The organism is Roseateles sp. YR242, assembly GCF_900109745.1.
In the GTDB taxonomy this organism is placed as follows: domain Bacteria; phylum Pseudomonadota; class Gammaproteobacteria; order Burkholderiales; family Burkholderiaceae_C; genus Roseateles.
This window is the reverse complement of sequence record NZ_FOAV01000008.1, coordinates 173,015-257,776: the sequence shown is the minus strand read 5'-3', so window position 1 is coordinate 257,776 and position 84,762 is coordinate 173,015. Positions and strand designations below refer to the sequence as shown.

At 64.8% G+C, this 84,762-nt stretch carries 68 protein-coding genes and 2 pseudogenes (1 of these 70 running past the window's edge); 27 read left to right on the top strand and 43 right to left on the bottom strand.

The genetic code is table 11. From position 1 onward, the window contains the following. Both BMY53_RS16590 and BMY53_RS16585 read right to left on the bottom strand, forming a co-directional pair. A partial coding sequence (locus tag BMY53_RS16590) for a transposase (protein WP_143074109.1) occupies positions 1-289 on the bottom strand: 289 nt, incomplete at its 3' end. A 103-nt stretch (positions 290-392) separates the two neighbouring features. Beyond that, positions 393-872 carry an OmpA family protein gene (locus tag BMY53_RS16585; protein WP_177200922.1) on the bottom strand — a complete coding sequence of 160 codons (480 nt, stop codon included), beginning with the start codon at positions 870-872 and terminating at the stop codon, positions 393-395. Between the two features lie 718 nt (positions 873-1,590). Between BMY53_RS16585 and BMY53_RS16580 the strand changes: the two genes are divergently transcribed. From BMY53_RS16580 to BMY53_RS16570, 4 genes are all read left to right on the top strand, one after another. Next, positions 1,591-2,874, top strand: a complete 1,284-nt coding sequence (locus tag BMY53_RS16580; protein WP_092947597.1) for an HlyD family secretion protein — start codon at positions 1,591-1,593, stop codon at positions 2,872-2,874. A 70-nt stretch (positions 2,875-2,944) separates the two neighbouring features. Beyond that, positions 2,945-3,442 (top strand): hypothetical protein, encoded by a 498-nt coding sequence (locus BMY53_RS16575; RefSeq protein ID WP_092947596.1) that lies wholly within the window; start codon positions 2,945-2,947, stop codon positions 3,440-3,442. A gap of 79 nt (positions 3,443-3,521) precedes the next feature. Further along, positions 3,522-4,358: a hypothetical protein gene (locus BMY53_RS25980; protein WP_177200921.1), complete on the top strand. Its 837-nt coding sequence runs from the start codon at positions 3,522-3,524 to the stop codon at positions 4,356-4,358. Next, a complete protein-coding gene (locus BMY53_RS16570) occupies positions 4,355-6,481 on the top strand; it encodes a peptidase domain-containing ABC transporter (RefSeq protein ID WP_177200920.1) in 2,127 nt (708 codons plus the stop codon). The genes BMY53_RS25980 and BMY53_RS16570 overlap by 4 nt, the downstream gene beginning before the upstream one ends. Before the next feature lie 84 nt (positions 6,482-6,565). Here BMY53_RS16570 and BMY53_RS16565 read toward each other — a convergent pair. Then, positions 6,566-6,784: pseudogene (locus tag BMY53_RS16565) on the bottom strand (ATP-binding protein); the annotation flags it as partial. Between the two features lie 39 nt (positions 6,785-6,823). Here BMY53_RS16565 and BMY53_RS16560 point away from each other — a divergent pair. Both BMY53_RS16560 and BMY53_RS16555 read left to right on the top strand, forming a co-directional pair. Beyond that, positions 6,824-7,744, top strand: coding sequence for a LysR family transcriptional regulator (locus BMY53_RS16560; RefSeq protein ID WP_092947594.1), 921 nt, complete (start codon positions 6,824-6,826; stop codon positions 7,742-7,744). Between the two features lie 86 nt (positions 7,745-7,830). Continuing rightward, positions 7,831-9,047, top strand: a pseudogene (locus tag BMY53_RS16555) (MFS transporter). A gap of 102 nt (positions 9,048-9,149) precedes the next feature. Here the strand turns inward: BMY53_RS16555 and BMY53_RS16550 are convergent. Then, positions 9,150-10,205: a hypothetical protein gene (locus BMY53_RS16550; RefSeq protein WP_092947593.1), complete on the bottom strand. Its 1,056-nt coding sequence runs from the start codon at positions 10,203-10,205 to the stop codon at positions 9,150-9,152. Between the two features lie 154 nt (positions 10,206-10,359). Beyond that, a complete protein-coding gene (locus BMY53_RS16545) occupies positions 10,360-11,805 on the bottom strand; it encodes an NAD-dependent succinate-semialdehyde dehydrogenase (RefSeq protein WP_092947592.1) in 1,446 nt (481 codons plus the stop codon). A gap of 170 nt (positions 11,806-11,975) precedes the next feature. Between BMY53_RS16545 and BMY53_RS16540 the strand changes: the two genes are divergently transcribed. Next, positions 11,976-12,242 (top strand): hypothetical protein, encoded by a 267-nt coding sequence (locus tag BMY53_RS16540; protein ID WP_092947591.1) that lies wholly within the window; start codon positions 11,976-11,978, stop codon positions 12,240-12,242. A 136-nt stretch (positions 12,243-12,378) separates the two neighbouring features. Here BMY53_RS16540 and BMY53_RS16535 read toward each other — a convergent pair whose 3' ends face one another. Next, positions 12,379-13,041 (bottom strand): PEP-CTERM sorting domain-containing protein, encoded by a 663-nt coding sequence (locus BMY53_RS16535; RefSeq protein WP_177200919.1) that lies wholly within the window; start codon positions 13,039-13,041, stop codon positions 12,379-12,381. Between the two features lie 325 nt (positions 13,042-13,366). On the opposite strand from BMY53_RS16535, the gene BMY53_RS16530 reads away from it, so the two are divergent. The 5 genes from BMY53_RS16530 to BMY53_RS16510 all read left to right on the top strand — a co-directional run bounded on the left by BMY53_RS16530 (position 13,367) and on the right by BMY53_RS16510 (position 21,490). Further along, a complete protein-coding gene (locus BMY53_RS16530) occupies positions 13,367-14,224 on the top strand; it encodes an alpha/beta hydrolase family protein (protein WP_092947589.1) in 858 nt (285 codons plus the stop codon). A gap of 14 nt (positions 14,225-14,238) precedes the next feature. Beyond that, positions 14,239-14,955, top strand: coding sequence for a lipase secretion chaperone (locus BMY53_RS16525; RefSeq protein ID WP_092947588.1), 717 nt, complete (start codon positions 14,239-14,241; stop codon positions 14,953-14,955). Positions 14,956-15,001: 46 nt separating this feature from the next. Further along, positions 15,002-15,814, top strand: a complete 813-nt coding sequence (locus BMY53_RS16520; protein ID WP_218151248.1) for a helix-turn-helix domain-containing protein — start codon at positions 15,002-15,004, stop codon at positions 15,812-15,814. 425 nt (positions 15,815-16,239) lie between these two features. Beyond that, positions 16,240-18,708, top strand: a complete 2,469-nt coding sequence (locus tag BMY53_RS16515; RefSeq protein WP_092947586.1) for a TonB-dependent receptor — start codon at positions 16,240-16,242, stop codon at positions 18,706-18,708. Between the two features lie 4 nt (positions 18,709-18,712). After that, the gene (locus BMY53_RS16510) at positions 18,713-21,490 is read left to right on the top strand and encodes an exo-rhamnogalacturonan lyase family protein (protein WP_177200917.1); all 2,778 of its coding nucleotides are present in this window, start codon (positions 18,713-18,715) and stop codon (positions 21,488-21,490) included. 19 nt (positions 21,491-21,509) lie between these two features. Here the strand turns inward: BMY53_RS16510 and BMY53_RS16505 are convergent, their stop codons facing one another. Then, positions 21,510-23,390, bottom strand: a complete 1,881-nt coding sequence (locus BMY53_RS16505; RefSeq protein ID WP_092947585.1) for a polysaccharide lyase family protein — start codon at positions 23,388-23,390, stop codon at positions 21,510-21,512. A 154-nt stretch (positions 23,391-23,544) separates the two neighbouring features. Here BMY53_RS16505 and BMY53_RS16500 point away from each other — a divergent pair, with 154 nt between their 5' ends. Next, the gene (locus tag BMY53_RS16500) at positions 23,545-24,861 is read left to right on the top strand and encodes an MgtC/SapB family protein (RefSeq protein ID WP_092947584.1); all 1,317 of its coding nucleotides are present in this window, start codon (positions 23,545-23,547) and stop codon (positions 24,859-24,861) included. A gap of 182 nt (positions 24,862-25,043) precedes the next feature. Continuing rightward, positions 25,044-25,466: a GNAT family N-acetyltransferase gene (locus BMY53_RS16495; RefSeq protein ID WP_092947583.1), complete on the top strand. Its 423-nt coding sequence runs from the start codon at positions 25,044-25,046 to the stop codon at positions 25,464-25,466. A gap of 253 nt (positions 25,467-25,719) precedes the next feature. On the opposite strand, the gene BMY53_RS16490 is transcribed toward BMY53_RS16495, so the two are convergent. From BMY53_RS16490 to BMY53_RS16460, 6 genes are all read right to left on the bottom strand, one after another. Then, positions 25,720-26,241 (bottom strand): hypothetical protein, encoded by a 522-nt coding sequence (locus BMY53_RS16490; RefSeq protein ID WP_143074106.1) that lies wholly within the window; start codon positions 26,239-26,241, stop codon positions 25,720-25,722. 226 nt (positions 26,242-26,467) lie between these two features. Next, the gene (locus BMY53_RS16485; RefSeq protein ID WP_143074105.1) at positions 26,468-26,971 is read right to left on the bottom strand and encodes a hypothetical protein; all 504 of its coding nucleotides are present in this window, start codon (positions 26,969-26,971) and stop codon (positions 26,468-26,470) included. A 579-nt stretch (positions 26,972-27,550) separates the two neighbouring features. Further along, positions 27,551-27,991, bottom strand: coding sequence for a hypothetical protein (locus tag BMY53_RS16475; RefSeq protein WP_404947884.1), 441 nt, complete (start codon positions 27,989-27,991; stop codon positions 27,551-27,553). Positions 27,992-28,042: 51 nt separating this feature from the next. Beyond that, positions 28,043-28,540, bottom strand: coding sequence for a cell division protein ZapD (locus BMY53_RS16470; RefSeq protein WP_143074104.1), 498 nt, complete (start codon positions 28,538-28,540; stop codon positions 28,043-28,045). Beyond that, a complete protein-coding gene (locus BMY53_RS16465) occupies positions 28,527-30,761 on the bottom strand; it encodes an RHS repeat-associated core domain-containing protein (RefSeq protein WP_255370246.1) in 2,235 nt (744 codons plus the stop codon). The genes BMY53_RS16470 and BMY53_RS16465 overlap by 14 nt, the downstream gene beginning before the upstream one ends. 5 nt (positions 30,762-30,766) lie before the next feature. Then, positions 30,767-32,641: an RHS repeat protein gene (locus BMY53_RS16460; protein ID WP_177200916.1), complete on the bottom strand. Its 1,875-nt coding sequence runs from the start codon at positions 32,639-32,641 to the stop codon at positions 30,767-30,769. 984 nt (positions 32,642-33,625) lie between these two features. Between BMY53_RS16460 and BMY53_RS16455 the strand changes: the two genes are divergently transcribed. After that, the gene (locus BMY53_RS16455; RefSeq protein ID WP_177200915.1) at positions 33,626-34,180 is read left to right on the top strand and encodes a FlxA-like family protein; all 555 of its coding nucleotides are present in this window, start codon (positions 33,626-33,628) and stop codon (positions 34,178-34,180) included. Positions 34,181-34,210: 30 nt separating this feature from the next. On the opposite strand, the gene BMY53_RS26725 is transcribed toward BMY53_RS16455, so the two are convergent. Next, positions 34,211-35,749, bottom strand: coding sequence for a methyl-accepting chemotaxis protein (locus BMY53_RS26725; protein ID WP_143074103.1), 1,539 nt, complete (start codon positions 35,747-35,749; stop codon positions 34,211-34,213). Between the two features lie 348 nt (positions 35,750-36,097). On the opposite strand from BMY53_RS26725, the gene BMY53_RS16445 reads away from it, so the two are divergent. From BMY53_RS16445 to BMY53_RS26815, 4 genes are read left to right on the top strand one after another with little or no spacing between them, the layout of a single operon-like run. Further along, entirely contained in the window at positions 36,098-36,844 is a 747-nt protein-coding gene (locus BMY53_RS16445; RefSeq protein ID WP_092947615.1) for a gluconate 2-dehydrogenase subunit 3 family protein, read from the top strand. Positions 36,845-36,846: 2 nt separating this feature from the next. Continuing rightward, complete coding sequence (locus BMY53_RS16440) at positions 36,847-38,622, top strand: GMC family oxidoreductase (RefSeq protein WP_092947574.1); 1,776 nt, start codon at positions 36,847-36,849, stop codon at positions 38,620-38,622. Between the two features lie 14 nt (positions 38,623-38,636). Continuing rightward, the gene (locus BMY53_RS16435) at positions 38,637-40,037 is read left to right on the top strand and encodes a cytochrome c (RefSeq protein WP_255370242.1); all 1,401 of its coding nucleotides are present in this window, start codon (positions 38,637-38,639) and stop codon (positions 40,035-40,037) included. Beyond that, entirely contained in the window at positions 40,000-40,428 is a 429-nt protein-coding gene (locus BMY53_RS26815) for an alpha/beta fold hydrolase (RefSeq protein WP_404947882.1), read from the top strand. Before BMY53_RS16435 ends, BMY53_RS26815 begins: the two co-directional genes overlap by 38 nt. 179 nt (positions 40,429-40,607) lie before the next feature. Here the strand turns inward: BMY53_RS26815 and BMY53_RS16425 are convergent, their stop codons facing one another. The 6 genes from BMY53_RS16425 to BMY53_RS16400 form a co-directional block, all read right to left on the bottom strand. Then, positions 40,608-41,429 carry an ABC transporter permease subunit gene (locus BMY53_RS16425; RefSeq protein ID WP_092947572.1) on the bottom strand — a complete coding sequence of 274 codons (822 nt, stop codon included), beginning with the start codon at positions 41,427-41,429 and terminating at the stop codon, positions 40,608-40,610. Further along, a complete protein-coding gene (locus BMY53_RS16420) occupies positions 41,416-42,243 on the bottom strand; it encodes a taurine ABC transporter ATP-binding protein (protein ID WP_092947571.1) in 828 nt (275 codons plus the stop codon). Before BMY53_RS16420 ends, BMY53_RS16425 begins: the two co-directional genes overlap by 14 nt. A 3-nt stretch (positions 42,244-42,246) precedes the next feature. Further along, the gene (gene tauA, locus BMY53_RS16415; protein WP_177200914.1) at positions 42,247-43,296 is read right to left on the bottom strand and encodes a taurine ABC transporter substrate-binding protein; all 1,050 of its coding nucleotides are present in this window, start codon (positions 43,294-43,296) and stop codon (positions 42,247-42,249) included. A gap of 136 nt (positions 43,297-43,432) precedes the next feature. Then, positions 43,433-44,134 carry an amino acid ABC transporter permease gene (locus BMY53_RS16410; protein ID WP_092947570.1) on the bottom strand — a complete coding sequence of 234 codons (702 nt, stop codon included), beginning with the start codon at positions 44,132-44,134 and terminating at the stop codon, positions 43,433-43,435. 19 nt (positions 44,135-44,153) lie between these two features. Continuing rightward, positions 44,154-44,855, bottom strand: coding sequence for an amino acid ABC transporter permease (locus BMY53_RS16405; RefSeq protein ID WP_092947569.1), 702 nt, complete (start codon positions 44,853-44,855; stop codon positions 44,154-44,156). A gap of 81 nt (positions 44,856-44,936) precedes the next feature. After that, positions 44,937-45,767: an ABC transporter substrate-binding protein gene (locus BMY53_RS16400; RefSeq protein ID WP_092947612.1), complete on the bottom strand. Its 831-nt coding sequence runs from the start codon at positions 45,765-45,767 to the stop codon at positions 44,937-44,939. A 277-nt stretch (positions 45,768-46,044) separates the two neighbouring features. On the opposite strand from BMY53_RS16400, the gene BMY53_RS16395 reads away from it, so the two are divergent. Beyond that, the gene (locus tag BMY53_RS16395; RefSeq protein ID WP_092947611.1) at positions 46,045-47,073 is read left to right on the top strand and encodes an aliphatic sulfonate ABC transporter substrate-binding protein; all 1,029 of its coding nucleotides are present in this window, start codon (positions 46,045-46,047) and stop codon (positions 47,071-47,073) included. Positions 47,074-47,287: 214 nt separating this feature from the next. Here the strand turns inward: BMY53_RS16395 and BMY53_RS16390 are convergent, their stop codons facing one another. The 5 genes from BMY53_RS16390 to BMY53_RS16370 are packed head-to-tail and all read right to left on the bottom strand — an operon-like array spanning position 47,288 to position 52,733. Beyond that, on the bottom strand, positions 47,288-48,670 hold the full coding sequence (locus tag BMY53_RS16390; protein WP_177200913.1) for a c-type cytochrome: 1,383 nt from the start codon (positions 48,668-48,670) through the stop codon (positions 47,288-47,290). Continuing rightward, positions 48,657-49,481, bottom strand: coding sequence for an ABC transporter ATP-binding protein (locus tag BMY53_RS16385; protein ID WP_092947567.1), 825 nt, complete (start codon positions 49,479-49,481; stop codon positions 48,657-48,659). Before BMY53_RS16385 ends, BMY53_RS16390 begins: the two co-directional genes overlap by 14 nt. Continuing rightward, positions 49,475-50,596, bottom strand: coding sequence for an ABC transporter permease (locus BMY53_RS16380; RefSeq protein WP_092947566.1), 1,122 nt, complete (start codon positions 50,594-50,596; stop codon positions 49,475-49,477). The genes BMY53_RS16385 and BMY53_RS16380 overlap by 7 nt, the downstream gene beginning before the upstream one ends. 3 nt (positions 50,597-50,599) lie before the next feature. After that, positions 50,600-51,634: an ABC transporter substrate-binding protein gene (locus BMY53_RS16375; protein ID WP_092947565.1), complete on the bottom strand. Its 1,035-nt coding sequence runs from the start codon at positions 51,632-51,634 to the stop codon at positions 50,600-50,602. Positions 51,635-51,647: 13 nt separating this feature from the next. Continuing rightward, a complete protein-coding gene (locus tag BMY53_RS16370) occupies positions 51,648-52,733 on the bottom strand; it encodes an LLM class flavin-dependent oxidoreductase (RefSeq protein WP_092947564.1) in 1,086 nt (361 codons plus the stop codon). Between the two features lie 145 nt (positions 52,734-52,878). Between BMY53_RS16370 and BMY53_RS16365 the strand changes: the two genes are divergently transcribed. From BMY53_RS16365 to BMY53_RS16355, 3 genes are read left to right on the top strand one after another with little or no spacing between them, the layout of a single operon-like run. Beyond that, the gene (locus BMY53_RS16365; RefSeq protein ID WP_092947563.1) at positions 52,879-54,225 is read left to right on the top strand and encodes an acyl-CoA dehydrogenase family protein; all 1,347 of its coding nucleotides are present in this window, start codon (positions 52,879-52,881) and stop codon (positions 54,223-54,225) included. Further along, entirely contained in the window at positions 54,218-54,859 is a 642-nt protein-coding gene (locus tag BMY53_RS16360) for a cysteine dioxygenase family protein (protein WP_092947562.1), read from the top strand. The genes BMY53_RS16365 and BMY53_RS16360 overlap by 8 nt, the downstream gene beginning before the upstream one ends. Positions 54,860-54,902: 43 nt before the next feature. Beyond that, on the top strand, positions 54,903-56,282 hold the full coding sequence (locus BMY53_RS16355; protein WP_092947561.1) for a rhodanese-like domain-containing protein: 1,380 nt from the start codon (positions 54,903-54,905) through the stop codon (positions 56,280-56,282). Here the strand turns inward: BMY53_RS16355 and BMY53_RS16350 are convergent. The 9 genes from BMY53_RS16350 to BMY53_RS16310 all read right to left on the bottom strand — a co-directional run bounded on the left by BMY53_RS16350 (position 56,277) and on the right by BMY53_RS16310 (position 69,177). Then, complete coding sequence (locus BMY53_RS16350) at positions 56,277-57,716, bottom strand: dipeptidase (RefSeq protein ID WP_177200912.1); 1,440 nt, start codon at positions 57,714-57,716, stop codon at positions 56,277-56,279. The genes BMY53_RS16355 and BMY53_RS16350 overlap by 6 nt on opposite strands. Before the next feature lie 97 nt (positions 57,717-57,813). Next, a complete protein-coding gene (locus tag BMY53_RS16345) occupies positions 57,814-60,966 on the bottom strand; it encodes a CusA/CzcA family heavy metal efflux RND transporter (RefSeq protein WP_092947560.1) in 3,153 nt (1,050 codons plus the stop codon). Positions 60,967-60,979: 13 nt separating this feature from the next. Continuing rightward, entirely contained in the window at positions 60,980-62,338 is a 1,359-nt protein-coding gene (locus tag BMY53_RS16340; RefSeq protein WP_092947559.1) for an efflux RND transporter periplasmic adaptor subunit, read from the bottom strand. A gap of 35 nt (positions 62,339-62,373) precedes the next feature. Next, positions 62,374-63,702: a TolC family protein gene (locus BMY53_RS16335; RefSeq protein WP_092947558.1), complete on the bottom strand. Its 1,329-nt coding sequence runs from the start codon at positions 63,700-63,702 to the stop codon at positions 62,374-62,376. 117 nt (positions 63,703-63,819) lie between these two features. Beyond that, positions 63,820-64,239 carry a hypothetical protein gene (locus tag BMY53_RS16330; protein ID WP_092947557.1) on the bottom strand — a complete coding sequence of 140 codons (420 nt, stop codon included), beginning with the start codon at positions 64,237-64,239 and terminating at the stop codon, positions 63,820-63,822. Between the two features lie 258 nt (positions 64,240-64,497). Beyond that, on the bottom strand, positions 64,498-64,851 hold the full coding sequence (locus BMY53_RS16325; RefSeq protein WP_092947556.1) for a DUF190 domain-containing protein: 354 nt from the start codon (positions 64,849-64,851) through the stop codon (positions 64,498-64,500). A 7-nt stretch (positions 64,852-64,858) separates the two neighbouring features. Further along, complete coding sequence (locus tag BMY53_RS16320) at positions 64,859-65,980, bottom strand: HlyD family secretion protein (RefSeq protein ID WP_092947555.1); 1,122 nt, start codon at positions 65,978-65,980, stop codon at positions 64,859-64,861. A 45-nt stretch (positions 65,981-66,025) separates the two neighbouring features. After that, positions 66,026-67,648 carry an MFS transporter gene (locus BMY53_RS16315; protein ID WP_092947554.1) on the bottom strand — a complete coding sequence of 541 codons (1,623 nt, stop codon included), beginning with the start codon at positions 67,646-67,648 and terminating at the stop codon, positions 66,026-66,028. A gap of 59 nt (positions 67,649-67,707) precedes the next feature. Further along, on the bottom strand, positions 67,708-69,177 hold the full coding sequence (locus BMY53_RS16310) for an efflux transporter outer membrane subunit (protein WP_092947609.1): 1,470 nt from the start codon (positions 69,175-69,177) through the stop codon (positions 67,708-67,710). Positions 69,178-69,417: 240 nt separating this feature from the next. On the opposite strand from BMY53_RS16310, the gene BMY53_RS16305 reads away from it, so the two are divergent. Next, complete coding sequence (locus BMY53_RS16305; RefSeq protein WP_092947553.1) at positions 69,418-70,029, top strand: TetR/AcrR family transcriptional regulator; 612 nt, start codon at positions 69,418-69,420, stop codon at positions 70,027-70,029. A 257-nt stretch (positions 70,030-70,286) separates the two neighbouring features. Here the strand turns inward: BMY53_RS16305 and BMY53_RS16300 are convergent, their stop codons facing one another. Further along, on the bottom strand, positions 70,287-70,667 hold the full coding sequence (locus tag BMY53_RS16300) for a response regulator (protein ID WP_092947552.1): 381 nt from the start codon (positions 70,665-70,667) through the stop codon (positions 70,287-70,289). A gap of 200 nt (positions 70,668-70,867) precedes the next feature. Then, entirely contained in the window at positions 70,868-72,043 is a 1,176-nt protein-coding gene (locus BMY53_RS16295; protein ID WP_143074102.1) for an extracellular catalytic domain type 2 short-chain-length polyhydroxyalkanoate depolymerase, read from the bottom strand. Positions 72,044-72,306: 263 nt separating this feature from the next. Between BMY53_RS16295 and BMY53_RS16290 the strand changes: the two genes are divergently transcribed. Then, a complete protein-coding gene (locus tag BMY53_RS16290) occupies positions 72,307-73,635 on the top strand; it encodes a lactonase family protein (protein ID WP_092947550.1) in 1,329 nt (442 codons plus the stop codon). 110 nt (positions 73,636-73,745) lie between these two features. Here BMY53_RS16290 and BMY53_RS16285 read toward each other — a convergent pair whose 3' ends face one another. Together BMY53_RS16285 and BMY53_RS16280 are read right to left on the bottom strand one after the other, a co-directional pair. Continuing rightward, positions 73,746-74,681, bottom strand: coding sequence for a Bug family tripartite tricarboxylate transporter substrate binding protein (locus tag BMY53_RS16285; protein ID WP_255370241.1), 936 nt, complete (start codon positions 74,679-74,681; stop codon positions 73,746-73,748). 397 nt (positions 74,682-75,078) lie between these two features. Then, positions 75,079-76,176, bottom strand: a complete 1,098-nt coding sequence (locus BMY53_RS16280; RefSeq protein ID WP_092947549.1) for a YeiH family protein — start codon at positions 76,174-76,176, stop codon at positions 75,079-75,081. A 138-nt stretch (positions 76,177-76,314) separates the two neighbouring features. On the opposite strand from BMY53_RS16280, the gene BMY53_RS16275 reads away from it, so the two are divergent. Then, a complete protein-coding gene (locus tag BMY53_RS16275; RefSeq protein ID WP_092947548.1) occupies positions 76,315-77,283 on the top strand; it encodes a LysR family transcriptional regulator in 969 nt (322 codons plus the stop codon). 151 nt (positions 77,284-77,434) lie between these two features. Beyond that, on the top strand, positions 77,435-77,836 hold the full coding sequence (locus BMY53_RS16270) for a hypothetical protein (RefSeq protein WP_092947547.1): 402 nt from the start codon (positions 77,435-77,437) through the stop codon (positions 77,834-77,836). A gap of 118 nt (positions 77,837-77,954) precedes the next feature. On the opposite strand, the gene kdgR is transcribed toward BMY53_RS16270, so the two are convergent. The 5 genes from kdgR to BMY53_RS16245 all read right to left on the bottom strand — a co-directional run. Next, entirely contained in the window at positions 77,955-78,764 is an 810-nt protein-coding gene (gene kdgR / locus BMY53_RS16265; protein ID WP_092947546.1) for a DNA-binding transcriptional regulator KdgR, read from the bottom strand. 29 nt (positions 78,765-78,793) lie between these two features. Next, a complete protein-coding gene (locus BMY53_RS16260) occupies positions 78,794-81,202 on the bottom strand; it encodes a pectinesterase family protein (RefSeq protein WP_177200911.1) in 2,409 nt (802 codons plus the stop codon). Between the two features lie 62 nt (positions 81,203-81,264). Beyond that, positions 81,265-82,416 (bottom strand): oligogalacturonate lyase family protein, encoded by a 1,152-nt coding sequence (locus tag BMY53_RS16255; RefSeq protein WP_092947544.1) that lies wholly within the window; start codon positions 82,414-82,416, stop codon positions 81,265-81,267. A gap of 13 nt (positions 82,417-82,429) precedes the next feature. After that, positions 82,430-83,764, bottom strand: coding sequence for an ABC transporter substrate-binding protein (locus BMY53_RS16250; protein WP_092947543.1), 1,335 nt, complete (start codon positions 83,762-83,764; stop codon positions 82,430-82,432). Continuing rightward, positions 83,761-84,762, bottom strand: the 3' portion of a protein-coding gene (locus BMY53_RS16245; RefSeq protein WP_092947542.1) for an ABC transporter ATP-binding protein. It continues 138 nt past the right edge of the window; the window shows 1,002 of its 1,140 coding nt (coding positions 139-1,140); its start codon lies beyond the right edge, outside the window; it ends in the stop codon at positions 83,761-83,763. Before BMY53_RS16245 ends, BMY53_RS16250 begins: the two co-directional genes overlap by 4 nt.

Sequence of the window (84,762 nt, the reverse complement as noted above, 5' to 3'; positions counted from 1 at the left end):
GCAAGCGGGTGATCATGCCGTCGAGCTTGGCGAACTCACGGTACAGCGGTATGTCGTGCAGCGCCTCCTCCATCGCCGGGTCGCTCAGACCGAACCACTGCTGCAGGTAGTGAATGCGCAGCATGGTCTCGATCGGGAATGGTGGTCGGCCTGTCTTGCCCTTCGGGTAGTGCGGCGCCACGATCTGCACCAGCACGTCCCACGGCACGACCTTGTTCATCTGCTCCAGGAACTCCCGCTTACGCGTCTTCTTGGTCAACAGGTTCAGTCCGAGGCTTTGCTGCTTCATGCCTACATCCTCGCAAGCCTTGGGCCATCAGGCAAGATGGCCGGCAGAGTTTTGCAGACCTTCCCTAGAGCCCTTGCGTTGCGATCAAGTTGGGTGATCAGGCTTAGAACGGCGGCGCGAGTGGTACCACGATGAGCTCGACGCTGCGGTTCGCAGGCTTCGAGACACCGTCGCCGGTAACGACCGGCAATGCTGTCTCGGGCAACTCAGAGACAAATATCCGGCTCGGGGCAACACCGCCTTGATCTTGCAACGCCTGCCGCACAGCCTTAGCCCTCCTGGCTGAGAGTGCTTGGTTCAGCGTGATGCTTGCCAGCGTGTCGGTTTGTGCGCGAAGCAATACGGCAGACGCTGGCTTCAGGCGCAGCGTTGCCACCACGTCGTTGATCACATCGAAAGCGGCCGTGTCCAGGTTGTGAGCGCCATTTGCGAAGGTCACCTTGGTGGAGGTCGACAGTGGGGGTGCTGCTGGACAGGAGGCGCACGGAGACACGACTTGAATTACTGTCGGCTTTGCCAATTCGGCACGCAGGCCCGCACGCTCTCCCGCTTCATATTGACGGGCCGCACGGCGGGCAGCCAAGAATTGTTCCCCCGAATGACCGCTGGACTTGGTCTCCGGCAACCGAGTCTATGCCGGTTCTTCCCCCGAGAAGTCTGTCCTAGCTTGACGCGACTAGACCTCCCCTTGCCCCGCGAGTTGTGGCGGTCGATCTTTTGTTCCACGCGCTCTGCCTTCCTGCTCTTTCACTGATGTCAGCAGTCCGTTTGCGCCCGCGACGATGACTGCCACAGCAGCGGTTACTAGCCTGCCAGCCTTTCCAGAGGTGCGTTTAGGTTGGACCAAAAGCTGCGCTCGACTCATTACAACCCGTCAGCTGCGGAGGCGCACATCAATACTGTTTCACGAAGGGTGGTTTCGTGCTAAGGCCATCTAGCACATTGCTCGCTCAGGGTAATTAGGGCTATCCGGGCATCGCTCCACGGCACCACAACCCTTTTGGGGGATCGGCCAATGACTACAGAAGGGTTCCCCCCGGCGGCATCCCACAGAACTGGGAACTTTGTTCGCACATCGCGCGATCGATAACCAATCAAGAATCAAAAATAACAAGGAAGAATAGTAGACAACAAATGTATCGCCTTTATTAAGTTCTAAAGACTTTCCCTAGCCGAATGCACAGAAACGGCGACTTCAATTTCATTAAGATTCTTGCAAGCAGCGACCCGGCGGACACATTTTCGACACACTGCCTAAAATGCGAGGTTGATTCAATGGCTACGAAGATCAGAACGCGCAAATGACCAGCCTTTTTAGAAGAGAGGTTATAGAAAAACTCCAAGACCATTTGCCGGGCGAAGTCCGAATATCGAACTCCCCCAATCGCCTGGCCATGACAGTATTCGTGCTCTTTGCAATGATTGCGCTTCTGACCTTTATGGCAGCGGCCTCCTATGATCAAAAGGTTGCTTTGTCAGGAGTGCTCGTCCCAGCGGGCGGTGTCTTGAGCGTTTATTCCCCTGAAGCCGCAACAGTGGCGAAGATTCTCGTTAAGGAGGGTCAATATGTTGAAGCATCGACGCCATTAATTAAATTCCAAAGCGACAGGGCAACTGTTTCCGGAAGACTTGCCGCGATGCAAGAGGACGCCTTCGAAAAGCGAAAAAGAGCCATAGTAATGGAAGGTCTTGCAGCAGAAACGCAGTGGAAGCAGCGTGACGAAAGCTTGAACCGGCAACTCCGCAACCTCCTCGCTGAAGTAGATGGCTTCGAAGCCGATCTCGCCAACAGCAGATCGAGAATTGCACTTTCCAAAGTGACGGTACAGCGGTACCGAGAGCTGGCTGCCCAGGGATTTGTTCCTCAATTAAGTCTTCAACAGCGGGAGGAGGAACTCCTCGACCTGCAGTTGCGCGAGCGATCTATCGTCCATCAGATGGACAACAGTCGTCGATTGATTGATGCTGCTCGGGCAGACCTAGCAAGCAACAGAGCAACTTATGAGAGCACGACAGCACGCAGCAATGGAGAACGAGCAGCTCTAGATCAGGAATGGAAAGAAACCTCGGCCCGAAATGAATGGCTTGTCGAAGCACCTGAGGGCGGGCAAATTGTCAATATAAATGTGCTGAAGGGTCAATTCACGACCGCCGGGGTTGCCGTGATAACGATCCTTCCCGCGACCTCAGATGGTAAGAAATTAGTTGCAAACCTTTATGCAGCTAGCCATGTGGTCGGATTGGTAGAGGCAGGACAGAGCGCCGCAATACAGTATGCAGCGTTTCCTTATCAAAAATTCGGGCTGCATGAAGGCCGGATCGATGTTGTCGGCACAACCCCCATTAATCCCCAAGATATTCCACCAGGACAAGCAGAGGCAATATTTGCCACCCTGGCGACTCGAGAGCCGCTGTATCGCATCCAAGTAGCCATTCCTTCGCAATATTTTAAGAAAGACGGGCAAATTATTCATCTAAAACCGGGGATGACACTTACTGCCCAAGTCAAACTCGAGCGAAGACAGCTCTGGGAATGGATGTTCGAACCACTATTTAGCCTAACGAAGGGCAGGCAAAGCAATTGAAGTACCACGCCGGATGGTTTCCGGAATAATGCGCCTATAGATCAAAAATCCAAGGCAAATGGAGAGGAAAATGAGAGAACTCACCGTAGAAGAACAAAACGAAGTTGGCGGCGGTTGGATCGCCGTGCTGCTTGAAGTGGCTGCACTCATTGGGGGAGTCGCTGCCCTGATCGAAATTTGGGACCACTTTTATGGCGATGACAAAAACGGAACCGTGGAAGTTGGTCCGTTGAAGACGCTCGAAGACCTGGGCGGACAGTGCATCGAAAAGGGCGGAAATCTCGAGATCAGCTACGACGGGAAAACATACGAATACTCGTGCACTTTTGACTCCGAGGGAAATGCGACCATCGAATCTGATGGAGAAAGCGTTGACGTTGACGCCGATGGCAACATCATTGAAGACGAGGAGATCGATACGGACGATGGCGACGATTCCGGCGATGATGACAGCGATGACGGCGCCTCCGGTGATGATGCTGACGGCGACGCCGGCGATTCTGACGACGGCGATGACGACGCCGATGACGAAGGAAGCGATGGCGACGACGATCGTCAAGACGCGTAAGCCAAACAACTAAACTGACCGACCTGGCCACATCAGTGGCCAGGTTCTTTTCTCATCCAAAGCGTTATGCAGAGCGCCGATGTTCCTGAATATCCTTCTGATGGGGAGCAGCTTACTTATGTTCACGGTCAACGCCGGAACTCCACCCGGCAATCACAACCGCATACAAGTCGGGCTTTGTGGAGAGTCTCCTCCATCCGACCTTGAACTGACCCGTCGCATTGCCGAGTTTCAGAAGGAAGCCGGGGGCGCAAAGTCCACACGGGGATTCTTCCTCGCCTCGCGCGGAGTTGCGACAGTGGGGTACGTCGCAGCAAAAAACTCCATCCGAATTGAGGGCCGACTAGATGCTTCGACACCGGGCGTTCTGTCGGCGCTAATTGCGACCCACAAACACATCACATCACTAGAGATAAATAGCTTCGGTGGCGACGCTAGAGCCGCGTACGAAATTGCCAACATCATCAGAACACTCCAACTCGATCTGGAAATTGGAGAATTCTGCATGTCTGCATGTGCCAACTATTTAATTCCGAACGCCAGAACAATCTCTACAAATGATTCAGTCATCGGATTCCACGGAAGCCCGATGGCATGTTACAAAAAAATAAGCTTGATTAATGGCTTAAGAGCTTGGGGAATTCAAGGATATCTGAACTTGCGAAGAGTCGCAGCTGAGGATCGTCAAGTACTGGCCATCCATCCGAGATACAAGACTTTAATTGAACTCTCGCAGCGCGACGATCGAGGGGCCATGGACAATGTCGCTCGAGAGTGGCTAATCGCCCCTCCAGAGACACTCTCTTCCCTCGGCATAAACATCAAATCTGTCACACCCGGCCCGCATTTCAAGATTATCTCAAGCCAACCCAACGGATTGCTTGGCAAAGTATTCGTCAAGGAGGTGCGAGGTTGAAAGAGTATGTTCAGTCGGAGGCTGCGGAATGTGGGCTGGCATGCATCGCAGCCATATCCGCGAGCTTTGGTGCGACCTACGATCTAAGGGAGCTCCGAACCAAGTTCCCCCTCAGCCTAAAGGGCATGTCCGTGCTGGACATGTCCAGATTTTCATCCGAAATCGGTATGGCGGCTCGCCCGCTAAAGGTTCATATTACCGAAGTCAAAAAACTAACACTTCCTTGTGTTTTACATTGGAATTTGAACCACTTTGTAGTATTGGAGAAAATTCATCGCAATTCCTTTACGGTAATGGACCCGGCACACGGCCGCATTAAAGTAAGCACCTCGGTCTTTCATGAAAACTTTACCGGAATTGCTATCGAGTTCTCCAAGACAGCCACATTTCGAGAAAAGAGAGCTCGCCGAACAATTCCACTCCGTCAATTAACCGGCAAGGTTGTTGGACTTAAGCGCGCCCTCGCCCAAGTCATCATTTTCGCCATTTTTCTGGAGCTAATAAACCTAACCGCTCCCCTGATGAGCCGGTTCATTGTGGACGACGTCCTCGTATCCGCCGACCGCGACTTGCTGACAATAATAATAATTGGCTACGCCATCCTACTCATACTTCAAACTGGAACATCTTATTTTCGGTCTTGGACTCTAATATCCATCAGTCAGCGCTATGGATTTCAGTGGCTCAGCAATGTTTTCACTCACCTACTAAGGTTGCCTGTAGGCTATTTCGAGAAACGTCATACTGGCGATATCCTCTCAAGATTCGGAACCATCGGCACAATCCAGAAGCTTCTCACCTCTTCAGCCGTTGAAGGGGCGATGGACGGCGTTATGGCGCTCGCCTCGCTGGCCATGATGTTCATGGTTTCGCCTAAACTTTCCGCCATCGTCTGTTTCGCAGTTTTTTTATATTCGATTTCTCGTATTCTAACTTTGAGTTGGATGAGGTCAACGGAGGCCGGCAGACTTACGCTTGCTGCCAAGGAAAGTACTCACTTCGTAGAAACCATTCGTTCTATAGTTCCTTTACGACTCTTTGATCGAATAGATCAGCGGCGAGCACGTTGGCAAAATTTGATTATCGACGTCCAAAACTACGATGCGCGCTCGGCAATCATCACAATTTTTACCGGGTCGGTGAACAAAGTGATCTTTGGCGCAGAGAACTTAATAATCTTCTGGCTAGGTGCCAGGATGATCCTCGAGCGCACCCCTGACGCCTCCAGTCAATTCACGACTGGAATGCTCTTGTCATTCGTTGGATACAAAGTTCAGTTCACTTCTCGGATTTCCTCACTCATAGATTTTCTTGCCCAACTAAGGCTACTGAGCCTTTATATGGATCGACTGGGCGACATAGTATCCGAGCAGCCTGAAGTGGACCTTGCGCATCAGGCTGATATCTCTCACCTCGAACCAGAAATAGAGTTTAGAAACATTTCCTTCCGATACACTGCCAATTCTCCACTAGTCCTGAAAAATTTGAATTTCAAGATTTTCGCGGGCGAATCGGTAGCCATAAAGGGATCTAGCGGATCAGGAAAGACCACCCTTTTGAAGCTTTTGCTTGGGCTTTTTGAGCCCACTTCCGGCGACATACTTTACGGTGGAATTCCTATTAGACAACTCGGGCTTGCAAACTATCGCCGCATGATTGGAGCAGTCATGCAGGAGGATTCCTTGATGTCTGGCAGCCTAGCCGAGAATATCTCCTTCTTTGACGTCGGGCCTTCTCAATCATTGATCGAGGATTGCGCACAACTCGCAAATATCCACAAGGACATTATTGCCATGCCAATGGGATACCACTCAATTGTAGGCGACCTTGGCTCCGGCCTATCGGGCGGTCAAAAACAGCGAATTCTTCTAGCACGTGCACTATATAAGCGACCGCGACTTCTCGTTTTGGATGAGGCCACTAGCCATCTTGATGTCAAGAACGAGCGCGAGATATCAAGAAATATTGCAGCACAAAAAATGACGCGCATACTCGTGGCACACCGACCAGAAACCATCGCATCGGCCCAAAGAGTAATTATTCTAAGGAACGGGAAAATAGTTCCCCACCTTCCAGATACGCACGCTGCTCAAGATGAGGCGCTCTCGGCGCTGTCACCCTGACGAACGGAAGCTCAGTGGCGTGCACCACATCCCGCGGAAAGACAGTGCAAGGTGTTTGGAGAAAAGCTGAACGCGCCCTGCCCAGACCAGCTCGACCGTCGAGTGGAAGCGCACCCGCTTGCCATGGCGTTGGATGGCCTCCACCCCCAGCGCCGTGGCCAGGTGCGTCTTGCCGGTGCCCGGACCTCCGATGAAGACGACATTGTGCGCGGTCTCGGTAAAGGCGGTGCTGTGCAGCTTGCGCATCAGCGCTTCATCGACGGCGCTGCTGCCGAACTCGAAGCCGGCCAGGTCGCGGTGCGCCTAGATACCATCGCAGACCCCCTAAAAAAAACTCCCCCCATGCACCCGTCCGAGCGCCTCAAAGGCATCGATGTCTTCGTCACCGTCGTCGACGCCGGAAACTTCACGGCCGCTGCGGACCGTCTCAACCTCACCAACTCCGCGGTGGGCAAGTCCGTGGCGCGGCTGGAAGCCCGGCTGGGTGTCCGCCTGTTTGAACGCAGCACGCCCCGCCTTGCGCTGACCGATGCCGGTCAGGCCTTCTACCGAACCTGCCAGAGGGTGCTTGGGGAACTGGAAGAAGCCGAGCATGTGCTGAAGGCCGAGGACCTGGTGCCCGTTGGCAAGTTGCGTATCGACCTGCCGGCGACCTACGGCCGCATGCATGTCATGCCCTTGCTCTTCGAGTTCATGAAGCTTCATCCAGGCGTGCAGCCGCAGGTCTCCCTCACCGACCGCTTCGTGGACCTGGTGGAGGATGGCATTGACGTGGCCGTGCGCATCGGTGGCGCGGACGCTTGGCCCGCCCCCATCGGCCACCGGTTTCTGGGCCGCGAGCGGCGAGTCTTCTGTTGCTCACCGGGCTACCTGGAACGTGTTGGCCCCATCGCAGACGATGTCGCCTCGCTGGACCAACTGGATTCCGTGCTCTACCGCCGGACCAATGGCACACCCAGCCCGTGGCTCATCCAGCGTGGTGAGGCGCCCGTCGAGCACCACCATCCCGCCGCGCGGCTCGAAGTCGGAAGCGCGGAATCCTGGGTCGAGGCCGTGCTTCAAGGCTTTGGTGTGGCGCAACTCGCCACCTGGCTCATCGAAGACAAGTTGCACAGCGGGGAACTCGTGGAAGTGCTCCCGTCCTTCGCCATCGACGGCCTGCCGCTCTACCTGTTGTGGCAGCGAAGCCGCCAGTTGCTCCCGAAAGTGGATGCCCTTTTGAACCACCTCAGCACGCGGCTGCGGGTGACGAATCTGGAATAAAAGGATGAGATCACTGGAAATGTGATCCAACATGGGAAATCAGGGAATCAATAAGCTCCTGGGCTTACAACCGCCCGTTGCTCAACATGTCCCTCGCCCCCATCGTCAGCCCCGCCGCTCGGCCCCAGGCGCTCTCTCCCGCCGGCTCCGCGACGACCATCATTCTGGCGATAGCCGCCTTTGTCATCGTCACCACGGAATTCCTCATGGTCGGCCTGCTTCCAGCGCTGGCCAGAGACCTCTCGCTGTCCGTGGCTACCACGGGCCAACTGGTCACGCTGTTCGCCGTGGTCGTCATGCTGTTTGGCCCACCGCTCACGGCCTGGTTGGGGATGTCGAGCGCAAGCGCCTGTTCCTGACCGTGCTGGCGCTCTTTGCAGCGTCGAATGCAGTGGCAGCCATGGCCACCAACGTCTGGATCCTCGCCGTGGCCCGGATTGTTCCAGCCCTGGCTTTGCCGGTGTTCTGGGGCACTGCGAGCGAGACCGCCGCACAGCTGGCCGGACCGACGCGTGCGGGGCGCGCTGTCTCCACGGTGTATCTCGGCATTTCCGCCGCCATGCTGTTCGGCATTCCTCTGGGCACCATCGCTGGCGACACCCTCGGCTGGCGTGGCGCCTTCTGGGCACTGGCCATCCTGTCGGCACTGGTCGCCGCCCTGTTGCAGGTCTACATGCCAAAGATGGCGGCCGGGCAACGCGTGGGCTTGATGCAGCAGGCGCGCATCCTGCGTGATCCAGCCTTCGTCGCCAACGTCCTTCTGTCGGTGACCGTTTTCACGGCGATGTTCGCTGGCTACACCTACCTGGCTGAGTTGCTGGAGACAGTCGCCGGCGTACCCGCTGCTCAGGTGGGGTGGTGGCTGATGGGCTTTGGAGCGGTCGGTCTACTCGGCAATTGGCTCGGCGGCCAATGGGTCGACCGTCGGCCGTTGGCCACAACGGCCGTGTTCTGCGCCTTGCTGGCTGTTGGCATGCTGGCCACCGTGCTGCTGGCGACAACGCATGTCGGGCTGGCCGTCGCTCTGGGTGTGTGGGGCATTGCAAACACGGCCCTCTATCCGGTCTGCCAGATCCGGGTGATGAAGGCGGCGCCTCAGGCGCAGGCCTTGGCAGGCACGCTCAACGTGTCTGCTGCCAACGGAGGCATCGCCCTGGGGGCCGTTCTTGGTGGCGCCACCATCACCGGGTGGGGCACGCAAAGCGTCGCCGTCATGGGCGCTGCGGTCGCGGTATTGGCAGCCGTAGCGGCTGCAATCATCGGGCGGTGGTTGCACGGACGCCAGGCCCGTCATCCCGGATGAGAGGACCGTTCACCGCAAGGCAGGCGTCACCCGACGCCGCTTGGTCAGAGGCCAAGGGCTTTGGGTGACGCTGCGGGTGGCGTTGCAGGCGCCGTCAGGCGATCAGATCTTCATCGCCGCCACCAGGCTGCCATGGGCCGCCTTGTTCATACGGATGTCAAAAGGCAGGAAGGTGATGCGCTCCGCCACCGTGGTGCCGGCCGGGTTGGACACGTAGGAGCTACCGCCCAGCACCGTGCCGTCCTTGATCAACGCGCCGGTGTAGACATTGCCGTTGAGCTCGAAGTAGATGCGGTATTGCACCGTGGAACTCAGCGTGGCCGAGACCGGGCGCGGCGCGGTTGCCACCCAGACCGACACGCCGCCCACCGTGCTGACGCTGCCATCGGTCAGATGGTAGGTCACGCCATCGCTGGTCGATGAAATGCCAGTGGTGAGCACGGCCGCCAGCGTCGTGCTGGTGCGGCACGGTGTGACCGCTGCGCCCGTGGTGGCGGTGGTGCAGTCAAAGGCGTTGTAGCGGTCGCCGGCATTGGTCTGCGTGAACTTGACGTAGCTGGAGCCTGCGGCATACGTCGCGGCCGTATTGAGAATGGCCGTGTTGGAGAAGATCACGTTGTGGAAATGCGCGAAGTCGGCCGGCGTCGTGCTGATGGCCCCCGTCAATGCCACCGTTTCGTAGTTGCTGCGGATCTCCGAGAACACCACCGTGGTGTTGTCCGCGGCCAGCGAATCCACGCGGATGTCGTTGCCCACATAGCTGACCTTGCTGGACGAGGCCGTGGCCGGCGCGACCAGGATCGCGCCGTTCTTCAGCACACGCGCAGGTGTCGGTGCTACCAGCGCCAGCGTGCTGGTGATGTTGACCGGCGCGCTCTGGGTAGAGATCTGCGGGCCATTGGCGGGCGAAGACGACAGCACGGAGGAATCCGAATAGGCGTAGTTCACGCCGCTGGTCTGCGTCGCCGACGCGCTCAGGTTCCAGTGCAGGAAGTAGCTGCCCGTGTTGGGCGCCAGGATCAGGTTTTCAAACGCCTGCTGATTGGCGCTCAGCGGTGCTGCCGAACCGGCCTTGTCATCGCTACCGCCACCACAGGCCGTCACCAGGACCGACAACGCCGCCAGGATGGCCGCGTTCTTGTGCTTCATCGAGAACATGTGTCTCCTCCCGCATGGAAAAAATATGCTGCGGGGGCCTCTCAAAGAGGCCCCTCGCGTGTTTTGCGGGGCGGAGTATAAAAGTCAGCAGGTGCGTTCTTTACGAAAGCGACACAACATTTCGGAGGGCCGTCTCCCGACGGCCACACCCTGCTTACACACCCAGAATCGACACAGACTTGGTGTTGAGGTAGCCCTCCAGCGCCTCGGGCCCGCCTTCGGTACCGTAGCCAGAGTCCTTCACGCCGCCAAACGGCATTTCAGCCGAAGGTGTGGCGGGCTGGTTGATCCACAACATGCCCACCTCCACACGCTGCGACAGCAGGTGCGCGTTCTTGATCGAACGGGTGAAGGCATAACCGGCCAGGCCAAACGGCAGGCGGTTGGCTTCGGCGATGGCCTCTTCCAGCTTGTCGAAGCCACGGATGGCGGCCACCGGGCCGAACGGTTCGTCGTTGAACACCGAGGCGTCCAACGGCACGTCCGCCAGCACGGTCGGCGCAAAGAAGTTGCCGGCACTGCCCACACGTTCACCGCCCGCCGCAATCTTGGCGCCACGGTCACGCGCGTCGGCCACCAGCTTGATCATGGCGGCCACACGGCGGTCATTGGCCAGGGGGCCCAGCGTGGTGCCATCGGCCAGGCCATCACCCAGCTTCAGGCTTTGTGCATGAGCCACCAGCGCTTCGGTGAACTGCGCCTTGATGCTGTTGTGCACCAGGAAACGTGTCGGCGAGATGCACACCTGGCCGGCATTGCGGAACTTGGCGCCACCCGCAGCCTTCACGGCCACCGCCACGTCGGCATCGTCCGCCACGATCACGGGTGCGTGACCACCCAGTTCCATCGTCACGCGCTTCATGTGCGCGCCGGCCAGCGACGCCAGTTGCTTGCCCACCGGCGTGGAGCCAGTGAAGGTCACCTTGCGGATGATCGGGTGCGCAATCAGGTAGCTGGAAATCTCGGCCGGATCACCAAAGACCAGGCCCACCGTGCCTGCCGGCACGCCGGCGTCGACGAAAGCCTTGATCAGCGCAGCGGGTGATGCCGGCGTCTCTTCCGGCGCCTTCACCAGGAACGAGCAGCCGGTGGCCAGGGCGGCGCCCAGCTTGCGCACGATCTGGTTGACCGGGAAGTTCCAGGGCGTGAATGCAGCCACCGGCCCCACCGGCTCCTTGAGCACCAGTTGCTGGGCGGCCAGGTTGCGTGAAGGCACGATGCGGCCGTACACACGGCGGCCTTCGTCCGCGAACCATTCAATGATGTCGGCGCCAGCCAGCACTTCCCCCTTGGCCTCTGCCAGCGGCTTGCCCTGCTCCTGCGTCAGCAACCGGGCAATCTCCGGTGCGCGCTCACGCAACAGTGCAGCAGCGCGGCGCATGGTAGCGGCGCGCTCGTGCGCGGGAATGTCTCGCCAGGATTCGAAGCCCTTCTGGGCGGCGGCCAGCGCGCGATCCAGATCTTCCTTGCTGGCATGCGCCACCGTGCCAATCACTTGGCCGGTGGCCGGATTGCGCACATCGATCTTGCGGCCGCCGGTGGCCGACACCCACTCGTTGGCGATCAGGAGTTGGGTATCAGGATAGCTGGATGACGTCATGGCTTTTCGTTGGCGAATAGTGAACGGATCGGGTAACTCTACAGTGCCTGAAGAAGATGCTCATCCCCGAGGGCTTTCCTGCTCACCCTGCGCGCAACGATGGAACAAGGGTTGCCGGTATGGATACGTTGGCAAGCCCGCCAATGCCTCGATACAGGAGACTCATCATCATGGCTCAGCAGAATCAAGGTAACCAAGGGAAGAACTCGCCGCAGCAAGGCCAGAACCAAGGCCAGCAGCAGCAGAACCAGGGCCAGCAAGGTCAGCAAGGCTCAGGCTCCCAGGGCCAGCAGAAGCAGCCGCAGCAGCAGTCCCAGCCCACCCCGCAGCAAGGTGGCTCCGGCTCTCAAAGCAAGAACCGGGTGGATGACGGCCAGAACCAGAACAAGGCCTCGCAACGCGACGATGACAGCAGCAACCAGAGTGACGATCGCTGATTACCGACCGTTGATCGCTGATTGATGTCGTGCCCGCACCCATCCCGGGTGCGGGCACGCTGCATTCAAGCGTTCGATAGACGGGTGTCCTACACGTAAGGCATGCGAGCACTGTAAGCAGTGCGGCAACGGTAGCTCAGTCGCTCCTTCGCCGTGCGAACCATGCGACCAACAGCCCACCCACCGCGAACATCATCAGCGTAGCGGGCTCCGGCACCACCTGGGTAACGGCCCAGACGCCCGGGGAAGCCGCCAGGCCACCGCTGTAGCCGATGAACGCCTCATAACCGCCAGTCAGGCTGTCCAGGCTCCGTGTGCTGGAGAGCGTCAGCGTCTCGTGACGGCCGGTGGGGTAGATGGCTTCATAAGCGGTCCATAGATCCCAGACGCCGGGGAGCCCCAGCTCATTGACTTCCCCGATGCTGAGACCACCCGTGACCGTGAGCGACACACAGCCCGGGCATGCCACCGGGTACTGCGGCGGCGTCAGCGTCCACGGCCGGCCATACCAGGGCGAGATGGTCATGCTGAAGTCCGTCACGTCCGCCAGCGTCATGCCGGCGGTCAGCGGCGCAGCGGTATAGAACTCCGCCGAGATCGACTCCAGGACAAAGTCCCTGCCCTGCGTCGGATGGCCGAACGGCCAGTCCGTCAGCTGCGCGGTCATGGTGAACGCGTTGCCGGTGTAGGTGTAGTGGTAAAGATCCGCACGGGCCGGCAAGGCCCACATGGCGAGCACCAGCACCAACATCGTCTGTAGTGCGTGCAGTGCGCGCAACCGTCCAGTCAGCCTCTGCATGAAGATTCTCCCGGACTGCATCGAGGTGGCCCGGACCCGGCCCACCGGCTGAAAACTTAGGCAGCCGCCTACGCCAAATCCATCGTTGGGCGTCCCAGGAACATGGCGGCTTCGCGCATCGCCAAGCCTGGCCCGAGAGCGGCCACGTGCCGTAGCGTCGGCCCTGCGGCCGATGGCGCCCGCGCGGAGGTGGGTTTACCCGCATGCGAACTAGGGGGGATCCCGTCGCCCCAATACAAGGCATTCGTCGGCCGCCTTCCTAGACTGCGCTTCGCCGTTGAACACCCCGTGTCGCGGCTCAGTGTCATCACTACAGGGAGACAACATGAAATTCTCGACAACCGCCCGACGCGTGCTCCGCGCCGGCGTTTTTGCTGCCAGTGTGTCCATTGCGGCCAGTGCATCGGCCCAGATCGGACCGGACCCGACCTCCTCCAGCCTCAACGCCACTTCCGGGCCCTTTGCTGTGAGCACCAGCACCGTGGCGATCGCCTCCGGGTTTGGCGGCGGCACCATCTACTATCCGACCACCACCGGTCAATACGGTGTCATTGCCGTCAGCCCGGGCTTCACGGCCACGCAATCCAGCATCGCCTGGCTGGGCCGGCGGCTCGCCACGCATGGCTTCGTGGTCATCACCATCGACACCTTGACCACGCTGGATCAGCCCGCCAGCCGGGCCACCCAACTGGTGGCGGCGCTGAACTACGTGGTGAACAGCGCCACAAGCACCGTGCGCAGCCGCGTGGACAGCAGCAAGCGGGCCGTGGCCGGGCACTCCATGGGCGGTGGCGGCGCATTGATCGCGGCGCAGAACAACCCCGGGCTCAAGGCCTCTCTGCCGCTCACACCGTGGAATCTCTCCACCAATTTCAGCCAGAACCAGGTGCCCACGCTGATCTTCGGTTCGGATGGGGATACGGTCGCGCCGGTGGCGGTGCATTCACGGCCCTTCTATGCGAGCCTGCCCAGCTCCACGTACAAGGCGTATGCGGAACTGAACCTGGCCACGCACTTCACGCCCAACAGCACCAACACACCCATCGGGCGTTACGGTGTGGCCTGGATGAAGCGCTTCATTGATTCGGACACACGCTACTCCGCCTTCCTGTGCGGTGCCGAACATCAGGCCTACGCCACGGCGCTGGTGTTTGACCGCTACAACCAGAACTGCCCGTACTGACCCCGGAGCCCGCCATGTCCTACCCGCGTTCGCGTTTGGTAGGCTGGCGCATGGTCGGCCCAGCCCTCATCGTGGGGCTGGGCGCGGTCGGGCTTTATGCCTGGCTGGACCATGCCGCCGTGCCTGACGCCTCTTCGTATGCCGAGTCCTTCCCGTGGGCCAGAACACCTGGCGGCTCACCCACCGGGGAAACCATCCTGTCCAACACCGACCCCACGCTGGCAGCGCCCACCAGTGCCGGCGCCACGGGTGAACCCGCCGTCACCGCCGGCGCATCCCGCCCGTTCCGCGCGGATGCAAATGGCCGCCTGGTGGTGGACCAGCCCATGCGGCTGCAGATCGAATCCCTGCTGGCATTGAACAATGGCCCGGGGCTCGCGGCGGCATTGGAGAGCGATCTGGCCGGCCTCCCCCCAGCGGCGGCTGCACGTGCCCGCGAGCTGCTGGCGCAATACCAGGCCTATCAGGATGCGCAGCGTCAGTCCTTCCCGCCCGGCCAGGCGCCCTTGCTGCCGGAGGAAGGCCTGGCACAGCTGAACGCGCTGCAAGCCTTGCGCGCCACCTACCTGGGCTCGGACAACGCCAGGCAGATGTTTGCCGAGGACGATGCCGTGGCCCGCCGCCTGCTGGAGTTGATGCGCGAGGACACGTCGACCTCGATCTCCATGGCGGAGAAAGCCGTGCGAGCCCAGGCGCGTTATGACAGTGAACGCAACAGGGTCCAGCCTTGACGCCTGTGGCGGCCTGCACGAGCATGCCGCCACGATGCTTGAGACCATGGCCGCGCCCCGCCTGGGGCTTCTGGGGGACAGCTTCATCTACGCTTGTCCGGCAATGCAATCCGACGTGTGCCGCCATTCGGCCACCATCGCTTGTGCCATCGGCCCTGAGCCTTTGCGCGTGACGGCGGGGGGCGAGTGTTTCACCGGGCACATGGTGGCCGTGAGGCCCTTTCTGCGCCGCCGGGTGGATTCCGGCGGCCACCCCATTGCGCTGATCGACCTGGAGCCGGCCCACCCGCGCTACAACACCTTCAGCCGGCAAGCGCCAAGCGACACTGTCCAGGTTCTGGACACCCACCAGTTCGCCGGCCTGCTGACCTGCGCCAAGGCGTTTGCGCACCAGCGCCTGGTGGGATCCCAATTGCGTGCGGCCGTAGGCCTGCACATTGCGGATGTGGCGGACAGCATCGGACCGTTGCAACCGGTGGACGCCGCCGTGCTGCAGATGATGGCGACCTTGCGCATGGACCCGACCGCCGGCCTGGCTGCGCTGGGGCTGCGGGTCGGCCTCTCGGCCCGGCGCGCATCCCAGGCATTTGTGGCCGCGCTGGGGCTGACCGTGCGGCAATATGCGCTGGCGGAGAAGATCCGCCGCGCTGCCATGTTCCTGGGCAGCCAGCGGCCGCTGACGGACATCGCGCAGCTCTGCGGCTTTGCGGATTCTGCCCACCTCTCCAAGGTCTGGCAGCGGTGTTATGGCGTGTGCCCATCGCAATTCTTCGCGCAGCACCACTCGGCTGATGGCGCCCAGGTGGATCAGGCCTGGCGCCGGCAAGTAAGCCTGGCGGCAGCGCTCAGTGGGAAGTGAGTGGAAGTCGAACGCACAGTTTTCCATTCCATCCGCATAAGAAATCCGCATTTGTCACACCGGATTTCTCATTTATCAATCCTGCCCCCACTCCCTACAGTCCGCCTCCAAGACATGAATTTGGCGAAGTTGCGCGCAGCTTTTTTTTCGCGCAAAGGATTAAACGCTTAATAGCGAGGTAGCCCGCAATCACCCAGCGGCACTCCTGCGCTTTTGAAGGCATGGCCCGCCCACCGGGGGCTGTTGACACCACGCACGATTCAACCGGCCCGCCCATTCATCCAATGGCGGCGTTGCCGATTCATTGACACCCGCCACCACGCGGGCCGCCGTGAATCGCGACCGGGCTATCCATTCCATCCCTTTGTCTCCCATGCCATTCCCGAGGCAGGGCCCCCCTTTTTCGCAACATTTCCGGAGAATCGATGTTTCCTGCTGTTCCTCGCCAACCGCTGCTGCGCCTGTCCGCAGTGTCTGCCGCCCTTCTCGCTGCCGGCCTGCTGCTGGGCAGCCCGGCGCTTCACGCGGCCACTGGCGTGTCCACCTATCACATCGAGGCCGGGGACCTGGACCAGGCGCTGCAAGCCCTGCAAGCGCAAGGTCAGTTCAAGATCGAGTACGACCGCAAGCTCACCGCACAGCGTCGCGCTTCGGCGGTGAACGGCCAGCTCTCCGCCGCCGACGCCTTGCGCCAGGCCCTGGCGGGCAGCGGGCTTGAACTGCGGGAGTCCGACACCGGCTTCACCCTGCACCGTGCCAGCCGCACGGACAACGTCACCGAGCTGGATGCGGTGCAGATCGTCGGACGTTCCAAGAAGGATGAGCACCCGCAGCGCCCGGCGACTGCCGTCTCCCGCGTGCGCGGTGAATCACTGGCGGAGCTTCATGTCGAGGACATCCATGACCTGCAATACGTGGTCCCTGGCCTCTACATCCAGAGCACCGACTCCAACGACACACAGCTCTCCATCCGTGGCGTTGGCGACGGCGGCGGCCAGAGCAGCGGCGACCAGAACATCGGCATGCCCAGCAGCGTGGCGACCTATGTCGACAACGTCTACTACCCGCGCCCCGGCATCATCCGGTCCCTGACGGACATCGACTACGTCGACGTCTTCAAGGGCCCGAGCGGCACGCTGTTCGGCCAGAACGCCACGGGCGGCGCGGTCGACATCCACACCAAGGCCCCGTCCTTCGAGCGCGAAGGCAGCATCACCACCACCTACGCCGGCCGCAACACCTCCAAGGTCACGGGCGTGTTCTCCGGCCCGGTGAATGACGTCACCGCCTTCCGCGTGGTGGGTTTCTACGCCCATAGCGACGGCTCGGTGAAGAACCTCTTTGATGGCGAGCGAATCAATGGGTATGAGCGCAGCGGCCTGCGCGGCCAATGGCTGATCCGCCCGAGCAACAGCTTCGAACTCAAGTTCACCGCCGATTACGGCCGGGAATCCGCCAACCCGGCGCGGGTCTACAAGTCCGTGGGCAGCGCCTTCGCCGCTTCGGCGGCCAAGATTGGCGCCACCTACGCGGCCGGTGGCCGGGAGACGGTGGTGGATGACGTCACCACCACCGAAGCCGAATACGGCGGTATCTCGGCCGAGGCCAACTGGAAGCTGGCCAATGGCGACAAGTTCCGCTCGGTCACCGCGTGGCGCCGCTACCACTACCTGCCCCAGTACGCTGATGAACTGAGCGTACCCATCTACGCCAACAGCGGCACGGCGGTGGGGGATTCGGTGGTGAGCCAGGACTTCCGGCTGGAGTCGCCGCGCGGCGAGTTCTTCGACTATGTGGCGGGGGTCAACTACTACCGCGACATGCAGGACACCACGGCCCACACACGCTATTACGACACTGCGCTGGTCACCACCTACGCCGGCAGCGCCTTCCGCGGCCTGGACATCATCCGCTACGGCCACCTGAACGACGAGATGGCCGCGGTCTACAGCCGGGGCACCTTCCACCTCGCCGAGCGGCTGGACCTGCAGTTGGGCGCGCGTGCCACCTACAACTCCCGCGATGCGAGCTTTGTTCGCAAGAACCGCGCGAGCTTTGATTCTGGCGCACTGCGCATCTACAAGACCTTGCCCTCCGCCACCGCCAGCCTGAAGTACCAGGTCAACGATGACTGGAGCACCTACGCGGCAGCCGGCTTCGGCCAGAAAGCCGGGGGCATCAATGTCTCCGCAGGTGCGGCGAAGGCAGCGGGTTACGACACCCTGATCCTCAAGCCAGAGTCCACCACCAATGTCGAAATTGGCGTGCTGGGCACCCTGATCCCGGACAAGCTCACGCTGCAGGCCGACGTGTTCCGCACCACCGTGCGCGACTTCCAGACCCAGGCCTATGACGACGAGGCGCTCACCAGCTATCTCATGAATGCAGGCACCTACCGCAGCCAGGGCATTGAAGTGGCCCTGCGTGCCCAACCGCTGGAACGCCTGGACGTGGTGCTGAGCGGCATCATCAACGACGCCCGCTACACCAGCTACCACCGAGCCCTGTGCCCACCGGAAATCACCGCCACCTATTGCGACCTGACCGGCCAGCGGGTGTTCAACACGCCCAAGCAGGTCTTCTCGCTGCAGACCCGCTACAACTGGGAGCAAGGCAGCTTCCAACCCTATGTCTCGGCGCGCTACAGCTATCGGGGCTGGACCTATGGCTCCGTGGACAACGCCGCTTCCGCCCGCGTGCCCAGCTACGGCCTGGCTGCTTTCACCATCGGCGCCAAGCGCCCCGGTGACGGCGGTACCTGGGACGCCGCCCTGTGGGTGACCAATGCCTTCAACAAGCTCTACTACACCCGCCTGGTGGGCGGCAGCACGACCACGGGTTATGTGGGAGACCCGCGCACCGTGGGTGTGACCCTGGCCTACGCCTTCCGCTGACGCCATGCCAGTCTCCCGCCGTACCCTGCTGCAAGCGCCGGCCTGGCTGGCGCTTTCTTCCGCCACTGTGAAGGGCTGGGGCCAAGCGCCCCAGCCGGGGCGGTCAACGCCGACCGCTTCATCGGCCGCCCCCGTCGGTGCTACGCCCTTGGCCTGGCTGGAGGGCGCCCCGCCCGCCAGTTTCCGCGGCACCAGCTTTGGCCTGCCGTGGCCGCAAGGGCAGCTGCGAGACCGGCATCTGGCCCAGTTGGGGATCGCGGCAGAACGCGGCGCGGGGAATTCCGCCAGTCCGCCGGTGCTCCAGTCCTGGCCGCTGGCCCACTGGCCGGACGGCTCGCTGAAGTGGACCGCCCATGCGCTGGCGCCGGACGACAGTGGCCTGCCCGAAGGCCCGCTGGCCATCACGACCCAAGGTTCCCCACCCGGTCCGGCCACCAGCCTGGTTCGCGAGACCCGCGACGCGTTGATCATCAACACCGGAAAGCTCCGCTGCACCATCCCTCGCAGCGGTGGCGCGCTCTTCGACACCATCGAAGGGCCAGGCCTTGCCCGGGCGGTCAACGGCAGGCTGGTGGCCCTCTCTGACGTGCCGGTCGACGACAGCGAGACCACCAACACCACCCGGCATCATTACCACACGGTGGTGAGCCAGGCCCGTGTCGAGCAGGCGGGGCCCGCGCGGGTGTTGGTGCGCATCGATGGCAGCCATCGTCGTGAAGACGGGCGGGACGCCCTGCCCTTTGTGCTGCGCCTGTATTTCTATCGGCAGTCGGATGCCGTGCGCATCGTCCACAGCTTCATCTACGACCTGGACGAGCGCCAGGAGACCTTGCGAGGCCTGGGCGTGCGCTTCGATGTGCCGCTGGCGGGCCCGGCCCAGGAGCGCCACGTGCGCTTTGTGGGGGCCAACGGCGGCGTGTTTGCCGAATCGGTGCGGGGCCTGACCGGCCTGCGGCGCGATCCCGGCGAAGCCGTGACCAGCGCCCAGCGCGCCGGCCAGCCGCTGCCCGCCATCCCTGCCCGCACAGCGCAAGGGCTGGACTACATCCCCGCGTTTGGCGACTATTCGCTGCTGCAGTCCCATCCAGACGGCTTCAGCATCACCAAACGCACCGCCGCACCTGCGGGATGGCTGCGTGCGGCGACTGGCCATCGTGCCGCGGGCACCGCCTATCTGGGCACCGCTGCTGGAGGCATTGCCTTCGGCCTGCGCAATTTCTGGCAGAGCTACCCCGCGCAGTTGGACATCAGGGCAGCCACGACCGACCAGGCGCAGCTCACCCTCTGGTTGTGGGCACCGGACGCGCCGGGCATGGACATGCGCAGCTATCACGACGGCCTGGGCCAGGACAGCCACGACCAGCAGCTCAAAGGCCTGGACATCACCTACGAGGACTACGAGCCGGGGTTCGAGCGCCCCTACGGCGTGGCGCGCAGCAGCGAGCTGGAGTTGCAGTTCTGCGCGGCCACGCCTTCGGCAGAAGCGCTGGTGGGCATTGCGCGCCGCATCCAGGCGCCGCCGCAGCTCGTCACGACCCCGCAGCGGTATCAGGCGGGTGAGGCCTTCAGCACCTTGTGGTCGGCCGAGCCCGGTTCACCCGATCCAGCCACCGAAGCGCCCGTGGCGGCACTGGAGAAGCGGCTCGCCGACCTCTTCGATTTCTACCGCCAGGAGGTGGAAACGCGCCGCTGGTACGGCTTTTGGGACTATGGCGATGTGATGCACACCTACGACACGCAGCGTCATGTCTGGCGCTACGACGTGGGAGGTTTCGCCTGGGACAACTCCGAACTCAGCACCGAAATCTGGCTGTGGCACTACTTCCTGCACAGCGGCCGCGCGGACGCCTTCCGCATGGCCGAGGCAATGAGCCGGCACTGTGGCGAGGTGGATGTGCATCACGCCGGCCCGTTCAGCCCGCTGGGCTCGCGGCACAACGTGCGGCACTGGGGCGACAGCGCCAAGCAACTGCGCGTCTCCACGGCCATCAACCGGCGCTTCTTCTATTACCTCGCCACCGACGAGCGCACGGGTGACCTGCTCCATGAGCAGGCGGACGCGGTCAACCGGCTGCAGCAGGTGATTGCCGGCCGCAAGGTGGGACAGGCGGCGCCCACGGGCCCGAACGCCCACCACCTGGCGGCGGTGGCTTTCGGTACGGACTGGGGCGCCGTGGCCGCCGCCTGGCTGACCGAATGGGAACGCACGGGGAACACGGTGTACCGGGACCGTTTGCTGACCAGCATGGCGTCGATTGCTGCGCAGCCCCGAGGCTTCTTCACCGGCACCGGGCTGATGGATCTGCGCACCGGCGCCTTCCAGATCAGCCAGAGCGATGCAGTCGCCGTCTCGCACCTCAGTGCCGCCTTCGGGCTGGCGGAGGTGTGCAGCGAGCTGATCCGCAGCATTCCTTCCGAGCCGTTCCAGCGCGCCTGGCTGGATTACTGCGTGCTCTACAACGCCGATGCCGACACCCAGGCACGCGCCCTGGGACGCTCGCTGGGCGCGCTGAATCTGGGTCAGGGCCATGCCAAATTGCTGGGCTACGCGGGCCGGCTACGGGCTGACCCGGCCATGCGCCAGCGCGCCTGGCGTCAGTTCTTCGAAGGCCGGGCCGGGCTGCGGGACAAGGACTTTGCACGCCGCCGGGTGGAAACACCGGCGGTGCTGGAGCCCCTGGAGGAATGGCCGGCGATGTCGACCAATGCAGCGGCGCAATGGGGGCTGGCAGCGATCGGTTTGCTGGCGACGGCAGCGGGGGAACTGCCCGCGTCACCTTGACGAGCCCTCAGAGGTTCCTTCATTGCTCGACTTCCAGACGCAGCGCGTCATACATCACCTGCCCCGGGTTTCGTTTCAACACGGGGTGGGCGGCATCGCCCAGCGCCGGGAATCGCTCGGCGTCCAGGTGTTCCAGCGTCAGGTCGTTGAGCCCGTCCTTGATCCAGGCCGCGTCGAACGGGAAGCGAAGGACGTGGTACGGCGAATCCTGCGTGCCGCCGCGATAACCGGCGGTCCCCGTCTTGGGCAACTCGATGCGCCCCAGTGGATGCCCGTTGAGGGCCACCTGCACCTGTGTCAGCGGGCCATGCGCAGGTTGCGCTGAGGCCACGCCGATGGTGAGCGCCGCCCTGCCCGCCTGTGCCTTGGCGGCAAAACGCAGATGCCACTGCGGCTGGGCGACGTACCAGGACCAGTGGGCGTAGTTCCAGTCTTGCGCGGGATCGCCCTGCCCGATGGTGAGGTCGACGTCGTAGGGGAACTGCTGGGCGTAGCGCAGCACCATCTGATAGTCCCGGGCGTCGCGGCCGTTGCGGAACTCGGCGGCGGTCCGGTCGAACCGGCCCAGTTGCCAGAGCACCTGGCCCAGCGTCTCCGGCGTCCAATGCAAGGTGCCGACCTTGGTATCACGGCCCGCCCGTACCTCGACGCCTTCATGGCGCAGGTTGGACGGCTGGTCTGCGCCGTCCACATACAGCGTGTAGCGGCCGGGCGCGACCTTGTCGAGATGGAAACACCCGTCGGGGCCCACCTCGGCCCAGTAGCTGTAGGCGCGGTTCTGTGCGGTCCAGTCTACGGAAGCATCCGGGTCCGACAGGATGACTCGCGCGCCAACGGGCGGCTTGCCGTTCAGCGTCACTGTGCCGGAAACCTGACCACGGATGCTCGCGAATTCAGCCACCCGGACGAAGTCATAGGGCCACGCCTTGCGTTCCTCGTTGAGTTGGCGGTGGGCGTCCGCCCAAAGCGCCGCCACGTCCGGCCCCTCATTGGCATACACCAGGAAAGGGCCATACACCTTGGCCCAAGCCTCCCCGGAGGCCAAGGCCACCGGGGAGGCGCCGAAATGCACGTCCTGAAGCACCCGCAGCAACACGTCGTCATGCACTGTCTGGCCCTGCCGGATGGGGCCGCCGTTGTGATAGTCCCCCGAGGGCTCGATCATCCAGACGCCACGGGCGTACGACGGAAAGACGCCCAGCGTGCCGTAAACGGGCACCTGATCCCAGTAGACCGAGTTGAGGTATTTGGTTTTGACGCTGCCATCGGCAAGCAGAAAGGTGGCGTCGGTGAGCGTATTAACGACGTTGGCGCGGGGGATGGGCACCAGCAGGTCGGGCGACAGGGTCCACTGGTTGAAGACGCGGTCGTCCGCGGCGGTGCGCAGGACAAAGCGGGTCTGGTAGAGCCGTGCGGCCGGTTGGTCAGCGCCATGGCGCAGCACCACGTAGGCATAAACGCCGCTCAGGCCCCGGCGCATCACGTAGTGGTATTCCCCCGAGAACGGGAAGAACGGCGTCGGTTCAAAGCGGGCCGCCACCTCAGCCAGTTCGGGCGTGGCCCGCACCAGCCTTGCCCGCCCTTCCCGCTCTTCAGGGCGGAAGTAGCCGCTCTTGGGCGCGCCCTCTGCGGCGGGCACCGTCTCGCCGTTGGCATCCCAATACAGCGACTGGCCCTGGGCCACCAGTTCCTCGTCATGACCGCCGTCTCGCTTGCGCAAGGAGACGATCTGGCCCAGACGTGTGGAAACGACGGCCCGCAGCAGGCCGTTGTCCAGAATGATCTGGTCGGGCTGCTGGGCGGCCTGCACATCGGCGCTGGCCTTGGCGTGGGCGGCTGTGGACAAGAGCCCCAGGAGGACGATGGCCACAAAGCCCGACGCGCGAAAGGATTGCCACATGGCGGAGGTAGCCCAACATTCAGCCGGGGTCATCAAGGGGCGGCCAGTCTAAGAGTCCATAGCGCTTCCCCCTTGCGCGACGCACGCGTTAGCTCATGCGGAAAACGGGCTTGCCGCTTTGCCCCATGGCGCCAATGAGCTAACCTTTCCAGCAATGTGGACCAATGTCACCGAGCTGCCCACCGCGCAGTGGCCGTATTCCGAAATCCTGCTGCGCCTGGCGCTGGCCTTGTCCCTGGGGCTGCTGCTGGGCCTTGAGCGAGAGCGACGGGGCAAGGAAGCGGGCCTGCGCACATTTGGCTTCATTGCGTTGCTGGGCGCCTTGGGGGGCTGCCTGGGCGAGCACTTCGCCATGCTGAGCCTGGTGATGGCGGCCGGGCTGGCGGTGCCGCTGAACGTGCACACCATGCGCAACGGGCATGGCCCGGAGCTCACCACCTCCGCCGCGATGCTGGTGACCTGCCTCGCGGGAGTACTGTGCGGCCTGGGCCACACGGTCACTCCGGCGGCGGTGATGGTCAGCACCACGGCGCTGCTGGCCTGGAAGGAGCGGCTGTCCGGCATCTCCATGGGCCTGACCGAAGGCGAAGTGCGCTCCGCGCTGCTGCTGGCCATCCTGGCCATCGTCATCTATCCGGCCTTGCCGCCGGGGGCTGTGGGGCCTTGGGGGTTGATCGAGCCCCGTGCCGCCTGGGTCACGGTGATCCTCATCGCCAGCATCGGCTTCGTGAACTACATCCTCTGGAAGTTGTATGGGTCACGCGGGTCGGAGTTGTCGGCCTTCTTCGGCGGGTTGGTGAACAGCAATTTCACGGTCATCGAGATGGCCAACCGCGTGCGGAGCTCCGAGGGCCGCTTTGCGGAGACGGCCTACCGCGCGGTGCTGGTGGCCACGGCGGCCATGCTGATCCGCAACGGCACCTTGCTGCTGGTGCTCTCCCCGCTGGTGTTCGTGAATGCGGCCGGGGCGTTTGGGCTGATGGTGCTGGCCGCGCTCGGGTTTGTGGTGATCAGCTTGGTCCACCGGCGCAGCGTGCGCAGCGAGCCGACGGACATCAAGCTGGAGCTGCCCTTCTCCTTGCCGGTGGCGTTGCGCTACGGGTTGCTGTTCCTGGCACTGCATGTGGTGGGACGGCTGATGCAGCGGCAGTTTGGCGACGCGGGCTTCTATCTGGTGACCGTGGTGGGCGGTTTGCTCTCCAGCGCGAGTGCGGTGGCGGCTGCGGCCAGCATGGCCACGCAGGGTGCGATCAGCCCGGAGATTGCCGGCAACGGCGCGTGGCTGGCTTCGTTGACCAGCCTGGCTTTCAGCTTGAGCTTTGTAATGCGGACGCACCACCGGGCGCTCATTACGAAGCTGATGTTGGCCACAGCCTGCATTGCCGTGGCGGGCGGCGCGGGGATCGTGCTGCGGTGGCTGGTGGAGCCGTGGGTGTCGCACTGGGTGGCGGCGTTGGGAAGGCAGGGGTGAAGGACGTCGGAGCTGTAGGAATCGAGAACGGATTCAATACAGCTTGATTTCTAGAACGCTCCAGGCCTTCGCAAGCAAAGCAGCACCGGATCAGCACCGGACTGAAAGCCACGACAAAGAGATCGACCAGGGGCAGATCATTCCGCTGCTGGAAAGCCGCGCCCCGGATACATTCCCACCTCATGAGTCAGTCCACCCCCTACACCTGCGTTCTGGAAACGCCTTCCGTCGAAACCTACCAGGCGTTACGCGTCGGCTCAGGCCTGAGCAGCAAGACGGAGGAAGCGGCGGCGCGAGGGTTGCCGAACACCCTCTTTGCCGTTCAGATTCTTCATGAGTCGCGTGCCGTTGGCATGGGCCGGATCATCGGAGACGGAGGCTGCTTCTTCCAGGTCGTGGACATTGCCGTCCTTAAAGCCCATCAGGGCCAAGGCCTGGGCAAGCGCATCATGGGCGAGATCCGGAAATACATTGACGCCCATGTTCCTGTGAGCGGCTACGTCAGCCTCATTGCGGATGGTCAGGCGCAGGATTTGTATGCGCAGTTTGGATTTGTACCTACCGCGCCGAAGTCGGTGGGCATGGCTTACAAACGGCCTCAGTGATGCAGAGAATTCCTTAGCGGGATGGTGATCAGGTAAACACCCCCCGACATGGTGTACCCGCCAAGTCGATAGGATTTTACTGAGGCTGGGCGCCTTGGGGAATTCAAGCGAGACCCCTTCGAATGTTGCTCCACCGCCGCCAATCCAGTCGGTGCTGCACCCGTTCCGAACGGCTCCGAGATCCACCTCCAACTTAGGGTAGGTGAGGCTGGCGACGCGACCGGCCCCGTCGTAGGCCGCCACACGATTTCTTTCACAGACTAGAACCAGTCAACTTTTCTTCCACCTCGCGTAACAAAGCTGCCTTCGTTCGGAACCCTGCTCCTTCGACGTAATCACCAGTTCCGTCTTCCACGAAGGCCAAGACTTCCTTGGCACGGGATGGATTGTTGAGTCTCAGCATCAGGTCGGCAAGCCTCATTACCGACGATCCCAGGAAATAGTCTTTGCCAATTTTCAGTGCCAGTGCAATCTCTTGCTCGAAGCATCGAGCGGCGGAATCCAAATTTGACAGTCGCATTTTCAAGGATCCAAGCATGTAGTAATCACCAGGTTCCATCTGATGGCGACGCTCCACCTCCAACCAGCAATCCACAGCACGCTCCAGCAACTCGCATCGCGTACTCACCTGAGCCGCAAGACGCAAGTTATTTGAAGTCAATTCACGCCCGGCTAACTTATGAAGCACCTTCTGAGCGTCTTTGCATCTCTGCTTTCTGGCAAGGTCAAGTGCGAAGCCTAGCCATCCTTCTGTCGAGCTAAATCGTCTTGGCATAAATCAATGTTTTACCTAATTTCCACCACATGCATGTCCTCCGCCAAATACCGTGAGTTGCCCGCCCCGAAGACGCTTGCGCTAATTCTGTCGCAACGTCCTTGATGCCGCCACTTTTTGTAAGGCCACCATACAGGCTAATGCTGCCATCCGAATAGAAGTTGCGGCCGAGATTGGCCCCAGAAATCCAGACCCTTTCGGATTCTGTTCAGACGTTACCTCATCGTCAATTCTTAGGCACCTCGCCCCATAAGGAGATATTATTCATGGGGACCCAATCGCCACCCCAAGTTTTTATTAATACGCAAATAGCGCTGATGCGTTGGGAGAGTTCTTGGCGAATGCCTTGATGAACCACTTCCATACTGAGCCGGTTTGCACATCGTTCCATCAGTTCCATCGCATTCGTCCAGAACTCCTTCCAGACGGCTGGTGAGTTTTCCAGCTTGGCGTCCGTAAAATCCACAAATGCACCGAGATTTACCAAAAAGTCATCCTCCGACTCGCAATGATTCAATACAAACAATAGAAGAGATTCTGCGTAGTAAGAAAAAACCAGATCCGGAATTATCGCCAAATGCTGCACCTCGATGAGAAAGTTACTCTCAAGCCGAGGCAAAATCTGGACGAATGACTTCTCACCGAAACTTTCATACGCCCACAAAATATCCTGATCAGCCTCGATATCACCCCACATGGCTCGAGTGGGCGGAGCATCCTTCGTATTCATTTATTGCAACCTCGACAGTCCCAAGAGTTCTTAAGAATTTCTTGCAGCCCTTTTATAGACTTATTCAACTCTTCCAGCTTTTCCTTAGAGGCACATTCTGGCCATGCGCGCACCGCTTCTTAAACAGGTGATGATGTGAAATCCAACGCATTGGCGACAATACTCATCAGTATCAGACAAATGCATTTTACGTATTTATTTTCACATCGCGACCATTCTCTATTCCTTTAAGGCCACGAACGAATCAAGATGGACATTGAGCCGAGCTAAATAATTTTCTATCCAGAGCTGCCATCTCTTCATCAAAAGCGGCTGACCGGCGAAAGTATTGCCGAAGATCTTCTCTAAGAAATGGGTCGGGGTCGAGCGCTGCTAGGTGCATCAATTTTCCAAGTTCTATCGCCGACGGCTGGCGACGGAGCCACCAATGGAATGCCCCATTGCGATCATGCTCTGAGGCACTTTCGTGCCCTGGCTCGAACCCGGCTAGCTGCCACCGGAACAAGTCGTCCGGATACATATCGAACGAAACCCACTCCTGAGGGAAGCGCATCAATTTCAAGAACTCTGCCTTACTCATCATGGCAGCGCACCCGCATCTATTTGTTCCGAACACCACATCGGATCAGCACGGCACGCGGCAGCGATCGATATCGTGCCGCCGGCTTGTATTTGCAGGATAACTCGCCCGTTCTTGAAGATGGACCGCTGTGCTTTTCGAATTTTGTCTTTGGACGCGTCAGCAAGTCCTTCGCAAAACTTCTTCTGCTGGCGCGACATCTTTTTGGCATCGTCCGCTGAAAAGGGTTGGAAATCACTGGTCCGTACCCTAGGCCCGTCATTGGCCCCGAGATGCACGTGATCGGGGCCGTGCTCAGGCCGAAAGTCGGTTGCATCAAGTCCCGGATTCGCGTGAACAGAAGTCTCCCCTACAGATCCAGGGATTCCTGGGATTTTGATGAGCCCCCAAGGATCGACAAAACGAATCGGATTCCCATCCACATAGGCATACGTGTTGATACCGCCCGCCAGCCCAATCGGCTCAAATTGGGTGTAGCGTCCAATCTGTAGTCAAAGTGTTTGTTCCGAAGAAATTTCACGCACGAGAGCCTGCACGGCCTCCGAATCCGCCACCGCTGAATTCGACAAGTATGTCAATGCAGCTTGAGTGCCGTGCAATTCTTTGAGCACTCGTCCCTTACCACATGTCAAATCAACGAAGTCACTTTTGCACATCAATTCCGCTTCCTGAAACGTCCGAAGGGCCGCGTGTGCGTTATCTTCAACCGCGAATTGAAAGTGCGCTTTCTCTATCAATGCGCGACTGCTACAGGGCGCGAGTTCAAATGCCATGTTTAGCAAGTTCATCGCATCTTCCAATACGTAACCTTGCGCATCATCGGCGAGCTGAATGGCAGCAGCCTTCAGCAATAATAAATCAGTAGAAAGAGCAACCCCGTCATTCGCGCGGAAAAAACCGAGAACCGCGGACCAATCGCCTTTGAGGCGTATCTCTGCAACCTCGGAACGCATTTTTTTTATAGCTGAGACAAAATTAGTATTTTCCAAGCAAACGCTCCTGCTGCTGGACAAGCTTCTTCATCTTCTGAGCCTTCTTAGCGATATCACCCGAACCGCGCGCCAGTTTGCATACCTCAGCAAACGACTCTTCCTCAAGCTCCGAGGCGTAGGACGGGGAGCGCTTAGTTGCTCCACGAATCAAGTCGCGCACCGGCGTCAATGCTCGTTGAATCAATTGCGCTTGCTGAGGATTCGCGGCCTCCGCCAATGCCTGCAATTCAGCCACATCGCCCCGCGCGATTGCCTGAGCAATCGCCATGTCGTCTGACTTCTGCAACCCAAAGGGGTCGACGTAGGAAATAGGATTTCCTTCCACGTAGGCATATGTGTTGATGCCTCCACCGAGACCTATCGGGTCACTTTGAACGTAACGCCCACTTGTGGCGTCGTAGTCGCGGTAGTAATTGTAATTGAGCCCAGATTCTTCGTCGAAGTATTGCCCGGGAAACCGCAGCCTGTATTCCATCGCCGCCAGCCCAGTCGGCGCCGGATCCGCCGCAGTCGATCCGAACGGCTCCGAGATCCACCTCCAGCGCTCAACACCCGTGGTGTCCACCAGAATCCGTGGAGCACCGAGGTGATCGGCATAAACATAGAAGATTTCGGGTGCCGGCGCTGACCCGTTCATCACCACTACCGGCAGGTTCCCCATCCATACGAACTCCTGCACCGGCGCCCCATTGGCATCGTATTCGCCAAGAAGTTGACCATCCAAGTCGTAGACGAAGAGCCGTGTGGCGCCTGGCGCTCCACCCGTAACCTTCATGACGCGCTGTCCGCCCGCGTCGTAGGTGTAGGTCGTGGTCACCCCCGCCTTGGTGATTGCCGTCAGCCGGTTGTCGGTGGCATAGGTCGCCGCGCTGTAAAGCGTGGAATCCGCCGTGGTGTTCCCCGCCGCGTCATAGCTGAAGCTGCGTGCCGGGTTGCTGATCTGGTTGAGCCGGTTGCTGGTCGTGGCGGTGGTGTAGTCCCGGCTGGTGCCGTTCAACGTCACATTCGTCCGGTTCCCATTGGCGTCGTAGCCGATGGTCCAGGTTTGGGCAGATGTGCTGACCGTCGTCAGTCGGCTCAGCTCGTCATATCCGAAGGTTTGGCCCAGCGTCTGGGTGGCTGCTGTTGCCAGCCCCGTAGCAGCATCGAGGTGGGAATAGCTGGTGATGCGGTTGGCCGCGTCATACGTCAGGTCCCGCACCACATTGTTCAACGGGTACCGCACCAGCCGGCCGTACTGGTCAAACACCCGCTCGTAAGCCTGGGTCCCGTTGGCCATTTCCATTTGCCAACTACGTGCCGGGCCAAAGGCCTGCCATTGGATGTTGCTCAGCAGCGGCGCCGTGATGGGCGTGGAGGCCTGTGTGAGCCCGATGTACGTCAGTTGGCCACCCTCCCAGGTGAACACCAGTTTGCGGCCGGATGGGTAGGTGAGGCTGGTGACGTGCCCAGCCCCGTCGTAGGTGTAGAGCGTCGTCAGGGCCACCGTGCCGACGGTCTGGACGCTGGTGATCACCCGCCCATGAGCGTCATACCCGGACTGCGTGTTACCGGCAGGGAACGTCGCGGTAGTCAGGCGGCCGACGCCATACCCAAACTCGCCACCGGACTGGTCATAGGTCCAGCCGTAGCCCACCGTGGCCTGGCCCGCCTGGGTGTAGCTGACGGCCGTGGGACGATTCAGGACGTCATACGTGTAGGTGGCCAGGACACCTCGACTGTCCGTGCGAGTGAGCAGGTTGCCGGCAGCATCGTAGGTGCTGTTCGCAATGCCCGTATCCGGGCTGTTGAGCTGGGTGACATCACCGAGCCCCGTGCGCTGGTACTGAGTGACCAGGCTGCGCGGGTCCGTGACCTGATTGAGGTTGTCCTGCCCGTCGTACCCCAGCGAGGTCACGCCGTTCTTGGCGTTGGTGGAAGTCTTGAGACGGTCCAGGGGGTCATAGGCGTTCTGGGTGGTAAGACCAAACCCAGTCACGCCCTTGCCCTTGATCACCTTGGTGAGATTGCCCTTGGCGTCGTACTCGTAATCCGTCACAGGTGCTGGAGACACCGGCGGCGGGGGCAGTGTCACCGCGTGGACGGCGCCTGCCCCAAGCACCGTGGCGGCAACGGCCAGTGCCGCCAGGCCATTGGTGCCGCGCGCACGCGCCGCCGATGCGTGCACCACCAAGCCATGCATCCGCTGGCGCTCCCCGCGCCCCATTACCTTGTTCATCTCGTTCACTCCCCACCCATCGTCTTTTGTGTACGGCTCAACGCGTCAAACACTCGCCCCAGGCTTCGCTGGAGGGTGCCGTTCGGGTCTTGCACGGTTTCGTTGGTCCGATTGCCTCGCTGGTCCAGCGTGTACTGGATCCGGTTGCCCAGGTTGTCGGCCACAGCCACCAAGCGGTGGGCATCGTCGTAGTCGTAGCTGACAGTGCTGCCATCCGGCTGCGTCACCTGCTTGACCAGCCCTGTAGGCCAGTAGGTGTAGCTGGTGGTTTGATCCGCCTGCACCACAGACGTCAAGCGGGAGCGCACGTCATACGTATAGACCGTGCTGAGGCCATTGGCATCCACCACCTCCAGCACCTGACCCAATGCGCTATAGCGCAGATAGTTGGTCACATGGCCCGCCGCGTTCGTGCTGCTCTTGAGGTCACCAGTCCAATGATCAGCGGTGCTGTCGGCGTAATACGTGTTGGTCGTGGTCCTGTCCAGCGGATCAGTCTCGGTTAACACGTGGCCTTGCGCGTCATAAGTCCAGCTCCAGGTGCGGGCGGCAACGCCAGGCTGGGCCACGGCATTGAAGCCCAAGGCGCCGTTCGCATCCGTCGTCGCCTGCTCCACACGCTTGCACAGCACCACGATGGCGCTGCCGTCGGGCAGCAGCGCTGTCGAGGGCGCACAGCTCGCGACGGCGTTGCCGTTGGTGGGGTCGGGCTGACCGTTATAGACCAGCGTGGTGATGCGGTTGGGCTCGGCCGTGCGCACCTGCTTGCGCCACACCGGATGCCAGAGAGAGCTGACCTTGCGAGCCCCAGTGGGCAGCGTTGCATTCGAAGCCAACACCGTGCCGCAGGTCGTGCCACCGGCCAGGCCGTCCACGCGGGTCGATTCGGCATGACGGTTGGCCACAAAGGCATGGCAGGACTGGAGGCCATTGGCATCCAGCTGGCGCGTGATGTTGCCTTCCGAGTCTCGGTCGTACTGCACCGTGGCCGATGCGGAGCCCGCCCCAGCCGGCTGCACCCGGCTGGCCACCAGCGTCACGCCGTTTACCTGCGTACTGGACAGCGTCTCTTCATACCCGTCCGGGCCATGCAGTTGAGCAACGGAGGGTTGGGTGAACGACAAGGATCGAAATAGCTGGCCCGAGGTGAAGGTCTCCGTGACGTTCATCTGAGGTGCTTGTGTCCAGTCGATCGACCATTGAACGCCGCTGGTGCCCGTCCGGGTCGTAACCGCACGACCTTGACTGTCGTAGCTGTAGCGGCCATAGGCCGAGCCGGTTTCGTCTATCAACGCGGTCATCAGCCAAGGTTTGCCGTCCACCTCGTACTGGTATTGCCGGGTTGTCTGGTCCGGATACTGGAAGGTGGTGAGCTGCCCTTTGGCGCCGTAGCGGAATCCGTAGACGTTTCCAGCAGGATCGGTCGCGGAGACGATTCGCATCGACCCCGCCTCCAGCGGGTCGTTCTCATAGGTGAAACCCACCTGACGACCGGAATCGTCCGTGATGCTCTGAAGGACGGAGACAACGCCGCTGCCCATGGGGAGGCTCGCCCGAGTGTAGGTCAGCGTCCGGCCGTCGATGTAGGCCACAGCCGTCGCGTAACCCCGGGGAAAGGCGCCCCACGCATGGGTTTCGATGGCCTCGGCTCCCATGTCGTAGTACCAGAGGCTTGTCCCATTGGCATTGGATTTGGGCTGACCATCAATCTCGGTCGTGTCGAAGATGTAGCCCCGCGTGGTGTAGAAGGTCTTCCACGAGCCGTTGGCCCGTTGATGCAGGGTCAGCCCTTCGTTCGAGGGCGTGGAGGACCGAAGGCTGGATTTGTGGTGGTTGGTAAACCAGATCGGACCCAGCGCAGACTGGGTGGCGCGGTTCATCCGATCGCCCAGACTTTCCCGCAGATAGTTGTAGCTGGCGGTCAGGTTGTGGCCCCGACCCCACTGGAAAACTTGTTCTGATTGACGCTTGACGCCGTCAAGCGGTGTCACAGGGTTGCCGATGCCGGGCGACGTCAATTGACCGGGGCAAGCGCAAAGGGGCTTCTCCTGGTATCTGATGTAGGCGCATGTGCTAGTGGCAGGGATGTAGGTCATTCCCGATGCTGCGCCACACATCATCGTGAACCCGAAATACCCCGTCCAGGGCGTGAATTCCACTACTTCGTCGTGAGTACCATAGGTGTGCGAGGTGTAATAGTGCGTGATCGTGCAATAGATGACGGGTGGCGGGCCCGGCCATCTCGTTTCGCAGTTGTCCAGCGTCGCCCTGTTCTGCCCCCAATGGGTGCCTTCAGACTGGATGGAGTTCAGACCCGGGGAAATGAGGGCCCAGTAAGCCGCGATGAAGGCATCGGAGGACGGATAACAGTCTTTGAGGTGTGCATACAGCGTATTGGTCAGGCACCATTGCTCTTCATAAGTTTCGGCCGAGGCTTTCGAGCAAAGCCCGCCCAGAAGACCGATCACCATCACTACTTTCAACAACCAGCGCATCAGTTCACTCCCTGATCGCTGTCGGCACGGCCAACAGCTTCTGCGCGACCAACGGCCGCATCGTTCATCAAGGGGAGATGTGCCACCCGGCACCTGACATCACGCACGCAGGCCCTCCCGGGCCCGCACGGCTTCTCTCACCGCCACCCCATGTCATTGCGCATGGGTTCAGCGATCTCCCTCGTTGCACCATTGTGTTGATTTCCGATGGCGCTGGAACAACCCCAAAGGGGGAGTTCGTTGACACATTGCAACGAGAGGCAACCGACCTCCATCACTGGCCCACCCTACCCGGCCCATCGGGCGACAGCCGCCCTGCCTCAAGTTTGTTGCCAACCGGTCGATAACAGTTGCAGGGAGCCCATCACCATGAACGTCACCTCCAGCACTGCCAAATCCATCCAGGGCGCTTCGTCCTCGAGTGCGGACTCCAGCAGCGCATCCCAGATCGCGCGCCTGCAAAGCCAGCTCAAGAAGCTGCAGAAGGACCTGAAGGACGCGGCTAGCGACACCACCTCCAGTGCCAAGGCCAAGGAGCAGCGGCAGAAGCTGCTGCAGTCTCAGATCCAGATGGTGATGCAGCAGATCTCGTCGCTGCAGAACGCAGAGGCGAAGGCGGCGCAGGAGAAGGCCAACGGCCAATCAGGCGGCGGCGCCTCAGCCGGGGCGAAGGACGCCTCGGCCAACGGGGGGCCGAGCGCCGCCCAGGCCGTGCACCCAGCGGCCGGCAAGTCTCAGGCGCAAGCCACATCCCGGTCGACCGCTGCATCGGCTTCGGCCACCTCGGAGACCTCCGCCACCGCCCGTTCGTCGCAACTCAAGCTGGAGGCTGACGTAGAGACCGCCGAGGCCGCTGAGGCAACCCCAGGCAAGACGACCACGCGAGCCAGCACCCTGGGCGCCTACCTGGACGTCTACGCCTAAGAAACGGCGCCGCATGGCGGCGCCACCGCGTCAAGCCACGCGGAACACCGACACCACTTCTTCCAGCTTCTGCGCCTGCTCCCGCAGGGAGGTTGCGGCGGCACTGGATTCCTCCACCAACGCGGCATTCTGCTGCGTCATCTGGTCCAACTGCGCCACCGCCTGATTGACCTGGTTGATGCCGTCACGCTGCTCGGTGGCGGCTGCGGCGATCTCGCCCATCAGGTCCGTCACCCGGCCCACGCTGGAGACGATGTCCCCCATCGCCTGGCCGGCCTGCGCCACATCGCTGCTGCCCGCAGCCACGGTTTCCACCGAGCGGCCGATCAAGGTCCGGATCTCCTTGGCCGCTTCACTGCTGCGTTGCGCCAGCGTGCGCACCTCGCTGGCCACGACCGCAAAGCCACGCCCCTGCTCGCCCGCGCGCGCCGCTTCCACAGCTGCATTCAACGCCAGGATGTTGGTCTGGAACGCAATGCCGTCAATGGTGCCAATGATCTCGCTGATGCGCTGCGAAGACTCGCTGATCTGGCGCATCCGTTCCACTACCTGGCCCACCACCTGCCCGCCGCGCTTGGCCGCTTCGGCCGCGCTGCCCGCCATTTGGTTGGCCTGGCGGGCGGTATCGGCGGACTGCGCCACCGTACCCGTCAGCTCTTCCATGCTGGAAGCAGTCTCCTCCAGGTTGGACGCCGTCTGCTCGGTACGTGCCGACAGATCCTGGTTGCCCACGGCGATCTGGCCGGAGGCGCTGGACACGGACTCCACACCGTCCCGCACCTGCGACACCACCGACTTCAACTGCCCCACCATGCGCAGCAAGGCCTTCTGCAGTTGAGCCACCTCGTCTTCACCCTGCACATGCAAGGTCACCGTGAGGTCGCCGCCAGCCACTGATTCGGCCAGTTGCACCGATTGCGCCAGCGGGCGGGTCAGCCCGCGGGTAATGATGAAGCCCAGCACCGCGCCCACCAGCAAGGCGGCAGCGCACACAAGGCCCACGGTCCAGCGGCTGCTTGCATAGATGTTGTTGCCAAGCGTCTCGGCATCCTTGGCGCCCTGGGTGTTGAGCGCCACCAGCTCTTCGAGCGCCTTGTTCAGACCGTCGTAGCGCGGCAGGCCGTCAATGGCCAGGATGCGCTTGGCGGTGGCATCGTCGCCAGCCTTCGCGGCCGCAATCATGATGGCGCTCTGCTCCAGGTAGGCCGCCCAGGCGGAACGGATCTCCTTGAGCTTCTGGCCTTCGGCCGGTGAGCTGATCATCGGCTCATACGCATCCAGGTTCTTGGCCACCTGCTCGCGGGACTGATCGATCTTCTTCGAGTCTGCCAGACGCTCTTCGCCCGTGGACACCATCATGCGGTACTCGCGTGTCCGGTAGCGGCTCACATGCTGATAGATCAACTGTGCCTGGCGGGCGGACGGCAGCCAGTTCTCGGCCATTTCGGTGGACACACCCCTGACACGGCTGAGCTGCCCCACTGCGGTCACACCCAGGATGACGGTCAGAAGAAGAACAAGACTGAAAGCCAAGGCCAGCTTGGCGCCAACGGAAAGACGGGAAAACATGACGAACTCCTGCGAATGGTCGGGGTAATCCCGCACACCAGAATTGTCGCCACGTAGCGAACTTGATGCACCGATGAAGCGGCTCGGAGCCGGCAGAAATCAACGTACAGCAGACGCTTTGTAGCGGGCGGAGATCGCCCCTGTCCGAAAGATGGACACCGTATGGGTGCGAAGACGCATGCGCATGTCTTGAGGGCGATCCAGTCTGTATGCAAACTTCCCGCATTCATCGCAGCGCTGCAGGGCGCTCTGCCTGAATCGCGCGCTGACGCGGTTCTGCAGAAGCGCTCCGAAGTCCTGCCCCTGTCACGGGCCGCCGCCGCGGCGCCCTCTTCAGCCATCGCCAACATGACAGACAAGCCTTCTGACGCCCAGCCACGTCGCTCATTCTTCAAGCGCATCGCCATCGTGCCACTGGCCGCGTCCGCCACCGGGGGTGCGTTGCTCGGGCAAGGCGTGGCCATGAGTCCCGGCGGGAGCGGCACCGCCGTCGCAGCCGCGCAGACACCCGAGCCGCCCTACACCCCCACCTTCTTCAACGCAGAGGAATGGGCGTTTGTGATCGCCGCCTGCGACCGCCTCATTCCCAAGGATGAGCACGGCCCCGGTGCCGTGGAACTCGGCGTGCCCGAGTTCCTGGATCGCCATATGCAGACGCCCTACGCCGCCGGCAACATCTGGTACACGCAAGGCCCTTACACCGAGAGTTCCACCTACTTCGGTTATCAGGGCCGCCTGGTACTGCGGGACATCCTGCGTGTTGGCATCAAGGCGATGAATGCGCGCAGCGCGGCGGACTTCAGCGGCCGCCAATTCGCGCAACTGGAGACCCGGCAGCAGGAAGACCTGCTCAAGCAGGCTGAAGCCGGCAAGCTCAAGTGGGAGGACGTGCCGGACAAGATCTTCTTCAACAGCCTGCTCACCGAGGTGCGCAACGGCTATTTCGCGGACCCCAAGCACGGCGGCAACAAGGGCATGGGTGCCTGGAAGATGATCGGCTACCCCGGCATGCGCGCTGACTATGTGGATTGGGTGGAGGTGCGAGACAAGCCCTACCCCATTGGCCCCGTGGACTTGGCGGGACGGAGGGCATGAGCATGGCCACCGTCAAGAAAAGAGTGGATGCCGTCATCGTCGGCATGGGTTGGACCGGCGCCATCATGGCCAAGGAACTCACCGATGCCGGGCTGCACGTGGTGGTGCTGGAGCGCGGTGCGGACAGGGACACGCAGCCGGACTTCGCCTACCCGCGTGTGGTTGACGAATTGGAAGGGTCGGTCCATCGCCGCTACCTGCAGAGCCTGTCGAAGGAGACGGTCACCATCCGCCATGGTGTGAATGATTCGGCGGTGCCGTATCGGCAGATGGGCTCGTTCAAACCTGGCGATGGCGTGGGCGGGGCCGGCAGCCACTGGTCCGGCTGCCATTTCCGGGCCCTGCCGGAGGACTTGCGCCTGCGCAGCAACGTCGAGCAGCGCTACGGCAGAAACTTCATCCCCAAGGACATGACGATCCAGGACTTCCCCGTCAGCTACGAGGAACTGGAGCCGCACTTCGACCACTTCGAATATGTCTGTGGTACCTCGGGCAAGGCCGGCGTCATCAACGGGCAGCGCGTCGAGGGCGGCAACCCCTTCGAAGGCTCGCGCTCACGCGAGTTCGCACTGCCGCCCAATCCCAATTACCTGGGCGCCGAGATGTTCTACAAGGCCGCCAACGAAAGCGGCTATCACGCCTACCCCATCCCGGCCAGCAACGCCTCGCGGGACTACGTGAACCCGTACAACTGCCAGATGGGGCCCTGCAATTTCTGCGGCTTCTGCAGCGACTACGGCTGCCTCAACTACTCGAAGGCGAGCCCCAACGCCTGCATCCTGCCAGTGCTCCGCCCACGGCCCAACTTCGAGCTACGCACCCATGCGCAGGTGCTGAAGGTCAACCTGGACGACACCCGGCGCAAGGCCACGGGCGTCACCTACCTGGACGCGCAGGGCCGCGAAGTGGAGCAGCCGGCGGACCTGGTGGTGCTCTGCGCGTTCTCGCTCTACAACGTGCACCTGATGCTGCTCTCCGGCATTGGCACGCCCTACGACCCTGTCGAGGGCACCGGCACGGTGGGCCGCAACTACTCGTACCAGAACCTGAACCGGGTCAACCTGTTCTTCGATGATTCGGTGCAGGCCAATGCCTTCATGGGCATCGGCGGCGGTGGCGCCACCTTCGACGACCTCAACGGCAACCAGCTGGACAACGCCAAGGCGGGTTTTGTGGGCGGCGGCATCATCTGGGCGCGCCAACCGGGCTCGGGGCCGGTGCGCGGCATCGCCACACCGCCTGGCGTGCCCAACTGGGGGAGCGCCTGGAAGAAGAGCATCAAGCAGGTCTTCCGCCATTCGTTCTATTACGAGGTGCAAGGTGCCTGCATGTCCTACAAGGACAGCTACTTGAGCCTGGACCCCACCTACAAGGACGGCTTCGGCCGGCCGTTGCTGCGCATGACCTTCGATTGGCACGACAACGAGATTCGCGCCTCCAAGTTCCTCGTCGACAAGGCGATGGACATGTGCAAGGTGCTGAACCCCGTCGCCATGAAGGGCGACGCGAAGAAGCCGGGCGACCACTACAACATCACGCAGTACCAGAGCACCCACACCTGCGGCGGCGCCATCATGGGGCATGACCCCAAGACCTCGGCACTGAACCGCTACCTGCAGTCCTGGGACGTCTCCAACGTCTTCGTGCCCGGCGCCAACGCCTTCCCCCAGAACAATGGCTACAACCCGACCGGCATGGTGGGCGCGCTGACCTACTGGGCGGCCAAGGCCATCCGTGAGCAATACCTGAAGAACCCCGGCCCGCTGGTGCAGGCGTGAACAAGGGCAGCACCATGACCACCAGTCCTTCCTTCAACGGCCGCAAGCGCCGCGCCTTCCCTGCCGTGATCGCCCTGGTCGTGTTGTGCATGTTGGGCGGCGCCGGCCTGTTCGGCTACGCCCTGCTGCCAACGAATACCCGCAGCATCAACCCGGTGCTGCCGGCCGCCGGCTCGCCGGAACTGGCCGAGCTCGTGAAACAGGGCCGCTACGTGGCCGTGACCGGCGACTGCATGGCCTGCCACACCGCGCCGCAGGGCAAGCCCTATGCGGGCGGCCTGGCCATGGCGACCCCGGTCGGCACCCTCCACACCACCAACATCACGCCGGACAAGCAGACCGGCATCGGCAACTTCAGCTTCAACGATTTCGACCGCGCGGTGCGCCACGGCATCACCCCCTCGGGCGACACGCTCTACCCGGCCATGCCGTATCCGTCCTACGGCCGTCTGAGCGACGACGACATGCGCGCGCTTTATGCCTACTTCATGAACGGCGTGGCACCGGTCCAGGCGGCCAACCCGCCGAACGCCATTCCCTGGCCGCTGTCGATGCGCTGGCCGCTGGCGCTGTGGCGAAAGACCTTTGCCCCCGCGCCCACGCAGACACCGCCCGGCGTGGACCTGGCGCGCTACAAGGACCCGGTCATTGCCCGCGGGGCCTACCTGGTGCAAGGCGCAGGCCATTGCGGCAGCTGCCATACGCCACGGGCTTCGACCCTGCAGGAACTGGCGCTGGACGACGGCGGCCCGCAATACCTGGCCGGCGGCCAGGTGATCGATGGCTGGCTGGCCAGCAACTTGCGCGGCGACGCGGCCGACGGCCTGGGCCGCTGGACGGTGCAGGACATCGTCGCCACCCTGAAGACGGCCCGCAATACCCATGCCGCCGTGGTCGGCACGCCGATGCACGAAGTGGTGACGCAGAGCACCCAGCACATGACGGATGAGGATCTGCGGGCCATCGCGGCCTACCTGAAGACGTTGCCGGCGTCGTCCTCCGCCGTGGCGAAATTCGAGCCGAACGAAGAAACAGCACGGCAGTTGCGGTCGGGCGTCGAACCCAACCGGGGCGCGCAGGTGTATGTCGACAATTGCGCTGCCTGCCACCGCACCGATGGCAAGGGCTATGCGAAGGCCTTCCCACCGATCGCCGGCAATGCCACGGTGCTGGCCCCCGACCCGGCGTCGCTGATCCGACTGGTTCTGGCTGGTGGCGAGCTGCCGTCGACCGTCGAGCGGCCGTCCAATCTCGGCATGCCCGCCTTTGCGGATCGCCTCTCCGACGAGGAGGTGGCGCAACTGCTGACCTTCGTCCGGCAGGGCTGGGGCAACCAGGCGCCCACCGTGGAAGCCGCCCAGGTCAAGCAAGTACGCAGTGAGCTGGCGCAGGCGCACACGGGGCACAACAAGTAGAGTCCGCTGGATCCGTGGATCTCCTCGCCACGGGGTCACGGCAGCTGCACAGGCATCGTTGATCCATTCCGGGGCCGCCTCTTGTCGGCGCTGTCATGTACATAGGTGGGAACGGCATTTCACAAGTGCCCTTCCCGCTCCTATCGTCGCGCCACCCATCCCCACCGATGCCGAGGCGCCCGTGCTCAAGTACCTGTCCTATGCGCTGATCCTGCACGGGGATGTCGACCCTCTGATCCCGGGCGAGCATTCGCGCCGATTTGCCGCCGCGATTCCCAACGCCAGGCTCGTGGTCTATCCGGATGTGGGGCACCTGCCGCAGCAGGAGATTCCCGAGCGGTCGGCCAAGGATGTGGCGCGCTTCCTGGACCGGCTGGCGCCTGGGGCGTGAGGCGACAGCCCTATCGCTCGGCCCTGATGTTGAGACATGATGGCGGTAGAGTGCAGTGCGTAGTGCAGCCCTGGTACAGCCCGTAGTGCAGTGCGCCTGACGCCTCGGCCTCAGCCAATCCCGTGGTCAGCCTGGCCACCCGCCTGATCTGAAGCGGCCAGGAACGGCGCCGGGAGGGCTCAGCCCCTTCCCCGCCACGGCACCACACGGCGCTCCACCGCCCGCATCAGCAGGTCAAACGACCAGGCCACGCCGCCGATGACCAGGATCCCCATCACCACGATGTCGGTGCGCAGGAAGTTGGAGGCGTTCAGCACCATCTGGCCCAGGCCGGACGAGGCCGCCACCATCTCGGCGGCCACCAGGGTGGTCCAGCCAAAACCCAGCGCCACGCGCATGCCCACCAGGATCTCCGGCAGCGCCGCCGGCAGGGCCACATGCCACATCAGCTGCCAGCGGTTGGCGCCCATGGAAGCCGCCGCATGCAGCTGCTCGGGGGCGGCACTGCGCAGGCCGGAACGGGCGGCAAGGGCCAGCGGCGCAAAGCATGAGAGATAGATCAACAGCACCTTGGGCACCTCATCGATGCCAAACCAGATGATGATCAACGGCAGGTAGGCCAGCGGCGGTAGCGGCCGATAGAACTCCAGCGGCGGGTCCAGCAGCCCACGCGCCCAGCGCGACAGGCCCATGGCGATGCCCAACGGCACCGCCGTCACGCAGGCCAGGCCGAAGGCCAGCATCACCCGACCCAGGCTGGCCGCCAGATGGCGCCACAGCGGCAGGTCGTTGGCCCGACCGGTCAGATACTCCGAGAACTGCTGGGCCACCGCAGCTGGCGATGGGAGGAACAGCGGCTTGACCCAGCTTGCGGCCGTCACGCCCCACCACAGCAGCAGCCCGGCGAACACCGTGGCCGCGCTGATCCATGCGCTGGACCCGGCGCCGGGCACCGAGGGGCGACTGACCTTGCGCAGCGGTATGGGCTCAGGCCGCAACACGGGAGTTCACCTCGCTGAGACGCGCAGCAGATGCCGCGCCGCGCCCGTGCAGATGGGACAACACCTCCTCGCGCAGCGCAATGAACTCGCGGCTGGATTTCTCCGCCCGGGCATCCCCATGCGCCAGGAATCGTCGCGAGAACGGCAGGTCATGCATCTCCCGCACCACGCGCCCTGGCCCCGGGCTCATCAACACCAGCCGAGTCCCCAGAAACAATGCCTCTTCCACGGAATGGGTCACAAACACCACCAGCTTGGCGGTGGCCTGCCAGACCTGCAGCAGCAACTCCTGCACCTGTTCCCGCGTCAAGGCGTCCAGCGCGCCCAGCGGCTCGTCCATCAGCAGCACTGCCGGATCGCTCGCCAAGGCACGGGCAATGCCCACACGCTGCTGCATGCCACCGGAGAGCTGCCAGGTGCGGCGGTCCCCGTGCTCGGCCAGGCCCACCTGGGCCAGCCGCTCCTGGGCCCTCTGGCGCCGTTCCGTGCGCGGCACCCCGCGCAGGCGCAAGGGCAGCGCCACGTTGTCCCGCACGTTCAGCCACGGCAGCAGGGCATGTCGCTGAAACACCACGCCACGGTCGGCGCCGGGGCCGGCCACCGGTTGGCCGTCCAGCACCATGCGCCCGGCGCTGGGTGGCAGGAAGCCGGCGATGCAGTTCAGCAGGGTGGTCTTGCCGCAGCCCGAAGCGCCCAGCAGCACCAGGAATTCGGGGCTGGACACGGTCAGGTCCAGCGGCGCCAACGCCTGCACAGCCTCACCCCGTGGCCCGTCGAAGCAGACTTCCAGCCCGCGCAGTTCGAGTGTGGCCACCGCTCAGCGCGCCGCCAGGGCCTTCTTCACGTACTCGGTCGTGACATAGGCGCCGTAATCGGGCTTGAGGGTCTGCACCCTCCCCTGCTCCTGCAGAAAACTCGCAGTGTTGGCCAGCGCCTTGGCCGCGCCACCGCCCAGCCAGGTGGCGGAGAGTTGTTCTTCGGGCGTCGGGAAGCGGTAGAGGGAGATGGCCCCTGGTACGTCCTTCGGGTCCGCCTTGCTCCACTTCGCAATGGCGCGGACTTCCGGCGTGTCGGCTGTCCAGCGCTTGCCCTGGCTGCGGTAGTTGGCATCAGCGCGCGCCAGTGCCTTCACCAGCGCCACCACAAAGGTTTCGTTCTCGGCGGCCCAGCGCGCATTCACCACCAGGCCGTCAAACGTCGGATGCCCTTTGCGCCCGATGCTGCCCGAACTGGCGATGACCTTGCCACTGGCCTTGATGCGGGCCAGGGCCGGATCCCAGACAAACGCGGCGTCGATGTCGCCGCGCTCCCAGGCGGCCGCCACTTCCGGCGGGCGCAGATTCACCACCTGGACGTCCTTGGGGTCGACGCCCTCCAGCTTCAACCCCACCAGCAGCTGGTAATGCGAGGTGCTGACAAACGGCGTGGCCACCTTCTTGCCCTTGAGGTCCTTCCAGCTGTTGATGCCACTGCCGTTGCGGGCCACCAGCGCCTCGGCATCGGCAATGTCATCCAGGATCCAGAACAGGCGAATGTCCTGCCCCTGGCTGGTGGCGGCGGCAATCGGGCTGGAGCCGGCTTCGCCGATCTGCACATCACCGGAGGCCATGGCGCGAATCACATCGCCGCCCCCACCAAACTGCCGCCATTGAATCCTGTAGCCGGTGCTCTTCTCCAGTTCCCCGGATTCGATCAGCGTGCGCAGCGGCACCAGCATGTCCTGATAGGCAAACGTGACCTCCCTGGTTTCTGCGGCCTGGACGGCTGGCGAGACGGCCAGCGCCATGGCGCAGACGCCGAGCGACGCCCAGGGCAGGAACGGCGCCACGGCGCGGCGAAGGTGATCAAGCAGGGAACGCTGGGCCATGCGGGCTCCGTGAGTGGTGCAGAAGTAGCCCGGACTCTAGGCAGCGCCCGCCCGCCGGCCAACAAAGCGCTGCGCATGAGCTTATGCGGAGGCCTGTGCGGACGCGGATACGCTGACGTGCGCAAGCGCATGCAGATCAGGCTGTACGAATCCGGGGGCCGGCCCCCAGCCGTCGCTCCAGCGCATGCGCACAGCGCGAGAGCCCGAAGCACAGCACGAAGTAGCACAGGGCCAGCCCGCCGTAGACGGCCACCGGCTGCACCAGCACCTGGGCGTTGATCTGATTGGCGATGAAGGACAGTTCCGACAGGCCGATGATGGTGCCCAGCGAGGTCTGCTTGATGGTCGATGCCAATTGGTTGACCAATGAAGGCAGCATCTGCCGCAACGCCTGGGGCAGCAGCACCAGGCGCAAGGCCTGCAGTCGGCTCATGCCCAGGGCCTGGGCCGCCTGGGCCTGGCCGGCTGGCAGGGCCTGGAGCCCGGCCCGCACGATTTCAGCCAGGTAGGCCGCATCAAACAGCACCAGCGCGGCCAGCATGGTCGCGAACTGCCCCGTCTTCTGCCCGGTGACACTGGGCAGAAAGAAATAGGCCCAGAACACCACCATCAGCAGCGGCGTGCCGCGCACCACAAACACCCAGGCCGTCACCGGCCAGCGCAGCACCCGTGGGCGGCTGACCCGCGCCACGCCCAGCAGCACGCCCAGCGGTAGCGCCAGCACCATGCCGAGCAGGGCCAGCAGCACAGTGAGGCAAAGCCCGCCCAGGGGGCCTTGTGGATATTGGCCTACCAGCGCATAGAGCCAGTAGACATCGATCATCTCCAGGATGCTCATCGAGGGGGTCCCGCCCGGCTCATCGGCTGGCCGCCCGGACCGGGTAGCGCCATTGGTAGAAGGTGCCGGCCGCCGTGATCGCCAGCGAGACACTGAGATAGACCAGCGTGGCCGCCAGGAAGGTCTCGAAGCCGCGGAAGCTGGCGGACTCCACCCGCTGCGCCTGGGTCATGAGCTCGGCGGTGCCGATCACGCTGGCGATGCTGGTGTTCTTCCAAAGATTCAACGTCTGCGAGATCAGCGGCGGCACAATGGCCCGCACCGCCTGCGGCAGCACCACCCAACGCACCAGCGCGCCCCATCCCATGCCCAGGGACCGCGCAGCCAGCCATTGGCCGTGAGGCACCGAGCGTATCCCCGAGCGGATGTCCTCCGCCATGTAGGCTGTGGTGTAAACCACCAGCGCCGAGACGGCCGCGATGGCCTCGATGTGGCCCGCATACAGCCAGGCCTTGAAGTCCTCCGGCAGGAGTTCCGGCACGGCGAAGTACCAGAACAACAGATGGGCCAGCAGCGGAACGTTGCGAACGGTCTCCACATAACCCCAGGCCAGACGGTTCACCACCCTCACGGGTGAGAGCCGCGCCAGTGCCACCAGGGTCGCCAGGGGCAGCGAGCTCAACAAGGCGATCAGCGTGAGCAGGAGCGACAGCTTCACGCCTGCCAGCAGCCAGGCCAGGAACTGGCCGTGAAGAACATGGGAAAGATCGATCGTGGGCATGGTGAGGCCGGAACGCGCCCGGACGTGACGACGCCCCGGTAGCCGGGGCGCGCTGTGAGAGGAATCGCGTGCAGTGCCGGATCAGCTCTGGACTTGATCGCTCTCGATCTTGAAGTCGCGGGTCGGGAACTTCAGGCGCGTGTCCGGGCCATACCATTTGACGAAGAGCTGCTGGGCCACGCCGCTCTTCTCCAGATCACGCAGCACACCGTCGACCTGGGCCTTGAAGTTCTTCTCGCCCTTGCGGATGCCCAGCGCCAGCGGCTCGACGCTCAGGTTGGCAGACAGGATCTGGTACTGCGCCGAGGCCGCGCCCAGCTTGGCGAATTGATCCAGCAGCGACACCTCGTCGTTCACAAAGGCCACGCCCTTGCCCTGCTGCAGGGCCTGGAAGGCCTGCGGGCCGGTGTCGAAGGTCACCACATCCACATTGGGCACGGCCTTGCGGATGTTGGGCTCCTGCGTGCCGCCCTTGATGGTGACGATTTTCTTGCCATTGAGCTGGTCCAGCGACTTGATGCCGCTGTCCTTCTTCACCAGCACCTTCTGCCCGGTGACAAAGGTGGTCAGCGAGAAGTCGATCACCGCTTCACGCTCCTTGTTGTGGGTCAGGCTGGCGGCGAGCAGGTCCACCTGCCCTTGCTGCAGCTCGGGGATACGGGCCGCCACCGCCAGCTGCTTCAGCCGCAGCTTCACGCCCAGCTTCTCGGCAATGGCCTTGGCCAGATCCACCTCGTAGCCGACGATCTCGCGGCTCTTGGGGTCGATGAAGCTGTTGGGCTCGTCGGTGCCCAGAACGCCCACCACCAGTTCGCCGCGTTGCTTCACATCAGCAAGCTGGTCCGCGTGGGCGACGCCCAGCATGGTGGCGGAGGTGGCAACGATCAACAAGGCGCGGCGGGTCAGGCTCATGGTGTGTGGCATCCGTGAAGGACGTGGAGTGATTGAGAGCCTCCAGCGTAGGTTTGCCGTACGCCGGTCACAACGAAGCGATGGGCATATGCATGCGCGCAATCCGCACAGAAGAACTGATAGACACAGGGCCACGCGCACATGCAGCCGCAGCCGCAGCGGTGTGTCCATTGCCGTCTATGCATAGACGAATTGCTTCATTGGCATCCGACGCGCTGAACACTATGTTGCTGAACCCCTTACCTCCGCATCACTCCTCGCTTCGGTGCCGCTCATCATGGATTCCTCTGCCTCGCCCTCCCCCCTCGCCTCCACGCCGTCCGCCCTGTCCACCGACGCCGGGCCTTCCCGCCGCCAGTGGCTGCTGCAGGGCGCCGCCATCGCCGCACTGGCGGGTGGCGCCACCGGATGGGGGCTGGCCCAGGCCGCCGAAACGCGGACGCTGCGCATCGGTTATCAGAAGTCCAGCACCCTGACCCTGCTGCTGAAGTCCCGCGGCGTGCTGGAAAAGGCACTCGCCCCGCAGCAGATCCATGTGCAGTGGCATGAGTTCACCTCTGGCCTGCCACTGCTGGAGGCGCTGAATGTCGGCGCGCTGGACCTGAGTGCGGACGTGGCCGATGCCGTGCCACCCTTTGCCCTGGCGGCCGGTGCCAGGCTGACCTATTACGCCATCGAGACGCCCTCGCCCACCGCGCAGGCCATCGTGGTGCGCAAGGATTCCCCCATCACGACGCTGGCGCAGCTCAAGGGCAAGAAGGTGGCGTTCGCCAAAGGCGCCGGTGCGCACTACCTGCTGCTGGAGGCGCTGTCGCAGGCCGGGCTTTCCATCCGGGACATCGAACCCGCCTATCTCAACCCCGCCGATGGCCGTGCCGCATTCGAGAACGGCTCGGTCGCCGCCTGGGTGATCTGGGATCCGTTTCTGGCCGCTGTGCAGCGACAGTCGAGCGCACGTGTGCTGACCGACGGCACCAGGATCTCGAACTATCGCCGCTTCTACCTCGCGTCCACCAGCTTCGCGCAGGAGAACCCCGCGGTGCTGCAACGTGTGTATGAGGAGCTGCAGCGTGCGGGTGAATGGGTCAAGAAAAATCCGGCCGCCGCCGCTGAATGGCATGCGCCGGTACTTGGCCTGGACGCCGCCACCGTGGCGGCCGCCAACGAGCGCCGCAGCTATGCGGTGAAGCCGGTGGATGCGGAATCGCTGACCGAGCAGCAGCGCATTGCCGATGCCTTTACGGCTGCGCAGATCCTGCCTCGCAAGGTGGCGGTGCAGGAATCACCGGTCTGGCGTCCCGCCTGACCTTGGGTGCTTCTGGCGCCCGGTGGTGCCATTTGGGGCAAAAAACTCGGACCAGCGTCACCGTCTGCGGCACATCCAGCCGCTGCTTGAGGAGGCCCGCCTGCCTGTAGAAATCGGCACTGCGCTGCTGGCCGGCAACGGGCGAACGAATGTTTTCTGCGGGGCATATCCGGCCGGCGCAAGAAGCGCGACAGTCATCCCAATGCCCATGCCCTCAGGACGACAGACGTCGGTGAAGCAGCCAGCGCCCGGGCGGCACCGGGTCTGCATCCATGGCGCGGATCAACGCGTCCAGGCCGCTGTCTCCCGCAGGCCCTGGCGGGCCACCATCGGCTCGACAGACCAGGTTCTCGGCACTCCACGCGCTGTCTTCCGGACGGCCCAGGGCCCGCAACCAGCCATGCCGGTCGATGATCAGCTGCAGCCCTGGCAAGGCCCACGCAGTGCCGGACACAGCAACAGCGGCCGCCGGTCCGTTGTCCGGCGAGATGTCTTTCCCGTTGTTCTGCCGGTCTGGCACGCCGACCTCTCCCGACATGTCCTGACCGGTGACCAACCCGATCAGCAACCGAGCATGGGCGGGATCATCCGTGACGATGCAGCGATCCGTCGCAGCCAACTCCTGAGCGGCGGGCTGCACCCGCGCCGACGCGGGGCTCGGGCTCGGGCTCGGGCTCGGGCTCGGGCTCGGGCTCGGGCTCGGGCTCGGGCTCGGGCTCGGACTTTGAGTCTGTGGCTGAGTGAGCCCCGCCAAGGGCTCCGCCAACACAATCGTTTCGAAGCGGGGATCGTCCCTTGGCCAGTCGCCGGGGTTCGAAGCCTGCGCCAGTACCAACCGCAGCCTGGCGCCACGCCAACTGCTCAGTGGGCGGGCAGGCCCGTCACCACAACGTACGTTCAAATCAGGGGCCGCAACCGGATACGCCCAGCGCCCTTCCTGCCGCAAGGTCTGCCCGCTGGCCAGCAAGCGCACTGCCGCCAGCACGGACCAGATCTCATCAGGTGCCAGGCGGCCAGCAAAGCCAGGCATGTTGAGACTGCCCTGGCGGTCCCGAACCCCCTCGCGGACATGCCAATACAACTCGCCCTCTGCGCGGCGCCAGAGCAGGCCGCCGGTCAGCCGGGGCGGCCACACTGCCAGCCGCGCCGCTGCCGCCGTTTCGCCGCGCCCGTCGGCACCGTGGCAACTGGCGCAATGGGCCTGGTAGAGCTTCACACCGGCAGCGAGCTGCGCCACCGGCAGCGGGGTTGCTGCCCGGTGGAAGCTTGTGGGTACGGCCGGCGCCAGCAACAGCCCGGGCGACGGCCAAGGCGTGGCGAGCAGCAGCAAGGCGCCAGCAACCAACGCGGGCCATCGCGCGCGCCGCCACAGCAAGGCCAACACCAGTAGCGCAAGGGCCACGGCCAGCGCTGCAATGGCCCACACCACTTGTCGGGTCAAAGCCGCATCGATGGCCAGCGTTTCCACCGCGATGCGGTGTGCCCAAGGCCAGGCCGGCTGACCGTCGACGTGCGAAGCCAGTCCGAGCCCGTCCAGCACACGGAGCAGCGTTTCCTGCGCGCGCTGCAATCCGTCGGGGACATCACCAACTTGCATCGAGCCCCAGGTGCCGCAACGCCTCATGGCGAAGTGCCGCCAGCGCTGGATCACCGCGATGGCGCGGATACGGCAACGGGTTGTGCAGCTCCGCCACGATGCGTGCCGGCCGGTCGCTCAGCACCACCACGCGCTGCGCCATGAACAGCGCCTCCTCCACGTCGTGCGTCACCAGCAACGCCGAAAAGCCGCTGCGCTGCCACAGCGACACCAACTCACTCTGCATGGTCAGCCGGGTGAGTGAATCCAGCTTGCCCAGCGGCTCATCCAGCACCAGCAGGCTGGGGTCATTCACCAGGGCGCGGGCCAGCGCCACGCGTTGGGCCATGCCACCGGACAGTTGATGCGGGTAAGCGTCCGCAAAGTCGCGCAGGCCCACCAGCGCCAGCGCCTCGTCCACCCGGTGTCGCTGCTGGCGCAGCAGCCCACGGGCCTGCAGGCCCAGCGCCACATTGGCCCGCACGGTGCGCCACGGGTAGAGCGTCGGATCCTGAAACACCACCACCCTTGACGGGTCCGGACGCACGATGTCCGCACCATCCTGCGTCAGGCGTCCCTCGGCCGCCGGCTCCAGCCCGGCCACCAGCCGCAGCAAGGTGGACTTGCCGCAGCCACTGGGCCCCAGCAGCGCCACAAACTCACCGGGCTTCAACTCCAGGTCGACGCTGTCAAGCACCGGCAGCGGACCGCCCTTGAGTTCAAAGCGGTGGCTCACGGACCGGATCTCGATATGAGCGCCCCGCCCGAGCCCCCCGGGCGCTTTCGCCCGCGTTGCTACGCTGGGCGGATGTTCCGCAACGGCATTCACCATTTGACGGTCCCTTTCTGCCAGGACAAAACACGGTCACGCAGCAGGAAGAGCAGCGTGATGATGCCGGAACACAGGATGGCCATGAGAATCAGCGCCGCATACATGTTGCTGTAGGACGCCCAGCCCTGCGCCCAGGTGAGGTACCAGCCCAGCCCGGACTTCACCCCCATCATCTCGGCCGTGACCAGGATGGAGAACGCCGCGCCCAGGCCCATGAACAGCCCGACGAACACCTGCGGCAATGCGGCCGGGATGGCCACGCGCAGGACGAGGAAGGCCTCGGAGGCGCCCAAGGTGCGGGCCACGTCGTAATAGTTGCGGTTGACGCTGGCCACACCGGACCAGGTCAGCACCGCCACCGGGAAGCCGGTGGCCAGCGCAATCAGGAAGACCGCCGCCGCATAGCTGGACGGAAATGCAAAGAAGGCCAGTGGCAACAAGGCCGAGGCCGGCACCGGCCCCAGGAAGCGGATGACCGGATGCACCCAGTAGCCAATGGCGCGGGACCAGCCGATGGACACCCCCACCAGGAAGCCGACCAGCCCTCCCCACCCCACGCCGATGGCCAGCAGCCGGGCGGAATTCCAGGTGCTTTCTCCCAGCCGCTTCCAGTCGTCGAGGTAAACCTCGGCCAACGCGGTGGGCGGGGCAAAGAATGGTGAAGGCAGCCGGCCCAGCTTGGCCGTGAGCAGTTCCCACAAACCCAGGCCCAGGGCGATCGCCACCAGCCAGGCGCCAGCCGGCCGCAACGGGCGCAGCACGGCCGCCCCGGCGCGGCCGCTGAACGGCGCGACGAAGGCCAGCACTGCCAACAACACCCCCACGCCCACGAAGCACCAACCGGCTTCCTGGGTGTAGGGCCAGTCGGTGAACCCGCGCTCCAGGTTGGGCCAGTACACGGTCAGCACGCCCGCACCGCCCCACGCCAGGGAGGCCACCAGCCCCACGCCCCACGGCTGGCGCCGGGTTGCAGGCCGGCTGCGCTGGCGACGAGCCGGCGCAACAGCGGACGCGCCGGGCGCTGTAACTGTTGCCCCATGCGCTGCCGCGTGTGCTGGATGAGCGCGAGCGTCCGTCAGATCGACCGTTCCGGAGGAATCAAGTACGGCACTCATGGTTCAGCTCAGCAAGTCCGCATGGACATGGCGGGCGAACTTCACCGGGTCGGTGCCGGGTTTCAGCACACCCACGGAGCGGAAGTCCCGCGCGTAGAACTCGATCTCCGCCAGCAGGTCCTTGCCCTGCGGGTGATGCCGGTGGGTCAAGGTGCCCAGCAGCGCGCGCAGGTCCTCCACCGCCACCTTGGGTGAATACTTGGCAAACAGCTTGGCCGATTCATTCGGGTTGTCCGCCACATAGTCCGAGGCCTGGATGATGGCGCGGGCCAGGCCGGCCGCCACCGCAGGCTCCTTGCGCACCAGCTCCCCGCGCGCGCCGACGATGCAGCAGACCTTGTCCTTGTAGTCGCCACTGAGGTTGGTGGCGATCTCCTGGTAGATGCCGGGGCTGCGCCGCTCCAGCAGGTAGAGATTCGGGTCGCCATCCGCAATGGCGTGGATCTCGCCCTTGTCCACCGCGATGCCCAGCAGGTCGGCGGGGTACTGACGCCAGGTGACGTCACGCTCCGGGTCGATCTTGTTCTTGGCCAGGAGGATGGAGAAGAAGTTCTTGCCCGGCGAGGCCAGGTCTGGCACGCCGATGGTCTTGCCCTTGAGGCTCTGCAGCGTGGTCGCCCCGGCCGCCTTGGCGCCGATCAAGCGCACGCAGCCGCCATGGGAGCTGCCGATGATCTTCACGTCGAAGCCGGCCTCCAGCGGCTTGAGCCAGCGGTGGATCATGCCCACTGCCGCGTCGGCCTTGGCGGTGGCCAGGGATTCGAGCAACTGGTCGGTGGAGCCGGTGTAGTTGATGAGGTCCACCTGCACGCCGTTGCGCTCGAAGTAGCCCAGCTCCTGGGCCACCACCACGGGCGAGAGGCAGAAGGAGTTGGCGTTCCAGGCAAAGGTGAGCTTGCGCGGCGCGGCCAGCGCGCCGCTGGTGGCCACCGCGACGGGCGCGATGGCGGCCACGCCGGCCGCCTTCAGCAGTTGCCGGCGGCGGCGGTCGTGCAAGGTGATCACTGCGGGCGTGGGGGGCAGGTTCGAAGGCGTCATCGTTGTTCTCTTCTCAGGCGGCTTGCCGCTGGGCCAGGCGCTGTTCCACCAGAGCGCGGGTGAGCGGGATCAGCGCGCGGCCGTAGTCGATGGCGTCTTCCAACGGGTCGAACCCGCGGATCAGGAAGGTGGTCACGCCGAGGTCGAAGTAGTCCAGCAACGCCTCGGCCACCTGCGCCGGTGTGCCGACGAGGGCGGTGCTGTTGTGGCGGGCACCCGTCTCGCGGGCGATCTCGGTCCACAAGCGCTTGTCCACGCGGGCACCCTTCTCCGCCGCCGCGAGCAGGCGGCGTGCGCCTTCGCTCTGCTGCGGGCCGCCACGGCTGTAGCCTTGAGCCACCCGCAGTTGACGGGTTTCTTCCAGGATGCGCTCGGCACGGGCCCAGGCGGCCTCTTCGGTAGCCGCCAGGATGGGGCGGAAGGAGACCGAGAACCGGACCTGGCGCCCATGTCGGCTGGCCTCGGCACGCACCCGCCGGGTGATGTCCGCCACCTGCTCCAGGGATTCGCCCCACAGCGCATACACATCCGCGTGGCGGCCCGCCACCGGAAGAGCCGCGTCCGAGGCACCACCGAAGAACACCGGGATGTGCGGCTGCTGCAGGGGCTTGACTTCGCTGAAGCCGTTTTCAAAGCGGTAGTGATCGCCATGGTGGTCGAAGGGCTGGTCGCTGGTCCACAGCTGGCGCAGCAGGCCGACGTATTCATCGGTGCGGGCATAGCGCTGGTCGTGGTCCAGGAAGTCGCCGTCCCGGCGCTGCTCGGCGTCGGAGCCGCCAGAGATGATGTGCACGGCCAGCCGGCCACCGGTGAACTGGTCCAACGTGGCCAGCTCGCGCGCCGCCAGCGTCGGCGCCACAAAACCCGGGCGGTGCGCCAACAGGAACTGGATGCGCTGCGTATGGGCCGCTGCATGGGCAATGGTCAGCTGTGCGCTGGGGCCGGTGGAATGGTGCGGCACCAGGATGCGGTCGAAGCCGGCCGCCTCATGGGCCTGAGCGAAGCGGCGGACGTAATCCGGATCCACCACCGGGCCACTGGCCGGGTGGATTTCCGAGACGCGTTGCGACTGGATCATGCCGATGAATTCGATGCTCATGGAGGCCCCTGGCTGGTGATGACGATGTCGGACAACAGGCCCGAACCGTAGGACCGCCGGCCTGGCGCGGCAAATAAGCAAATCGACTTTCCATGTGCGGAATGCATGATTTACAGCGCTGGGGCCCGCTCCCACACTCGGGTCGATGAATGCCCTCCCCCACCGCATCCGGCCGGCGGCCGATGCCCCGACCGTCGCGGATGCCTGGCCGCTGCAAGACGGCCAGACCGCCGATGTACGCACCGAACTTTCGCTGTTGGCGCGCTTGACGCCACTGCTGCCCGCACTCGCCGCACGCGCGCCAGCACTGGACCGGGACGGCAGCTTCCCTTTCGAGAATCTTGCCGACCTGCATGCCGCCGGGCTGCTGGGGGCGGTGGTGCCGGCAACGGCGGGTGGCGGCGGTGCCTCGTTGGCCACCACGCGGCGGCTCATCGGCGCACTGGGCCAGGCCGAACCGGCCACCGCCCTGGTCGTGGCCATGAGTTATCTGGTGCATCACCTGCTCTCCCGTGAGACCTCCCGCTGGCCCCCTGCGGTGCGGGACGAGGTCTGGCGCACCGCCGTCGTTGACGGCGCACTGGCCAACTCGCTGCGGGTGGAGCCGGCACTCGGTTCTCCCGCGCGGGGCGGCCTGCCCGGCACGGTGGCCCGCAGGACCGAGGACGGCTGGCGCCTCAACGGCCACAAGCTCTACACCACCGGCATTCCGGCCCTGCGCTGGCTGGTGGTCTATGCCCGCAGCGAAGAGCCGGGCCGGGAGGACCGTCCGCGTGTGGGCGTCTTCCTGGTGCCCCGCGAGGCCCCCGGCATCCGGGTGATCGAGAGCTGGGACCACCTGGGCCTGCGCGCCAGCGGCAGCCATGAGGTGGTGTTCGAGGATGTGCCGCTGCCGCTGTCCCATGCCGTGGACCTGCGCGAACCGGCCGAGTGGGCAGCGGGCCCCGAGCCCGACCAGTACGCCTGGATGTCCACCTTGCTGGGCGCCCTGTATGACGGCGTGGCCCGCGCGGCCCGCGCCTGGCTGCTGGGCTTCCTGAATGAGCGCGCGCCGGGCAGCCTGGGCGCGCCACTGGCCACGCTGCCGCGTGTGCAGCACCTGGTGGGAGAGATCGAAGTGCTGCTGGCCAGCAATGACGCCTTGCTGGACCGCCTGGTGCGCGACACCGACGCCGGCCGTACACCATCCGTGAACGACAGCAGCATCGTGAAGCACCTGGTCAGCAAGCAGGCGATCCAGGTGGTGGAGCTGGCCTTGCAGCTCAGCGGCAATCATGGTCTTTCGCGTCGGAACCCGCTGGAGCGCCATCATCGCGATGTGCTGTGCAGCCGTATCCATACGCCTCAGGACGACAGCGTGCTGGGTGCGGCAGGCCGAGCTGCACTGCAGGCGGCGCCCTCTCCACCCACTTCACTCCCCCCGACCGCCGTATCCCCCGCATCCCCCGCATCCCCCGCATCCCCTCTTGCACGGAGCCCTCAACATGGCTGAAGCCGCCCGGACGTTTTCGCAGGCAGACACCACCTCCGTGCCTGTCTCCCGCCCACTGACCGCCCTCCCGGACCTGGCTGCGACGCCTGAACGACTGCAGCCGCTGATCGCGCAACTCGAGCGCTGGATACCGCGCGGGCTGCCCGAGCCCGAGCTCCTGGAAAAACTTCGCCCCCACCTCGCCGCCCTGGTTGAACGGGACGACTGGCTGCCGGCCGCTCATGCCCGGCCGGACCCCGACCGCTACCGCCAGTACCCGCTGCATGTCGACCCCGAAGGCCGGTTCTCCATCGTCTCCTTCGTCTGGGGGCCGGGCCAGGCCACGCCCATTCACGACCACCTGGTCTGGGGCCTCATCGGCATGCTGCGCGGCGCCGAATACACGCAGGGCTACCGCTTCGGCGGGCCGGAGGCCCTGGTGCCGGACGGGCCACCAGTGCGGCTGTCTCCCGGCCAGGTGGAAGCCGTTTCGCCCCGCCTGGGGGACATCCACCGCGTGCGCAATGCCTTCGATGACGAGGTCTCCATCAGCATCCATGTCTACGGTACCGACATCGGCCGCATCGAGCGTCACACCTATGACGAGAGCGGCCGGATCACCCGCTTCGTGTCCGGCTACTCCGCCCTGGAATGACGACGGAATGACGCTGGACGCCCCCCCCAAAGGACACCACCCCATGACCGCACAGCCTCCCCTTGCCCGGCCGGGCGCCGCCACGGCGGCATCACCCAACGATCCCGCTACCGCGCAATTCGGCCATCTGCCGCTACGCTCGCCCGAGGACATCCGCCGCGTGCTGCTCAGACGCGAAGAGGTCGCGCTGATCGATGTTCGCGACGAACATCTCTTTGCGCAGGCGCATCCGCTGTGGGCCGCCAATTTCCCGGTCATCCGGCTGGAGCTGGAGGCCTGGCGCCGCCTGCCTCGTCGCGACGTGCCCATCGTGGTCTATGACAACGGAGAAGGCCTGGCCGACACGGCAGCCCGGCGCCTGCAGGCGCTGGGCTACACGGAGGTTGCGCTGCTGGACGGTGGTCTCGCCGGCTGGCGAGCGGCTGGCTTCGAGGTATTCCAGGACGTGAACGCACCCAGCAAGGCCTTTGGTGAACTGGTGGAGGCCCGGCGCCACACGCCGTCACTCTCCGCGCCGGAGGTGCTGGCCTTGCTGGAGGGTGACACGCCCGTGGTGGTGCTGGATGCCCGGCGATTTGATGAATACCAGACCATGGCCATCCCCGGCGGCATCAGCGTGCCTGGCGGCGAGCTGGTGCGACGGGCGCGGGACCTGGCCCCGGACCCGTCGACGCAGATCATCGTGAATTGCGCCGGGCGCACCCGCAGCATCATCGGCGCCCAATCCCTGATCAACGCCGGCATTCCCAACCCGGTCGCCGCGCTGCGCAACGGCACCATCGGATGGACCTTGGCGGCCCAGACCCTGGCGCACGGCCAGTCCGCCCGCCATGAAGATGTGCCGGTGGGCGACGTGGCGGCCGTTCGGCGCAACGCGGCCGAGCTGGCGCGCCGCGCCGGGGTGCGCCGCATCGATGTACCGCAGCTCAATGACTGGCTGGCCGATGACCGGCGCACCACCTACCTGTTCGATGTGCGGGGCGCTGCCGAATACGAAGCGGGCCACCGCCCCGGCTTCCGTCATGTGCCCGGTGGCCAGCTCGTTCAGGAAACCGACCATCAAGCGCCGGTGCGGGGTGCCCGGCTGGTGCTGACCGATGACGACGGCGTGCGCGCCAACATGGCAGCCTCCTGGCTGGCGCAGATGGGCTGGGAGGTGGTGGTATTGCCGCCGGACGACGACGCCCACACCGAGACCGGGCCTTCACCCGTCTCACATGCCGACCTGCGCGACGGACTGACCGTTGCCGAGATTGACGCGGCCAGCCGGGCCAGCCGCTACCGCCGGCCTTACGAAGGGACGGACAATCCGCTTGCGGCCATGCAGGCCTACCTGGACTGGGAATTCGGGCTGGTTGCGCAGCTGGACAAGGACGGCACCCACTTCTTCAAGGTGCTGCCCGCGTCGACCGCTTCGTCATGACGCAGTAGCGGCACCGAATACGCGGCAGAAATTGCCGCCACCGATCTTGCGAATCTCCGCCTCGGTGAAACCGCTCTGCAGCATGGCGCGCACCACGGAGAAGTAGAAACCCTCCCGCATCTCGGGCCAGGCGTCGTTGGTGCGTTCGCCCGGACGAGGGCCGCCGTTGCCACCCGCAGGTGCGGAGGCCGGGGGGCTGCTCCCGTCACGGCTCTCGCCGCCACGGCCACCACCGCCGCCGGGGCCTCCCATGCCGCCGCCGGGGCCACCGCCGAATCCGCCTCGGCCACCGAATCCACCACCGCCGCCGGGCCCCCCGCCGGGGCCGCCCTGTCCGCCCGGACCGCCTTCGCGATTGCCCTTGCCCTTGCCCGGTTCACCATTCTCGGCTTGCGGCGCCGGGCCTGCCGGCCGAGCCGAAGGCGGCGTGAGTTTGGTGTCCGTGCCGATGCACACGTGGTCGATGCCCACCACGTCCACCAACGCCCGCAGGTTCTCCGCATACACCAAAGGGGTGTCCGCCAGGTGGGTCCATACGCCGATCACGCCGCCCTGGTCCGCCACCGAGCGTGCCATCGCCTTGCTGATCAACCGTGGCCGCATCATCTTGGCCATGAAGGGCCGCGTGCCCACCTGCGTGTCCAGGCCGGTGTGCGAGACCAGCACGGGGCGGGTGGCCAAACGCAGGCCGGCCTGCAAGGTGTCGTTGCCGGCATGCGCCAGATCCACCAGGATGCCCAGGCGATTGCACTCGCGCAGCACGTCCTTGCCGAACATCGTCAGCCCGCCCAGCCGGGGCACATTGGTGTAGACGTCCCCCAGTGGTGGCGTGGCGTCGTTGTCGTGCAGCAGGCCGAGGTGGCGCACGCCACGGCCATAGGCCTCCTGCAGCCGGTCCAGGAAACCTTCCAGAAAGTGCGCGCCCTCCACGGACTGCACCACTGCCTTGCGCCCATCGCGCTGCGCGTTCTCCAGGTCGGCCAGATTGAGCGCGCGGCGCAGGCCATTGCGGCGCAATTGCGCGTCCATCGAATCCAGGCCGTTGACGAAACGCACATAGGCCTGGCCGGTTTCCTTCAGCGCCTGGTAGTCCACCGCGAAGGTGGCGCAGACCGCAGAAAGCCCGGCGCGTGTGAGTTCACCGGTGATGTCCAGTGCAGGCCCGGGCACCTCGGAGGCCACCAGCGGGACGTCGATGTGGTTGTGGGTGTCGATGCTGAAAGCGCCGCGCACGATGCGAGCCACCCGCGCGTCCTCCCCCTCTTCGGCTGTCAGGTCGGCGGGCCTGGGGCCAGTTGGCTCCACACCCGCCGCCCAAGCCCAGGCAGCCGGCACCATGGCGCCCGCACAGGCTGCACCCAGCCCGGTGAGGAAACCGCGCCGATGGTGCGGGGTCTGGAAGGCTCCGAAGCGCGGGGGGATGGTTCTCGTCATGCGTGCTTGCTGGAGGGGCCACCGCAGGGGCCCCTGGTCGTCCGGTCACTGTTGAACGGGCATCCTACAAACATCCGCCTCGAACAGTGTTTCTGTTTCATGCAAGCGCCGCAAAGAACCGAGCCTCTTCCTCCTTCCGATGCGCCCACTTGTACAGCACGGGCAGCACCAGCAAGGTCAGTGCGGTGGAAGACAGGATTCCGCCGATCACCACCGTGGCCAACGGCCGTTGCACCTCGGCGCCCGTGCCGGTGGCCAGCGCCATCGGCACAAAGCCCAGGGAAGCCACCAGCGCGGTCATCAGCACCGGACGGAGGCGTGTCAGAGCGCCCTCGTGGATGGCTTCATCCAGCCCTCGTCCGGCCTCGCGAAGGTTGCGGATGAAGGCAATCATCACCAGCCCGTTGAGCACAGCCACACCGGACAGTGCGATGAAACCCACGGCCGCAGAGATGGAGAGTGGGATGTCCCGCAGCCACAAGGCCAGGATGCCGCCCGTCAGCGCAAAGGGAATGCCGGTGAAGACGATCACGCCATCCCGGATGTTGCCGAACATCGCAAACAGCAGAACAAACACCAGCAACAGCGACACCGGCACCACGATCTTCAACCGTTGCGTGGCGGACTGCAGGTTCTCGAACTGCCCGCCCCAGGTCATCCAGTAACCGGTGGGTACCGGAACCTGCTGCCGGATGGTCTGCTCAGCCTGCGCGACGAAGCTGCCGATGTCCCGGCCGCGCACATTGGCGCTCACCACCACCCGGCGCTTGCCGTTTTCGCGGCTGACCTGGTTGGGCCCGGGGGCCAGCGAGAAGTCAGCCACCTCGCTCAGCGGAATGAAGCGCCGAATGCCTTCCGATGAAAGCGGCAGCGGCACCGGCAGCCGCTTGATGGCCTCGATGTCGGTGCGCAGGTGCTCGGGCAGGCGCACCAGGATGTCGAACCGACGGTCGCCCTCGAACATCTGTCCCGCTTCCCGGCCACCGATGGCGGTTGCCAGCGTGTCCTGCACGTCCTGGACATTCAGCCCGTAACGCGCGGTTCGTTCCCGGTCCACCTGCACGGTGAGCATGGGCAGGCCGGTGGTCTGTTCGACGTTGACCTCCGAAGCGCCAGGGATGCCTTGCAGCAATGCCGCAATCTTCTGCGCGGACGTGTTGAGCACGTCCATGTCGTCACCAAAGACCTTCACCGCCACGTCCGAGCGAACCCCGGAGATCAACTCATTGAAGCGCAACTGGATAGGCTGGGAAAACTCGTAGTTCTGCCCCGGCAACTGGGCCACCTCCGCCTGGACGGCGGCCAGCAATTCGTCCCGTGTCTTGCGCGGCTCGGGCCACTGGTCCGTGGGCTTGAGCATCACATAGCCGTCCGAGATGTTCGGTGGCATCGGGTCAGCCGCGATCTCGGCGGTGCCGGTACGCGCAAACACACGATCGATCTCCGGGAACTTCGCCTTCAGCCGGGATTCCAGTTGCTGCTGCATGGCCACCGACTGCGACAGGCTGGTGCCGGGGATGCGCAAGGCCTGGATGGCGAAATCGCCTTCGTTCAGGCTGGGGATGAATTCGCTGCCCATGCGCGTGGCCAGCAGGCCCGACAGCACCACCATCACCGCCGCGGCCGTGAGCACCACGGGCTTGGCACGCATCACATGGCCCAGCATCGGCGCATAGGCACGACGGGCCCATGCCATGAGCCGGCTCTCCTTCTCATCGACCTGGCGGCCGATGAACAGGGCCACGGCGGCCGGCACAAAGGTGATGGACAGGATCATGGCCCCCACCAGGGCGATCACCACCGTGAAGGCCATGGGGTGGAACATCTTCCCTTCCACACCGGTCAACGCAAAGATCGGCAGGTACACGATCATGATGATCAACTGGCCGAACAGCAGCGGGCGGCGGGCCTCCTGCGAGGCCATGAACACCTCGTGCAAACGCTCCGCACGGGTGAGCAGCCGCCCCTTGTGCGCCTGGGCATGTGCCAGCCGCCGCACGCAGTTCTCCACGATCACCACGGCACCGTCGATGATGATGCCGAAGTCCAGCGCGCCCAGGCTCATCAGGTTGGCGCTGACCTTCTGATGCACCATGCCGGTGAAGGTGAACAGCATGGACAGCGGGATTACCAGGGCGGTCAGGAGCGCGGCGCGGATGTTGCCCAGGAACAGGAACAACACCGCGATCACCAGGATGGCGCCTTCGATCAGGTTGTTGCGGACCGTCGCGATGGCCTTGTCCACCAGGGTGGTGCGGTCATACACCGTCACCGCCTGTACGCCCTTGGGGAGGTTGGCATTGATCGCCGCCATCTGCCTGGCCACGGCCTGCGAGACGGTGCGGCTGTTCTCGCCAATGAGCATGAAGACGGTGCCGAGCACCACCTCCCGCCCGTTGTCGGTGGCCGCACCAGTGCGCAGCTCCCGGCCGACTTCAACCGTCGCCACATCCCGCACCCGCACCGGCACGCCCCGTTCATTGCGCAGCACGATGTTGCCGATGTCTTCCATCGACCGGACCTGCCCCGGCGCGCGGATCAAGTATTGCTCCCCCCGGCGCTCGATGTAGCCGGCCCCGACGTTGGCATTGTTGCGGTCCAGCGCGGCCACCACATCGGCCAGCGCCAGACCGTAGGACGACAGGCGACCCGGGTCCGGGGCCACGTGGTACTCCTTGGCATAACCGCCCATGGTGTTGATCTCGGTCACACCGGCCACGTTGCGCAGCTGGGGCTTGATCACCCAATCCTGGATCTCGCGCAGGTCGGTGGGGGTGTAGGGTTCACCATCCGGCTTCTTCGCCCCCGGTTCACTCTCCACCGTCCACAGATAGATTTCCCCAAGGCCCGTGGAGATGGGCCCGATGTTGGGTGACACACCTGACGGAAGCTGGTCGCGTACGGACTGGATGCGTTCATTGACCAGCTGGCGCGCGAAATAGAGGTCCGTGCCGTCCTGGAAGATGACGGTGACCTGGGACAGGCCGTAGCGGGACAACGAGCGCGTCTGCTGCAGGCCGGGCAGGCCCGCCATCACCGTCTCGATGGGATAGGTGACGCGCTGCTCCGTTTCCAGCGGCGAGTATCCGGGCGCACCGGTGTTGATCTGCACCTGGACGTTGGTGATGTCCGGCACGGCATCGATGGGCAGCTTCTGATAGTTGAAGACTCCCAGCGCCGCCATGCCGGCAACGGCCAGCAGGACCAGCCATCGTTGCTCGATGGCAAAGCGGATGATGCGTTCAAACATGATGAGCGGCCTCTCAGTGCTGGTGCGAGGCGCTGGACTTGCCCGCCTCCGCCTTGGCCACGAAGCTGCCTTGGGCAATATAGGCGGTGCCCACCGCGAGGCCGGCGAGGATCTCCACTCGCTGAGCGTCGCTGCGGCCGACCTTCACCGGCTGGGCCGCAAACCCATCTGGCACCTTCACAAAGACCACGGTCCTGCCCTCCACCGTCTGGACCGCATCCGCCGTGACGGCAACCGCCACCGGGATGGCGGCACCGGCCACATCCACATTCACAAATAGACCGGGACGCCAGATGGCATCGGGGTTCTGGAGCGTCACACGGGCCTGCGCGGTGCGCGTCTGCTCGCCAATGAGCGAGCCGACATAGGCCACCTTTCCGGAAGCGGACTGCTCGAATGACGCGGAGCGGACGGTGACACCGTCGCCCACACGGACCTTCGTCAGATCCTTCGCGGGCACGCTGATCTGCGCCCAGACCGTGCGGAGGTCCGACACGGTGAAGACGTTGGTGTCCTCCCGGACCTGCTCTCCCAGCGAGAGGTGCTTCTGCACCACGATGCCGTCGAACGGTGCGCGAATCTCGAAGCGGTTCAACGCACTGCTGTCCGGGCTGGCGCCCACGGCCTTCAGTTTCTGGCGGGCGTTGTCCACAGCGATCTCCGCTTCCCGCAGGGCCTGCTCGGCGATCTGCACATCCTGCTGCGGCGAGATCCGCTCCTCGAAGAGGCGCTGCTCGCGGTCATGGGTGGTGCGGGCCAGTTGCAGGCGTTTCTGCGCGGCTTGCAGTTCGGCACGTTGGTCAGATACGGCCGGGCTGCTGATCACGGCCAGCACCTGGCCCTTGCGGACGGCCTGGCCCAGCGCCACCGGCACGGCCTCGACCACGCCGCTCACACGCGGCACGACGTGGGCGGTCCTGTCCTCATCGAAACCGATCTCGCCGGGCAGCTGATAGGTTGATCGCAGCGTGGCAGCTTGAGCCTTCTCGACCACGATGCCGGCTTCCTTCTGCTGGGCGGCCGTGAGCTTGATCACCTCGGCGTGACCGCCCTCCTCGCTGTGGCCTTTGGCTTCATCGCCACGGCCTTTCTCGTCATGGCCATTGCCTTGGCCTTCGGCCTTGCCGTGCCCACCAGCCTTGTCTGTCTTGGTGTGATCCTCGCTGGCTTGGCCTTCGCCGTGGTGTTCGCCGTCGTCATGGCCCTTGGCTTCTTCATGGCCATGAGCGTCTTCGGAGGTGCTCTTGTTGCCGTTGGTCAGGATGATGGCACCGGCCGCGACACCGAACAGCAGCACGATCGCGATGGCGATCGCCTGCTTCGTGCTCACGCTGCTGCTGAGCGGTTGTTTGAATTCGAATGGGGTCTTCATGATGAATCTCTTGCTGAATCTTTTGATGGCGGCGCTCAACGGCGATCCGGCATGACGCCGAGCTGGCGGTCGATGTCCGCGCTGAGCCGGTGCGCCTGCGACAGCGCGGCGAAGTACTGGCCACGGGCCTGCAGGAGGGTGCGCTGGGCATCCAGCACGTCCAGGAAGCCGAACTTGCCGAGCTCGAAGCCGCGGCGTGCGGCGTCGTAGGCGGTCTGCGCACCAGGCAGTACCTCGCGGCGCAGCGTCTCGATCTCTTCCGTGCGGGCCTGCAACTGGTCGGCCGCTTGCTGGACCTCCGAACGCAGGCGCTGCGCTTGCGCCTGCGCCAACGCCTGCGCTGCATCCCGCTTGCGCAGGGCCTGGCGCTGCGCGCCCTGGTTGCGGTCGAACAGCGGGATGGGGATGGACAGGCTGATCATGGGCTGCGTGCGACTCAACTCGGCCGCGCGCTTGGCCCCCAGCCCCACGGTGAGGTCCGGGACTCCGCGGGCGCGCTCCAGGTTGAACGCGGCATCCGCGCGCTCCACCTCCATCTGCGCTCGCCGCAAGGCTGGTGCGTTCTGGATGCGCTCTGCCAGTTCAGCCTCTGAAGGCAGGAGGGGCAGAACGTCCGGACGGCCGTCCACCGAAGCAATCTCGGCGGCAGGCAGCCCCATGACGGTTTTCAAGACGCTCAGCGCGGCTCGCTGCTCGGACTGCGCCTGCCGCAATTCGATCCGGGCGGTGGCCTCGGCCACACGGGCGCGAACCTCCTCGGTCGGAGACACCTTGCCGGCGGTGACGCGGCGGGTGACCGCATCGCTGCCGCTGGCGGCCAATTGCATGGACGCCTCCGCCACCTTGGCCTTCTCCTGCGCAATCAGCAGGTCGAAAAAGGCCTGGATGGCGCTGGCCCGCACGTCGGCGCGTTGGGCCGCCAGGTCCAGCGACGCCACATCACGGGTACGTTGCGCCAGTTCCATCCGGGCCGAGCGTTTGCCGCCCAGCTCGAAGGTCTGGTTGATCATGACCGTGGTGGCGCGGGTGTCCTGGCGGGTGTCCTCCTGGTCAATGCCCAACGAGGGGTTCGGGATCAGGCCCGCCTGGTGGATGGCGCCGTCGCTGGCGTCCAGCTCGAAGCCGACTGCTCGCAGGCGAGGGTTGTGTTGAAGCGCCATCTGTATGGCGGCATCCAGGGTCAGGCCGGTGGCGGCGGCGCTGGCCGCAGTCGCTGTGGAAGGAACAGTCACCGCGCCGGTACTCGGGGGGGCGGCCACGCCCCCTGCGGCTGCGGGAAGGACGGGTCGGACCTCGCCGGTTTGGGCGTGGGCGGGGAAGGTGGTGAGTGCCGCGCATGTCAGCGGCACAAGCAATCTGCGCATCGAAAACTCCAGGGTTGTGGAAACAACTCGAAGGATTCGACGAAGGCAGCGCGGCTAATGGCCGTCAGGCCGTCAGCGCAAGAGGATCTGGGAAATGGGGCCGCTGCGATCGCCGAATCAGGCGATGCGCCAATTGGGGCGGTCAGGGTGGTCGGGGGCGCGGGTGGAGAATGTCCCGATGTCGACGCCGTGCATGATCTCGCCGCCCGGCAGGGCGAGCGAACTGGGGGCTTCGCCCACGGCATTGGAGGTGCCGAGATGGCAGACGCCACAGTCGTTGTCCACCGAGAGCTTGCCAGGGCTGGCCGGGTCGTCCTGGGCGGACTTCTGATTCAGTACCGAACCCGCGTGCTGGCTGGCTTCGCCACCCTGCCCCTTGCTCGCATCCTGCTGAGCGAGGCTGGCATGCTGATGCATGTGGTGACCGAAGTGCCACTCACCGGTCGCCACTTCATGCTGGCAATAGCTCGCGGCCACCGCCCAGGTGAACTGGAGCGGCAACAAGACGAGCAGAACGATGGAGAACCAGCGGCGCATGGCGCGGATTGTAGTGAGAACGCCCGGGGACAAGCCTGGAAGGTGCGCTGCGAAAACCTGAAGAGCGGAACTGGAACACGGAGCGGTGGAACGAGTTCGAAAAAATAACGGAGGCTGATGCAGTATGGAAAACAACTTCTTCGAAAAAGCAAGGCAAATCTCAGGAGTTCAGCGCGTCAGCAAGCACGCTTTTCTAGCTCACGATTCAGCAGGCTCCCTGTGGGTATGGAAGCCGTAAGGCGACATAACCATCCACCATCAGCCCCGCCCCAACGTCCCAAACTCCACCGCCGCCCGCACATAAAAGGCCTCGATCCCTTGCGCTTGCAGATGGTCCAGCCACTGCTGCGTTTCCGCTTCGCTGCCAATCACCGTCACCTGCACCGGCTGGTCGGACACGTCGAAAAGGTTGACGGCATGGACCCGTCCGTCATGCCCCAGCCCTTGGAGCGCGCCCGAGAGCGTGGCGCCGCGCAGGCCCAGCTTGCGGGCCTCATCCAGCAGCCACTGGGCCAGTGGCACGGCGCCGTGCTGCCGGTCCTGCTGGGTGTACAGCGTGACTTGATAGCCGTTCAAACGAGCATTCATCGGTGCGTTCACAGGCGTCGTCATGGCAACCTCAGCGTGTCGTGGCCGCAGGGATGGTGGCGGCGGCGGTGGCCCTACCGGTAGTCGCCGTGGCAGGTGCTTCAGCCACAACCTCCACCGGCGCTGCCGTATCGATCAACGGACGCACCGACATCCCCACCCGCAGGCGCTTCGCCTCCGCCTGCCCCGGGTCCAGCCGGATGCGCACCGGCAGGCGCTGGACGATCTTGGTGAAGTTGCCGGTCGCGTTGTGCGGCGGCACGGGGGAGAAGCTCACCCCGCTGGCCGGCGCCAGACTCTCCACGTGCCCTTCCAGCGTCACGCCCGGCAAGGCATCCACGCCCAGGTGCACCGGCTGGCCCACCTGCACACGGGCCAGTTGGGTTTCCCGGAAATTGGCCTCGACATACAGCGCCTCCATCGGCACCAGCGTCAGCAGCGATTCGCCCACGCGCACATAACCGCCCACACGGGCCCCGCGTTGGTCCACCACGCCGTCCGTGGGCGCCACCACCCGGGTGTAGCTCAGCTTCAGCTCCGCATCGGCCTGCCGCGCCTTGGCCACCAGTGCATCGGCGCGGGCCTTCTCCAGGTCCGCCTGCAGGATCAGCAGCTGCTCGCGCGCCGCCTGCTCGGCAGCACGGTCGCGGTCTCGTGCGGCCCGCTGCACCTGCAGTTGTGCCTCCGCCTGCTGCTGAGCCTGCAACGTGCCGGAGCCGTCCTTGGCCAGATTGGTGAAGCGCTCGAGGTTGACGGTGGCGAGCTTGAGGTTGGCCTCGTCCGCCGTCAGCGCCGCCCCCGCCTGCCCGATCAGGCTGTGCTGACGCTGGATCTGGGCCGACAGGCCGGACACCACCGCGCCAGCGCTGGCCGCACGCGCCTTGGCGTCTTCCACGGCAATGCGCAGGTCCCGGTCGTCGATCTGCACCAGCAGGTCGCCAGCCTTTACCGCCTGGTGATCCTCCACCGCCACACGCTGGATGGCACCAGCCACCTGGGGCGCAATGACGGTGAAGTCCGCCCGGACGTAGGCGTCATCGGTCTCCTGCCGGGGTGCACCGGATTCAGGTCGGTTCAGGATCCACAACGCGCCAAAGGCGATGAGCACCACGGCAGCGCCGGCTACAACACGAAAACTGGGTTTGTTCAACATGGCAAGGACATTCGCAATCGACTGATCGGCAAGATCGGGTTGGGTTCAGCGCGCAGGCGCGACCGGCACAGCGGTGGGTTGAAGCGGCGGCGGCGTGGTCATGGGCGCCGGGATGTGCTGCAGGCGCAGCACCACAGGCACCAGTACCAGGGCCAGCGTGCCGAAGATGCGGTAGACATCCGCCGTGGCCAGCACAGCGGCCTGCGCGGCAATGGTGCCGCTCAGGCCTGCAGCGCCCACACCATGTGCGGCGCCCTGCCCCAGTGCTGGCAGCGCCGACGCCGCCGTGTCCAGCAGCATCTCCGCATGGAAGCGCTGGCGGCGCGCCAGCATCTCGCCAATGAAGGCACCGCCGGACACCGTGCCCAGCGCCCGCAGCATGTTGACCAGGCCGGACACGGACGGCCCTTCCATCGGCTGCACCACGCTGGTGGCCAGGAAGAGCAAGGGCACCACCGCCAAGGGCTGCCCCACCGCCTGCAAGACCTGGATCCAGAGGAACTGGCGGACCATCCATTCATCGGTCAGGCCAGAGGCCATCCAGCAAGACACACCGATGCACACCAGGCCGGCCGCGAACACATGGCGGGCGTCGACCCAGCGCTGGTACAGCAGCAGTGCCACGGCCGGACCCAGCACCAGTTGGGGCCAGGCGACGATCAGGCCCAGCGGCGCCGTCTGCGCCAGCCGGAAGCCCTGCCCGTGCGCCAGCGTGTTGGCGGGCAGGCCCACGGCGGTGTTCAAGGTCATCAGCAGCAGGAAGAAGACCGTGAACCCCAGGCCCAGGTTGCGGCGGACCAGCAATTGCAGGCGCATGAAGGGCGTGGCGTGGCGCCATTCGCTGAGGAGGAACAGCACCGTGAGCGCCCCACCGGCAAACAGCGCGGCCGCCACCACGGATGAGTGCCACCAGTCCAGGCGAACGCCCTGATCCAGGCCGGTCACCAGCAGCGCCAGGCCCGGGATGCCCAGCGCCATGCCCAGCCAGTTGCCCTGCGGCAGACGCTCCAGCGCCATCGGCAGCCTGGGCACGCCCCAGGCCACCAGCGGCAGCGCCAGCGCACCCAGCGGCAGCACATGCCAGTAGGCCCAGCGCCAGTCCTCCAGATGTTCCACGCACAACGAAGCCAGCCAGAGCGCCAGGTTGGGCGCAAAGGTGGCCGTCAGCGCGTACAAGGCCAGCCCGTGCAGGCGGATCTTGGGCGGCAGGAAACGCAAGGCCGCCATCATCAGCAGCGGGATGAGCGCGCCGGAGCACAGCCCCTGCAGCGCACGCAGCGCCAGCATCACCTCCAGGCGATGCGCGAACGGCATGAAAGCCGCGAGCACCAGCGAGGCACTGAGCATCGTCACGTGAAAGCGCTTGAGCGAAAAGGTGATGGCGAACCAGCTCGCGAACGGCATGGCGGCCAGCTCACCGGCGGCGTAGGCCGTGGTGAGCCAGGACGCATCGTCCGAGGCAAAACCCAGGCCGCCCTGCACGTCCGCCAGCACGAGGCCGGGTACCCGGTTGTTCAGCCCCGCGATGATCGCGCCCAGCAGGATGCCGAGCAGGCCACAGGCCAGACGCAGACCGAAGACGGGCTGCGGCGATCCAGGAGGCGCTTTAGGTGCAGCCGATGCAGCAGTTTGGACGGGCGGCGTCGGCTGTACTTGCGACGGGGGCATTCCGGCCGGTGCCGATCGCGGCCCGTCCGGGGTGGCGCCCGCCACTGAGGCTGTGCTGGTCACGTGGCCGCCCTTGTCGGTTGCAGGCCCGCGCCCAGTTCATCACTCCAGCCACCACCCAGCGCGCGGTACAGCGACACCACCGACAAGGCCGTCGCCGTGGTGCAGTCGTTCAGTTCAGCCTGGCTGACCAGCAACGTGCGGCGGGCCACCAGCACGGCGGTGAAATCCGCACTGCCCTGTTGATAGCCGCGCTGGGCCACATCCAGCGCCACCTGGTTGCGGGCCACTGCCTCGGTCAGGTGCTCATGGCGTTCACGCTCCGTGGCGTAGGCGCCCAAGGCATCATCCACCTCGTGCCAGGCCTTCAGCACTGTCTGCTGATACGCCACCGCTGCGAGGCGGTGCGCCGTCTGGCTGAGTTCCAGGTTGCGGTGGAGCGCCCCGCCCTCAAAGATCGGCAGATGGATCGTCGGACCAATGGCGAATTCACGCGAGGCCCAGTCACCCAGTTCATTGGCACCAAAACCGCTGGCGCCAAACCGGCCAGTCAGGCGGATGCGCGGATAAAAGTCCGCTTCGGCCGCACCGATGTCGGCCACGGCCGCGCGCAGTTGCGCCTCGGCACGCTGAATGTCCGGGCGGCGGCGGGCGAGGTCAGACGGCACACCCACCGGCAATGCCGCCGGCATGGGCAAGGCCACGGCGGCGGTCAAGCGGCTGTCCAGTTCATGCGGAGGCTTGGCCAGCAGCAAGGCCAACGCGTTCATCCACACATCGCGCTGATGGCGCACCTGCGCCAGCCGCGCCTGGATGCCGGCCAGGTCCGCACGGGCGGCGGCGGCATCAAAGCGCGTGGCCACACCATTGCGTTCGCGGCTTTCCGTCATGCGGACCAGGTCGGAGGCCACCTGCTGGTTGGTGTCCAGAATCTCCATCTGCGCCTGCACGCCACGCAGCAGCACATAGCTGCGGGCCACCTCGGCCGCCACGCTGACACGGACCCCTTCCCGCTCATATGCCGCCACCTCCACCCGGGCGGCAGCGCCATCGCTGCGGTGCTGGAGGTAGCCCCACAGGTCGAGCTCCCAACTGGCCTGCAGCCCCGCCGACCAAGTGTTGTAAGGCTCCGAAGAGGCCCCGATCTTCACCCAAGGCGAGTTCTGGCTCAGCGCGGACCGGTTCACCCCGGCCTCGGCGGACACGGTGGGCTGGCGTGCCGCCTCGGCCAGACCCAGGCGGGCGCGGCTCTGGTCCACCCGCAGCATGGCGGATTGCAAGTCCAGATTGGCGGCGGCAGCCTCGGCCTCCAGCCCGCTGAGCGTGTCATCCCCCAGCAGCTCCCACCAGCGCGCCGGTACCGGTGCGTCTGCCAGGCCCGCCTGGGGGCCCAGCCGGTTCAGCACCGCAGGCGTTACCGCTGTGAGCGACGCCTGCGGCGGCACGGAAGGCGCCACAGCACAGCCGCCAAGCAGGAGAAGCAGCCCAGCGGCCACTGCGGCGGAAGATGGTGAGAAGCCTGATTGCATGGTGGAGCCGCCCGCAGTCAAAGCCGTGGGCGAATAAGAACTGAACCGAGCGGTACTGTATCTGGCGAAAACCCCCGACGTCAAACCAAAAGTCTGTATCCCGCACAGGCATATTTCGCTGGAAGCGCGGGTTTTTATGAGTAAGAGGCTGTTGGCATGGTCACTAGACCAAGCGGTATAGTTCCGCCGGTATCAACCGCGTCGCGGCCCGCTCATCGCCCTTTTTTGACCTCTTGACCCATGGACAAGGACAAACTCAGCCCCATCCTGGACGCCGCGTCGTCGGTGTTCCTGCGCCATGGGTTCACGGCGGCCACCACCGACATGATCCAGCGCGAGGCCGGCGTCTCGAAGGCGACCCTCTACGCCAACTTCGCCGGCAAGGAAGCCCTGTTTGCGGCGGTGATTGAACGGCAATGCACTCGGCTGGCAGACGCCGTTCAGGCCATCGAGCCCGTCCCGGGCAATCTGGCCAAGACACTCACCGCCCTGGGCCGGGCCTATCTGGAGATCGTGCTCTCCCCCGGTGGGCTGGCGTTGTTCCGGGTGGTGGTGGCGGAAGCTCCCCGCTTTCCGGAACTGGCGCGCCATTTCTATCTGCGCGGCCCGCGCTTGATGGCCGCCGCCGTGGTGGAGCGGCTCACAGTGGCCGTCCAGCAGGGGGAAATTGACGTGCAAGCCATCGGCCTGGATGCTGCCGCCAGCATCTTTGTGGCGCTGGTGCGCAGCGAAGGCCAGTTGGAGTGCCTGACCCACCCGGCCGCGCGTCCCTCTGAAATTCAGCTGGACACCTGGGTCCGCCTGGCGGTGGAGACCTTCCTGGCTGCCTATGGGACCCAGCCACGGGCCTGACGCAGCCAGGCCGAAGCGAGGGAGCCGGAGAACCTCTCAAGCCACTCTTGAAACGCTGATGAAACGCCTGTCTGTCACATTAACGAACAACAGGCATGAGGACGCCTGTGGCTATCTCAGGATGAGGGCCGGCGTGCTCGACGTGGCGCCGGTTGTCTGAGTCATTTTGGTTCGGTTCAATTTTTCTCTTGCTTCCCCGCAAGTGTTACGCCCTGGCTTTGGCCGGGGCGTCCTTTTTTGTGGCGGGGATACGTCCTTCAGGCGGCGGCCAGCCAGCCTTGGTGGGACAGCGCCCCCAAGTCTTCAATCAGACGTTCGAAATCAAAAGCCTTGTCGTAGAAGGCATCAGCGCCCCGGCTCATGACCTGCGGACCGAAAACATAACGGTCTTCCGCGCTCAACACATAGATCTTGCCCCGGAAGCCGCCCTGGCGGATACGGCTGATCGCCGAGAGGCCCGTGCCGGCGGTGATGGAGAGGTCCACCAGCACGACATCCGGGTGGTTCAAGGCCACGGTGGCGACTGCCGCGCTCTCGCAATCCGCCTGCCCCACCACGGTGATGCCGGGCTCCTGCTGGAGGCGGCAGACCATCAGGCGGCGCAGCATCGCGCAATCTTCGATCAGAACGACTTTCATGGTTTGGCTCCCTTGATGTGTTCATGATCGTCGTTGGGTGGGGAAATTTCGATGGGGGCCCCACCCCACCTGCTGAGAGCCATCCGGCTCACGCCTTGTAGGTGTTTTACCGAGGCAGCAGGACCGGCCGGCCATTCGCCGTTCACCCGACGTCCACCCGGGGTTCAGTGCCTGCGCCAGCAGCCACATCCGACAGCCGTTCAGCGTTGGCGCAGCGCCTCCACCATGGCGCGCACGGCAAGCATCTGCGGCGCGGCTTTGGTGGTGTGCAGTGAGGTCGACGGGAACACCCGGGTATAGCCCCAGAAGTCCCAGCAGCCCCTGGGGTTGTAGCGGTAGCCCACCAGCGGTGTGCCGGTATCCACCGGCAGCACCTGCGGGTAGAGCACGACCAGGCGGCTGGCGGCCGCCCAGCGGTTGTAGCCCGCCCTCTGCACGAAGCTGCTGCCCACCGGTTGGCCTTGCGGATCCAGCGCGTCCCGGGACTGCCGGCAGCCATGGAAGACCACATGCAGCGCGCAGGGGGCCTGGCCTGCCTTGCACGCCGTCGGCACGTAGACATAGCCGGTGTCGGCCAGGCCGGTGTATTCAAGGTTGTGAAGATAGGGCCGTTGGTCAAATTCCTGCAGCTCGCCGTTGGCGGCATCGCCGGCCGAGGTTCGGCCGGGATAGAGCCAGGTCAACAGGTCGCCGGCCGCGTCGACGCCACAATCATTCAGGTAAGGCGGTTCGGACAGGCCGCAGGCGACAGCGCCAGGCACATCCACCACCGGCAAGCCGTGGCCGGCGCTCGCCTTCTGCGTGCTCTTGACCTGGCTGGCAGGGACATGCATGCCCTCGCTATAGAAGAGCGCCACCGCCTGCACATTGCCTGGCGGCACGGTGTGATCCTTCTGGCCACGGAACAGCCAGACGCGTTGCTTCTTCAGCTCCTCCAGCGGGTCGATCAGGTCCACACCCGCCTTGCCACGGGCGCGCTGGGTGGCCTGAAACGCCAGCACCGAAGGCGTGGTGGGGTTGCAAACCTCCGTCACGCAGGAGCAGTTGGTGGTGGCCAGGTCGATGCGGCCTTGCGCGCAGTCCCAGGGGCCGCCGGCCACCACCCCCACGCCCACCACCTCGCGCGAAAACGCGACAGCGTACTGGGCAGCCATGTAGGCGCCCGAGGACAGGCCGGAGACGGTGATGCCGGGTTCGAGGTGGAGCGCCGGCAACGGTCCGGCGGCATGGCTCGCCGGGCTGTTGGCCATCACCAATGTGGTCAGCAGCATGACCCCCGCCACGCGCAGATGCCTGCGGATGGACAGGGTGACCCGCGAGCGGATCGTGGGCAAGGTCGGCAAGGTCGGCCACCCCACACGGGCGGGTTGAGTCATTGACGGCTCCTGGCTGGCGGATGCGGCAATGTAGCCATCCGGGGCCCAGGCGCGCATCCTGATGGCTGAGGACGCCAGCGCATGTGTCGTCGGCACCCTGGCGCGGCGCTTGCCGGAAGCATTCAAAACACGCGCCAGAAAAGAACATGACATAGATGGCTGACACGATGTAAATCTGGCCGGAAACACCACTCAGTTGTCTCGCTCCCTCGCCATCGCTCTCGCTAGACTGCCTGCCATTCTCTTAATGAAGTGTCCGACTCATGAGCCTCACTACCCCCACCGCGCCTGTTCAACGTCTGCCGCGCCCCGCGGCTGCGGCCCTGTCGGCATTGACCCTCGTCGCAGCTGCGGCCGCCCTCACCGCCTGCGGGGGTGGTGACGGTGCCTACACAGTGGGTGGCTCGGTCAGCGGCCTCACGGCCAGCGGCCTGGTGCTGTCCAACGGCAGTGAAACGGTCAGCGTGGCCGCCAACGCCACCAGCTTTGCCTTCACCACCACCGTGAGCGGCAGCTACACGGTGAGCATCAGCTCGCAGCCGGTGGGCCAGACCTGCTCGCTGAGCAATGCCAGCGGCACGGCTTCGTCCAACATCACCAATGTGGTGGCCACCTGCCGCAATTACCTGGCCCTGAGTGCCAACCAGTCAAGCGCCAACATCACCAGCTTCGCGGTGGGCACGACGGGTGCGCTCACCAGCAGCGCCACCACCAGCACGGGCAGCTTGCAGGCTGCCGGCCTGGCCATCACGTCGGATGGCAAGTACGCCTACGCTTCGTACCGCGAGAACGGCACCGTCACCGCCTACAGCGTGTCCAGCACGGGTGTGCTGACGTCGGTGGGCACGGCTGCGGCCGTGGCCGACAGCCGTGGCCTGGCGGTGAGCCCGGGCAACAGCTATGTCTATGTGACCAACTATTCCGACAAGTCGGTGTCGCAGTTCTCCATCGGCAGCAATGGTGCGCTGACGGCGCTGGGCACGGCCAAGGTGGGCACCGGCAGCACGCCGATGGCCGTGGTGGTGACACCCAATGGCAGCTATGCCTATGTGAGCAACCAGGGCGACAACACGGTGTCGCAGTTCTCGGTGGGCAGCGGTGGCGCCCTGACCGCCCTGAGCACCGCCACGGTGAGCACGGGCAGCGGCACGCAGCCGCAAGCGCTGGCCGTGAGCCCGGACAGCAAGTACCTGTATGTGACGCTGAAGGGCACCGGCAAGGTGGCCCAATACACGATCGGCAGCACCGGCGCGCTGACGGCCTCGTCGCCCGCCAGCGTGAGCGCCGGCACGGCACCGTCGGCCATCGCGCTGACGCCGGCAGGCAACTGCGCGTACGTGGCCAACACGAGTGACGCCACGCTGTCGCAATACATCATCACGAGCGGCCTGCTGACGCCGCTGGCGTCGGCCACCATCGGCGCCAGCGCCAATGTGAGCGCCGTGGCGGTGTCGCCGGATGGCGCGCATGTATACGCCACCAATGGCGGTGACGGCACGATCACGTCCTACACCGTGGGCTCGGCTTGCGCCCTGACCTTCCTGGGCACGGTCACGACAGGTGCGACGCCGGCGGCTATCGTGGTGCGCTGACGTCTGGCGCATGGCCAACAGCAGGACGGGGCCCGGTTCAATCCGGGCCCCGTTTTTCATGGTGCGGCGAAAAATGCCGCTCGCGTTCGCGCCGTGCCTTGGCGGCGACCTCATTCCGGTTCGATCTTCGCCGCCTTGATGACGTCGCCCCAACGCTTGATCTCACCCACCAGGAGCTTCTGCGCCTGCTCCGGTGATCCGGACTCGAGCCGCATCCCCAGCTTCTCCAGCTTGCTGCTCACCGCCGCTGAGGCCACGGCTTCGCGGATGACCTGGTTGAGACGCTGCACGACAGGCGCGGGGGTGCCGGCCGGAACGGCGATGGCGTTCCAGGACGTGACGTTGTAGGTGGTCAGGCCGACCTGCTGGAGCGTGGGCACGTCGGGGAGCGCTGGGTTGCGTTGGGTGCCGGTGACGGCCAGGGCTTTGACCACACCCGCCTGCAGCTGCGAAAGCATGGGGCCGCAGATCTCGAGGGCCAGATCAATCTCGCCACTGCGCAAGGCCATGAGCACGGCGGATGAGCTCTTGTAGGGGACGGTGAGGAATTCGGCGCCGCTGACCGTCTCCAGCAGCTTGCTGGCCAGATGCTGGGTGGTGCCCACAGCGATGGTGCCGAGCTTGAGTTGGCCAGGATGGGCCTTGGCAAACTGGAGCGCTTGCTGAGCGGTGGCGAAGCGGGAGTTGCTGGCGGCGAAAAGAGCCAGGTCGAAGAAGCCCAGCGTGGAGACGGGGACAATGTCCTTGGTGGTGTTGTAGGGGAGCTTCTTGAAGAGGCCCACCGCCACGGCATTGCTGTTGCTGAGCAGGAGCAAGGTGTGGCCGTCAGGCTTGGCACCCGCCACAGCCTGGGTGGCAACGATGCTGCCCGCGCTCGGGCGGTTGTCCACCACGATGGGTTGGCCCAGCAGCTTGGCCATGGCCTCAGCCACCGTGCGCGCGGTGTTGTCAGCAATGCCAGCGGGAGAGAACGGGACGATGAGCGTGATCGGGCGTGTTGGGAACTTCTCCTGGGCGTAGGAGAAGCCGGGAGTGAGCAAGGACACAGCGCCCGCGGCTGCAGTGCCGATCAGTTGGCGCCTCTGTTTGTCTATGGGTGTCGGGGGGCGCCCCTTCCCCCATCGAGAACTCCCTCCGTCCATACCCATGCCCATACCCGTGCGTATGAATGGTCCTGTGCCGGTGTCCGTGTCGGCGTCCGTTCCGCTGTCCTTGTCTGTGGTGCGCGGCGATTTCATGCTTCGTCTCCTGTTATTTTCAGAACCATTCGTGCCCCGAGGCTGCGCAGATTCTGTGAATACAGCAGACTTTAGCCAAGCGCTCCAGGCAGCTAGCTGTTATGCCATCTCAGCATGCGTAAATATACTGATCAATGCCGCATCGGCATGGGATACCAGGACACCGTGGCATCCAGGCATTGCGGCACTAGCGGCAGCGGCAGCCTCAGCCGAAGAGCTTCGTCGTGACCCACATGATGGCGGCGCCGCCGACGACCAACCAGATGAACAGCAGCGTGGCCAACCACAGCGGCCGAGGCCCGGATTGCATGACCGCGCGAACCTGCGTGCCCAAGCCCAGCGCCGCCATGGCCATGGCGAGCAGCAAGGTGTCCAGGTCAGACACGTCTGCCGCCACAGCGGCAGGCAACGCCCACCGGGAGTTCAGCAGCACCACGCCGATGAACGCAAAGGCGAACCAAGGCACGGCCACACCCTCTCCGCTCGCCCCGCGGTCGCGGAACGTCGTCCCCCTGCCCCGCCGGGCCAGCCAGACACCAAGGCTCAGCAGGCACGGTGCCAGCATCATGACGCGGACCATCTTGGCCATCACAGCAGCATCCGCCGCCTCTGCACCCATGGCCCGGCCCGCCACCACCACCTGGGCCACTTCATGAATGGTGGCGCCGGTGTAGAGCCCGAAGCCATGAGGGCCGCCAGGAATCAGCGCCACCTGCTGGTTCCAGTGATAGAGCACGGGGTAAAGCAACATGGACAGCGTGCCAAAAACCACCACCGTGGCAATGGCCGGCGCCACCTGCTCGCTGCGCGCCTTGACGACCGGTGCAGCCGCCATCACCGCCGCCGCACCGCAGATGGCACTGCCAGCACCGATCAGCAGCGCCAACTCGCGGTCCAGCCTCAGCCAGCGGGTGCCAAGCCAGGCGCCCAGCCCCAAGGTGGAAACCACCACCAAGGCATCCGCCAACACTCCCGCCAGCCCCATGTGCCCAATGTCCTGCACCGTGAGCTTCAGGCCATACAGCACGATGCCCAGCCGCAGCAGGGTCTGCCGCGTGAATTGCACCCCCGGGTCGGCAGCTGCCGCCAACGGTCGGTAGACCGTGTGGCCCGCCACCATGCCGATAACGATGGCCAGCGTCAGCGCGCTCAGACCATGGGCCTGCATCCAAGGCAGCCGGCTCAACAAGAACGCCAGACCCGCCAGGAGCAGGCACAAGGCCAGGCCCGGCAGCACACGCCGCACCCTGGGCCAGCTCGGAGAAAGAAACGGAAAGACGGAAACACTGGCGGAGGAGGACATGGGGACTGCTGGAAACCAACGCGGCCCGAACCGCTGGGCTGCGCACAGTCGGCAATCTATCGAGCCTGCAGTTGCCGGTCCAACAGGTTATTTGCGTAATATCGATCTACCGGATAGTTATAAGGAGACAATCGCCGCATGGATGTCCTGCGCCTCACTCTCCGCCAGTTGCAGATCTTTGTCGCCGTCGCCCACAGCGGCAGCACCACGGCGGCCAGCAGCGAGATCGCGCTGTCGCAATCCGCCACGAGTTCGGCGGTGAACGAGTTGGAGCGGCTGCTGTCGCTGCGGCTGTTCGACCGCGCGGGCAAACGCCTGCTGCTGAACGACAACGGCCGCGCCCTGCTGCCCCGTGCGCAGGCCATGCTGGACGCGGCCGCCGGCATCGAGCAGATGGCGCGGGAGGGCAGTGACCAGTTGCAGTCGCTGCGCATCGGCGCCAGCACCACCCTGGGCAACTATGTGCTGCCGCGCCTGCTGGCGCAGTTCCTGGCGGCGCAGCCGCCACGCTCGGCAGACGCCTGGCGCTCACGCGTGGTGATCGGCAACACCGCAGCGGTGTGCGACGCCGTGGCGGCGTTTGATCTGGATGTGGGACTGATCGAAGGCCCCAGCCATCAGTCCGCGCTGGCCGTCACGCCGTGGCTCAAGGATGAGATGGTGATCGTGGCGGCGCCCGGCAGCCCACTGGCCCAGCGCAGCCAGAGTGGCAGCGGCAGCAAGGGCGGCAACAACGGTGGCGGCGAGCGCATTGCGCTTCGGGATCTGCGCGAAGAAGTCTGGCTGCTGCGCGAGCCCGGCTCCGGCACGCGGGAGTCCACCGACCAGGCGTTGCTGCCCCACCTGAACACCTACCGCCGCTGCATCGAACTCGGCAGCACCGAAGCCATCAAGCATGCCGCCGCCGAAGGCCTGGGCGTGGCCTGCCTCTCAGCCTGGGCCGTGCAGGAGGCCATCGATGCCGGCCGGCTCTGCCGCTTGTCGACCACCCTGCCCCGTCTGCTGCGGCAATGCCACCTGGTGGTCCATCGGGACAAGCAGCCCACGGCCGCACTTCGGGCCTTTGTCCAACAGTTGCAGCTTCAGCTGACTTCGATAGAGACTTAGGGAATCTCCGACACCGGCCAGCCCGGCGCAGCTAACACGAAGCACGCGCTCTACCACCTCCCGGAAGGGATAGGTTGCCGATCAGCCTCCTGGCGGATCATCGGTCAAAAGCCCTAAGCTCCAGGCATTCTTACCCGCCTCATCTACTGCCATGCCTGTCGACACCTGCCACCACCTTCGCTCCGCCCTGCTGGACCTGCACCGCACGCTTGTGGATCTCGAACGGCGGGACTATGAAAAGCGCAACGGCCCCCAAGGGGCCGGTGACTTCCTGCAGGTAATGGCCTATTCGGACGACATGCGCTGGCTGGACCCGCTCAGCCGCCTGATCGTGATGCTGGATGAAGCCATCGACGGCAAGGGCGATGCCGACCTCACGCCGCTGGCCGTGGCTCAACGCACCCGTGAGCTGCTGGCCCTGAACCGCGAGAGCCAGGAGGCCTTCATGGCCCGCTACGTGGGGCACTTCGACGGCTCACCGGAACTGGTCGAAGCCCATGCCCGTGCCCTGTCGGCATTGAAGGCGGTGGGAACCCAGGCCCCGGCTGCCTGATCGGCACCGAGGCGAAGCCAACGCCCACCCGGGCGCCCGGCTCCGCCAGGGCCACTGCGGGTTCTTCAGCCCATGGCGACATGGGCAACGCGCAAGCTGGTTGCTCGGATGAGACGCCTCAGCGCCCTTCATCCAGAGGGAACTTCGCGCACCCCAGCCGCGACGAGATGTCCCGGCTGGCCTCCTTCAGCATGGTGACCACTTCCGGCGCCTTCTCGTCGTCATAACGGAAGGTCGGGAAGCTCACGCTCATGCCGGCCACCGGATGGCCCAGGCGGTCGAAGATGGGCACACCCAGGCAACGGATGTGGTCGTCGAATTCCTCGCGGTCTTCGCCGAAGCCCTGTGCCTTGACCCGGTCCAGTTCGGTCTGGAAGGCCGTGAGGTCGGTGATGGTCTTGTCGCGGAAACGCTTGAAGTCGGCGCCGGCCAGGATGCGCTGGCGACGGTCGGGGTGCTCCCATGCCATCAGCACCTTGCCGATCGCCGTGCAATGCAGCGGTGCACGGCGCCCCACGCGGGAATACATGCCCAGCATGTGGCGTGAATCCACCTTGTGCACGTAGATGATTTCGCTGTCGATGAGCGTGCCCAGGTGAACCGTCTCGCCGGTAGCGTCCGCCAGCATCTGCATGTGGTGCTTGGCCAGCTCGACCAGATCCGGGTATTGCAAGGCCTTGGCGCCCAGCTCGAAGGTCTTCATGGCCAGGCCGTAGCGCTCGCCATCGGACTCCTGCTGCACGTAGCCCAGCGTCTTCATGGTCTGCAGGAAACGGTAGACGGTGGCCTTGGGCATGGCCAGGCGCACCGACAGCTCGGAGATGCCGGTCTCGCTGCGCTCGGACAAGGCTTGCAGGATGGCAAAGACCTTGAGCACCGCCGCCACCGACTCGGGCTGCTGTTTGCCATCATTCAGATCGTCATCCATGCGCACTATGTCTGTTCAAAGAAGGGATTTCACCACAGCCGCCCCGCGCCCGCCCCCTGGCGAACACGGGTGGCGACCTCGGACGAGGGGGCTGGGCGCCAAGCGTACGGCGGTGTCCAACCCACTGGTTGGAGGGGCGCCAGATCAGCGCCCACCCCGTTGATGAGGGAGCCGCGGTCCTCGAACCGCTGCCCCTTGAGCACCCGCACCACCTGCCCGGGCGGCACGCCAGGCGGCAGTTCCCAGACGTTGGCTTCGCTCAGCAGTTGCGCCTCGAAGCCCACGCCCAGCGAGTAAGCATAGCCCTCAGGCTGGTCCGCATGGACGAAAAACAGGTTGTTGGCCACATGCACCTGCCCGAAACGCACGCGTGGGGTGCGCTCCTTCACGGCTTCCCACAGGTTGTGGTGCAACGTCACCCGCAGGCGGCCCCGGTCGTCCCGATGGTTGTCGCTGCCGCCGATCAGCATGGTCTTGTCGTGCTGGCGGAAGAGGTTCCAGGAGACCGTGACAAGGTCCGAGCGGCGGGTGATGTCCAGCAGGCCGTCATGGCGCTGCATTCGCTGGCCCAGCAGCGTGGGTTCGGCGCGGTCAGGCCGATGGCCATCGTCGAAGCTGCAGTGGTCCACCCACACCTGCGTCGCATCCCGCAGGGCCACGGTGTCGTATTCGGAGTTCCACTCGCCATGGCCATTGTCCTGCGGGTCCCAGGCCGGGAAATAGTCGTAGGCGTCCGAGAACCGCAGGTTGCGCAGGATGACCTGCCGCGCACGCTCCACCAGCAGTGAACCGTTGTCGAAGCCGGCATCGGGCGTGATGCCAATCACGGTGGTGTTGGCGGGCACACGCACCACCACCTGCTCGGCCTGTCGTTGGGCGGAGCGGCGGCGGGCGTCTTCCAGCGGGCCCTTGGGCTCCGAGCGGCCCCAGGTGGCGGGGTCGTAGGCCTTGGCAAACGCCGCCAGGTCGAAGGCGGGATCGCGGAAGTCCTCCATGCCGAGGCGGCGCCCGGTGGCGTCGGCGGCCAGGTCGATACGGGCAGCCAGCGCGATGATCTTGGGCCGCTCGCCCAAGGCGAGGGCCGCGTCCAGCTCGGTGCGGTTGCGGACCCAGCGGATCGCTTCCGGTGCTGCCGCCGCCCCGCCCTGGGTACCGCCGTTGGTGGAGGCCCAGCCGTCGCCGTCGGGCAGGTGCTCGAAGGCTGCTGCGGGCAACGCCTGGTTGCGGTATTCGGCCATGCGGTTGGCGGCGGCGCCTTCCAGGCTGAAGCGGCGTCGCGACGTCGAGGCCGACCACGGCGCCACATGCGGCCCCAGCAGGTTCTCGCGCACCAGCGCCTGCCCGTTGGGCACGGCGGTGCCGGGCTGCCAGGTACCGGGCGTCACGCCACGGTCCCAGGCGCGCCCCAGGCTGATGCTGGCGGGTGCCACGCCCGTCTCGGCCAGCCAGCGGCTGCGCTGGATCAGGAAGCCATAAGGCTGGTCCTGCGGCGTACTGGGCGCGATGACGTGGCCGCCGTGGCCGGGCTGACGGCGCCCGGCACGGCTGACGATCAGGCTGTCGTCAATCACCAGGGTGGCGCCACCGAAGATGAAGTCCACATCGCCACGGATCTCGCTGCGTCGCACCAGCACGCGCCCCGGCTTGCCGGCGGCCCGTTCGGCCTCGAAGGTGTCCTGGTGGCCGATAAGGCGAACCTCTTCCAATTGCAGCCGGTCGCCGCGCGTCAGCAATGCCACGGCCTGGGCGCCCCCCCGTTCGTTGGCGCCGGCGGGATAGCCCTCGCCCGCACGCACGCCTTCCATCGCGTCGTTGGCGATGGTCAGGCGCTGCAATTGGACATCGTCCGTCAGCAGGCTGACGCTGGCGCTGCCGGGGGTGCCGTAGGTCGGTGTGGCGTCGGTCGCGCCCGAAGCGGCCGGCACGGTGCGGGCGGCACTGGCGCCCAACAGACGCTGGCAGCCGTCCGGCAGCGCCACGCGGCTGACCTGCTGCGCGGCTTCTGCGCGTTCGGCGGGCGTTGCGGCCGGCGGCATCGGCTTCGCCAGGCCGTTGTAGCGCCCTTCGACGATGACGACCGCTGCGGGGTCGCCCGCGCCATAAAGGCGGAACGGCGCCTTGCCTTCGAGGCAGATGGCCTCCCGGTAGACACCGGGCCGCACCAGGATGTTGATGCGCCGCTGGCCGACCCCGGCGGCCGGCACGGCGTCCAGCGCGGCCTGAACCGTGCGATGGGTGCCGCCGCCATCGGGCGCCACGATGAAGTCCGGGCGCAGTGCGGCGGGATCGCCCAGCGGCGCAGGCAGCCAGTCCCCGAGGTACGCCGCCAGGGTCAGGTGGCCGGCCTCGGCGTCACTCAACTGAGGACGCGCCGCCCCATCCCCGGCGCCGGGCTCAGCCCCTGCAGCCATCGTCACCCCCGTGGCGGAGACCGTCATGGCGAGGGCCAGCAGCCACCGCGGCCCTGCCCGCCTGACACGCTGGAGGCACCCCGCTCGCATCACAGGTCTGCCAGATACAGCGCCGGTTCACCTTCGGCGTCTGCGCTGAACAGCACCTGGCGTTCATCCGGCGTGAAGGACGGATGCGGATGGGTGACCTGGCGGTTGCCCTTGTAGACACGCCAGCTGCTGTCGTGGCGGGCCACGACGCGCTCGGTGCCGGCCTTCATGTCGAACACATGCAGGTAGGGGTCGGTCTTGATCTGGTGGCTGCTGGTGTCGGCCACGTCGGCCGGCGAATCGCAGCCGTCGCCGATCAGCAGGCTGCCGTCGTGGTTGCTCATCAGATGCGAGCACGGCGGCATGCGCATCAGGCGGCGGGATTCCAGCGTCACCGGGTCGAGCGAGCAGATCCAACGGTCCCGCTGGCCCTTCAGGTAGGAGACATAGATCATGGAGGAGCCGTCCGGCACCCAGAACTCATGGGTGCAGCTTTCGCCGGGGTCCTGCTGGCGGCCGCAGCGGATGTGGGTCCCGTCCTCATTGACGAACCACATGCGCGCATCCACGAGGTCGTGCGGGCCTTCGTGGCAGTACGCCACGGTGGTGTCGTCAAACGGGCGGTATTGCGGGTGGCCCAGCCAGCCTTGCTGTTCCAGGATCACTTCGCGCTCGCCGGTGGCCAGGTCGATGCGGATCAGCCGGCAGCGTGGCTTGGCGTGGAACATCTGGTGGAATTTCTGCCAGTCGCTGAGCGGGAACCAGTCGCTGGCGGCGATCTCGATGCCCACCATGCGGGTGCAGGCCGAATTCGCCACCCAGGTGCCGTAGCCGACCCAGCCTTCGGGCACGCGGTAGACCACTTCCTCGCTGAGGTCGGCCAGCGCGAGGCGGATCAACTGCCGTTCGGCCCGCACGAAGTACAGGTGGCGGTCGTCGGGGCTCAGGAAGCCGCCAAAGGTGTTCTCGCCGGGTTGGTCGGTCAGCTGCAGGGCGACCTGGCTGTTCAGGTCCAGCAGGTGGTAGTTCCAACTGGTGCCTGGCCCGAACTCGGCGCCAAAGATCAGGCGGCTGCCATCGTTGGTGAAGGCCTTCTGGTAGAAGTAATTGCGATGGCAGGTGACGTCGGTGGGCGTCAGCCGCGTGACGCGGGCGCCGGTGTCGGGGTCCTGCCGGGTGGCGAATCGGAGTTGGCGTTCGGTGGCTTTCATGGGGCGGTGTGTCTTATTTGATGCGTTGCAGCAGGGCTTGGCCTTCGGTCACCAGGCGCCGCGCTGCGGCTTCGTCGGTGGTCTTGCGATAGGCGACGGTCTCGAAGACCTCGCGCATGAACTTGTGCAGCCGGGCGTGTTCAAACAGGGGTGCGGGCCGGCGCAGGCGCCCGGCCTGGCGCTGGGCGCGGATCTGATCGTGCGCGGCCAGCTCCAGCGGTGGAACGCCGGGGCCACTGCGCAGTTGCTCGAACGGGCCTCGCGCGGACGGCAGGCCGCGGGTGCGGCCCAGCAAGGCGGCGGCTTCCAGATCGGTCAGCAGGAAGTTGACCAGGCGGGTGGCCTCTTCCGAATGGCCGCGGGTTTGCGCATGGCGGCTGACGGCATACATCACGGTGGGGCGGCCGAACATGCCGCTGTCCTCGGCACCGGGCAGCGTGGGGAACTCGCCAAGGGCGAGGCGTTGCTGCTTGTCCAGGGTCGAGCTGCGCAGCGCGATCACCGAATCCCAGGTGTAGTTGCCGGCCCAGCGGCCGTTCACCCAGTCGGGCTGCTGCTCGGTGGGTTTCTCGGCGCCGCCCAGGCTGGCGCGCAGGGGCAGCGGCGTCGCCACATGTTCCTGGATGAGCCGGCGGTAGACCCGCACCCAATCCAGCGCGGCCGCCTCGTTCATGGCCACGCGCGGCGCCTTCGGGTCCACATACGGGGTGCCGTGGCGTTGCTGCACCCAGGCCTGGGCGAGCAGCATCATGTCGTAGAGCTCGCCGTCCAGCGGATAGGCGTCTTCGCCGAGCGCCTTGCGAAAGGCCGGCCCGGTGGCAAACAGCTCATCCCAGGTGGTGGGCAGGGCCAGGCCGGCGCGCTGGAACGCGGCCTCGTTCCACAGCATCACGCGGGCGCTGAAGCCCACGGGCACGGCATTGAGCTTGCCGGCCACATCGCCGTAGGCCAGGTCGTCGGCGTCCAGCTGGGTCAGGTCCAGCAGGCCGGCGTGGCGGCGCAGGTCGTAGAACCCATTGCCGCGTTTGCTGAACATGGCCATCCATGCCCAGTTGATCTGCATCACGTCCGGTTCCGAGCCTCCGGCGATCTGCGTCGTCAGCCGTTCCAGATACCCATTGAAGCCCATGTACTCGGCCTTCACCCGCACGCCGTAGCGGCGCTCGAACAGGGCCAGCGCCTTTAGTGTGGCCTCGTGCCGGCCGGCACCGCCCCACCAGGCGAAGCGCAGCACGCGTGGTTCCTGCGCACGCAGGAACGCTGGCGCCATGGACAGCCCGGCGCCGGCGGCCACCACCGCGCTGGTGGCGGCGGCAGCGCCCAGCAATTGACGACGGGTGGTGCTCATGTCAGCAGGCTCACGCCGGATTCAGCGTCAAACAGGTGGCTGGCGGACATCTGCGCATGCAGCGTCACGGCGTCGCCGCGTTGCAGCCCTTGCAGGGCGAGGGCCTGTTCTGCGGGGATACGGGCGGTGAGCGCCAGTTCGCCCAGGTCCACATGGGCATAGACCTCCGAGCCCATGTGCTCGGTGAAGCGAAGGCGCACGGCCAGGGGTTCGCTGTCGCCGTGGGGGCGTGGGGACAGGGTCAGGTGCTCGGGGCGCAGGCCCAGTTGAACGGCGCCGTCAGCGCGTTGCGCGAGGCTGGTGAGTGCGGCGGTTTTTTCGGCGGGCAGGCGCAGGCGTGTACCGGCCAGCTGCACGGTCAGGCCTGCGTCGGTGGCTTCCAGGCGAGCGGGCAGCAGGTTCATTTCCGGCGAGCCGATGAACCCGGCGACGAAGCTGTTGGCGGGCCGTTCGTACAGGGCTGTGGGGGTATCCACCTGCTGGATCACGCCGTCCTTCAGCACGCAGATCCGTTCACCCATGGTCATCGCTTCCACCTGGTCGTGGGTCACATAGACGGTGGTGGCGGGCTGGTCGCTTTCACGCAGGGTGCGGTGCAGTTCGGTCAGCCGCACGCGCATGGCAGCGCGCAGTTTGGCGTCCAGGTTGGACAGCGGCTCGTCGAACAGGAACACCTCCGGCTTCTTCACGATGGCGCGGCCCACGGCCACGCGTTGTGCTTGTCCGCCGGACAGCTGCTTCGGGTAGCGTTCCAGCAGGTGTTCCATTTCCAGCAGCCTGGCGGCGTGGCGTACGCGGCGATCCAGCTCATCGGCGGGTGTCTTGGCCAGCTTCAGGCCGAACGCCAGGTTCTCGTACACCTTCATATGCGGATACAGCGCGTAATTCTGGAAGACCATGGCGATGCCGCGCTGTTTGGGCGCCAGGCTGTTCACTGTCTTGTCGCCGATGCGCAGCTCACCCCCGGTGATGCTCTCCAGCCCGGCGATCATCCGCAG

Excerpts from the sequence above, each read along its gene's own strand:
- BMY53_RS16320 (WP_092947555.1), bottom strand. The coding sequence starts at position 65,980 with ATGTTGAACAAACCCAGTTTTCGTGTTGTAGCCGGCGCTGCCGTGGTG.
- BMY53_RS16435 (WP_255370242.1), top strand. The coding sequence starts at position 38,637 with ATGACCACCAGTCCTTCCTTCAACGGCCGCAAGCGCCGCGCCTTCCCT.
- BMY53_RS16520 (WP_218151248.1), top strand. The coding sequence starts at position 15,002 with ATGGCCGCGCCCCGCCTGGGGCTTCTGGGGGACAGCTTCATCTACGCT.
- BMY53_RS16505 (WP_092947585.1), bottom strand. The coding sequence starts at position 23,390 with ATGTGGCAATCCTTTCGCGCGTCGGGCTTTGTGGCCATCGTCCTCCTG.
- BMY53_RS16455 (WP_177200915.1), top strand. The coding sequence starts at position 33,626 with ATGAACGTCACCTCCAGCACTGCCAAATCCATCCAGGGCGCTTCGTCC.
- BMY53_RS16395 (WP_092947611.1), top strand. The coding sequence starts at position 46,045 with ATGGATTCCTCTGCCTCGCCCTCCCCCCTCGCCTCCACGCCGTCCGCC.
- BMY53_RS16405 (WP_092947569.1), bottom strand. The coding sequence starts at position 44,855 with ATGCCCACGATCGATCTTTCCCATGTTCTTCACGGCCAGTTCCTGGCC.
- BMY53_RS16410 (WP_092947570.1), bottom strand. The coding sequence starts at position 44,134 with ATGAGCATCCTGGAGATGATCGATGTCTACTGGCTCTATGCGCTGGTA.
- tauA (WP_177200914.1), bottom strand. The coding sequence starts at position 43,296 with ATGGCCCAGCGTTCCCTGCTTGATCACCTTCGCCGCGCCGTGGCGCCG.
- kdgR (WP_092947546.1), bottom strand. The coding sequence starts at position 78,764 with ATGGATGACGATCTGAATGATGGCAAACAGCAGCCCGAGTCGGTGGCG.
- BMY53_RS16370 (WP_092947564.1), bottom strand. The coding sequence starts at position 52,733 with ATGAGCATCGAATTCATCGGCATGATCCAGTCGCAACGCGTCTCGGAA.
- BMY53_RS16315 (WP_092947554.1), bottom strand. The coding sequence starts at position 67,648 with ATGCCCCCGTCGCAAGTACAGCCGACGCCGCCCGTCCAAACTGCTGCA.
- BMY53_RS16340 (WP_092947559.1), bottom strand. The coding sequence starts at position 62,338 with ATGAAGACCCCATTCGAATTCAAACAACCGCTCAGCAGCAGCGTGAGC.
- BMY53_RS16445 (WP_092947615.1), top strand. The coding sequence starts at position 36,098 with ATGACAGACAAGCCTTCTGACGCCCAGCCACGTCGCTCATTCTTCAAG.
- BMY53_RS16515 (WP_092947586.1), top strand. The coding sequence starts at position 16,240 with ATGTTTCCTGCTGTTCCTCGCCAACCGCTGCTGCGCCTGTCCGCAGTG.
- BMY53_RS16355 (WP_092947561.1), top strand. The coding sequence starts at position 54,903 with ATGACCGCACAGCCTCCCCTTGCCCGGCCGGGCGCCGCCACGGCGGCA.
- BMY53_RS16360 (WP_092947562.1), top strand. The coding sequence starts at position 54,218 with ATGGCTGAAGCCGCCCGGACGTTTTCGCAGGCAGACACCACCTCCGTG.
- BMY53_RS16305 (WP_092947553.1), top strand. The coding sequence starts at position 69,418 with ATGGACAAGGACAAACTCAGCCCCATCCTGGACGCCGCGTCGTCGGTG.
- BMY53_RS16350 (WP_177200912.1), bottom strand. The coding sequence starts at position 57,716 with ATGACGAGAACCATCCCCCCGCGCTTCGGAGCCTTCCAGACCCCGCAC.
- BMY53_RS16325 (WP_092947556.1), bottom strand. The coding sequence starts at position 64,851 with ATGACGACGCCTGTGAACGCACCGATGAATGCTCGTTTGAACGGCTAT.
- BMY53_RS16485 (WP_143074105.1), bottom strand. The coding sequence starts at position 26,971 with ATGAATACGAAGGATGCTCCGCCCACTCGAGCCATGTGGGGTGATATC.
- BMY53_RS16540 (WP_092947591.1), top strand. The coding sequence starts at position 11,976 with ATGGCTCAGCAGAATCAAGGTAACCAAGGGAAGAACTCGCCGCAGCAA.
- BMY53_RS16580 (WP_092947597.1), top strand. The coding sequence starts at position 1,591 with ATGACCAGCCTTTTTAGAAGAGAGGTTATAGAAAAACTCCAAGACCAT.
- BMY53_RS16260 (WP_177200911.1), bottom strand. The coding sequence starts at position 81,202 with ATGACGGTCTCCGCCACGGGGGTGACGATGGCTGCAGGGGCTGAGCCC.
- BMY53_RS16310 (WP_092947609.1), bottom strand. The coding sequence starts at position 69,177 with ATGCAATCAGGCTTCTCACCATCTTCCGCCGCAGTGGCCGCTGGGCTG.
- BMY53_RS16275 (WP_092947548.1), top strand. The coding sequence starts at position 76,315 with ATGGATGTCCTGCGCCTCACTCTCCGCCAGTTGCAGATCTTTGTCGCC.
- BMY53_RS16290 (WP_092947550.1), top strand. The coding sequence starts at position 72,307 with ATGAGCCTCACTACCCCCACCGCGCCTGTTCAACGTCTGCCGCGCCCC.
- BMY53_RS16490 (WP_143074106.1), bottom strand. The coding sequence starts at position 26,241 with ATGCCAAGACGATTTAGCTCGACAGAAGGATGGCTAGGCTTCGCACTT.
- BMY53_RS16465 (WP_255370246.1), bottom strand. The coding sequence starts at position 30,761 with ATGAACAAGGTAATGGGGCGCGGGGAGCGCCAGCGGATGCATGGCTTG.
- BMY53_RS16295 (WP_143074102.1), bottom strand. The coding sequence starts at position 72,043 with ATGACTCAACCCGCCCGTGTGGGGTGGCCGACCTTGCCGACCTTGCCC.
- BMY53_RS16575 (WP_092947596.1), top strand. The coding sequence starts at position 2,945 with ATGAGAGAACTCACCGTAGAAGAACAAAACGAAGTTGGCGGCGGTTGG.
- BMY53_RS16385 (WP_092947567.1), bottom strand. The coding sequence starts at position 49,481 with ATGGTGAATGCCGTTGCGGAACATCCGCCCAGCGTAGCAACGCGGGCG.
- BMY53_RS16510 (WP_177200917.1), top strand. The coding sequence starts at position 18,713 with ATGCCAGTCTCCCGCCGTACCCTGCTGCAAGCGCCGGCCTGGCTGGCG.
- BMY53_RS16375 (WP_092947565.1), bottom strand. The coding sequence starts at position 51,634 with ATGACGCCTTCGAACCTGCCCCCCACGCCCGCAGTGATCACCTTGCAC.
- BMY53_RS16280 (WP_092947549.1), bottom strand. The coding sequence starts at position 76,176 with ATGTCCTCCTCCGCCAGTGTTTCCGTCTTTCCGTTTCTTTCTCCGAGC.
- BMY53_RS16525 (WP_092947588.1), top strand. The coding sequence starts at position 14,239 with ATGTCCTACCCGCGTTCGCGTTTGGTAGGCTGGCGCATGGTCGGCCCA.
- BMY53_RS16550 (WP_092947593.1), bottom strand. The coding sequence starts at position 10,205 with ATGTTCTCGATGAAGCACAAGAACGCGGCCATCCTGGCGGCGTTGTCG.
- BMY53_RS16330 (WP_092947557.1), bottom strand. The coding sequence starts at position 64,239 with ATGCGCCGCTGGTTCTCCATCGTTCTGCTCGTCTTGTTGCCGCTCCAG.
- BMY53_RS16560 (WP_092947594.1), top strand. The coding sequence starts at position 6,824 with ATGCACCCGTCCGAGCGCCTCAAAGGCATCGATGTCTTCGTCACCGTC.
- BMY53_RS25980 (WP_177200921.1), top strand. The coding sequence starts at position 3,522 with ATGTTCCTGAATATCCTTCTGATGGGGAGCAGCTTACTTATGTTCACG.
- BMY53_RS16365 (WP_092947563.1), top strand. The coding sequence starts at position 52,879 with ATGAATGCCCTCCCCCACCGCATCCGGCCGGCGGCCGATGCCCCGACC.
- BMY53_RS16545 (WP_092947592.1), bottom strand. The coding sequence starts at position 11,805 with ATGACGTCATCCAGCTATCCTGATACCCAACTCCTGATCGCCAACGAG.
- BMY53_RS16345 (WP_092947560.1), bottom strand. The coding sequence starts at position 60,966 with ATGTTTGAACGCATCATCCGCTTTGCCATCGAGCAACGATGGCTGGTC.
- BMY53_RS16495 (WP_092947583.1), top strand. The coding sequence starts at position 25,044 with ATGAGTCAGTCCACCCCCTACACCTGCGTTCTGGAAACGCCTTCCGTC.
- BMY53_RS16535 (WP_177200919.1), bottom strand. The coding sequence starts at position 13,041 with ATGCAGAGGCTGACTGGACGGTTGCGCGCACTGCACGCACTACAGACG.
- BMY53_RS16390 (WP_177200913.1), bottom strand. The coding sequence starts at position 48,670 with ATGCAAGTTGGTGATGTCCCCGACGGATTGCAGCGCGCGCAGGAAACG.
- BMY53_RS16335 (WP_092947558.1), bottom strand. The coding sequence starts at position 63,702 with ATGCGCAGATTGCTTGTGCCGCTGACATGCGCGGCACTCACCACCTTC.
- BMY53_RS16400 (WP_092947612.1), bottom strand. The coding sequence starts at position 45,767 with ATGAGCCTGACCCGCCGCGCCTTGTTGATCGTTGCCACCTCCGCCACC.
- BMY53_RS16270 (WP_092947547.1), top strand. The coding sequence starts at position 77,435 with ATGCCTGTCGACACCTGCCACCACCTTCGCTCCGCCCTGCTGGACCTG.
- BMY53_RS16440 (WP_092947574.1), top strand. The coding sequence starts at position 36,847 with ATGGCCACCGTCAAGAAAAGAGTGGATGCCGTCATCGTCGGCATGGGT.
- BMY53_RS16255 (WP_092947544.1), bottom strand. The coding sequence starts at position 82,416 with ATGAAAGCCACCGAACGCCAACTCCGATTCGCCACCCGGCAGGACCCC.
- BMY53_RS26725 (WP_143074103.1), bottom strand. The coding sequence starts at position 35,749 with ATGTTTTCCCGTCTTTCCGTTGGCGCCAAGCTGGCCTTGGCTTTCAGT.
- BMY53_RS16460 (WP_177200916.1), bottom strand. The coding sequence starts at position 32,641 with ATGAACCGCGCCACCCAGTCTGCGCTGGGTCCGATCTGGTTTACCAAC.
- BMY53_RS16530 (WP_092947589.1), top strand. The coding sequence starts at position 13,367 with ATGAAATTCTCGACAACCGCCCGACGCGTGCTCCGCGCCGGCGTTTTT.
- BMY53_RS16380 (WP_092947566.1), bottom strand. The coding sequence starts at position 50,596 with ATGAGTGCCGTACTTGATTCCTCCGGAACGGTCGATCTGACGGACGCT.
- BMY53_RS16500 (WP_092947584.1), top strand. The coding sequence starts at position 23,545 with ATGTGGACCAATGTCACCGAGCTGCCCACCGCGCAGTGGCCGTATTCC.
- BMY53_RS16300 (WP_092947552.1), bottom strand. The coding sequence starts at position 70,667 with ATGAAAGTCGTTCTGATCGAAGATTGCGCGATGCTGCGCCGCCTGATG.
- BMY53_RS16250 (WP_092947543.1), bottom strand. The coding sequence starts at position 83,764 with ATGAGCACCACCCGTCGTCAATTGCTGGGCGCTGCCGCCGCCACCAGC.